Here is a 115343-nt window from a genome sequence, read left to right as displayed (position 1 = left end):
GACTTCAATAAAGAGGTTCAGCGGCTGGTTAACCGCGAGCAGGATGAGGCGTTTATCTTTGCCCTGCTCAACCACGCGCGTGAGATTGGTTTTACCTCGACGAATATCGATCTGATTTACGGCCTGCCGAAACAAACGCCGGAGAGTTTTGCCTTTACGCTGCAAAAAGTGGCCGAGCTCAACCCCGATCGTCTGAGCGTATTCAACTATGCGCATCTGCCGACGCTCTTTGCCGCTCAGCGTAAAATCAAAGAGGCCGACCTGCCTTCGGCGGAACAGAAGCTCGATATCCTGCAGGAGACCATTGCCTCCCTCACCGACGCCGGCTATCAGTTTATCGGTATGGATCACTTTGCCAGTCCGGATGACGAGCTGGCCATTGCTCAGCGTGACGGCGTCCTGCACCGCAATTTCCAGGGTTATACCACCCAGGGCGATACCGACCTGCTGGGGATGGGGGTGTCGGCGATCAGCATGATTGGCGACTGCTACGCGCAGAACCAGAAAGAGCTGAAGCTTTACTATCAACAGGTGGATGAAACCGGAGATGCGCTCTGGCGCGGCATCGCGCTGACCCGCGATGACTGTATTCGTCGTGACGTTATTAAGGCGCTGATTTGCCAGTTCCATCTCGATTTCTCTGCGGTAGAAACGCGGTGGGAACTGGATTTCCAGCGTTATTTTGCCGACGATCTGGCGCTGCTGGCACCGCTGGCAAAAGATGGGCTGGTGGATGTGGATGACAAGAGCATTCAGGTGACGGCGAAAGGCCGTCTGCTGATTCGCAACATCTGCATGTGCTTTGATGCCTATCTGCGTCAGAAAGCGCGGATGCAGCAGTTCTCTCGCGTCATTTAACTCTGCAATGCCGGGCGGCACTTCGTTTGCCCGGCCGACGGATTCTGTAGGCCCGGTAAGCATAGTGCCACCGGGCATGACATTTACTCCATTCCTAACTCTTTCAGCTTGCGCGTTAGCGTATTACGTCCCCATCCTAGCAGTCGCGCGGCTTCCTGCTTATGCCCTTGCGTATGACGCAGGGCAGTAGTCAGCAGCGTCCGCTCCATCTCCGGCTGCGCTTCAGAAAGCAGGTTTTGATGACCGGAACGCAGAGCGCGGTCGGCCCACTGCCCCAGTAACGTTGCCCAGCTGTCCGGCTGCATATGCGTCGGGCTATCGGGAATTGCGGTTTCAAACAGTTCGCTGGGAAGATCCTGCGTCAGAACCTCCTGGCCTGCTGCCATCACCGTCAGCCAGCGGCAGGTGTTCTCCAGCTGGCGGACGTTACCAGGCCAGGCTAAACGGGTGAGCGCGGTTTCCGTCTCCGGATGCAGCTGCTTGGCTTCGACCCCCAGTTCGCGGGCGGCAATTTGCAGGAAGTGCCGCGCCAGGCGGGGAATATCTTCCCGGCGCTCGCGCAGCGGCGGGAGATGAACGCGAATCACGTTCAGGCGGTGGAACAGGTCCTCACGGAACTTTCCTTCCTGCACACGCTGCTCAAGGTTCTGGTGGGTTGCCGCAATAATTCGCACGTCTACCTTCACCGGCGCATAGCCGCCAACGCGATAGAACTGGCCATCGGCCAGAACGCGCAGCAGGCGCGTCTGCACATCGAGCGGCATATCGCCGATCTCATCGAGGAACAAAGTCCCGCCGTCAGCCTGCTCAAAACGTCCCTGACGCACGGTATTGGCGCCGGTAAATGCCCCTTTTTCGTGACCGAAAAGCTCAGATTCGATCAGGTCTTTTGGGATAGCAGCCATATTCAGTGCGATAAACGGCGCTTTTGCCCGCGGGCTATGACGGTGCAGGGCGTGCGCAACCAGCTCTTTACCGGTACCGGATTCACCGTTGATCAATACGCTGATTGATGAACGCGACAGGCGCCCGATGATGCGAAAGACGTCCTGCATCGCCGGCGCTTCGCCGATGATATCGGCCGTCGGGCTGGTTATCGTGATATTGCGCGGCTGCTGCTGCTCCTGATAGTGGCTGATAGCGCGATCGACCAGAGCGACCGCTTCATCAATATCAAAAGGTTTGGGCAGATAGTCAAAGGCACCTTGCTGATAGGCGCTGACCGCGGCGTCCAGATCCGAATGCGCGGTCATTATGATGACCGGAAGCATTGGGTGACGCTGTTTAATTTGTTTCAGTAACGCCAACCCATCCATTCCCGGCATCCGGATATCAGATAACAGTACATCCGGGGTTTTGGTGGTGAGTGCCTCAAGCACCTCGTTGCCGCTTTCAAACGTTGTACAACTTAAGCCTGCTCCGGTGAGCGCGCGTTCAAGCACCCAACGGATGGAGCTATCGTCATCAACGATCCAGGCTATCCCTCGTTGCATAAACACCTCTACTTCCGAATAGGCAGGTACACCGAGAATTCGGTATGTCCTGGCCAACTGGTAAATTCAATTTTGCCGGAGTGCTGATCGATAAGACTGCGGGCAATGGAGAGCCCCAGACCGGTACCGCCTTCGCGACCGCTAACCATGGGATAGAACAGCGTATCCTGTAAGTGGGACGGAATTCCCGGGCCGTTGTCCTCAACGTCAATCCGCGCGGTAAGGCGGTAACGTACGCCGTGCAGCGTCAGCTGAAAGGCGGTTCGGGTACGTAGGATGATCTCGCCACCTTCTGGCCCCAGCGCCTGCAGCGCGTTGCGTACGACATTCAGCAGAACCTGTTCGATCTGGTCCGGGTCATGAGGAAGTTCCGGCAGGCTCGGATCGTAATCGCGGACCAGTTTGACGTTATCCGGCAGTTCCATCGAGACCAGCTTCACAACCCGTTCGGCGACCTTATGGATGCTTTCGGTCACGTGCATCCCTGGATGCTGCGGCCCCAGCAGGCGGTCGACCAGATTTCTTAAGCGATCGGCCTGTTCAATAATAACGTTGGTGTATTCCATCAATGCCGGGTCAGGCAGCGCTTTACTCAGCAATTGCGCAGCGCCTCTCAGGCCGCCTAAAGGGTTCTTGATCTCATGGGCCAGCCCGCGAACCAAATCCCGCGCCGCGATTTGCTGGGCGTGCTGCAGTTGCTCCTGGCTCAGGCGTCGCTGGTTATCCATCGGAGCCATCTCCAGCAGGATATAGCCTTCAGGCAGGCGCTGTGCCGTCAGAGACAGGATATGCGAGCGGCCATCGATAACCAGCGTCACTTCGTTGTCGGTAAAGCCCTGGCCCGCCAGCAGGCTTTCCTGCATCAGGCCGATATTCAGTGAAAAGTAGCTCAACAGTTCCGGAAGCGGCGTGCCAAAGAGCTTACGTGAACTTTGCGCCAGCAGCTGCTGCGCGGCCGGGTTCGCGTAATGCACCGCCAGGTCGTCATCGACCAGTAAGATACTGTTGATTAAAGAGTTAAGGATCTGCCCAGCATCGGGCTGAGTGCCTGTTGCCATCTGACAGTCTCCTGAAAAGAGTGCACTATTTTAGTGCAGTATAGCTTTTTATAGGTAAAAAGCGCATGAGATCAGAGTGTTGGTGGAGAAAAAAGCCCATCCTGAGATGGGCTGAAAGTTTCCACGGCAACAAAATATCCACGGTACCCCACGCCACAACACGGAATACCGGGGATTTACAGCAAAATCAGACGCTGTAGTACAGTTCGAATTCAACCGGGTGCGGAGTCATACGTACGCGGTCGTTTTCTTCAATACGCAGGGCGATGTAAGCATCGATAGCGTCGTTGGTGAACACGCCGCCAGCGGTCAGGAACTCACGGTCAGCGTCCAGCGCGTTCAGTGCTTCTTCCAGAGAGCCTGCAACCTGTGGGATCTCTTTCGCTTCTTCCGGCGGCAGGTCGTACAGGTTTTTGTCCATCGCTTCGCCCGGATGGATTTTGTTCTTGATGCCGTCAAGGCCTGCCATCAGCAGTGCTGCGAAGCACAGGTACGGGTTAGCCGCCGGGTCCGGGAAGCGCACTTCGATACGGCGTGCTTTCGGCGAGGTGACTACCGGGATACGGATGGAAGCGGAACGGTTACGGGCAGAGTAAGCCAGCATGACCGGTGCTTCGTAACCCGGGACCAGACGCTTGTACGAGTTGGTGGTCGGGTTTGCCAGGGCGTTGATCGCTTTAGCGTGCTTGATAACGCCGCCGATGTAGTACAGCGCTTGTTCAGACAGGCCTGCATACTTGTCGCCAGAGAACAGGTTAACGCCGTTCTTGGACAGAGACATGTGGCAGTGCATACCGGAACCGTTGTCACCGAACATTGGCTTCGGCATGAAGGTCGCGGTTTTACCGAAACGGTGCGCAACGTTGTGCACAACGTATTTGTAGATCTGAATTTCGTCCGCTTTTTTGGTCATGGTGTTGAAACGGGTCGCGATTTCGTTCTGACCCGCGGTAGCCACTTCGTGGTGGTGAGCTTCAACAACCAGGCCCATCTCTTCCATGATCATACACATGGTAGAACGGATGTCCTGAGAGGAGTCAACCGGCGGAACCGGGAAGTAACCGCCTTTCACGCCTGGGCGGTGGCCTTTGTTACCACCTTCGTATTTGGTGGAGGAGTTCCATGCGCCTTCGATGTCGTCGATAGCAACGTGGGAGCCAGAAATAGAGGCACCGAAACGGATATCGTCGAACAGGAAGAACTCTGGTTCTGGCCCGAACAGAACGGTGTCCGCCAGACCGGTAGAGCGCAGGTATTCTTCCGCGCGTTTGGCGATGGAGCGCGGGTCACGGTCGTAGCCCTGCAGCGTGCCTGGTTCCAGGATATCACAGCGGATGATCAGCGTCGGTTCTTCATAGAACGGGTCGATCAGCGCAGTGGTCGCATCCGGCATCAGAACCATGTCAGATTCGTTAATACCTTTCCAGCCACCAATCGAGGAGCCATCAAACATTTTGCCTTCTTCGAAGAATTCGGCATTTACCTGATGAGAAGGAATTGTGACGTGCTGTTCTTTACCTTTGGTATCGGTGAAGCGCAGATCGACAAACTTCACTTCGTGCTCGTTCAGCATCGTCAAAACGTGTTCAGCGGACATACTTAAACTCTCCCGGATTGGTCATTGTCGTCGTGGTAACGAAAACTTTTTAACTGCTTAATGTGGCGTTGTTGCCTTAAAAAAGATAAAGCGAAATCTGTGCCAACTTTTAAATTGCCCCCAAAAGGCGTTATCATGCACTCCATCGTGCAAAAGGGCTGCACCATTATGAATGCATTGCACCAATATAGTGCAATTGTGTGAACATTGGGCACTAATTTGGTGCAATTGACCTTGAATAACCCTTTTAACGCTCCGTGAAAGCGATCACAAAGAAACTCTGCAATACTTGTTTGTGGAGGATGTTTGTGATCCTGTTTTGTACTGCGATTAATCCGTGTACAATAACGCGCTATTTCTAATGCCTGAGGCAAAGTTGTGATCGAAAATTTGCGTAATATCGCCATCATCGCGCACGTTGACCATGGTAAAACTACCCTGGTTGATAAGCTGCTGCAGCAATCCGGTACGTTCGACGCGCGTGCCGAAACTCAAGAGCGAGTGATGGACTCCAACGATTTGGAGAAAGAGCGCGGGATTACCATCCTCGCGAAAAACACCGCCATTAAATGGAATGACTACCGTATCAACATCGTTGATACCCCTGGGCACGCCGACTTCGGTGGTGAAGTTGAGCGTGTAATGTCCATGGTTGATTCCGTTCTGCTGGTTGTTGACGCAATGGATGGCCCAATGCCGCAGACGCGCTTCGTAACCAAGAAGGCATTTGCTCATGGCCTGAAGCCCATTGTTGTCATCAACAAAGTTGACCGTCCTGGCGCGCGTCCTGACTGGGTTGTCGATCAGGTATTCGACCTGTTCGTTAACCTCGACGCGACCGACGAACAGCTGGACTTCCCGATCGTTTACGCTTCTGCGCTGAACGGTATTGCGGGTCTGGATCACGAAGATATGGCTGAAGATATGACTCCGCTGTATCAGACCATCGTCGATCGTGTTCCGGCACCGAACGTTGACCTTGACGGTCCGCTGCAGATGCAAATCTCCCAGCTGGATTACAACAACTACGTTGGCGTCATTGGCATCGGCCGCATCAAACGCGGTAAAGTGAAGCCAAACCAGCAGGTCACTATCGTTGATAGCGAAGGCAAAACCCGTAACGGTAAAGTGGGTAAAGTTCTGACCCACCTGGGCCTGGAGCGTATCGACAGCGATATTGCTGAAGCGGGCGATATCATCGCGATCACCGGTCTGGGCGAACTGAACATCTCTGACACCATCTGCGATCCGCAGAATGTTGAAGCGCTGCCGGCGCTGTCAGTCGATGAGCCAACCGTATCCATGTTCTTCTGCGTTAACACCTCTCCGTTCTGTGGTAAAGAAGGTAAGTACGTTACCTCTCGTCAGATTCTTGACCGTCTGAACAAAGAGCTGGTGCATAACGTGGCGCTGCGCGTTGAAGAAACTCCGGATGCTGATGCATTCCGCGTTTCCGGTCGTGGTGAACTGCACCTGTCAGTTCTGATCGAAAACATGCGTCGTGAAGGTTTCGAAATGGCGGTTTCCCGTCCGAAAGTTATCTTCCGCGAAATCGACGGCCGTAAACAAGAGCCGTTCGAGAACGTAACGCTGGACGTTGAAGAGCAGCATCAGGGTTCTGTCATGCAGGCTCTGGGTGAGCGTAAAGGCGACCTGAAAAACATGAATCCAGATGGCAAAGGCCGCGTACGTCTCGACTACGTGATCCCAAGCCGTGGCCTGATTGGCTTCCGTTCTGAGTTCATGACCATGACCTCCGGTACCGGTCTGCTGTACTCCACCTTCAGCCACTACGACGACGTTCGTGCGGGCGATGTAGGTCAGCGTCAGAACGGCGTACTGATCTCCAACGGTCAGGGTAAAGCGGTTGCGTTTGCACTGTTCAGCCTGCAGGACCGCGGTAAGCTGTTCCTGGGTCACGGTGCTGAAGTTTACGAAGGCCAGATCATCGGTATTCACAGTCGTTCTAACGACCTGACTGTAAACTGCCTGACCGGTAAGAAACTGACCAACATGCGTGCTTCCGGTACCGACGAAGCAACGGTTCTGGTTCCGCCAGTTAAGATGACCCTGGAGCAGGCTCTGGAGTTCATCGATGACGACGAACTGGTAGAAGTGACTCCAACTTCCGTCCGTATCCGTAAACGTCATCTGACCGAGAACGACCGTAAACGCGCAATGCGCGGTGCGAAAGAAGATTAATTTCCGCTTCTTGTCGATATCAGAACCCCGCCTTGATGGCGGGGTTTTTTTTTGCCCTGGCGCGATAGCCGCCCGTCAGTCAGCAGATAGTTACGCGCTTTCCGAAGAGAGGCCGGTCACATTTATCCCCAAAGAATAACGGAGATATTGTTTTTTTTTTGCACGTCGGAGTAAGATTCAGGAACTGGTTTAAACCAATTGGGTTAAACAATGACAACAAATCTGTCTACCGTCGAAAATGCGAAAGAAAAATTAGATCACTGGCTGAGGGAAGGGCTCACCGCGCCCGGCGGTAAACTCCCCTCCGAACGAGAATTAGGCGAACTGCTGGGTATAAAGCGTATGACCCTGCGGCAGGCGCTCCTGAGCCTGGAGGCTGAATCGAGAATCTTCCGTAAAGATCGGAAGGGCTGGTTCGTCACCCAGCCTCGTTTTAACTATAGCCCGGAGCTCTCCGCCAGCTTTCAGCGCGCCGCGCTTGAACAAGGTCGGGAACCCTCCTGGGGATTTATTGAAAAAAGCCGCACGGCAAATTACCCCGAGGCCGCGCGACCGCTTCTTGCGACAGCGGCATCTGATGAGCTGTACCTCATCACCGGTTGGGGGGCGCTGGAAGGGCATAAAGTGTTTTATCACGAAACCTTTATTAACCCGAATGTCGCTCCGGGATTTATTGAACAGCTTGAAAACCAATCCTTCTCCTCGGTCTGGAAAAATGAGTATCAAAAGGACGTCGTAACTAAAAAACTGGTGTTTAAACCGGTCAGAATGTCTGGCGATATCAGTAAATTCATTGGCGGATCTTCAGGTATGCCGGCCATTCTTATTGAAAAACACCGGGCTGACAGTGATGGCAATATCATTCAGATAGATATTGAATATTGGCGGTTTGAGGCGGTTGACCTCTTTATTAACTTGTAGGTACGTTATGCTAACTCAATATGATGCAGAAAAAATCCTCGCCCGTGTCGATAATCTTCCTCTTTATCTTCATGCCTATGCATATCATTTTAATATGCGGCTTGAGCGTATATTACCCGGCGATTTATTAGATATCGCCCATGAAAATAATCTGCGCGGGGTGAAAATTCATGTTCTCGATGGTGAAACGCGCTCCTTAGGTAAAATGAGTGATGCTGAACTGGCCGCTTTCTCAGAAAAGGCACGGAGATTACAGCTTGATGTCCATATAGAAACCAGCGCTTCAGATAAACACGCGATCGACCATGCAACGCATATCGCATTAAAAACGGGCGCCAGCTCCGTCAGATTTTACCCTCGCTATGAGGGGCATTTACAAGAGGTTCTGTCAAAAATCGCTCTTGATATCCAGTATCTGAAGGCGCGTTATCAGGATAGCGGGCTGACTTTTACTCTTGAGCAGCATGAAGATCTGAAAAGCCACGAGCTGACCGCATTAATAGAGCAAAGCGGTATGTCTTCGCTCTCTCTGCTTTTTGATTTTGCGAACATGATTAATGCCAACGAGCACCCGCTGCATGCATTAGAGGCGATGTCTCCGTTTATTACTCAGGTTCATATAAAAGATGCGTTAATTATGCCGCAGGATAACGGTCTCGGACATCAGGCCTGCGTCTCCGGCCAAGGAGATATGCCGTTTAAGGCGTTGCTCACCAGACTGATTTGCCTGGGCGACGAGCACCCCCAGGTGGTCGCCTACGGCCTGGAAGAAGAGGTGGACTACTATGCCCCGGCATTTCGCTTTGCCGATGAAGGCGACAACCCGTGGATCCCGTGGCGGGAAATGAGCGAAACACCGTTACCCGATGCCTCACAGCTGGAAACCCGGTTATTGAAAGAAAAAGCGGATGCTCTTCAACAGTTGGCATTTGTCAGAACAACGCTGCAGGAAATAAAAAGTGAGGCCAGCCGCATTATTAACTCTTAATTTTAATCTCTGATTTTTATTTTTTGATATGCCACCCGTCAGGCGTGGTCAGGGTTCTTTTTCCTTTAAAAACTAAATGATTGTAAAATCATTAAGGAATTATATGCTCACAAAAAAGAAATGGGCACTCTTTAGCTTATTGACACTGTGTGGCGGTACGATTTATAAACTGCCCTCGCTAAAGGATGCTTTCTATATACCGATGCAGGAGTATTTTCATTTGACCAATGGTCAAATTGGCAATGCGATGTCTGTGAACTCGTTTGTTACGACAATTGGTTTCTTTCTTTCAATCTATTTTGCCGATAAACTACCGCGCAAATATACCATGTCCCTTTCGCTTATTGCCACCGGGCTGTTAGGTATCTATCTGACAACCATGCCGGGATACTGGGGGATTCTCTTTGTCTGGGCACTATTTGGTGTCACCTGCGATATGATGAACTGGCCGGTATTATTAAAGTCGGTTAGTCGTCTGGGGAATAGCGAGCAGCAGGGGCGGTTGTTTGGTTTCTTTGAAACCGGACGGGGTATTGTCGATACCATTGTCGCTTTTTCTGCGCTGGCGGTCTTTGCCTGGTTTGGCAGCGGCCTGTTAGGGTTTAAAGCAGGGATCTGGTTTTATTCTATTATCGTTATTAGCGTTGGGGTCATTATCTTCTTCGTTCTGAACCAGGATGATGATGAGGTGAAAACGGCAGCCGTTGATAGCCCACAGGAAGAAAAGAAAAACACCAGTATGTCCTCCGTACTGAAAGATAAGACAATATGGCTGATTGCGTTCAACGTCTTTTTTGTCTATGCCGTCTATTGCGGGTTAACATTCTTTATTCCGTTCCTGAAAAATATTTATATGCTGCCTGTCGCGCTGGTGGGGGCTTACGGCATTATTAACCAGTATTGCCTGAAGATGATCGGGGGCCCCGTTGGCGGGATTATTTCGGATAAGATACTGAAATCCCCGAGTAAATATTTGTTCTACACCTTTTGTATCAGTACGGCTGCGCTGGTGGTCTTAATTCTGCTGCCGCATGAAAGTATGCCGGTTTATCTGGGAATGGCCTGCACATTGGGCTTTGGGGCAATCGTCTTTACTCAGCGTGCGGTCTTCTTTGCCCCCATCGGCGAGGCAAAGATTGCGGAAAGCCAGACCGGTGCCGCCATGGCGCTCGGTAGCTTTATCGGCTATGCCCCTGCCATGTTCTGTTTCAGCCTCTACGGCTATATTCTGGATCTTAACCCGGGCATTCTGGGGTATAAAATTGTCTTTGGTATCATGGCCTGCTTTGCGTTCTGCGGCGCCGTCGCCTCAGTATTGCTGGTGAAGCGTATTAACCAAAGAAAACGAGTCTTAGAGAGCGCGGAGGCCTAGAGCCGGTTATCTGCCCTCACCTCGTTCGCGCAAAGCCGCAGATTTCTGCGGCTTTGCTTTATCCGGCGGGCATAAATCGTTCTGAACCTCGGTTTAAAAACCATACATAGTCAAATACCGCCTTTCCCGCTACAGTTAATCTTTCATGGCGCGCAAGGAGACAAAAATGCTCTATATCTTTGATTTAGGTAATGTGATTGTCGACATCGACTTCAACCGGGTGCTCGGGACATGGAGCGATTTGAGCCGCATCCCACTCGCGACGCTCAAGCAGCATTTCACCATGGGCGAGGCGTTCCATCAGCACGAACGCGGCGAAATTAGCGATGAGGCCTTTGCCGAAGCAATGTGCCATGAAATGAATATGCCGCTGAGCTATGAGCAGTTTTCCCACGGCTGGCAGGCCGTTTTTGTCTCTCTGCGCCCGGAAGTGACCGCGATTATGCAAAAACTGCGTGAGCAGGGACACCGCGTGGTTGTCCTGTCGAATACCAACCGCCTGCATACCACCTTCTGGCCGGATGAATATCCGCAGGTGCGGGCCGCCGCCGACCATATCTATCTTTCCCAGGAGATGGGAATGCGTAAGCCCGAGGCGCGGATCTATCAAAGTGTTCTGCAGTCTGAAGGTTTTTCTGCTGAAGATACGGTCTTTTTTGACGATAACGCCGATAATATAGCGGGGGCTAACCAGTTGGGGATCACCAGTATTCTGGTGACCGGAAAGGAGACCATTCCCGCCTACTTTGCGAAATAACTATGCTCAAAACCGTTCATCAAAAAGCAAAGCATCGCGTCCGGCCCCTGATGGCCTGGATAAAACTGCTGTGGCGGCGCATTGATGAAGACCATATGACGACGCTGGCGGGGAATCTCGCCTACGTGTCGTTACTCTCTCTGGTGCCGCTGATCGCCGTTGTCTTTGCGCTGTTCTCGGCATTTCCGATGTTCTCTGAGGTCAGCGGGCAGATTCGCCATTTTATCTTCGCTAACTTCATCCCGGCGACCGGGGATGTCATCCAGGGATACATCGAACAGTTTGTTGCGAACTCCAGCCGGATGACGGCCGTCGGCGCCTTCGGGCTGATCGTGACGTCACTGCTGCTGATGTATTCTATTGATAGCGCGCTGAACACCATCTGGCGCAGCACCCGCACCCGGTCCAAAATTTACTCGTTTGCCGTTTACTGGATGATTCTGACGCTGGGGCCGCTGCTGGCGGGGGCGAGCCTGGCCATCAGCTCTTATCTGCTGTCGTTGCGCTGGGCAAGCGAACTGAACAGCGTGATTGATGATGTGCTGCGTCTCTTCCCGCTGATTTTATCGTGGACGGCGTTTTGGCTGCTTTATAGCATTGTACCGACGACCCAGGTACGCAATCGCGATGCGATTATTGGAGCGCTGGTGGCGGCGCTGTTATTTGAGGCGGGTAAAAAAGCATTTGCCTTATATATCACGGCGTTTCCGTCGTATCAGCTGATTTACGGCGTCATAGCCGTGGTGCCTATTTTGTTTGTCTGGGTGTACTGGACGTGGTGTATCGTCTTGCTTGGGGCAGAAATTACTGTCACTCTCGAGGAATACCGCAAACTTAAAAAAGAAGAAACAGAATAACTATGATTGCATTAATTCAGCGCGTATCCCGTGCAAGCGTAACCGTGGAGGGCGAAGTGACGGGTGAAATCGGCCCGGGGCTTCTGGTGTTGTTGGGCGTCGAGAAAGACGATGATGAGCAAAAAGCGAATCGCCTGTGCGAACGCGTGCTTGGCTATCGTATCTTCAGCGACGCCGAAGGAAAAATGAACCTGAATGTGCAGCAGTCCGGCGGCAGCGTGCTGGTCGTCTCACAGTTCACGCTGGCAGCGGATACCGAACGGGGCATGCGCCCGGGTTTTTCCAAAGGGGCCGCTCCTGACAGAGCAGAAGCGCTGTATGACTATTTTGTCGCGCGCTGTCGCCAGCAGGAGATGAACACACAAACCGGGAGATTCGCTGCGGATATGCAGGTATCACTGGTAAATGATGGTCCTGTGACCTTTTGGTTACAGGTATGAGCCAGCTTCCGGGCCGGCTGCGGGTAACAAAAGAGAGTACAGCTATGTATCACCTTCGTGTACCGCAAACAGAAGACGAACTCGAGAGCTACTATCAGTTCCGTTGGGAGATGTTGCGCAAGCCGCTTCATCAGCCCAAAGGATCGGAGCGTGACGCCTGGGATGCGATGGCGCATCACCAGATGGTAGTGGATGAAGAAGGCAACCTGGTTGCCGTCGGGCGGCTATATATAAACGCGGAGAACGAAGCCTCTATTCGTTTTATGGCCGTACACCCGTCGGTGCAGGATAAAGGGTTGGGGACGCTGATGGCGATGACGCTGGAGTCCGTCGCTCGTCAGGAAGGCGTTAAGCGCGTGACCTGTAGCGCTCGCGAAGACGCGATGGATTTCTTTGCCAAGCTCGGTTTTGTTAACCAGGGCGAGATTACCACGCCAACCACCACACCTATCCGCCACTTCCTGATGATTAAACCGATCGCCTCGCTGGACGATATTCTGCATCGCGGCGACTGGTGCGGGCAGCTGCAGCAGGCCTGGTATCAGCACATTCCGCTCAGCGAAAAAATGGGCGTGCGCATTCAGCAGTACACCGGCAAAAATTTCATCACCACCATGCCCGAAGCCGGTAACCAGAATCCGCACCATACGCTGTTTGCCGGAAGTCTGTTTTCCCTGGCGACGTTGACCGGCTGGGGGCTGATCTGGCTGATGCTGCGCGAGCGGCATTTGGGCGGCACGATTATTCTCGCCGATGCCCATATCCGTTACAGCCAGCCGATCAGCGGCCGCCCGAGCGCAGTGGCCGATCTGGGGTCGCTCAGCGGCGATCTCGACCGCCTGGCGCGCGGACGTAAAGCCCGCGTGCAGCTGCAGGTTGAGTTATTTGGCGGTGAGAGTCTGGGCGCCATTTTTGAAGGTATTTACATCGTTCTGCCCGCGAAGCCGTTTGGTTCGTATGAAGAGGGCGGGAACGAAGAAGAGTAATTCCCGTCGCAGTGATTATCGCGACCGACCTGGTGAACGGATTCGCCAGGCGACATCTCCCATGGCATGGCGCGCCGCCAGACTGATGCCACCCAGCTGAAAGAAACCGTGAATCACCCCAGCATAGCGCTGACAGGTACAGGCCACGTTTTGCTCAACCATTCGCTGATACAGCGCTTCGCCTTCATCACGCAGCGGATCATATTCTGCGGTGAGGATATGCACGGGGGGCAGGCCGTTGAAGTCATCACGCCAGAGCGGGCTGGCCTCCGGGTGTGCAGACTCCGTCGAGGGCAGGTACATTTCATAACCGCTCAGGAGCGTATCCCGGGTGATAATGTAATCCTCTCCGTTGCTGACGTAGCTTGCCGACGCCGCGGTAGCATCCAGCATGGGATAAATCAGAATCAGCTGCGCGGGCAGCCAGGCACCCGCGGCTTTCAGCCGTAGCGCGGTGACGAGAGCCAGATTTCCCCCCGCGCTATCGCCCGCAAGGGTAATTTGCGAGGTATCCACCCCAAGCGCTTCTGCGTGGCGGCGGATAATCTGCGCTCCCCGTTCCGCGTCATCGTGCGCGGCAGGAAACGTCTGCTCGGGTGCCAGCCGGTATTGCACGGCAATCACCCGGCAGCCGCTGTCATACGCCAGCTGACGCCATTGTTTATCGTGGGTGGCGAAGCCGCCGCTGACAAAACAGCCGCCGTGATAGTAGATAACGGTTGGCAGCGGACCGGCAGCATTCTGCGGCGATACCACGCGAAAATTGATCCCTTCCAGCGTGATGTCGTCCACCTGCACACGCGTTTCACTTTCTCCGGCCAGCACCGCACTGGCTACATAGCCCGCCCTCCGGTCATCAATATTCTGCTGTCGTGAAGAGGGGCGCCCTGCGGCGATAAACTCCTCAACCAGCCGGGCGATACCGTGTTCCAGTGCCATCATTATATTCCTTTAGTCTGTATGGATATACAGTGTTATAGCCTGGATTGTAGTCGATAGAAAAGGGGTTTTTTGTCAAAAATGCGTGTCGGGAACGGGAGAAGGGCGTACTAAAGCGAAGGCCTTCCTGTGCTGAGGTGCTTACGCATCGGGGGGAGAGTGCCGGGTAATCTGGATTACCCGGCACTACGAGGGGTTTTACTCCCCTTCACCCGGGAACATAAACGGGTTAATCGAACTTCTGGCAAAGCCTTCCTGCTCCATGCGAGCGTCCAGCACCAGCGAGGCGAGATCGTCGGCCACGGCCTCCACTTTCGGATCTTTTTCCTGATACAGAATCTTCAGGTAAGTCCCGCAGTCACCGCAGCTTTCGGCTTTCACCGCCGCGTCTTCATTTTCCAGCGACCAGTAGTTGAGATCGCGGGTCTGTTCGCAGTTGCTACATTTGATGCGCACCACGTGCCATTCGGTTTCACACAGGTTGCAGTGCAGGTAGCGCAGCCCCTGGGTGGTTCCAATTTGCACCATGCTGGAAACCGGCATTGAGCCGCATACCGGGCAGAACTGGCGTGCTTCACCGTATTCTGCGCGGGCTTTGCCTGGGATCAGGCTGGCCATTTGCGCCCAGTAGAGCGACAGGGCAGCCCAGATAAACGGCGCTTTATCACTGCTCACCAGCGCGAAGTCGGAAGCGAACAGCGCGCTTGCCATCTCTTCCAGCTCCAGATCGGAGGATTTTTCCAGATTCTCGATAACTGCCAGCGCGGTACCGCTCATCTCCGGCTTCAGCTCGGCAATTAGCGAATGCAGCAGCTTGTGCCAGTGCTTGTCGCGCGGCAGGACGTGAATATCCAGCGGCGGTTTGCCCTGCGCATTGGCTTCTTTGATGCGCGCGGTCAGATCCATTTGCAGCGGGTGGTCATAGAGCACCACTTCCTGCGCGTGGGCGACCAGCGCGGCAAAACGCAGAAAATCGCCCAGCGGGTTGTTCTCTGCCAGCTCGCGCAGACGCTCTGCGCGGCGATTGTAGAGGTTCTTGAGTCTGGGGAATAACAACGGCGGAATATAATCCGCCGTGCGTTTCTCGCTCGACCCCAGCTCATCTTGCGGGATTATGCGAATACTCATTCAGTCTTATTTTCCTGTTTCTGGCGAACTTCTCGGTACCAGCGGGGGTGATGTTTCTTCGCCCATGTTTTGGTAACCCAGCCTTCCACCATCGCGGTAATGGTGCCTTTCACCCACAGGGCGGCGTAAATATGCACCATGATAACCACAATTAGGGCTACTGCGGCAAATGAATGCAGCATGAGCGCTAACCGGATTACCGGGATTGAGAACGCAGGCGCAAAATACGGACGCCAGATGATCACACCGCTTACCAGCAGCAGAACCAGGAAAATAATCGCCGCCCAGAATACGCATTTCTGGCCGAAGTTATAGCGCCCGGTGTCACCCACTTCCTCGTTGACGACGATCTTACGAATATTCTTCGCCCAAAAGATATCATCCCGATTGATTAGGTTATGGTGCCAGTAGCGGAAAAACATGATGATGAATGAGGCAAACATAATGACCCCGACAAACGGGTGCAGAATGCGCGCCAGCTGCGGAGTGCCCATGATTTGCATCAGCCAGTTGAAGGACGGGAAAAAGAATCCCAGTCCGCTGATCGCCGCCAGCATGAAGCAGAAGGCGGTGACCCAATGGTTGATGCGTTCCGGCGCCGTGTAGCGCACGATGGTGTCACGTCTTTTCATTTGCGCACCTCGTCATTCTCTTCATGCAGGTTGTCCTCTTCCTCTTCCGCACGGTTCGGACCGACCCCGACATAGTGGAAGACGCTGGCTGCAAAGGTCGCGGCAAACCCTACCGCCGCGAGCGGTTTCCAGATCCCTTTCCAGAACTTCACGGTGGCGCTGATTTCCGGGTTTTCCGGCAGGCCGTGATACAGATTTGGCTTGTCGGCGTGGTGCAGCACGTACATCACGTGCGTTCCGCCAACGCCAGCCGGATCGTACAGGCCCGCATTGTCATACCCACGGGTTTTCAGCTCGGCGACACGTTCGCCGGCCAGCACCTTCATGTCCTCTTTGGAGCCAAAGTGAATCGCTCCGGTCGGACAGGTTTTCACGCATGCCGGTTCCTGGCCCACGGTGACGCGGTCTACGCACAGCGTACATTTGTAGACGCGGTTGTCTTCCGGGTTGAGCCGGGGGACGTCAAACGGACAGCCGGCGATGCAGTAGCCGCAGCCGATGCACTGTTCGGACTGGAAGTCGACGATGCCGTTGGCATACTGAATGATGGCCCCTTCCGACGGACAGGCCTTCAGGCAGCCCGGATCGGCGCAGTGCATACAGCCATCCTTACGGATCAGCCACTCCAGTTTGTCGTTCTGCTCCACTTCCGAGAAGCGCATTACCGTCCAGGATTTGGCGGTCAGATCCGCGGGGTTATCGTACACCCCGACGTTGCTGCCGACTTCATCACGGATGTCATTCCATTCTGAACAGGCGACCTGACAGGCTTTACAGCCAATACAGGTGGTGACGTCGATAAGCTTCGCGACTTCCTGCTGGTGGTCCCGCGCCTGAGGCGCGGGAGTGAAACCGTTAGTCGCGGAACGACGAATGATGTCTTGCGATTGATAAGCCATAAGTCGTCTCCGTTACACCTTTTCCACGTTCACGAGGAAGGCTTTAAACTCCGGCGTTTGCGTGTTCGCATCGCCGACGAACGGCGTCAGCGTGTTGGCGATAAAGCCTTTCTTCGCCACCCCTTCATAGCCCCAGTGGATAGGAATACCGATCGTATCGATATCCTTACCGTCCACTTTCAGCGTGCGAATACGCTTGGTCACCACCGCCTTGGCTTTGATATAACCGCGATTGGAGGAGACGCGAACGGTATCGCCATGCGCGATGCCGAGCTTGTTCGCCAGCTTCTCGCCGATTTCCACGAACTGTTCCGGCTGGGCGATGGCGTTAAGCAGCGCATGCTTGGTCCAGTAGTGGAAATGCTCGGTGAGACGATAGGTGGTACCGACGTACGGGAACTTATCCGCTTTACCCATCTGTTGCAGGTCACCGCTAAAGACGCGGGCGGCCGGGTTAGAGACCACATTCGGGTGCAGCGGGTTGGTGCCCAGCGGCGTTTCAAACGGCTCGTAGTGTTCCGGGAACGGACCTTCCGCCATCTTATCGAGGGCAAACAGACGACCCATGCCTTCGGGCTGCATGATGAACGGCCCGACGTCGGTGCCCGGTGCGGCGGCACTGTAGTCCGGAATGTCCACGCCGCCCCATTTTGCGCCGTCCCATTTCAACAACTGGCGTTTCGGATCCCATGGTTTTCCCTGTGGGTCCGCAGAGGCGCGGTTATACAGAATGCGACGGTTGAGCGGCCATGCCCAGGCCCAGCCCAGCGTATTACCCAACCCGGACGGGTCGGCGTTATCGCGACGTGCCATCTGGTTACCTTCCGGCGTCCAGCTACCGGCGAAGATCCAGCAACCGCTGGCGGTGGTGCCATCATCGCGCAGTTGCGCGAAGGAGCTGAGCTGCTGGCCTTTCTTCACAAGCACTGCGCCGGTGGCCGGATCGGTAATATCCGCCAGCGCCTTGCCGTTGCTCTCCATCGCCACCTCTTCCGAAGCGGGCTCGTGCGGCGTGGAGTAGTTCCAGGTCATATTCAGCACCGGCTCAGGCGCCGGACCACCGTTTTCAGCGTACATTTTCCGCAGACGTAAGAAGATGCCGGCGAGGATTTCGCCATCGGTGGTCGCAATCCCCGGAGCATCCGCGCCTTTCCAGTGCCACTGCAGCCAGCGTCCGGAGTTGACGATAGAGCCGTTCTCCTCGGCGAAGCAGGTGGAGGGCAGACGGAACACTTCGGTCTGGATTTTCGATGGATCGACATCGTTCGACTCACCGTGGTTTTGCCAGAAGGTGGACGTTTCGGTGTTGAGCGGGTCGATGGTCACCAGGAACTTCAGTTTCGACAGCGAGGCGACCACTTTGTTTTTGTTCGGGAACGAGGCCACCGGGTTAAAGCCCTGGCAAATATAGCCATTGACCTTGCCCTGGTGCATCATCTCGAAGTACTGCAGGACGTCGTAGCCCTTATCCCACTTCGGCAGCCAGTCAAAGCCCCAGCTGTTTTCCGCCGTGGCTTTATCGCCAAAGAAGGCCTTCATCATTGAGACGAAGAATTTCGGGTAGTTACCCCAGTAGTTCACCTGATCTTTCAACAGCGGCTTCGGCGTGTTGGCGGCCAGGTAGGTTTGCAGGTCGGTCTGTTTCTCACTCGGTAGCGTCATATAACCCGGCAGGCTCTGCGACAGCAGCCCCAGGTCGGTCAGCCCCTGAATGTTGGAGTGACCGCGCAAGGCGTTCACGCCGCCGCCGGCCATACCCATGTTGCCAAGCAGCAGCTGGATCATTGCCATGGTACGGATGTTCTGCGCACCGATAGAGTGCTGCGTCCAGCCGAGCGCGTAGAGGAATGACGCGGTTTTATCATGGGCGCTGGTTTCAGCGATGTACTCACAGACTTTCAGGAAGTCCGCTTTCGGCGTACCGCAGATATTTTCCACAACCTCCGGGGTGTAACGGGAAACGTGCTGTTTCAGCAGATTCCATACGCAGCGCGGATGTTGCAGCGTCGTGTCGCGTTTGGCGAAGCCGTTTTCGTCCAGCTCATAGTTCCAGCTGGTCTTATCGTATTTGCGGTTTGCCGCGTCATAGCCGCTGAACAACCCGTCGTCGAAGCTGTAATCCTCACGCACGATCAGGCTGGCGTTGGTATAGGCTTCGGTGTACTCGCGGTTGAATTTTTCGTTATTCAGCAGGTACAGGATGACGCCTGACAAGAAGGTAATGTCAGTACCGGAACGAATCGGGGTATAGAAGTCGGCTACCGACGCAGTACGCGTAAAGCGTGGGTCGATAACAATCAGCTTCGCGCCGTTATGGATTTTGGCTTCCATCGCCCAGCGGAACCCTACCGGGTGCGCTTCAGCGGCATTACCGCCCATCACCACGATCAGGTTGGCGTTTTTGATGTCAACCCAGTGGTTGGTCATCGCACCGCGACCAAATGTTGGAGCAAGACTTGCTACCGTTGGTCCGTGTCAGACGCGTGCCTGGTTGTCTACCGCGAGCATACCGAGTGCGCGGGTGAATTTCTGCGTTAAATAGCCGGTTTCGTTACTGGAGGCTGAAGCGCACAGCATGCCGGTGGTCAACCAACGGTTGACGGTGGTGCCGGCGTCGTTTTTGGCGATAAAGTTGGCATCGCGGTCTTCTTTCATCAGCTTCGCGATGCGATCGAACGCGTCGTCCCAGCTGATTTGCTGCCATTTGTCGGAGCCTGGCGCACGATATTCCGGGAACTTCAGACGACTTTCGGAATGGATAAAGTCGACGAGACCCGCCCCTTTCGGGCAGAGCGCACCACGGTTGACCGGATGGTCAGGGTCACCTTCGATATGAAAGATGGATGCTTTGGCGTTTTTCGCACCGTCGCCGAGGCTATACATTAACAGCCCACAACCGACAGAACAGTACGTACAGGTGTTACGGGTTTCACGGGTACGCAGCAGTTTATATTGCCGGGTTTCCGCGAGCGCGGCGCCTGGGGCAAAACCCAGCGCTGCAGCCGTTGTGCCTGCCATACCGCCAGCGCAGATCTTAAAGAACTGCCTTCTGCTGACCTGCATGGTTCACTCCTTGTATCGACATTGTCACATGTAGTTATTTACTTTGCGGTAAGCGCCGCAAAGGTTCAGAATTGGGGGTGATCACCCTTTCACTTGAAGGGGTATGCAAAGAATACCACATTGTGTGTATGCCTGTTCCAATACGGTTAAGACAAAGTGAACAAGAACCCTCCCGAACAAATTGAAAATGTGACAAACATCACAGGATGTCGTCAGGTCGCGCTCTGGAAGCGCGATGATTTGCAACATCCGCAGTCTGACGAATTAGCCGAAGAAGTTCCTGTGGCGCTGGTCTATAACGGTATCTCACACGTTGTCATGATGGCCTCTCCCACTGACCTGCAACGATTTGCCGTCGGTTTTTCATTATCCGAAGGGATTATTGAAAACCGGCGCGAGATCTACGGGATGGAAGTGGTGCCGGCCTGCAACGGTCTGGAAGTGCAGATTGAACTCTCCAGCCGTCGTTTTATGGGACTGAAAGAGCGCCGTCGCGCGCTGGCCGGGCGCACCGGCTGCGGCGTTTGCGGCGTTGAGCAGCTCAACGATATCGGCAAGCCGGTGCAACCTTTACCTTTCACCCAAACCTTTAGCCTGGGGAATCTCGATCGCGCGCTGGAGCAGCTTCGTGATGTTCAGCCGATTGGCCATATCACCGGCTGCACCCATGCGGCGGCGTGGCTGCGTCCGTCCGGTGAGCTGGCGGGCGGACATGAGGATGTCGGGCGTCACGTCGCGCTGGATAAACTGCTGGGGCGACGGGTAGAAGAGGGCGATGACTGGCAATGCGGGGCGGCGCTAGTCTCCAGCCGCGCCAGCTACGAGATGGTGCAGAAGGCGGCAATGTGCGGTGTGGAAATTCTGTTTGCGGTTTCCGCCGCTACCGCGCTGGCGGTGGAGGTCGCGGAACGTTGCAACCTGACGCTGGTGGGCTTTTGCCGCCCGGGCAGGGCAACGGTTTACACCCATCCGCAGCGGCTGATCGCCGGTTAAAAATAAGTCAATTTTTTTGAACGATGAGAGCAAATCCTTCCGCTTTTAGTCGTGGGTTGTGAGGTCTATTATTTATCACATCAAGGCACAACGCCTTACCCAAACAACTTAATGAAGGATTTACATCATGAAAAGCATCAAAACTTTTGCTGCAGTTATCGCTCTTACCGCTTCCTTTGGTTCTTTCGCCGCGCAGTCAGTGAGCGCAACCGCCTCTACAATGGACGGTGCGGAAGCGAAAATCGCCGCTCAGGCTCAGGCCGCCGGTGCTTCTTCTTACACCATCACCGAAGCCTTCACCGGTAATCGCGTGCATATGACGGCAGAACTGAACAAATAAAACCGGCATCACCGTCGAAAGAGCGCCTGCGGGCGCTTTTTTGTTTTTGTGCTTTTACCATCCGGAAAACTCTCCGCCCGACACCTCCACTTCTCCTCAAAAAAATGTGGTGTTTATCACGTTTCTCTTCTTTGCTTTTGGCGACGAAATTAACCCGCTGGCAAGCAAAATGACACGCTATCCTCTCAATATTTAACCTAATGAATAATAAAGTTATTTGAAAATAACTGTTAAGGCGATCTCATCTTTTAAGTGAGACGCACATCACAAAAAACACCCCATATTTACGTCTGTCAATCGTTACCACGGATCAATTAATCATAATTATGTGATCTTCGTTGCAAATTCAGGTCTTGAACTTAGGGATAAATGTGGGCAGGGAAATATGACGGTGGTGACCATGAAAATCGGTATTGTTATTAGCGGTGGCGATGTATCGGGAATTAATAATTTCATTTTTCAGGTTGCGAAGCTCGCAAGCGCGGAGATCACCATTTTTAATGGTGGAATACCTGGGCTGCTCGATAAAAATCATCAGGAAATCGCCTGGCGGGATCTTGTCGATTTCTCTATTTGTTCACTGCCTGTTATTACGTCCGGCCGAACCACGCGTAAATTGCTGCGGAGTGAGTATGAAACTATAGCCAGGAAAATTAAGTCGCTGCGCCTTGATGTACTCATTATGGCCGGCGGTGATGGCAGCCTACAGTTCCTTAATACGCTTAGCGAATTTGATATTAACTGTTTCGGTGTCGGGATGACTATCGATAATGATGTATACGGTAGTGATTATACTATCGGTTTTTCTACAGCCTGCGAACAAATTATCAAGGAGGTTTCTCGTTTAAGAAATACCGGCAGAGCATTACCTGGGCGGGTGTTTATGGTTGAAATATTAGGAGGGTATTGTGGAGAGCTAACGTTGCAGTCAGCAATTAAAAGTAATGCCGATATTGCGCTGATCCCGGAAGCACAGATGCCATTAGAGGATCTGGCCGAGCGCGTCAGACGCAAGCTTCGCGAGCAAAACAGCGTGGTGATACTTTGCTCTGAAGGTTACACCAGAGAGTATTCCCCTGGGTTTCAAGGGGCTATCGATACGATGATCAAACAGCTTGAGCCACGCATCGGTGTCCGCATCCGTAAAACCATCATCGGCTATGGACTGCGCAGCGGCGACCCGACCTGCGAAGAAATTTACCAGGGCACGATCATGGCGAACGAAGTCGTTCGCTGTATTCAGTCAGGAATGAAAAATAAAGCCATTATTATAAATTCAAGCAATAAACCTATTCCAATTGACTTAGTCAGTATGAAAAAACGTCTGGTAGATATCGAAGGACATCATTATAAACTTGCCAAACAACTCAATATTATTTGAGGAGACCCTACATGCTGAAAATTCTTTGCGTATGTGGCTGCGGCCTCGGTTCAAGCTTTGCCATCGAAATGACGGCGAAAGCAGTATTAAAGAAGCTGGAAATTCCTGCACATATTGAACATACCACCGTATCTGAAGCTGGAGCATTTAAATCCGACATTATTTTGACGCAAAAAACATTCGCCGACATATTAACCGCCGACGCTAATGAAGAGGAAATAAAACGTGTAGTGGTCCTCAATCGCCTGACGGATAAAGATGAAATTGAGCGGAAAATTGTCTCATTCCTGAAAGAGCGCAATCTGAAGGTGACCGATCATGAATAGCTTTATCGAGTTTATTGTAAAAGATTTGCTCGGCCAGGCTTCGATATTAATCGCGTTTATTGCCATGCTGGGTCTGATTTTACAGAAGAAGTCAGTGGGTAAAACGGTTGAGGGGACGTTTAAAACGCTGCTCGGGTTCTTAATTATGATGGCCGGCATTAATATTATTGTCGCCACCCTGAGCTTCCTTAACGATATCTTCACCCACGGTTTCGGGATGAAAGGATACATCACCGATGTCGCTGCTATCGCCGGTCTGGCGAATCGAGAACTGGGTTCTGAAGTGGCGCTGACGCTGATGGTGATCTTTGCCGTTAATATTATTATCGCCCGCCTGACACCGCTGAAATATATCTTCCTCACCGGACAGGCGCTGCTGTGGATGGCAACGATTGGCACGGTGATTGGCTACAAAGCCGGGCTGACCGGGCTGCCGCTGATCCTGACCGGCGGTATCTTTGGCGGCGTCATGGCGGTACTGATGCCGGCGTTAGCGCAGCCGGTGGTCAGACGTATTACCGATTCTGACGATGTGGCTCTCGGGCATTTTTGCACCATCGGATATTTAGTCCAGGCGGCGGTGGCCAAAGTGGTGGGTAAAGGTTCCCGCTCCACAGAAGATCTTGAACTGCCTGATAACTTCAAGTTTCTGCAGGATACCTATCTCGCCATGGCGGTGGTGATGGTCCCCATGTACCTGATCCCGGCGCTGGCTGCCGGACCCGAGTATATCGCCCAGTTTTCCGGCGGTGTGAACTACCTGATGTATGCCTTTATGCAGTCTGTTCAGTTTGTGGCAGGGGTCTTTGTCCTCTACAGCGGCGTGCGCTTGTTACTGAATGAACTGGTCCCGGCTTTTCGCGGTATTGCCATGCGTATTGTGCCGGATGCGAAACCGGCGCTGGACTGCCCCGTCCTGTTCCCTTATGCCCCTAACGCGGTCATCGTGGGATTCCTCGCAACGACGGTGGGTTCGATCATTGGCATGTTGGTCTTCCCGATGTTTGGCCTGGCGATGATCCTCCCTGGACTGTTAACCAACTTCTTTGCCGGCGGTACGGCGGGCGTCTTTGGTAATGCGCTGGGTGGGCGTCGCGGGGCAATGATTGGCGGTGTGGTTCACGGTCTGTTTATTACTTTCCTGCCTGCCATTCTGGTACCGATGCTTGAAAGCTACGGTTTTACCGGCGTCACATTCAGTGATTCAGATGTTATTAGTTCAGGCCTGGTATTAGGCCATGCCTTACAGAACAACTGGTTATTTGTCGCCTTGTTTATTGTTTTTGTTGCCGCACTGGCATGGTTCGTAAACGGTACATCATCTAAGCCTAAAGGGGAAAAGATTCATGAGTCTGTATAATTTTAACGATATTCTGAAAATCGCTCAGCAAAGAAATTACAAAGCTATTGGCTCATTTAATTTGCACTGTATTGAAATGCTGCCGGCTTTTTTTAAAGCCGCGCAAAAGAGCAATAGCCCTTTAATGATTCAAATCTCGACCGGTACGGCGGAATATCTTGGCTATCGTTTACTGGTGGATGCCGTCCGTTCACTGGCGGAAAGTGAAAATGTGCCAACCTGTCTGCATCTGGATCACTGTTCTGATATCAGTGCGATTGAAACGGCCATGAATGCCGGATTTTCATCGGTCATGTACGACGGTTCACACCTGGGGCTCGAGGAAAATATCGGCAATACGCGGATTGTGGTGGAAATGGCGCGGCCGCGGAATATCACCGTTGAAGGGGAGCTGGGCGCCATCGGGGGTTCAGAAGATGGTAAAGCCGTTGCCGCAGAGGATATCAGCTTTACCACCGTCGAAGACGCCACGCGCTTCGTAACTGAGACCCGGGTTGACATGCTGGCTGTCTCCGTCGGCACCGTGCACGGCCTTTATACCGGCAAGGCGCAGATCCAGCATCAGCGCCTTCAGGAGATTAGCCGGGCTACGGGCGTTCCGCTGGTGCTGCACGGTGGTACCGGCGTCAGTGATGAGGATATGCGTAAAGCGGTGACTGAAGGGATTAATAAGGTCAATGTGGGCACAGAAATGAACGTGCAGTGGGTTGACCAATGTAAAACCACTTTTGAAAAAGGTAAGGTTAATGACAGCGTGCGTAAGTTTTTAATTCCCGCCAATAATGCGGTCACCCAGGTGCTGATGGAAAAAATGGAATTATTTAAATAGTTAAATCCGCAATAATAAATTGTCATTACCAGGTTAGCCCTGCACCCGTCAGGGCGGGAGAAGATTATGTTTCAATCACTGAAAGCGTTGTGGAAAAAAGAGAATCATCCGTCGCAGGATTATGATCGGCTGTCCCGCGAACTGGCTGAGGAAATAAAGACGCTGGAAAATGAACTACAGGGTGAGCCTGGCAATGGTGAGATCCAGAAGGCATTGATGCTGAAGTATAACAGGGCGCTATCGGTGTATGCTAAAAGCAAAATACATCGTCAGGATATCGACGCACTATTTATTCGTATTGATGAGTTACGCAATATTATTCGCCGTAATATCTAGGGAGGCGTAATGACCATAAAAGATTTGCTGATTGAGGCCGATGCCATTCAGGTCGGCGTGCTGGAGTCTGACTGGCGCAAAGTGATTGAGCTTGCCGCCAGTCCCCTGGTGGCGAACGGGTATATCTCTGAGAGTTATAGTAAAGCGGTGATTGATAATACTCTCAATCACGGTGCTTATTACGTATTTGAAGAGGGGATTGCCATTCCACACGCCAGACCGGAGTGCGGGGTGAAGCGAAACTGCTTCAGTCTGGTGGTATTAGATAAACCGATTCAATTTGCCGGAAGCGACAGGGCGGATATCGTCATTATGTTCGGCGCCCAGGATAGCAATGCGCATATTGAAGAGGGAATTCGGGCGATTGTTGCACTGCTGGACAATAACGAAACCATGGCCAGGCTTCGCGCCGCCAGTACCAGAGAAGAGGTGATAGCGTTGTTATGAACAGACATCTCACTGCCGGCTGTAAAACCGTGATCTTAATTAACGGCGTCCCCGCTTCGGGAAAGAGCACGATAACCCAGGCGCTATCGCAAACCTTTGGCCTGCCGCTCCTGACCATCGATGAGATTAAAGAGCCGTTTATGGCGTGCTTTACCGACATCGATCGGCCTTTTAATCGTCAGCTGGGATGCGCGGCCTACGAGGTTATCTGGTCGATCATCGGCCATTCACCAGCCAACGTTATCTGGTTAGTCGACGCCTGGTTCGGTTTCCAGCCCCGGGAAACGCTACAACGATGGCTGCATCAGGCGGGAGTTGAGAAAGTGGTTGAGATCTGGAATCAAATCTCTCCTGAGCTTGCCGTGTCACGCTATGCCACGCGTCTGCAGGATCGCCGGGCGGGCCACCCCGGAGAAGAATATCTGCCGGAGCTTGCCCTGTTGGCTGAACGGGCTGAGCCGATGCGATTTGGCCCGGTCTTCACGGTGGATCAACAGCAACCGTTGGATATTATCAGGCTATCGGAGTGGATTAAGCAGACCCTGGGTTGACGGAGCGTCTGCTTGCCGGATAGCGCTTGCGCCTGTCCGGCCTACGAAAGCCCGGCCAGACGCAGCAGCGCCGTGATCACCGCCGCCGAAATAATCACCACGATCAGCGGCATTTTGCGCCAGGCAAGAAAAACGGCGAAACCGACGCCCAGCACTCGCGCCATGCCGGCAAAATGTTCACCTTCATAAAAGGTGGTCGCCAGGGCAACAGAAAACAGCAATACCGTTGCCGCATCGGAAAGCAGTGCCTGAGAACGTTCAGAAAGCGCTAAACGACTGCCGAGCTTCGCCCCGCCCAGACGCATCAAATAGGTTCCTGCCGATAAAATCGCCATGCCGACGATGAACAGCGTGATATCAGCCATTATTTTTTCCTCGTCATCAAGCCAAACAATGAGAGCAGCACCGGCAGACCCACCGGAGCAAAGGGAACGGTGGCCAGGGATAGCGCCGCGCCGCTGCAGGCGCGGATTAAGGTGGTGCGGTTTTTAAACGCCGGAATCACCAGCGCCAGCAAAATAGCCGGGAATACCGCATCCAGACCAATGGTTTCCGGGTCGGGCAATAGCTTGCCGACCATGGCGCCGAGTAGCGCCCCTGCGGGCCAGATAATCGCCACGCCGAGCCCGCACAGCCAGTAGGCGGCTTTACGCTGTTCCGGCGTTTTTTGCGAGAGCCCGAACACCACGCTCTCATCATTCATAATATGGCAACCCAGCAAGCTGACGCCGCGTTTGCCGACGAGGTCGCGCACCGTGACGCCGAACGGAATATGGCGGGCGTTGACCAGCAAGCCTGCCGCCGCAGCGGCTAGCGGGTTCCCGCCGCTGGCGATAATGCCGATAAACATAAATTCGGAGGCGCCTGCCAGTACCGAAAGGGAGAGCGCAAACGGAACCCATACCGGGAAGCCATAGGCCATCGCCAGCGAACCGTAGGACATGCCGACGATGCCGACCGCCAGGCACACTAACGCGATTGCTTTGATGGTGTCTGCTTTGAGACAGGAGAAGTGCTGCTTCATACTATTTAGCCATATCGAACGAATTTCCATTATAATGAACGCATCAATATCGATTTTCAAGACGAACGAATCGTTCGATATAAAAAACGCGGAGCCGTGTATGACACAGCCAATTAGCCTGATTGCCAAAAGCCTGGTACGTGAACGTGCACGTACCGGACTGTCGTTGGCGGAAGTGGCGCGCCGGGCAGGCATTGCCAAATCAACGTTATCGCAGCTGGAATCGGGCAACGGTAATCCGAGCCTGGAGACCTTGTGGGCCCTCTGCGTCGCGCTCGATATTCCTTTTGCGCAACTGCTGGAGCCGCAGGCGCAAAAGACACAGGTTTTGCGTCGCGGAGAAGGAACCAAAGTGGTGGCCGAACAGGCTCATTACCAGGCCATTTTACTGGCGACCTGTCCGCCGGGCGCCCGTCGCGATATCTATTTATTACTGACGCAGCCAGGTGCCGATCGGATTTCTCACCCCCATCCGCCGGGTTCGGTTGAGCATATTATTATCACCCAGGGGCGCGCGCGGGTCGGGTTGACCGAAGCGCCGGAAGAGCTCGGTGAGGGGGATTACATCTGCTATCCGGCGGATCAGGAACATGTTTTCCAGGCGCTGGAACCGGATACCCAGGCGATACTGGTTGCTGAACAAAACTAACGGGATGGCGAGAACACCGGCGCTGCGGCTGTTGCTGGACGCCATCTCCGTATTGCGGGAAACTAGCCGCATTCTCCGCGAAGACAGGGATACATATGTCGCTGAAAGCTATTGCTAAAGAACTTGGGATCTCGGTCACCACCGTCAGCCGGGCATTAAACGGCTATGACGACGTGTCGCAGGAGACGCGAGCCCGCGTCGAGGCGGAAGCAAAACGCCGCGGCTATCGGCCCAATACTTTTGCCAGGCGCCTTAAAATGGGCAAAATCGATGCCGTGGGTCTGGTGTTCCCCGTCCGTCCGGCTCCGCTGAATAACACGGTGTTTCTCGAGATGGTCGGGGAGATTAGCCATGAGCTGGCGCGTTATGAAATTGATTTGCTGCTGATCGCGGATGATGAACAGGCGGATAAACATGGCTATATGCGCATGGTGCAAAGCCGGCGAGTCGATGCGCTGATCGTGGCGCATACGCTGGATGACGATCCGCGTCTGACGCAGTTGCTCTCCTCGGGATTCCCCTTTCTCGCGCTTGGCCGCAGCCGCCTGCCGCAGCCCTACGCCTGGTTTGATTTCGATAATTATGCCGGGACATATCGCGCGACTCGCCACTTAATCAGCCAGGGGCATCTGCGCATCGCCCTGCTGGGGGAAAACAACAGCCAGGCGTTTATCACTCAGCGGCGTAACGGCTACCTGGACGCCTTGCGCGAAGCCGGTCTGTCCGATAGCTGGCTGCGTAGCGTGTCGCCCACCCGCCGCGGCGGATACCAGGCTACGCTGGAGCTTTTGCGCCTGCCGGAGCCGCCGACGGCGATCGTCACTGACTGCAATACCCACGGCGACGGCGCGGCGATGGCGCTTTCGCAGCTGGGTCGCCTGACCGGCGATAGCCGCGTGTCATTAGTGGTTTATGACGGATTGCCGCAGGACAGCATTATCGATACTCAGGTCGCGGCGGTGATTCAGTCCACCCGTCAGGGCGTCGGCCGGCAGATTGCAGAGATGGTCCGGCGGCTGATCGCCGGTGACGACCTCTCCTCTTTACAGGTGCTCTGGCAACCTGAATTCATCCCTGGCGAAACCGCCTGATCATCTCTCCACAACGTTAATTTCTGCACTCGATCACGGATCCGAAACGTTTTGGTTGTTACCCGAAACGTTTCGGATCAACAGTAAGGCATTCCTTGTTGTGGAGATGTCTGATGTCTGATTCGATTTTACGTCTGCAAAGCGCCACGGTTGATGTGGTGATCAAAACCCAGCCGTTCGCCGAAATAATCTACTGGGGGCCGCATTTAGCTCACTTTTCGCCGCAGGATGCTGACACGCTTGCTCGCCCGATCGCCAACGGGCGCCTTGATGTTGACTCGCCGGTCACCTTGATGGCCGAACTGGGCCACGGGTTGTTCGGCGCGCCGGGGATTGAGGGGCATCGTCAGGGCCTGGATGGTTCGCCGGTCTTTGTCACTACCGGGGCTTTGCAGGAGGGGCAGCGCTTAACGCTGACCAGCGAAGACAAGCAGGCCGGTCTGCGTCTGGAAAGCGACATTGAGCTCGATAGCAGCGGCGTTCTGCGCGTCCGACACGGCGTAACCAATCTTCGCCCGCAGCCCTGGCAGGTCGATCGCCTGGCCGTAACGCTACCGGTTGCCGAGCGTGCCCGCGAAGTTATGGCGTTCCACGGCCGCTGGATTCGCGAATTTCAGCCGCATCGTCTGACTCTCGAACACGATAGTTTTGTGCTGGAAAATCGCCGTGGACGCACCTCCCATGAACATTTCCCGGCGCTGATTACCGGTAGCCCGGCGTTTTGCGAAATGGAGGGAGAGGTCTGGGGCGTGCACCTGGGCTGGAGCGGCAACCACCGTCTGCGCGCGGAGGTGAAAACCGACGGCCGCCGCTACCTACAGGCGGAAGCCTTGTATCTGCCGGGCGAAATGGCGCTCGCGGAAGGGGAAACGTTGTGGACACCCAGCCTCTATGCTAGCTATTCCGCTCAGGGGCTGAACGGCATGAGTCAGCAGTTCCACCGCTATCTGCGTGAGCAGATCATTCGCTTTCCGGGCAATAAACCGCGACCGGTGCATCTCAATACCTGGGAAGGGATTTACTTCGACCATGACCCGCAATACATCATGCGCATGGCGGATGAGGCGGCAGCGCTGGGCGTCGAGCGATTTATCATAGACGACGGCTGGTTTAAAGGGCGCAACGACGACTGGGCGGCGCTCGGCGACTGGTATCTCGATGAGCAGAAATACCCCAATGGCCTGACGCCGGTGATTGACCATGTGAAGTCGCTGGGCATGGAGTTTGGCATCTGGGTTGAACCGGAAATGATTAACCCGAACTCCGATTTATACCGCGCGCATCCTGACTGGGTGCTGGCGCTGCCGGGCTATAAGTCGCCGACCGGACGTCATCAGTATGTTCTGAACCTGAATATCCCTCAGGCGTTCGACTATCTGCTGGAGCGGATGAGCTGGCTGCTGGGCGAGCATGCGGTTGATTATGTGAAGTGGGATATGAACCGCGAGCTGGTGCAGCCGGCGCATAACGGCAAAGCGGCGGCCGACGCGCAAACCCGTCAGTTTTATCGCCTGCTGGATACCTTAGTGGCCCGCTTCCCGCAGATCGAGTTTGAATCCTGTTCTTCCGGCGGCGGACGCATTGATTACGAGGTGCTTAAACGCAGCCACCGCTTCTGGGCTTCAGACAATAACGATGCGCTGGAGCGTAATACCATCCAGCGCGGCATGAGTTATTTCTTCCCGCCGGAAGTGATGGGGGCGCATATCGGCAACCGTCACTGTCACGCTACCTTCCGTCAGCACAGTATCGCTTTTCGCGGCCTGACCGCGCTGTTTGGTCATATGGGGCTGGAGCTGGATCCGGTGAGCGCCGATGAACAGGAGCGTGCCGGCTATCGCAAGTATGCGGCGCTGCATAAGCAGTGGCGCGACGTGATTCATCATGGCGTGCAGTGGCGGCTGGATATGCCGGATACCACCACCCTCGCACACGGCGTGGTCAGTGAAGATAAGGGGCAGGCGCTGTTTCTGGTGAGCCAGCTGGCAATGCCCGATTACAGCCTGATGGCGCCGCTGCGCATTGCGGGTCTGGAGGCGGGGGCGCGGTATCACATTACGCTCCTTGATCACCCCAATATTCAGGTAACGGGGGAGGGCGGCCACACCATGCGCAAGCTGCCGGCGTGGATGACCTCACCGCAGACGGTAAGCGGCGAGTGGTTGCAACAGGCGGGACTGGCGCTGCCGATTCTCGACCCGGAAAGCGCCATTTTGATTGGTCTGCAACGCGTGTGATGGCAATGGGCCGCCCGGCGGCCCTTATTGAGGAATATAAAATGAACCCGACCGCCTGTACCCATAAAAACAACCCTAACTTCTGGATTTTCGGGCTGTTCTTTTTTCTCTACTTTTTCATCATGGCCACCTGTTTTCCGTTTCTGCCGATCTGGCTATCGGACGTTATCGGGCTGAACAAAACCGAGACCGGTATTGTGTTTTCCAGCCTGTCTCTGTTTGCGATTTGTTTTCAGCCGGTGCTGGGCGTTATTTCGGATAAGCTGGGGCTAAAGAAACATCTGATGTGGGTCGTCTCCGTCCTGCTGGTGCTGATTGCGCCATTCTTCCTCTACGTGTTTGCTCCGTTATTAAAAACCAATATCTGGATCGGCGCGTTAAGCGGCGGTGCCTACATCGGCTTTGTGTTTTCCGCGGGCGCCGGGGCGATGGAGGCGTACATCGAGCGCGTCAGCCGGAATAGCGGATTTGAGTACGGCAAAGCGCGTACCTTTGGTTGCCTGGGATGGGCGCTGTGCGCGACCACCGCAGGCATGTTGTTTAGCGTCAATCCGGAATGGGTTTTCTGGATGGGATCGGTCGCGGCCTTGCTGTTGCTGGTACTGGTTGCGATAGCTAAGCCGCAGGCCAGCCAGGCGACTCAGGTGCTGGGCTCCCTGGGGGCCAATCGTTCCGCCGTAGATTTGAAAACCGCGGTGCGCATGTTCCGCCAGCGCAAAATGTGGATGTTTATTTTGTATGTGGTTGGCGTGGCCTGCGTCTATGACGTGTTCGATCAGCAGTTTGCCACCTTCTTTAAATCCTTCTTTACCACCCCGGAAGCGGGGACCCGGGCGTTTGGTTTTGCCACCACTGCCGGGGAGATCTGCAATGCTATTATCATGTTCTGCTCGCCGTGGATTATTAACCGCATCGGCGCCAAAAATACCTTGTTGATTGCCGGGATGGTGATGGCGGCAAGGATGATCGGTTCATCGTTCGCCACGACGGCCGCTGAAGTCGTGGCGCTAAAAATGCTCCATGCGCTCGAGGTTCCGTTCCTGTTGGTGGGGGCATTTAAATACATCACCGGCGTCTTCGATACTCGCCTGTCGGCGACGATCTACCTGGTCGGTTTTCAGTTTGCCAAACAGGTGGCGGCGATTTTCCTCTCCGCGTTTGCCGGCAATATGTATGACCGGATTGGCTTCCAGGACACCTATATGATCCTCGGCGGTATCGCGCTGGTGGTGACGGTTATCTCGGCGTTCACTCTGTCAGGGAAAGCCGCCCTGGGCAGCGTTGAGGGCAAGGCGATGACGACCTGATCGTGCACCTGGCACCGTTCGGCGTGGCCGCGCGCCAGGCACGACGCCGCAGTGAACTGCGGCGTCGTTTTTTATACCCGCTTCCCGGGCGATTCAGGCGAGATAAAACACCTCTTTGAGCTCCGCACTCACCGGGCTGTTGTCCGGATTGGCAGGCATCACATCGCACATATGTTGCCACCAGCGCTGGCAGACATCGGTACTGGCGACCGCATTCCACCGCTCCTCAGATTCAATTTCCACCGTGGCGAACAGCAGATGGCGATCCTTATCGAGATAAATCGCGTAGCGATGCGCGCCGTGCGCTTTGAGTACCGCTTCCAGCTCCGGCCAGATGGGATTATGGCGGCGCTGGTACTCCTCATGCGCGTCGGGATTGACCTGCATGACAAAGGCTTTGCGGATCATAAGGCCTCCAGATAAAGCTCACGGACCTCATCGCGGCTGGCGCTGCGCGGGTTGCATGGTGCGCAGGGGTCAGCCAGCGCCTTATCCAGCCAGCCTTCGATATCGGCTTTGGTGACGCCAAGCTGGCTGAAACCTTGCGGGATACCGACCCGTTTGCTCAGCGCGCGAATCGCGTTGATGGCTTCTGTACTGGCGGCTTCCTCGCTCAGACCGTGGGTGTCCACGCCCATGGCCTGCGCCACGCGGGCAAAGCGAGCGATAGCGTTCGGACGGTTAAAGTTTTCGATGATCGGCAGCAGGATAGCGTTGCATACGCCATGCGGCAGATTGTGGGTGGCGCCAGGCTGATGCGCCAGCGCATGGACCAATCCCAGTCCGGCGCTGTTAAATGCCATGCCCGCCAGATACTGGCCAAATGCCATTTGCTCGCGCGCCTCGAGGTTATGCCCGTCCTCAACGGCTTTCGGTAGCCACCGGGATATCAGGCGAATGGCCTCCAGCGCGTTGGCATCGGTAAGCGGATGGGCGCCGACGGAAACAAACGCTTCGATGGCGTGGGTCAGGGCATCCATCCCGGTTGCGGCGGTGATGGACGGCGGAATATCCAGCATTACGCTGGCATCATCCACCGCAATATCCGGGATGATATTCGGATCGATAATCACCTCTTTGACCTGACGCCCGGCGTCGATAATCACCGCGTTGCTGGTCATCTCTGCCGCCGTACCGGCCGTCGTGTTGATCGCCACCAGCGGTACGCCGGCATTCTTCACCTTGCCGACGCCGGAGTAAGCGGTGGAGGGCGCCGGGTTAGCGGTGAGGATTTTTACCGCTTTGGCGGTATCGATTGGGCTGCCGCCGCCAAAGGCGATGAGGTAATCGCACCCGGCCTCCCGATACGCCGCATAGCCTTGTTGCACCAGCGCCTCGGTGGGATTGGGAAAGACTTCGTCAAACAGATGATAAGGCAGCTGCTGCTCATCCAGGGCGGCGAACAGGCTGTCCAGCAGCCCGAGCTTTACCAGCTGGCCGTCGGTGACGATCAGCGCTTTGCCCCACTGTTTATCTGCTACCAGCTTGACCATATCACCGATAGCGCCCGCGCCGTGGAGGCTGATTTTGGGAAGTGCCAACATAAAACTCATCATAATTCTCCTTAATTACCGTGATTTTTATGCCCGGCGGCGCTGCGCTCGTAGCCACAGCGCCGTCCGACATTAGATCCGTCTTCGCTGCATCACTCGCCGCGTAATAATGGGCAGCGAGATCACCACAATCAGCATCGCGCCGATGATGATTGACATAACAATGCCCGGCACGTTGAGCAGGCTCAGGCCAAACGTCACCAGCCCCATCAGAAAGGCGGCGATAATCACCCCCACCATGCTGCCGGAACCCCCGAGAATATTGATGCCGCCGAGTACCGCCATCGTCACGACTGCCAGCTCCCAGCCCATCGCCAGGGTCGGGCGGGTGCTGCCAAGCCGGGAGGTCAACAGCACGGCGGCCAGCCCGGACATCAGCCCGACCAGCGCAAACAGCACCAGGTTGTGGCGCTTAACGTTGATACCGGAAAACCAGGCGCCGGTCGGGTTATTGCCAATAGCGTAGGTGCGGCGGCCAAAGTTGGTTTTGTGCAGCAGGAAAGCGAAGGCGATTGCGAGAAGAATAAACAGCGCGAACTCGAAGGAGAGCGCACCCCACACATAGCCCTGGCCGAACCAGGCGAAGCTGTCCGGATAGTGGTTCAGCGCTTTGTCACCCAGCAGAATGTAGGTCATACCGCGATACAGACTCATGGTGCCGATGGTAATGACGATCGACGACAGATTCAGACGCGTGACCAGCAGGCCGTTAAACAGACCACACAGCAGACCCACTCCCAGCCCGACGGCCACCAGCAGCGGCGTATCCATCCCCGCCGCCGCGCAGAAGCCCATCACCGTTGAGCTCAGCGCCATGGTGGAGGCGACCGAGAGGTCGATTTCCCGGGCGATAATCAACATCGCCATCGGCAGGACCACAATCGCCTTCTCGGTAAAGTTGAAGGTGGCGTCCGACAAATTCCAGATATTGAGGAAGTAGGGCGAGGCCAGCGCGCAGACCACGAAGACCACCAGCGTGACCGCCAGTAAAAATCCTTCCCAGCATAGCAGGCGGTGCAGCGGTGACGGCGCAGGTGCGATGTTGATCGTCTCTTCCGGGGTCATTATTTTACTCATGATTTCACCGTCTGTTTTTGCGCGGCAGCCACCGCACTGCGCAGAATTAACCGCCCGTGTCGTTTGTTGCCGCGCTCATTGAGTACCACCGCGATAACGATGACCGCGCCGGAGATCGCCATTTGCCAGAACGGTGAGATACCCATCACCGGCAGCGCATTATTGATGATGCCGAGAAACAGCGCGCCGCAAAGACAGCCGATGACGCGCCCGGTTCCCCCCATCGTACTGATGCCGCCAATCACGCAGGCGGCCACGACCTGTAATTCAAAACCGTTGGCAACATCAACGTAGGCGACGGCAAAGCGCGAGATCCACAGGTAGCCGCAAAAGCCCGCCAGCGCGCCGGAGAGGCAGAAGCTGATGAACTGCATTTTCCCCGCATTAATCCCGGTGTAATACGCCGCGGTAGCGTTGCCGCCCGCGGTGTACAGCGCCCGGCCGGTACGGCTGTAACGCAGAAAGTAGCCCACCAGCAACAGCGCGGCGATGGCGCACCAGCTCAGCAGCGGTAGCCCAAGCAGCGAGGCGCGCGGCAGGCCGAGAAAATCGGCGCTCATCTGGTGCGAGTTGACCCAGCCGCCGTCGGAAAGCAGGAAAATAATGCCGCGGTAGATGCTCATGGTACCGAGGGTGACCACAATGGCCGGGATGCCGAGCCGCCACACCAGCAGGCCGTTGATCATCCCCATCAGCAGGCCCAGCAGGGTCGCCAGAACCAACAGCGTCCAAACCGGTACTTCGGGATAGTGGGCGTTGAGCAGCGCGACAATCATCCCGGTTAGCGCCAGATTGGCGGCCATCGACAGATCGATACCTTTGGTCAGCAGCACCATCATCTGACCGAGGGCAAGGATGATCAGAATAGCGGTGTCGTTAAACATCTCCACCAGATTACCGGGCGTGATAAATGACGGTGCCCGGCTGCCGATCGCGCCGATCATCATAATGATGATGACAGCCAGCAGCGTTTCACGGTGTTTAAGCAGTTGTCGCCCCATTATGCTGCCTCCCGACCGAGGCCGCTGGCGGCGCTGACGATGGTTTCTGCCGTTGCCTCCCCCGCGCGATATTCGGCCACCATCAGCCCTTCATGCATCACGATGATGCGGTCTGCCATCCCCATGACTTCCGGCAGCTCGGATGACACCATGATCACCGCCAGCCCCTGTCCCACCAGTTCGGACATAAACTGATGCACCGCCGCTTTTGAACCGATGTCGATCCCCTTGGTTGGCTCATCGAGGATGATCACCTCCGGGTGTGTGGCCAGCCATTTGCCGATCACCACTTTCTGCTGATTGCCGCCGGAGAGGGTTTCTACCGTCTGCTGCCAGTTAAACGCTTTGACCTGCAGACGTGAGGCATATTCATTCGCCAGCTGCCATTCGCGGGTGGCGTTCAATACGCCATTGGGATTGAGTTGACTGAGCTGCGGCAGGCTAATGTTCTGGGCGATTGGCAGGGCAATAATCGCCCCCTGCTTCTGCCGCTCTTCCGGCACGCAGACAATTCCCGCCCGGATGGCGTCCGCCGGCTGGCGGAAGTGCATGGTTTTACCGTTCAGCACGATCTCCCCGCTCGCGGGACGAGATACCCCGGAGAGCGCCTGCATCAGCTCGGTTCGCCCGGCGCCGACCAGGCCGTAGAAGCCCAGAATTTCACCTTTACGCAGCGAAAAATGGATATTGGCAAACTCAGTGGGATGGCAGAGGTTTTTCACCTCCAGGACCGTTGCGCCCGGCGTGCACTCGACTTTCGGGTAGGTCTGGGTGATGGCGCGACCGACCATCATCGCCACCATCCGTTCTTCGGTGATGTCATTAATGGCGCCGGCGCTGACGAAGACGCCGTCGCGCAGAATGGTGTAGTAATCGGCCAGTTCGAAAATTTCGTCAAACTTATGCGAGATAAACAAAATCGCTTTCCCGTCTTGCTTCAGGCGTTCAACGATTTGATAGAACTCCAGAATCTCATGCTGCGAGAGGGCGGCGGTGGGCTCATCGAGAATCACCACCTGGGCGTCGAAGGAGAGCGCTCTGGCAATCGCCACCATATGCCGCTGGGCGATGCTGAGGGTTTTCAGCGTCGCGCGTGGGTCAATCTGCACCTCAAGGCGGGTGAGGATTTCGCTGGCTTTGCGGTGCATGGCGGGCCAGTCGAGTTTCTTCAGCAGGCCGGTATACAGATACTGGCCGACGAAAATATTTTCGGTGACCGACAGCTCGTCGAACAGCACGGTTTCCTGATGAATGGCGGTGATCCCCACCTTATGCGCCGACTCGGGGTTCGGCAGCTGGATAGGGATTGCTTTATAGAGGATCTCGCCCTCTTCGGGCTGATAAATACCGGTCATTACTTTGACCAGCGTGGATTTGCCGGCGCCGTTTTCGCCGATTAAGGCGGTCACTTTGCCGGGCCAGAGATCGAGCTGTACGTTCTCAAGGGCATGCACACCGGGGAAAACCTTGGTGATACCCTTAAGCGACAGCAGAGGAGTGGATGCCGTCATGATAATTCTCCAGTTTTTCCCCTCCCGGTATCGGTGAGGGGAACGGGGTCAAAAGATTTTTGAGAATTTATCGATGTTGCTGGCATCGTAAACGAACGGCTGCGCCATCGCGCCGTTGCCGTTGGCATCCAGCTGGACTTTACCCAGCTTGCCCATACTGGCTTCGGTTTTACTCGCCGTCCCTTTTACCAGATCGTCGGCCAGATAAGTGGCGGCGTAGCCCAGATCAATAGGGTTCCAGATAGCGAAGCTTTTGCTGGCGCCGGATTTAATCGCCCCGGCCATTTCAGACGGCAGCCCGAGCCCGGTCACGTAGACCTTGCCAATCTTGCCCTGATCCTTGACCGCCTGCGCGGCGGCGACGATCCCGACCGAAGAAGGCGAGACGATCACTTTCAGCTCGGGATATGACTTCAGCAGGCCCACCGCTTCGCGGTAGCTCTTATCCGACAGATCGTCGCCGTAGGCCACGGTGACCAGATTGACGGAAGGGTACTTCGGCAGCACCTTTTTCATCTCCTCGATCCAGATATTCTGGTTGGTCGAGGTCGGGGTGGCGCTTAACACGGCCACATCGCCTTTATCGACATTCAGCGCTTTTAATGCCTCGGCGGCGAGCCGGACGTTGGTTTCGCCAATCAGGGCATTATTGGAGGGGTTGAGATGGATTTGCCGACCCGCTGGCGCCACGCCGGAATCCCAGGAGACCACTTTGATACCGCGCTGCATGGCTTTTTTCAGCACCGGGACGACGGCATCAGGATCGTTGGCGGAGATGGCGATCGCATCCACGCCCTGGGCGATCAATCCGTTAAGGACTTCGATCTGCGCTTCTGCCGTGGTGGTGGTCGGGCCGGTATAAATGACTTTAACATCGCCTAACTCTTTGGCCGCTTGCTGGGCGCCGACGTTCGCAGCTTCGAAGAACCCATTTCCCAACGATTTTGCCACGAGGGCGATTTTCACTTCCGCTGAAGCAGAACCGGACAACGCCATAATGGCAACGGTGAGGATCAAGCTTGTCTTTGTTTTCATTGCTTTTACTCCACATGATTGAGTTAGATTCCCGTTGTCATTCACATTACAGATGCGTTGGCTTGTATGACCCGTCCATCCGTGGACTCCGCCCCCTTCCTGCAGTGCGACATACTCGGGGAATGATTTGCAGGTGACAGAGTTCGCCCCGTCTCGGTGAGCGGGGCGCGATGTTGTTATTGATACAGGTCTAACGCGGACTGCATGGGCTGCACCGCAAAGCGTTTGCCCAGGGCGATGAGCTCTTCGCGGGTGATGGTCTGTTTCATGCCCCCCATCGAATAGACTTTCACCAGCACTTCGGCCGACTTCTCGGCGGTATCGATGAGACCGAAGGTTTCGTCCAGCGTCGGGCCGCTGCCGAAGACGCCGTGGAACGGCCACAGCACCAGCGAATGTTTGCGCATTTCCAGCGCGGTGGCCTGGCCAATTTCATCGGTGCCCGGCACCATCCACGGCAGAATGCCGACCCCGTCCGGGAAGACCACCAGACATTCGGTGCTGCCTTCCCACAGTTTGCGGGTGAACAGATCGCTGTTGTTCTCCAGTACATAGGTCAGGGCAATCAGGTTGGTGGCGTGGCAGTGCATGATCACGCGGTCTTTGCCGTTGGTTAGCCTGATGCGCTCGCTGTGGGAGAGAAAATGCGCCGGTAATTCAGAGGTCGGCACCGCATCGTCCGTCAGTCCCCATAGCACGTGGTATCCCGCCCCATCGCTGTCTACCTTCACCACGCCGAGATTGGCCGCAGGATCGAGCTGGACGTTGCGGAAAAATTTGCCGGAACCGGTGACGATAAATGGCTGGTTCGCCAGCGTGGGCATCGGCTGACTGAGGGCGATGTAGCGCGGCTTAGCGTAAAAATCGGCCGCGAACGGTTCGATATCCGCGTCGTCGAGGCGCAGCGTCAGGTTACCGCCGTTACGCTCGTCCCAGCCCTTCAGCCAGGCATCGGAAGTGGCTTTAATCATGCCCTGAACGAACCAGGCGTTGATGATGTTCTGCATAGTCTTGTATTCCTGTTGCTGCGATGCGGGGGGAGCCCCGCACCATAAAGAAGATTGACCCTACGGGCTGCGGTTGTGGCATCAGCCGCCGTCCGGCAATGATGATTAGCCGCGTTGGCTTAGTACCGCTTTTTCATAAGCGCGTACGCTATCCAGCCACTGGCTGCCCGCCGGGGTATCGTGGCGCTGGCAATACATCTCCCAGGCGGCCTGCCATGGCAGGCATTTCTGCTCTTCCAGCAGGGCCAGACGGGCGGTGTAGTCACCGTCAGCTTCCAGCTGGCGCAGCTGTTCCGTCGGTTCCAGCAGGGCGCGCAGCAGCGCTTTCTTCATGTTGCGGGTACCAATCACCCACGCCGCGATGCGGTTAATCGAGGCGTCGAAGAAATCGAGACCGATGTGCATGCGGTCGAACAGGTTGTGGCGGATGATTTCGCTGGCGATAGCCTGGGTTTCGTCATCCAGCAGCACGACGTGGTCGCTGTCCCAGCGCACCGGGCGGCTGACGTGCAGCAGCAGTCGCGGGATGTACAGCATGGCGGCGGAAATTTTGTCGGAGATGACTTCCGTCGGGTGGAAGTGGCCGGCATCGAGGCACAGCGCGGTCTGGCGGCTGGTGGCGTATCCCATATAGAACTCGTTGGAGCCGACGGTATAGCTTTCTGCGCCGATACCGAACAGTTTGCTCTCTACGGCATCGATGTGATGCGCCGGGTCGAGTTTTTCGCTGATGACCTCATCCAGCGCATTGAGCAGACGCTGGCGCGGGGCAAAACGGTCAACGGTAATATCTTTCATGCCGTCCGGGATCCAGATATTCATCACCGACGGGGTGCCCAGCTGCTCGCCGAACCAGGCAGAGATACGGCGGCTGGCTTTGCAGTGATCGATCCAGAACTGGCGGATTTCGTCGTTGGCGTGCGACAGGGTAAAGCCATCGGCGCTCAGCGGGTGGGAGAAACAGGAGGGGTTAAAATCCAGCCCCAGCTTATTGGTTTTGGCCCACTCAACCCAGTTGCGGAAGTGTTGTGGCTTGATTTCATTGCGCGCCACCGGCGTATCTGATTCCAGATAGAGCGCGTGCAGATTCAGGCGTTTCGGCCCCGGAATCAGGCTCAGCGCCTGCTCAAGGTCGGCGCGCAGCTCGCCGGCGTTACGAGCTTTGCCCGGATAGTTCCCCGTGGCCTGAATCCCGCCCGTTAAGTTCCCTTCCGGGTTTTCGAAGCCGGCGACGTCATCGCCCTGCCAGCAGTGCATCGAAACGGGTAGTCGGTCCAGTTGACGCAGGGCCTCCTCGACATCCACGCCAACGGCAGCGTAGCGCTGTTTAGCAATATCCCAGGCTTGTTCAAGTTGAGTGGTCATGCGCAAAGCTCCTTAGTCTGTTGTGGCTGAAACTGCGCCACGAAACGGGCAATTTCATGTTCAGGATTGGGGGTAAACGTGGTAAGCGCGGCGTTGCGACATACCACCTGACGGAAATCGTCGACGTTATTCAGTTCGTCCAGGGTCATCAGCTGGATGCCGATATTGCCCAGCGTGGAGGCCTCTACGGGCCCAGCGACCACCGTGATACCGCAGGCGTCGGCACACAGCTGATTGAGCAGCTCGTTCTGGCAGCCGCCGCCGACAATATGCAGCTGGCTGAACGGCTGGCCGCGGAGTTGGGCCAGTTCACGAAGTACGCGGGCATAGAGCAGGGCCAGACTGTCGAAAATACAGCGCGCCAGTTCGGCGTCATCGCCGGGAACCGGCTGCCCGGACTCGCGACAGGCGGACTGAATTTCGGCGCTCATATTGGCCGGATTGATAAAACGATCGTCGTTGCAGTCAATGACGAAACGGCAGGCCGGAAGACGAGCGGTACGGGCGATGAGCGCCGACAGGTCACTGATGTTTTGTTCTTTCAGCACCCGCTGCAGCAGCCACAGTCCCATGATATTTTTCAGCACCCGGTAGCGCCCTTCGGCGCCACCTTCATTGGTGATATTCGCCTGCAGCGCGTCGCTATCGGTGTAGGGGGTTTTGCTTTCAAAGCCCATCAGCGACCAGGTGCCGGAAGAGAGATACGCGGCGTTTTTGCTGGCCAGCGGCGAGGCGATGACCGCGCTGGCGGTATCGTGACTGGCGACGGCCACCACCGGAATGGCGTTGCCCTGCGGGCATAACCAGTGACCGATTACGTTACCGGGATGCGTTGGCGTGCCGAACCATTCGCGCGGCGCTCCGCTCCAGTTCAACAGCTCTTCATCCCAGCTATCGCTGTTTATATTGATCAACTGGGTGGTGGTGGCGTTGGTGTATTCCCAGTTCAGATGGCCGGTGAGGCGAAAGCTGAAGTAGTCAGGGATCAGCAGCGCATGTGAAACCTGGCTGACCAGTTCCGGCTGCTGCTCAACCAGCGCGCGGAGCTGATATAGGGTATTGAAGGGCATAAACTGAATGCCGCTACGGCGGTAGATCTCGGCGCGGCCTATTTGCTCTTCGGCATGGTGCATCAGGCCCTGGGTTCGTGGGTCACGATAGGAGACCGGCAGACCCACGCGTTCGCCGTGCTTATCCAGCAGGACATAATCCACGCCCCAGGTATCAATACCGATACTGTCGATGAGGATACCCTGCTCGCAGACCTTCACCAGCCCGCGGCGAATTTCGCCTTCCAGACGGTCGACATCCCAGCAGTCGTAGCCATCCACCTTTTGCAGGCTATTGGTAAAGCGGTGTATTTCGCGCAGCGTTAGCGTACGCGGCCCGCATTCATAGCTGGCAAGCATCACCCGCCCGCTGGAGGCGCCTAAATCAACGGCTACACAATGACGAAAGCTCATGGGGAGATCCTTGTAAAAATCATTGTCAGCAGTCTAAAAAAGTCGTGAATCGCGCACCTTCTTGCCACTGACAGGGAAAACAGGCGGCTGGCAAGAAAGCAAAGATGACCGTGAGGGAGGTCACAGATTCTCTTCATGAGCATCAGGGAAGAGGATGTGATGTTGTCCGCAGTTCCCGATCTTTCCGGCTGTTTCTTGAAAAAGCGGCAGGTTTTACGAATTTTGCGGTCAAAAATTGAAGGCTGGATTGCGGACCCTTAATTACTATTTGTGACACTGATTGATAACATTTCTCATTTCGAGGGTGCCGTTATGACCATTTTGCACAGCGTGGATTTCTTTAAGTCCGGGACTTCTGCTGTGGCCATTGAGCCACGCCTCCCTCAGGCGGCGTTCCCGGAACATCATCACGATTTCCATGAAATCGTCATCGTTGAGCACGGCACGGGGATTCATGTGTTCAACGGTCAGCCCTATACCATCAGCGGCGGTTCGGTGTGCTTTATTCGCGATCACGATCGTCATCTCTATGAACATACGGACAATTTATGCCTGACTAACGTGCTCTATCGCGCGCCGGATGCCTTTCGCTTTCTGAATGGCGTCAATCAGCTGTTACCGCAGGAGCAAGAGGGGAATTACCTCTCTCACTGGCGGGTGAACCAGGCCGTGCTACAGCAGGTACGACAGATCGTCGGACAGATGGAAGACGTCGGCCTCGAACCGGATATGCATACGCTCGCCGGACGGGAGATTCTCTTTATGCAGCTGCTTGTCCTGCTGCGTAAAAGCAGCCTCGCGGAAGGGGCGGCCGACAACGAAGCGCGGCTGAATCATCTGATGGCCTGGCTGGAAGATCACTTTGCCGAGGATGTCTGTTGGGAAGAGGTGGCGGATAAGTTTTCCCTGTCGCTGAGGACATTGCATCGCCAGCTGAAGCAACAGACCGGCCTGACGCCGCAGCGCTACCTCAATCGGGTGCGACTGATGAAGGCGCGTCACCTGCTACGCCATAGCGATGAGAGCATCACGGATATCGCCTATCGTTGCGGTTTCGGCGACAGTAACCACTTTTCGACGCTTTTTCGCCGCGAGTTTTCCTGGTCGCCGCGCGATATCCGTCAGGGACGGGACGCCATTCTTCAGTAACGCGAGAGCAGTCAACGTTTTAGCGAGCAAAAACGCGAATAATAAACCGTTATTGGCGGTGGAGTTCTGGTAGTGGCTGGTCAGCTGATTCTGCGCAAAGATGAGTTTTTTGCCTCTCCTTCTCAGGCGGTAGCGGTTGCCGACCGTTATCCGCAAAATGTCTTCGCCGAGCATACCCACGAGTTCTGCGAACTGGTACTGGTATGGCGGGGAAATGGCCTGCATGTCCTTAACGATCGCCCATGGCGCATTACCCGTGGCGACCTGTTTTATATTCGCGCCGAAGACAAACACTCCTACGCCTCGGTGAATGATTTAGTCCTGCAAAACGTCATCTATTGCCCGGATCGTCTGCGGCTTAACTTTGACTGGGCGGCCCATATTCCCGGTCTGTTTGGGACGTCGTGGATGCCGCACTGGCGGATCGGCAGTTCTGGTATGGCTCAGGTTCGCCAGGTGATTACTCAGCTGGAGCAGGAGAGCGCCCGCGGCGATGCGCAGTCTAATAACATGGCCGAGCTGCTGTTTGCGCAGCTGGCGTTGATTCTTCATCGCCACCGCTATGCGACCGATAACCGGGCGGCGACCCAAAGCGAAACGCTCCTCGATAAGCTGCTGACCGAACTGGCCGGCAGCCTGAACCGACCTTTTATTCTTGAGCTGTTTTGTGAGCGGGAGGGGTGCGGCGAGCGTGCGCTGCGTCAGCAGTTTCGCCAGCAGACCGGGATGACGATCAACCATTACCTGCGTCAGCTGCGTATCTGCCACGCGCAGTATTTATTGCAGCACACCGAGCGGTTGATTGGTGACATTGCGATGCAGTGCGGATTTGAAGACAGTAACTACTTTTCCGTTGTCTTTAATCGCGAAATTGGCATGACCCCAGGGCAGTGGCGGCAACGCAGTCGCGTTGCCGCATAGGGCATTAGCTGGCCATGCCGAGGCCAACGATATTGGCGGCGATGATAATCACCACGCAGCCCAGACTTAACACGCTGACCGGACGACGCCCGGCATTGTTCCACTCTTTCAGCACCAGCCCGACCAGCCCGCCGCACAGCACATAGAAGCTCATATGCAGCATCCAGCTCATGTAGTCATACTGCGCGGGAATGCTGGCGTGGCCCCAGGCATAGAAGAAAAACTGGAGATACCACATCAGACCGCCCAGCGCCGACAGCAGCACGTTGGCGATAATCAGCGGTTTTGCCAGCGAGAAGTCGGCTTTGATCGACAGGTTTTTGACTTTAGCCAGACGAATAAAGCAGAAGCCAAGGTTGACCAGCGCGCCGCCGCCCATAATCACCACATAGCTGGGCAGCGCGGTATACAGCGGGTCAACTCCCAGCGCTGCCGCGGCATCATGCATTGGCCTGGCGGCGTTCATCGCAAAGGACATCCCGGCAGAGAAAATGCCGCACATCACTGCCAGCATGAGCCCTTTTTTCAGATTGAAGTCTTCGGCTTTAATGCCCATCTTGCGCTCTTTCAACTGGCCGGCCCGGGTGACTATCGCCACGCCGATCACCGCAACCAGCACGCCGAGCAGCGTCATCTGGCCACCCTGGGTATGAAGGAGCACATCGATCTGCCCGTTGATAATTGGAGTCATCAGCGTGCCGACAATCAGGGTAATCCCGATGGCGATACCGATCCCCATCGACATACCGAGGTAGCGCATGGTCAGGCCGTAGTTAATATTGCCGATCCCCCACATGGCGCCAAACAGAAACACCGGCAGGAGCGTGGAGGCGTTGAAGGAACGGTAATAGGCCCAGAAATCAGGCAGCAGCATCGCGCTGATAGCCCAGGGAAGAATCAGCCAGGAGACAATCCCGCCGATTGACCACATGGTTTCCCATGACCACTGTTTAACTTGTTTGAACGGGGCATAGAAACAGGCTGCACTGGCCGCACCTATCAAATGCCAAAAAATACCCATCGTAATCGCGTGATTCATTGATTTTATCCTCATCTATTTTTTTATCGGATAAATCTTCTTCCGACACGATGAGTGTAAAAATCGGTCAGTTTTCTCGCCTTCAGGCTGTTGCCATGTGACGCTGAACTCTGGCAACCAACAACTTAATTACTTGTTCCAGCTCACAAAATTGCAGGTATACCCTGTGGTTATAACCTTATTAAAAATACGGCATTGATAAGCGTTTTCAATATCATTTAATTAACTATAATGAACCAACTGCTTACTCGGCATTAACACTTCCTGCCGCTTGACAATAATGGAGATGATTATGAGTTATACACTGCCAGCCCTGCCGTACGCTTATGACGCCCTGGAACCGCACTTTGATAAGCAGACGATGGAAATCCATCACACTAAACATCACCAGGCCTACGTTAACAACGCCAACGCTGCGCTGGAGAGCCTGCCGGAATTTGCTGACCTGTCTGCTGAAGAACTGATCGCCAAACTGGATCAGCTGCCGGCTGACAAAAAAACCGTACTGCGTAACAACGCGGGCGGCCACGCTAACCACAGCCTGTTCTGGAAAGGCCTGAAAACCGGTACCACCCTGCAGGGCGACCTGAAAGCCGCTATCGAACGTGATTTCGGTTCCGTTGATAACTTCAAAGCGGAGTTTGAAAAAGCGGCTGCGACCCGTTTCGGTTCTGGCTGGGCATGGCTGGTGCTGAAGGGCGACAAACTGGCCGTGGTTTCTACCGCTAACCAGGACTCCCCGCTGATGGGCGAAGCTATCTCCGGCGCTTCCGGCTTCCCGATTCTGGGCCTGGACGTTTGGGAACACGCTTACTACCTGAAATTCCAGAACCGTCGTCCGGACTACATCAAAGAGTTCTGGAACGTGGTTAACTGGGACGAAGCAGCAGCGCGTTTTGCCGCCAAAAAATAAGGTTGCATTGTGCTGAACGAGAAGCGAGTCTGATGACTCGCTTTTTTTATATCCGCAGCAAAGGAGCAGCGATGCACTATCCGGTGAATGTCTTTGTGGGCAAGGTAAGGGATTACGACGGCAGCCGTCCAAGCGCCATCGGGAAAATTCAGGTCGACGGTGAACTGACCCTCGGCGAACTGGGGCTGGAGGGCGATGAACAGGCGGAGACGAAAATACATGGCGGGCCGGACCGCGCGCTGTGCCACTATCCCCGTGAACACTACGCCCATTGGGCTCTTGAACTTCCGCAGCAGGCGGATCTTTTCTGCGCCCCGGCGTTTGGCGAGAATCTCTCGACCGAAGGGCTGACCGAAAAAGAGGTCTGTATCGGCGACATCTTTCGCTGGGGAGAGGCGCTGATTCAGGTGACGCAGCCGCGTTCACCGTGCTTCAAGCTTAACTATCATTTTGCTGTCAGCGATATGGCGCAGCTTATGCAGAACAGCGGTAAAACCGGCTGGCTGTATCGGGTCGTGGCGGGCGGGCGGGTATCCGGCGATGCGCCGCTGGAGCTGGTTTCCCGACTAAGCGATGTGAGCGTCCATGAGGCGGGGGCCATTGCCTGGCATATGCCGTTCGATGACGAACAATACCATCGCCTGCTCTCGGCGGCGGGGCTGTCGGTGAGCTGGAGCCGTACCATGCAGAAACGGCGCCTGAGCGGGCAGATAGAAGACAATTCGCGGAGATTGTGGGGAAAATAATTCGCCGATAAAGCCGCAGGCGCTGGCTGCGAACGATCCCTGAGGCGGCGCGCTGCGCCTGTCCGGGCTACCCGTCTGCGGACGGTTGTGGTAGCCCGGCTAAGCGCAGCGTAAGCCGGAGAAGAGCGATCAGGTGCGCTTATACAGCGGCAGCCAGATGGTCAGCCGCAAACCGCCTAACGGGCTGTCATCGGCTTTGACCCAGCCGCGATGCTGCTGAATCGCCGCCTCGACAATCGCCAGCCCCAGACCGGTGCCGCCGGACTCGCGATCGCGTGCCTCGTCGGTACGGTAGAACGGACGGAAAATCTGCTCGCGATCCTCCGGACTGACGCCCGGACCATCATCATCGACGTTGACCGTGATGCCGTCTTTATCCACCGAAAAACTGACCGAAATTTTGGTGTGCGAGTAGCGCAGCGCGTTACGGACGATATTTTCCAGCGCGCTTTCCAGCGCATTAGGATTGCCGTACAGCGGCCAGGGACCCGGCGGATACTCGACGGTGAAGGATTTTCCAACCTGCTCGGCTTCAAACGCCGCGTTATCCAGCACTTCGCCCCACAGCTGATTGGCCTTCACCGTTTCACTGACCAGCGCGTTATTCGCCTGATTGCGCGACATCACCAGCAGGTCGTTAATCATGCTGTCCAGCCGGTGGGCTTCGGTCTCAATACGTTCAAGCTCTTTGCTCTCGCCGCTGCGACGGCGCAGTAAGGCCGTACCCAGCTGCAGGCGCGTGAGCGGCGTACGCAGCTCGTGGGAAATATCGGACAGCAGGCGCTGCTGACCGGTCATCATGCGTTCCAGCGCCGTGACCATCTGGTTAAAACTGGCCCCGGCGGCTAAAAACTCCTGCGGGCCGGCTTCCAGTTCCGGATGTTGACGCAGGTTGCCCTGGGCGACCTCATCGGCGGCGTTTTTCAACTTGCGGGCCGGTTTGGCCAGACTCCAGGCCAGCCACAGCAGCAGCGGCGAACTGACGAGCATCGTGACGATAAGCAGGAGCAGCGGGCGGTCGAACAGCAGGTTGATAAAGTCTGACTGGGATGTGCTGGCAGGGCGGATCAGATAGAGCTGGTAATTATCTTCCCCATCCCTGACGGAAAACGGCCCGACCATTTCCAGACGGCCGTAGCGTTTTTTCTGCGGATGATCGGCATTATCGGCCTGGCCGATAAAGTTACGAATGATCTGCATTTCGTTGCGTTCTGCACCGATCACGCGGCCTTCGCTGGTGACCAGCAGTAAACGCTGTCCCGGCGGAGCCCACTTATCGATAGCGCGAAACAGCCGACGCCACCACATCAGGTCATTGGGGGGATCGGTCGCCAGTTCGGCCTCGACGTGCTGTTCAATCATGGTGCCCTGACGCTGTTCGCTCTCCAGCAGTTCGGTCATCTGGCGCGAGTCCAGCTTGGGCAACATCAGAACCAGCATCAACACCAGCGCCAGCGTGAGCCAGAAAATAGCGAAGATGCGTGCGGTTAAACTTCCTATCATGAAGCCGAAACCATCAGGTAGCCGCGTCCGCGCAGGGTTTTAAACCACGGATGGCCGTCTTTGCGTTCCGGCAGCTTACGACGCAGATTGGAAATATGCATGTCGATGGCGCGATCGAACGGCGTCAGGCGTTTTCCCAATACTTCCTGGCTCAGATGTTCACGAGAAACAACCTGGCCAAGATGCTGTGCCAGCAGGTAGAGCAGGGTGAACTCCGTGCCGGTCAGTTCCAGGGTCTGACCATCGAAATTGGCTTCCTGGCGGCCGGGGTTGAGGCTCAAGGCGTCAACTTCCAGCGTCGGGGAACCGACTTCGGTAGTTTGCTGCTGCTCACTCCAGTGAGAACGGCGCAGAATCGCGCGTATACGCGCCACCAGCTCACGATCGTTGAAGGGCTTAGGCAAGTAATCATCCGCGCCCAGCTCGAGGCCGAGAACGCGATCCAGCTCGCTGCCGCGGGCAGTTAGCATGATAACCGGGGTCTGGTGTGTCTGACGTAACTCTTTAAGCGTATCGATACCGTTTTTCTTCGGCATCATCACATCAAGCAAAAGTAAATCGATGCTGTCGTCCAGAAGGGCCAGCGCCTGTTCCCCGTCATGGGCCACGAGCACGTTAAATCCTTCCATATCGAGCAGCTCTTTTAACAGGGAGGTGAGCTCCCGGTCATCATCAACTAACAGGATTTTATTCATTGTTTAAATACCTCCGAGGCAGAAATTACGTCATCAAGGCTCGCTAATCCATGACTTTACGTTGTTTTACACCCCCTGACGCATGTTTGCAGCCCGAATCGTAGACTGTATCTCGTTGAATCGCTACACAGACACAAACGTATTGGGAGTATGTGATGCGCAATGTTATTGCTGCCGTCATGGCCTCAACGCTGGCGCTAAGTGCATATAGCCAAGCCGCTGAAGTCGTTACCAGCGTTAACTGGCTCCCCGGAGATGACGGGGCGCAGCGCACCAGCCAGAGTCATATGTTTGACGGCATAAGTTTAACCGAACAGCAACGCCAGCAGTTACGAGATCTTATGCAACGGGCACGCCATGACAGGCAACCCATTAATGTTAGCGAAATGGAGACAATGCATCGTCTTGTCACCGCAGAAAATTTTGATGAAAACGCTGTGCGCGCTCAGGCTAATAAAATGGCGCAGGAACAGGTTACTCGCCAGATTGAAATGGCGAAGGTTCGCAACCAGATGTACCACCTGTTAACGCCGGAGCAGCAAGCGGTTCTTAATGCGAAACACCAGCAACGAATGGATCAGTTGCGCGAGGTTGCAAGGATGCAAAAAGGTTCAGCAACCATGCTGTCGAGTAGTAGCAATACCGTGCAACCCCAGTAGTAGACCCTGTTTTCCTTGCCATAGACACCATCCCTGTCTTCCCCCACATGATGTGGGGGTTTTTTTTGCCTGTCATTCGGCGAAACGACTCCCGCCTTGCTCCTCGTTGCGACAACAGTTCAGGTTATACTAAGCGCATCGCCGAAGAGGAGCATGTATGAATCAATCTTATGGGCGGCTGGTGAGCCGTGCGGCTATTGCGGCGACGGTGATGGCGTCCGCGTTACTTTTGATCAAGATTTTTGCGTGGTGGTACACCGGGTCTGTGAGTATTCTGGCTGCGCTTGTGGACTCGCTGGTGGATATTGCCGCCTCGTTAACGAATCTGCTGGTCGTGCGCTATTCGCTCCAGCCGGCAGATGAGGAACATACTTTTGGTCACGGTAAGGCAGAATCGCTGGCCGCGCTGGCACAAAGTATGTTTATCTCCGGGTCGGCTCTGTTTCTGTTTTTGACCGGTATTCAGCACCTGGCGCGTCCGGAACCGATGCAGGCGGCGGGTGTCGGTATTGCCGTGACGCTGATCGCGCTGGTCAGCACGCTGGTGCTGGTAACGTTCCAGCGTTGGGTGGTCAGAAAAACGCAAAGTCAGGCGGTGCGAGCAGATATGCTTCATTATCAGTCTGATGTTATGATGAACGGCGCAATTCTGGTGGCGCTGGGCCTCTCCTGGTATGGTTGGCATCGTGCCGACGCGCTGTTTGCTCTCGGGATTGGCATCTATATTTTATATAGCGCTCTGCGTATGGGTTATGACGCCATTCAGTCGTTGTTAGACCGCGCGCTTCCTGACGAGGAACGTCAGGAAATTATCAATATCGTGACCGAATGGCCAGGCGTCAGTGGGGCACACGATCTACGGACGCGGCAGTCAGGGCCGACTCGCTTTATTCAAATACATTTGGAAATGGAAGATAACCTCCCGCTGGTTCAGGCACACGTGATTGCCGATCAGGTGGAGCAGGCAATTCTGCACCGTTTCCCGGGTTCTGATGTCATTATCCATCAGGATCCCTGTTCTGTGGTGCCGCTGGCGCGGCAGGGCGTTTTTTGAGCTTTGGGTTATAGTCTGTAAACTCGATGTAAAAGTGTGGGGCAGATCGGCATTTTTTGTATAAATTACCGCCATTTGGTCTGACCTGAATCAATTCAGCCAGAAGCGTTTGATATACTATTGCAATTATCGTCGTGCACTCCTGGTGAAGGAGCGCTTCAGGCAACAGGATTATTTTTTGCTTCCTAAGTTCAGAGGTAGTCATGATTAAGAAAATCGGTGTATTGACAAGTGGCGGTGATGCTCCGGGCATGAACGCAGCAATTCGCGGCGTTGTGCGCGCAGCATTAACGGAAGGTCTGGAAGTTTTTGGAATCTATGACGGTTACCTCGGCCTGTATGAAGATCGCATGGTTCAGCTCGACCGCTACAGTGTTTCCGACATGATCAACCGTGGTGGTACTTTCCTCGGGTCAGCACGCTTCCCCGAGTTCCGCGAAGAACATATTCGTGCCGTTGCGCTCGAGAACATGAAAAAGCGTGGCCTGGATGCGCTGGTCGTTATCGGCGGTGATGGTTCTTACATGGGGGCGATGCGTCTGACTGAAATGGGCTTCCCGTGCATCGGCCTGCCAGGCACCATCGATAACGATATCAAAGGCACTGACTACACTATCGGTTTCTTTACCGCGCTGAGCACCGTAGTGGAAGCCATTGACCGCCTGCGCGATACCTCTTCTTCCCACCAGCGTATTTCGGTTGTTGAAGTGATGGGGCGTTACTGCGGCGATCTGACTCTGGCTGCGGCGATTGCCGGCGGGTGTGAGTTCATCATGGTGCCGGAAGTGGAATACACGCGTGACGATCTGGTCGCTGAAATCAAAGCCGGCATCGCCAAAGGTAAGAAACACGCCATCGTGGCCATTACCGAACATATGTGCGATGTGGACGAGCTGGCGCACTACATTGAGAAAGAAACCGGCCGTGAAACCCGGGCGACCGTTCTGGGCCACATTCAGCGCGGCGGTTCCCCGGTTCCTTATGACCGTATTCTGGCATCCCGCATGGGCGCCTACGCGATTGAACTGCTGCAGCAGGGATTCGGTGGCCGCTGCGTCGGTATTCAGAACGAGAAGCTGGTGCACCACGACATCATCGACGCTATCGAGAACATGAAGCGTCCGTTCAAAAATGACTGGCTGGATTGCGCGAAGAAACTGTACTAATTCTGGCGTGAAACAAACGAAAAGGCCTTCTCAGAGAGAAGGCCTTTTTAATTAGTGGGCAGGCTATTCGATATCCAGTGCATCCTCGGACAGGATGATCCCGGTATTATCGGCATACAGATGGTCACCGGAGAAGAAGGTCACGCCGCCGAAATTGACGCGTACGTCGCTTTCGCCGATACCTTCGCCAGCAGCCCCCACGGGAATGGCGGCCAGCGCCTGGATGCCAATATCCAGATCTTCAAGCTCGTCAACCTGACGCACCGCGCCATAGACGACAATCCCTTCCCACTCATTTTGTACGGCAAGACGCGCCAGGTCAGCGTCAATCAACGCACGTCGGACGGAACCCCCGCCATCGATCAGCAAGATGTGACCACGGCCGTTCTGTTCGAGCATATCGTATAGCAACCCGTTATCCTCGAAACATTTCACCGTGATGATTTGTCCACCAAACGACGACCGCCCCCCAAAGTTGGAGAACAGAGGTTCCACTACGTTGACATCCTCCTGGTAGATGTCACAAAGCTCGGAAGTATCGTATTTCATAGGCTTAACGTTCAGTTGCTGCGAGAGATTTTAGTATATCTCGCGAATCGTATTGTTGGCAAAATCATCAATTGTTAATTGATATTTGTCAGTTAACCCACCAGCTTGCTGCAAATAATCCCAATGACAAACAGCAGGTTGGTCAGCAGCGCTGCTTTCACCGTGCGTTCCAGCATCGGGCGCATCGCCACCGGCTCGCGCTCGCGCATCACAAATCGCGCCTGCTTCACCAGCAGCGGCGTGGCGAGCAGGAACAGCCAACCCCATGGGCTATGCAGAGAAATCAGGGTAAACAGCGCCAGGCACAGCGGCGCACCGATGAGCAGGCAAGCGTGATAGCGGCGAGCGTTGAGCGGCCCCAGACGTACTGCCAGCGTGTTTTTGCCGTTCTCTCTGTCGCTGTCGATATCGCGCAGATTATTGATATTCAGCACCGCGGCGGCTAACAGACCACAGGCGGTAGCGGGGAGGAAAATGGTTGCTTCAATCGTGTGGGCCTGGAGATACCAGCTTCCTGCGACGCTAAGCCAGCCAAAGAAGACCAGTACCGAGATATCGCCAAGGCCGATGTAGCCATAGGGCCGGGTGCCGACGGTGTAGGTGATCGCGGCGATAATCGCTAAACTCCCCAGCACCATGAAACCAATAAAATCGGCCATCGTCTGCCAGGCGCAGAACAACAGCGCCAGCCCGGAGAGGCAAATCAGCACCACGGTAACGATCAGCGCGCGTTTCATCTGCGGCTGGGTAATGGCCCCTTTTTGCATGCCGCGTAGCGGCCCGATACGGTCGGGTTTATCGCTGCCCTTAACGGCATCGCCATAATCGTTCGCCAGGTTGGATAAGATTTGCAGCAGGCCGGCGGTGATCAGCGCCAGCAGCGCCACCCAGGGATCGAAGTACCCCTGATGCCACGCGAGCGTCGTACCGACAACAATGGCGGAAAAGGCCAGCGGTAGCGTTTTTGGCCGCAGGCTTTCCAGCCAGGCCTGGGTTCGGTTTATCGGTTGTTCAGTCATAATTCCTGGCCAAAAAAATGGGGCTATATATAGCCCCATCGATTGTGATGAAAATACATTGAACCGGATTATAGGATAAAACGGCTCAGATCTTCATCCGCCACCAGCACATCCAGATGCTTACCAACATACTCGGCATCAATAATGATGCTCTGACCACCCATTTCGCTGGCGTCAAAGGAGATGTCTTCAATCAAACGCTCAAGCACGGTGTGCAGACGACGAGCGCCGATGTTTTCGGTGGTTTCGTTAACCTGCCATGCCGCCTGCGCAATGCGCTTGATGCCGTCTTCCGTAAACTCGATGTTGACGCCTTCGGTCGCCATCAACGCTTTATACTGAACGGTGATGGAGGCGTTCGGCTCGGTCAGGATGCGCTCGAAATCTTCCGTCGTCAGCGCTTTCAGCTCGACGCGAATCGGCAGACGACCCTGTAGTTCAGGGATCAGGTCAGACGGACTGGCCACCTGGAATGCGCCAGAGGCGATAAACAGAATGTGGTCAGTTTTCACCATGCCGTGTTTGGTCGACACCGTGCAGCCTTCGACCAACGGCAGCAGGTCGCGCTGCACGCCTTCGCGAGAGACATCCGGGCCGGAGCTGTTGCCGCCGCGCTTACAGATTTTGTCGATCTCATCGATAAATACGATACCGTGTTGTTCTACGGCGTCGATGGCATCCTGTTTGAGCTCTTCCGGGTTGACCAGCTTCGCCGCTTCTTCTTCAATCAGCAGCTTCATTGCGTCTTTGATTTTCAGCTTGCGCGGTTTTTGCTTCTGGCCGCCCAGGTTCTGGAACATCGACTGCAGCTGGCTGGTCATCTCTTCCATGCCCGGAGGGGACATGATTTCCACACCCATCGGTGCAGCGGCAAGATCGATCTCGATTTCTTTATCGTCGAGCTGACCTTCGCGCAGTTTTTTGCGGAATGCCTGACGGGCGGCAGACGGTTCCTGAGGCTGTTCCGCCTGGCCCCAGTTGTTTTTTGCCGGCGGGATCAGCACATCAAGAATGCGCTCTTCCGCCAGCTCTTCCGCGCGATAGCGGTTTTTATCGATCGACTGCATGCGGACCATTTTGATCGCCGCATCGGTCAGGTCGCGGATAATCGAATCCACTTCTTTCCCGACATAGCCCACTTCGGTGAATTTTGTGGCTTCAACTTTGATGAACGGCGCGTTGGCCAGCTTCGCCAGACGACGGGCAATTTCCGTTTTACCCACACCGGTCGGACCGATCATCAGAATGTTTTTCGGCGTGACTTCGTGACGCAGCTCTTCGTTCAGCTGCATACGGCGCCAGCGGTTACGCAGCGCGATAGCGACAGAACGCTTCGCCGCGTCCTGACCGATAATATGTTTGTCGAGTTCGCTGACAATTTCGCGTGGGGTCATTTCAGACATGGGAGATCCTTACGCTTTAGAGGCTAATTCTTCGATGGTGTGGAAATGGTTGGTATAAATGCAGATATCACCTGCAATATTCAACGCCTTCTCTGCGATATCGCGTGCGCTCATATCGGTATTTTCCAGCAGAGCGCGGGCAGCGGCCTGAGCGTAGGGACCACCGGAGCCGATAGCAATCAGGTCGTTTTCTGGCTGCACCACGTCACCGTTACCGGTGATGATCAGCGAAGCGTTTTCATCCGCCACGGCCAGCAGAGCTTCCAGTTTGCGCAGCATACGATCGGTACGCCAGTCTTTCGCCAGTTCCACGGCGGCTTTGACCAGGTGCCCCTGATGCATTTCCAGTTTACGTTCAAACAGTTCAAATAGCGTGAAGGCGTCGGCGGTGCCGCCGGCGAAGCCCGCGATCACTTTGTCGTTGTAGAGACGACGCACTTTTTTCACGTTACCTTTCATGACGGTATTGCCAAGCGTGGCCTGGCCATCACCGGCAATAACCACATGGCCGTTACGGCGAACACTAACTATTGTTGTCACGAGCAGACCCCTTGGTTACAAAAGCGGAATAGGGGCCCCGCGCTTCACGCGGGGCAGAATGCAATTATAGATGGGGGGGATTTTTAGGGTTTCAACCCCTGGCGGCGAGACGAATGCAGTTTGCGTGTCCGGCCATCTTCAGGCGAGTGATCATATCGTTGGCGCTCTCCTTGCCCTTCAGTGGCCCAATGACCACGCGATTCCAGCCATTGTTGGTGGTAATGCGCGAGGAGAACCCTTCAAACGCCAGCTGCGCCCGAACGGTTTCCGCCTGTTCTGCGCCTTTAAAGGAGCCGCACTGAATCATCCAGCTACGATCGTCTTTCTTCTCCGCCGCTGCTTTCGGCGCCTCTTCAACGCGAGCAACCGGCGCAGCTGCCTGGGCTTTAGGCTGTGCGGCGGTATGCGCAGGCGTCTGCAGCAGATCCTGATACGGCTGTTGCGTCGAGGCGGTTTGTTTCGGCTGTTGTACCGGCTTTGGCTGCTGGTACGGCTGCTCTGCAACGCGCTGCTGCGCGCGCGGCTGTTGTTGCACCGGAGCCTGCTGCTGGGTTTGCGCCCATTGTTGCTGAGCCTGCTGCTGCTGTTGTTGTACCTGCTGCTGCGCCAGACGCTGACGCTGCAGCGTTTGCTGGCGCTGAGCCGGGGTTTGTTCGTTCCACGGCACCTCGGTCAGCTGGGTCGGCTGCTGGCGCATATCCGCCTGCATTTGTGCCAGCAGCTGGCGCTGTTCATTGGTCAACTGCTCGGGTTTCATGACTTCCCCGCCGGCCGTCGGTTCAGTAGGCGCACGTACGCCAGGCTGGCGACTTTCCAGCTCTTTGATATAGCGCCAGCGCTCTTCCGGTTTCGGCGGGAGACCATTACCTGCCACCTGACGGTTTTGCAGCGCTTCCGCTTCTTCTTTTTTATGGTGCGTGATGAAGTACAGCCCACCGATAAAGGCCACCAGCACTGCCGCCGCGATCGCAACCATAGTCGGTGAAACCGCCGGAAGGCTGCTCTGTTTATTCCTTGAGCTTCGGGTATTACCCTTTTTGCGCCGCGAAGGAGCCGGTTGGCTGCGGCGTACATAATCTCGTTGTGCCACTATCGTTTCGCTGTTTTATTCGTTCGTCAGTCCGCCATGTTACTTAAGCGGCGGGCCTTTGACCAGAAGAGCAGGCCCGAAAACCTGATGGTTATGCTCTGATTTTGCGTGTACTGCCGCGAACGATCAGTTCGCAGTCCAGCAATCGTGAACCGCTGTTCACATTGTGACCATGTAGCTGATCCAGTAACAGGAGCATTGCTTCGCGGCCAATATCAAAGCGCGGTTGCGCAACGGTCGTCAATGGCGGATCGCAAAATTCGGATAAAGAGATATTATCGAAACCGACAATAGACAGATCGTCAGGTACCTTCAGTCCCCGGCGTTTTGCCAGCGACAGCGCCCCCAGCGCCATGATATCGCTATGGCAGAAGACCGCGGTTGGCGGCACCGGCAGCGCCAGAAGCTGTTCCAGCGCGCTGGCCCCGGCTTCATAGGTAAAGTTTCCGCGAGCGATATAGTGCGGATCGATGGTGATCCCGCTACGACGCAACGCCTGCACATAGCCCTGGAGGCGATAGTGGCAGAGCGGCATCTCTTCCGGGCCGGCGATACAGCCAATACGCTGGTGACCCAGTTCGTGCAGATAATTCACGGCATTAAATGCGGCGGTGAGGTTATCGATGTGCACCGTGGGCAGCTCCAGCTCCGGCGCAAATTCATTCGCCATCACCATCGGCGGTAGATTGCGCTGTTCTTCAACGCCTGCGTCAAACGGCAGACGGGAGCCTAGCAACAACATACCGTCGATCTGCTTGGTAATGATCAGGTCGATAAAAGTCTTTTCCTGCCGGTTCTGGTGGGCGCAGTCGCCGATCAGCACCAGATAGCCCTGTTCTGCCGCGGTAATCTCAATGCCGCGGATAATCTCGCTGAAAAAGGGATCGCAAATATCCGGTACGATGACCAGAATCGTACGCGACTCGTTACGTTTCATATTGCGTCCGAGCGACTGCGGCAAATAGCCGACTTCCAGCGCCGCCTGCTCCACCCGGTTACGGGTAGTCTGAGAAACCTTATCCGGATTCATTAACGCTCGGGACACGGTTGCCGTTGAAACGTTTGCCTTCAGGGCGACGTCTTTCATTGTGGCGGCAACCACCTGTTTTTTGGGCTTCACCTGTTTTCTCCTCGCTGACTGGCGCAGACACTTTCCTTGTGTTCTGACATCAGCAACATTTTTAGCAGATAGTCGACGCAGAGAGTTACAGAATTTTCATGAAAAACGTGATGGTTGTTGAATTTTTTCGATCCGTCTCGCAAGAGAAGGCTTAACCTTCAATAGGATCGACGTCCAGGACCCATTTTACCTTGCGCGCTTCCGGCAGCGTATTGATCAAGGCCAGCGTACCGCTGACGATATGCTGCAAGCGAACGCGTGAAGGGTGCTGGAGCAGAATTTGCCAGCGCCAGCGGCCCCCGCGTTTGGGCGCCAGCGCCGGAACCGGACCCAGCACCCACAGTTTGTCATCGGCCAGCGGACTGGCCTGCAGTAAATTACGCAACTGCTGCAGGAACAACGGCGCCTGCTGATTGTTATGGTCTTCGGCACGAATCAGGACATGGCTGGTCCACGGCGGCAGCTGCATGGTCTGCCTTTCGGCCAGCGCCTGTTCGGCAAAGGCGTCGTAGCCTTTATATAACAGCGTTTGCAGCAGCGGATGTTCCGGATGGTGGGTTTGCAAAATCACCTCTCCCTGTTTACCCGCGCGTCCTGCGCGGCCAGAGACCTGGGTATAGAGCTGAGCGAAGCGTTCTGCCGAGCGGAAATCGGCGGAAAACAGCGCACCATCGACATCCAGCAGCGACACCAGGGTAACATCCGGGAAATGATGACCTTTGGCCAGCATTTGAGTGCCGATCAGGATGCGTGCGCCGCCGCGATGAATATCGGAGAGGTGCTGTTCGAGCGCGCCTTTACGGCTGGTGGTATCCCGGTCGACGCGAGAGACCGGCACGCCGGGAAACAGCGGCGCCAGCGCCTGCTCCAGCTGTTCGGTGCCCAGTCCGACCGGCACCAGATGCGTAGAGCCGCAGGAGGGGCACTGGCGCGGGATCGGACGCTGGCTGTCGCAGTGGTGGCAGCGTAAATGATGCTGTGCCTGATGCAAGGTGTAGTAGCTGTCGCAGCGCGGACACTCTGCGATCCAGCCGCAGTCATGGCACAGCAGCGCCGGGGCGAAACCGCGGCGGTTCAAAAACAGAATCACCTGATTATCGGCCTGCAAATGCTGACGCATGCGGGCAATCAGCGCCGGGGAGAGTCCCGCCTGCAATTGCTGTCCTTTCAGATCCAGCACGTGCTGCTGCGCCGGACGAGCGTTACCCGCACGCTTTGTCAGCTTCAGCTGGCGATATTTCCGCTGGCGGACATTGTATAGCGTCTCCAGCGCCGGGGTTGCCGAGCCAAGAATAATCGGGATTTGCTCGCTATGAGCGCGCCACACCGCCAGATCGCGCGCGTGATAGCGCCAGCCTTCCTGCTGCTTATAGGAGCTGTCGTGCTCTTCATCGATAACGATCACGCCCAGGTTTTTAAATGGCGTGAACAGCGAGGAACGCGTGCCGATGACGATAGCTGCTTCGCCATTTTTGGCCTTCAGCCACGCGGAAAGACGTTCGCTGTCGTTAAGGCCGGAGTGCAGGACTTCAACCGGGGCGTTAAATCGCTGACGGAAACGGGCGATGGTTTGCGGCGTCAGGCCAATTTCCGGCACCATCACCAGCGCCTGTCGGCCTTGCGCCAGCACGTTTTCCAGCACGCTGAGGTAAACTTCCGTTTTCCCGGAGCCGGTAATCCCCGCCAGCAGCCAGGTTGAAAACCGAGCCGATGCGCTGTGAATCGCCCCGACGGCCGTGGCCTGCTCGGTGTTGAGGCGCAGCCGCTCGCCGGGTACAGCAAAGTGGGTTCGCCAGTCGGTGAGGGCGGGCGCTTCGCTTGCCAGCTCGCAAAGCCCTTTCCCGCGCAGGGCCTGCAACGCCGCATCGTTGAACTCCAGCTCCGCAACCTGGTGACGCCAGATCCTTCCCTGACGCAGTGCGGCCAGAGCCTGCTGCTGTTTCGGCGAGCGTTTGAGGCTGTTGATATCGACAGCCTGGCCCTGCTCGGTCGCGAACCAGTACCACTGCGGCGCTGCGCTGGCCGGTTTCCCCTGGCGAAGCATGATCGGCAGGGCGTGGAACAGCACATCGCCGATGGGATGATGATAGTAGTCGGCCGCCCACAGCAGCAGTCGCCAGACGGCAGAAGAAAATACCGGTTCGGCATCCAGCGTGGCGATGACCGGTTTGAGCTCATCCAGCGGCAGCTCGCTGCGTTCGCTGACGGCGGTCACAATCCCAATACGCTCTTGCTTACCGAACGGCACGCGCACGCGGCAGCCTGCTTTGACCGGCATTCCCTCAGGTAGCAGGTAGTCAAAGGTACGGGGCAGCGGGACGGGCAGGGCAACGTGGGCGACGGGCATGTCATCTTCCTGACTTGAAATCTGGCCGGTTAGTATACACATTGTGATAAGGGCTCGCGGATCAGTTTGCATATGCTGGTCAAATTCTGTATGATTCGCCGCCTTTGGTGCGCTTCGTGCAGCATCAGAATCTATTACCCGGGGATTACGCTTAGCGGAATTGCGCCGGGAAATTATTAACATCGCGTGGTGTCTGGCGTTAGGGCTGGAAGAGCGACGCGGCCTTAACTGAGGTTCTCCCATGAAAAAAGATATTCATCCGAAATACGAAGAAATTACTGCTTCTTGCTCTTGCGGTAATGTCATGAAAATCCGTTCTACCGTAGGTCACGACCTGAACCTCGACGTGTGCGGTAAATGCCACCCGTTCTACACTGGCAAGCAGCGTGATGTTGCGACCGGTGGCCGCGTTGACCGCTTCAACAAGCGCTTCAGCGTTCCAGGCACCAGCAAGTAAGTTGCCGGAAGAAAAAGCCGCCCACGGGCGGCTTTTTTTGTTTCTGTCGTTATGCCCGGCATGCAGATTCAGGGTGGGCAGAGACGTAAAAAAGGGCGGAAGGTCACTTCCGCCCTTTTTTATTGACTCAGTATTCCCACGTATCCGGGTCGATACCCATCTCGCGCATAATCTGTTTCGCCGCTTCCGGGATCTCATCGCTGCGCTCTTTACGCAGGTCTTCATCGTTGGGTAACGGTTGACCGGTAAATGCATGCAGGAACGCTTCACACAGCAGTTCGCTATTGGTGGCGTGGCGCAGGTTGTTGACCTGACGACGCGTGCGTTCATCGGTGAGGATCTTCAACACCTTCAGAGGAATGGATACCGTAATTTTTTTTACTTGCTCACTCTTCTTACCGTGCTCAGCGTATGGGCTGATATATTCGCCGCTCCATTCAGCCATGAGATACCTTTAATCCTCTAGTCATTAGTTAAGGGCCAGAACCACGGTCCGGGCCATAATTGCGCGTAGTTTACCGTAGAGGGGGCGTTCTGACACCCGATAAGCCCCTGCAGAGATGCGCTAATGCATATAATTTTAACGGCTATTCTCTATTTGCTCAATCTATACGCAAAGAAGTTTAGATGTCCAGATGTATTGACGTCTATTGTGACAATGATTACTCTGGTGCCTGACTTTTCACCGATTCAGCCCAGGAACTGCCCAACATGACGCGTAAACAGGCCACCATCGCAGTGCGTAGCGGTTTAAATGACGACGAACAATACGGTTGCGTTGTCCCGCCGATTCACCTTTCCAGTACCTACAACTTTACCGGCTTTAATGAACCCCGTGCCCACGACTACTCCCGCCGCGGTAACCCTACCCGCGATGTGGTGCAGCGCGCGCTGGCGGAGCTGGAAGGGGGAGCGGGCGCCGTTCTGACCAATACCGGTATGTCGGCGATTCTGCTGGTGACGACCGTGTTCCTGAAGCCCGGCGATCTGCTGGTGGCCCCTCACGACTGCTACGGCGGCAGCTATCGTCTGTTTGATAGCCTGGCGAAGCGCGGCTGCTATCGGGTTCTGTTTGTCGATCAGAACGATGAACAGGCGCTGAGTGCGGCATTGTCTGAAAAACCGAAGCTGGTGTTGGTCGAAAGCCCAAGTAATCCATTGCTGCGCGTGGTGGATATTGCGAAAATCTGCACGCTGGCTCGTGAAGCGGGTGCGGTGAGCGTGGTGGATAACACCTTCCTGAGCCCGGCGCTGCAAAATCCGCTGGCGCTGGGAGCCGATCTGGTGCTGCATTCGTGCACAAAATACCTGAACGGGCATTCTGACGTGGTCGCCGGGGTGGTGATTGCGAAAGATCCGGCTGTTGTCACCGAACTGGCATGGTGGGCGAATAATATCGGCGTAACCGGCGGCGCATTTGACAGCTACCTGCTGCTGCGTGGTTTACGTACGCTCTCTCCGCGTATGGAAGTCGCACAGCGCAATGCGCTGGCGATTGTCGACTATCTGAAAACCCAGCCGCTGGTGAAAAAACTGTATCATCCGTCTCTGCCGGAAAATCAGGGGCATGAGATTGCTGCCCGTCAGCAAAAAGGTTTTGGCGCGATGTTAAGCTTTGAGCTGAAGGGCGATGAGCAGACGCTGCGTCGTTTTCTGAGCGGATTATCGCTGTTTACGCTGGCCGAATCGCTGGGGGGCGTAGAAAGTCTGATTTCGCACGCTGCGACGATGACCCATGCAGGTATGGCGCCTGAGGCGCGCGCGGCGGCGGGGATTTCAGAAACGCTTCTGCGTATTTCGACCGGTATTGAAGATGGTGAAGATTTAATTGCCGACCTGGAAAATGGCTTCCGGGCAGCAAACGAGGAATAAACATGAGTGTGAATGCGCAGGCAGGGGCGAAGGGTCGTCAGCTGCACAAATTTGGTGGGAGTAGTTTAGCGGATGCGAAATGTTACCTGCGCGTCGCGGGGATCATGACGGAATACTCGCAGGCCGGTGACATGATGGTTGTCTCCGCCGCTGGCAGCACCACCAACCAGCTGATTAGCTGGCTGAAGCTCAGCCAGACCGATCGCCTTTCTGCGCATCAGGTACAGCAGTCGCTGCGCCGTTACCATATGGAGCTGATCGCCAGCCTGCTGTCGGCAGAAGCGGCAGATACGCTGATCGCGTCGTTTATTCACGACCTCGAGCGTCTCGCCGGCTTGCTGGATAGCGGCGTGACCGATGCGGTCTATGCTGAAGTGGTCGGCCATGGCGAAGTGTGGTCTGCACGTCTGATGGCCGCGGTGCTCAACCAGCTGGGACTGGAAGCGGCATGGCTTGACGCACGTAGCTTCCTGCGCGCCGAACGCGCTGCGCAGCCGCAGGTGGATGAAGGTCTGTCTTATCCGCTGCTGCAACAGCTGATGGCGCAACATCCCAACAAACGTCTGGTGGTGACCGGCTTCATCTCGCGCAACAGCGCCGGGGAAACCGTCCTGCTGGGGCGTAATGGTTCTGACTATTCCGCGACCCAAATTGGTGCCCTGGCCGGGGCGTCTCGCGTCACTATCTGGAGCGATGTGGCCGGGGTCTACAGCGCGGATCCGCGTAAAGTGAAGGATGCGTGCCTGCTGCCGCTGCTGCGCCTGGATGAAGCCAGCGAGCTGGCGCGCCTGGCGGCTCCGGTCCTGCACGCCCGTACCCTTCAACCGGTCTCCGGTAGCGATATCGATCTGCAGCTGCGCTGTAGCTACACGCCTGAGCAAGGCTCCACGCGCATTGAGCGCGTGCTGGCGTCCGGCACCGGCGCGCGAATTGTCACCAGCCATGATGATGTCTGCCTGATTGAGTTCCAGGTGCCCGCCGGTCAGGATTTCAAGCTGGCGCACAAGGAGCTGGATCTTATCTTTAAACGCGCCCAGCTGCGCCCGCTGGCGGTGGGGGTGCATGCCGATCGTAAGCTGCTGCAGTTCTGCTATACCTCGGAAGTGGCCGACAGCGCGCTGCGTCTGCTCGATGAAGCGGGTCTGCCGGGCGAGCTGCGTCTGCGTCAGAAGCTGGCTCTGGTGGCGATGGTCGGGGCGGGCGTCAGCCGTAACCCGCTGCATTGCCACCGTTTCTGGCAGCAGTTGAAAGGACAGCCGGTCGAGTTTACCTGGCAGTCTGAAGAGGGGATTAGCCTGGTGGCGGTGCTGCGCGCAGGCCCGACGGAAAGCCTGATTCAGGGCCTGCATCAGTCCCTGTTCCGGGCAGAAAAACGTATTGGCCTGGTCCTGTTTGGTAAAGGCAACATCGGTTCGCGCTGGCTGGAGCTGTTTGCCCGTGAACAGAGTACGCTCTCAGCCCGCACCGGCTTCGAGTTTGTCCTCGCCGGCGTGGTGGACAGCCGCCGCAGCCTGCTTAACTACGACGGTCTGGATGCCAGCCGCGCGTTAGCGTTCTTTAACGATGAAGCCGTTGAGCAGGATGAAGAGTCGCTGTTCCTGTGGATGCGCGCTCATCCCTATGATGATTTAGTGGTGCTGGACGTGACCGCCAGCGAGCAGCTGGCCGATCAGTACCTTGATTTTGCCAGCCACGGCTTCCACGTCATCAGCGCCAATAAGCTGGCCGGGGCCAGCAGCAGCGACAAATATCGTCAGATTCACGATGCGTTCGAGAAAACGGGCCGCCACTGGCTGTACAACGCTACGGTCGGCGCGGGTCTGCCGGTGAACCATACCGTGCGCGACCTGATTGACAGCGGCGATACTATTCTGGCGCTGAGCGGTATTTTCTCCGGCACGCTCTCCTGGCTGTTCCTGCAGTTTGACGGCACCGTGCCGTTTACCGATCTGGTCGATCAGGCCTGGCAGCAGGGGCTGACGGAGCCGGACCCGCGCGTTGACCTGGCGGGGAAAGACGTGATGCGTAAGCTGGTTATCCTTGCGCGCGAAGCCGGTTATGACATCGAGCCCGATCAGGTGCGCGTCGAATCGCTGGTGCCTGCGCACTGTGAAGAGGGCTCTGTGGATCACTTCTTTGAGAATGGCGAAGAGCTGAACGAACAGATGCTGCAACGTCTGGAGGCCGCCCGTGAACTGGGGCTGGTTCTACGCTACGTGGCGCGTTTTGATGCCAACGGAAAAGCGCGGGTTGGCGTTGAAGCCGTCCGCGAGGAGCATCCGCTGGCGGCGCTGCTGCCGTGCGATAACGTCTTTGCCATCGAGAGCCGCTGGTACCGCGATAACCCGCTGGTTATCCGCGGCCCGGGTGCCGGCCGCGACGTGACCGCTGGCGCTATTCAGTCGGATATTAACCGTCTGGCACAGCTGCTCTAATCCTGCCTCTGCCCGAGACCAGACCGGCGTCTGGTCTCGGAGTATCAATGCGCCGCAAAGACCTCTTTGGCGGCGAACAGGCCATTTAAGGCCGCCGGGAATCCGGCATACACCGCCATCTGCATGATGACTTCGATAATCTCCTCCTGCGACAAACCGACGTGCAACCCGGCGGCAATATGCACTTTTAGCTGCGGTGCGGCATTGCCCAGCGCGGTTAAGGCGGCAATGGTGGCGATTTCACGGCTGCGTAAATCGAGCCCCGGGCGGGCGTAAATATCGCCAAACGGGAATTCAATCAGGTAGCGGGCAAAGTCCGGGGCGATGGCCTGCAGGCTTTTGACGACGGCATCGCCGCCTTTACCGTCAACGCGCTGCAACATGTCCAGGCCGGTGGTATAACGCTCGGATGTCATGATCTTTCCTCATAATGATGATGGGTTGGGAAGAAGGTTAGAGGCGTTGATCGGACTTGAGTAATACCCTTTTCGTGATACCTTTCAGGTATGACAAGTTTACGCTTACAGACTCTTGATATTCGCCTGCTGCGCTATTTTGCCGTGGTGGCGGAAGAGAATAATATCAGCCGGGCGGCGCAGCGGTTGTTCATCTCGCAGCCGCCGCTGAGCCGTCATATCCGTCATCTGGAAACGTTGCTGGGCGTGACGCTTTTTGTCCGCCATACCAAAGGGCTGATTCTTACCGCAGAGGGTGAGCGGGTGCTGGAGCTTATTCGTCCGCTTCTGGCGCTGCAGGAGGCGACGCTGAGTGCGCTGGGGCAGCTGTCCGATGACCGGCAGCAGCCCTTACGTCTGGGGCTGACGACTGCCTTCGAACAGGGTATTTTTGCGTCTCTGGAATCGGCGTTGGGTCGCCAGGTCAGGGCGCTCTCCCTCCTTCGCCACTCCTCGCCTGCCCTGGCTCAGCAGGTGCGCAAAGGCAAGCTGGACGCCGCGCTGATTGCGCTGCCGCTGGATGCCGCTGGGTTAACGCTTTCTCCTTTGCCCTATCATGAACCGCTGATTGCGGCGCTACCCGCGTCATGGCCGGAATCCGCAATCTCCCGGCTGGTCTTAGAACAGCTGAATCATCGGCCGCTGTTTTGGTTCAGGCGCGAACGTAATCCGGCCTTTTTTGACGCAACCCGGCGCATTTTTGAGCGTATTGGCTACGTGCCGGCGTATGTGGAGGAGCCCGCTGAGCATGACGTACTGCTGGCACGTATCGCACGCGGAGAAGGGATGATTTTGCTGCCGGCATCATTTGCCGCGATACAGCGTCAGGGGGTGGTATTTCATCCGCTGGAGGGGACTCGCTTGCGTTTGTCGCTGGGATTAGTGACGCGACCGGAAGATGAAGCTTTGCGCGCGTGGTTGCTGCCGTTTATTGAGGAATCATTATCTTAGCGTTGAGTTGCATGAATTAATCTCATCTTCACTGAATATTCCTCACTCTTTACACTGATTTTTCTATTGACGCCTGCTCTCTTTTCCGTCATTTTTACATCTGGACGTCTAAACGTATAGAAGTTCGCAACACAACAAACAATAAAATGCGATTGATGAGGTAAGGTATGAGCTTTTTTCACGCCAATCAGCGGGAAGCCCTGAATCAGAGCCTGGCAGAAGTGCAGGGCCAGATTAATGTGTCCTTTGAATTCTTTCCGCCGCGCACCAGTGAAATGGAGCAAACCTTGTGGAAATCCATCGATCGCTTAAGCAGCCTGAAGCCAAAGTTTGTCTCGGTGACCTATGGCGCCAACTCCGGCGAGCGCGACCGTACTCATAGCATCATAAAGGGGATTAAGGAGCGTACCGGTCTGGAAGCGGCGCCGCATCTGACCTGTATTGACGCCAGCCGCGATGAACTGCGCACGATCGCCGAAGACTACTGGAACAACGGTATTCGCCACATCGTTGCCCTGCGCGGCGATCTGCCGCCGGGTAGCGGTAAGCCTGATATGTATGCCGCAGATCTGGTGACGCTGCTGAAAGAGGTCGGGAATTTTGATATCTCCGTTGCGGCCTATCCTGAAGTTCACCCGGAAGCCAAAAGCGCGCAGGCAGATCTGCTGAACCTGAAGCGTAAAGTCGATGCGGGTGCTAACCGCGCGATTACCCAGTTCTTCTTTGATGTTGAAAGCTATCTGCGCTTTCGCGATCGCTGCGTGTCCGCCGGTATCGATGTCGAAATTATTCCAGGCATCCTGCCGGTTTCTAACTTCAAACAGGCGAAAAAGTTTGCCGACATGACTAACGTCCGTATTCCCGTATGGATGTCTAAAATGTTTGAAGGGCTGGATAACGATGCGGAAACTCGTCAGCTGGTGGGGGCGAATATCGCCATGGACATGGTGAAGATTTTAAGCCGTGAAGGGGTGAAGGATTTCCACTTCTACACGCTGAACCGTGCTGAGATGAGCTACGCCATCTGCCATACGCTGGGCGTGCGTCCGGCGGTATAAAAAATGGCCCTCATCGAGGGCCATGTTGTTTTATTCCCACTCGTCCAGAAAACGCTGGCCGTACTGATCGGCGACCAGTAGCGCGGCGTAGACTTCATCAGCGGTCGCGCCGCCGGGCATATTGTGGATAGTTTCTCCCTCTGCGCAGGCCGCTTCCGCGACGGTACGCATTTTGCCGGGAATATCGCCCTTAATATCCAGCTGAGCCAGGGTGAGAGGCAGCCCGACGCTGTGACACAGCGCGGCGACGGTTTCAATCTCTTCCACCGGGGCATTTTCCAGAACCAGCTGCGTCAGTGTCCCGAAGGCGACCTTTTCACCGTGATAGTAGTGATGCGCGTCCGGAATGGCGGTAAGGCCGTTATGGATCGCATGCGCTGCCGCCAGCCCGCCGCTTTCGAAACCAACGCCGCTGAGATAGGTGTTGGCTTCGATAACTTTCTCCAGCGCCGGCGTGACGACATGTTGCTCCGCCGCCAGCATCGCTTTTTCACCTTCTTCAATCAGCGTGTTGTAGCACAGCTCAGCCAGCGCCAGCGCCGCCTGAGTGCATTTGCCCCCGGCCATTGTCGTGGCGCCGCTGCGTGAACAGGCCCGGGCTTCAAACCAGGTGGCCAACGCATCACCGATGCCCGCTGCCAGCAGGCGCGGCGGAGCGCCGGCGACAATTTGCGTATCGACAATCACCATGTTCGGGTTGCGCGGCAGCATCAGATAGCTGTCAAACTCGCCTTCGTCGGTATAGATAACGGAGAGGGCGCTGCAGGGGGCATCCGTTGAGGCAATTGTCGGGGCAATCACTACCGGAAGATTCATAAAGTGGGCTAATGCTTTCGCGGTATCCAGCGTTTTTCCGCCGCCGATTCCCAGCACGGCATTGCAGCGGGCAGCGCCGGCGATTTCACGCAAGCGATTGATTTCATTATGCGAGCATTCACCGCCAAACGGCACGATTTCAGCAGCCAGACCCGCATCGGTCAGGCTTTTACGCAGCTTTTCTTCGGCAAAACCCAGCACAAACTTGTCGCCGACAATGAGCCAGCGTTCGGCCAGCGGTTTGAGATAGTTGCCAAGGCGGGTGATAGCATTCGCACCCTGAATATATTTGCCTGGGGATTGAATAATGCGATCCATTTCGATTCCTCCTGGTTGATCGTGGCGCCGCCCTCTGGCGACGCGACAATCGGGTTACAGGTTCAGATTGCCAAAAGCGTTATTCCAGTCTTGCTCAAACTTCTCTATGGCTGACTCTACCGCAGGGGTGCCGAGCATTTGTTGCGCTACGTCTAAGGGAAGGGTGATAGCTTCACAGCCGGTCAGCAGGCAATCCAGCGCCTGACGCGGAGTTTTAAAGCTGGCGGCCAGCACTTTGCTCCCCGGCGCGTGCTGTTCCAGCAGGGATTGCAGCTCCTGCACCATGCGAATCCCGTCCCCCCCCTGGGCATCGACGCGGTTGACATAAGGGGCAACATATTTTGCCCCCGCCAGCGCTGCCAGCAGCCCCTGCGCGGCGCTATAGACCGCGGTACCCAGCGTCGGGATGCCTTCTTTCTTCAGTAATTTGATAGCGGCGAGGCCTTCAGCGGTGACCGGGATTTTAACCACGATGCCCGGAACGGCATTACTCAACCGTTTGGCTTCCGCCACCATGCCCTCAGCATCGCGACTCATCGTCTGGGCAAACAGCGTTCCATCGGCTCCAATGGCCTTTTGCAGACGCGGGAGAACATCCCAGATCGGCGTTTTGCCTGCGGCGATAATGCTCGGGTTGGTGGTCACTCCGGCCAGCGGATAGATTCTTGCCAGACGTTCAACTTCTGCTACGTTCGCGGTGTCCAGATAGAGTTCCATAGCCTTTCCTCAATTCAGTGATGTTGAGGTAAGGATACGGCTTCTCCTCGGCGGGTCGCCAGATGACAAATTTGCCAAAAACTGGATAAATGTACGCATTGCGGGTAAGGATGATTTAGATCACATTTTCCAGCTATATCTGGCGAACCTGGGCAGGGCGAGCGTAAAAACGCGATGGCTTACTTACAAAAATCTAGTTTCTGCTTAGCGCGGCTTCTCCGTCAGCTGGCTGTGATACTGGCGGCGATACTCGGAGGGAGAACGCTCGGTATTCTTGCGAAACAGACGGCAGAAATAGTTGCTGTCGACAAAACCACAGGCGTGAGCGACATCTTTGATTTTCATGTCGTGGCCTTTTAACAGCATTCGGGCCTGCTCAAGTCGGATGTGATTCAGATACTCGTTAAACCCCATGGGCCCGCATTTCTGGAACAGATGGGAGAGATAGTTTGGCGAGAGATAAAATTCCTGTGCCACCGATTCGCGGGTTAACGGTTCGGCAAAGCGAGCGTCGATGTATTTGCGGATCGCTTCAAAGAGCGCCTGACTTCGGGAGGCGGTTTGCACCTGGCTACCAAGCAGGTCGGCGCAGTGGCTCAGCAGGCTGATAACGATGTATCTCGCGGTGTGTTGTTCCTGCGGTTGCATCTGCATCTCATTGAGTGCCTGGAGCAGGAAGGAGCCGGTCCGGGGGCCGCGGCGCGGTACCTGAAGCCTCTCCTCAACATTCAACATACTGCCGTTCCAGCGCGTCAGGGTGAGCTCTAACTGCTGCTTGCCAAACACAATGCTCAGAACGGTACAGGGCGACTGCCAACGGGGAGAATGCCATCCGCCGGCGTGAATAAACAGCACGTCATGCCGGGACAGCACGGGCGGATCGGCTTTGATACCGGCATCGTGAAGCTGCCCATCAAGCATGATGTCGAGGCGTGGAAAATCCGCCTTCTGCACGTTACCGGAAGCCGGACGGCTGTCGGTGGCAAATCGGATCTGCCGGATCGTCGCCGGGCTTTTGATTAACGCGTCGATGTGCTGATTGAGGTCGGTATCCATTCTTGCTCCGTAGAAGGCGCCACATTTTTATCATACCGGACAGCGTGGAAAGGGTAAAAGCAGAGGGTAATGAAGGGGAATCGTATTGCAGATTATACATGATATGTTATATCGTAACATAACATTGCAAATGTTAACTCAGGAGAGAGTGATGACCAAAAAGATTTCTGCCCTTGCGCTGGGGGTTGGCATGCTGTTAGCCAGTGCTCAGACCTTTGCTCACGGCCACCATAGCCATGGCCCCGCGTTAACGGAGGCGGAGGTGAAGGCCAGCGAGGGTATTTTTGCCGATGCCGACGTTAAAGATCGGGCGCTGAGCGACTGGGATGGGATCTGGCAGTCGGTGAATCCGTATCTGCTGAAGGGGGATTTGGATCCGGTGCTGGAGCAAAAAGCCAAAAAAGCGGGCGGCAAGAGCGTGGCGGAATATCGGGAATATTATAAGAAAGGGTATGCCACCGATGTGGACCAGATTGGGATCGAAGATAACGTGATGGAGTTCCACGTTGGCAAAACCGTTAATGCCTGTAAATACACCTATTCCGGCTATAAGATCCTGACCTATGCTTCCGGCAAGAAAGGCGTGCGTTACCTGTTCGAATGTCAGCAGGCGGAATCAAAAGCGCCGAAATTTGTTCAGTTCAGCGATCATATTATCGCACCGCGTAAATCACAGCATTTCCATATCTTCATGGGCAATGACTCGCAGGAGGCCCTACTGAAAGAGATGGATAACTGGCCGACGTATTATCCTTATGCTCTGCATAAAGAGCAGATTGTCGACGAAATGCTGCACCATTAATAAAAATCCCCGGCCGCGTGATGCGGACCGGGGAAAGCGTAACCGGATCGGGCGCGATCCGGTTACGCTTTCCCCGGTAAATATCGTCTTACCGGGAACGGCTGATAAATTAGCCCGTGTTGCGCATACCTGCGGCAACGCCCGCGATGGTGACCATCAGCGCTTGTTCGACGCGCGGATCCGGCTCTTTACCTTCTTCTTCCGCCAGACGCGAACGGTGCAGCAGTTCTGCCTGCAGGACGTTCAGCGGGTCGGTATAGATGTTACGCAGCTGGATAGATTCGGCGATCCACGGCAGGTCGGCCATCAGGTGGGAGTCGTTTGCAATATCGAGCACCACTTTGATCCCGTTGGACAGCAGCTCACGCAGCTCCGCGCCCAGTTTCCATAGCTCCGGTTTCACCAGACGCTGATCGTAGTATTCCGCCAGCCACAGGTCAGCCTTCGAGAACACCATTTCCAGCATGCCCAGACGGGTAGAGAAGAACGGCCAGTCGCGACACATGGTTTCCAGCTCGCTCTGCTTGCCATCTTCTACCACTTTTTGCAGCGCGGTACCTGCGCCCAGCCAGGCCGGCAACATCAGGCGGTTCTGGGTCCAGGCGAAAATCCATGGAATAGCGCGCAGGGACTCGACGCCACCGGTGGCGCGACGTTTTGCCGGACGCGAGCCGAGCGGCAGTTTGCCCAGTTCCTGCTCCGGCGTTGCGGAGCGGAAATAAGGGACAAAGTCTTTATTTTCACGCACGTAGCCACGATACATGTCACAAGAGATGTCCGACAGCTCGGCCATGATGTGACGCCATTCCGGTTTGGGTTCCGGCGGCGGCAGCAGGTTGGCCTCCAGGACTGCGCTGGTGTACAGCGACAGACTGCTGATGGTGACTTCCGGCAGACCGTATTTAAAGCGGATCATCTCGCCCTGTTCCGTCACGCGCAGGCCGCCTTTCAGGCTTCCCGGAGGCTGAGAAAGCAGCGCCGCGTGCGCCGGGGCGCCGCCGCGACCGATAGAGCCGCCGCGTCCGTGGAACAGCGTCAGTTCAATACCGGCTTTTTCGCAGGTTTTGATCAACGCATCCTGCGCCTGGTATTGCGCCCAGGACGCGGCCATCACGCCGGCATCTTTCGCCGAATCGGAGTAGCCGATCATGACCATCTGTTTGCCCTGAATAAAGCCGCGATACCAGTCGATGTTCAGCAGCTGGGTCATGACGTCATTGGCGTTGTTCAGATCGTCCAGGGTTTCAAACAGCGGTGCAACCGGCAGAGCAAAGCCGATACCGGACTCTTTCAGCAGCAGGTGAACCGCCAGCACATCGGATGGCGTCTTCGCCATGGAGATCACGTAAGCGGCGATGGATCCGTGCGGCGCTTCGGCGATCACCCGGCAGGTATCGAGCACTTCGCGGGTTTCATTGCTTGGCTCCCACTGACGTGGCAGCAGCGGGCGTTTGGAGTTCAGTTCGCGGATCAGGAAGGCCTGTTTGTCGGCTTCTGACCAGCTTTCGTAATCACCGATGCCGAGATAGCGGGTCATCTCCCCCAGCGCTTCGGTATGGCGGGTGCTTTCCTGACGAATATCGATACGCACGAGCGGTACGCCGAACGATTTCACGCGGCGCAGGGTATCGAGCAGTTCGCCGTTGGCGATAATGCCCATGCCGCAGGACTGTAGCGACTTATAGCAGGCATAAAGCGGTTCCCACAGCTGTTCGTTCTGGGTAATCAGGCCGACAGGTTTCGGCAGCTTCTGTCCTTTCAGGCGAGCTTCCAGCCAGGCCTGGGTTTCCATCAGCTGGGTACGCAGTTTTTTCATCAGATAACGATACGGTTCCTGCGCGCCTTCCGCACCGGCCAGCTCCCGCAGTTCGTCGGTACATTCGACCATCGACAGTTCGGAAATCAGCAGCTGAATATCTTTCAGGAACAGGTCGGTGGCTTTCCAGCGGCTCAGCAGCAGCACCTGACGGGTGATATCGGCGGTCACATTAGGGTTACCGTCGCGGTCACCACCCATCCAGGAGGTGAAGCGCACCGGTACAAAGTCAACCGGCAGCTGATAGTTGAGGTTCTCTTCCAGCTGTTCATTCAGCTCGCGCAGGTAGTTTGGTACCCCTTCCCACAGGCTGTTTTCAACAACGGCAAAACCCCATTTCGCTTCATCAACCGGGGTCGGGCGGTACTTACGGATTTCATCCGTATGCCATGACTGGGCGATCAGCTGGCGCAGACGGCGCATCAGCTGATGGTGTTCGTAATCCGCGATATCTTTATTATCAAGCTGCTTCAGGCAGTTGTTCACTTCCACCATTTTGTGGATCAGCGTACGGCGGGTGATCTCGGTGGGGTGAGCGGTTAACACCAGCTCCAGAGACAGGGACTCCACCGCTTTTTTAATGGTGTCTTCGTTGAGATGAGGTTGGTCTTTGAGTTTTCTCAGGGTGCGGGCAATCACTTCCGGATTGCTGGCCGCTTCGCCGTTTGGCGAAATACTGTGGTACTGCTCCGCCGTATTCGCCAGGTTCAGGAACTGGCTGAAGGCGCGAGCGACCGGCAGCAGCTCGTCGTTGGACAAGTTTTGCAGCGTGGTGAGCAATTCCTGGCGATTGGCTTCATTGCCGGCGCGAGAAGACTTGGACAATTTACGGATAGTTTCGACACGATCAAGAATGTTCTCTCCCAGTGCATCCTTGATGGTATCGCCTAGCACCTTACCGAGCATACTGACATTACTACGCAAAGCGGAATATTGTTCGTTCATGTTACCCCAGACACCCCATCTCATTTTATTTTGTTATACCCGGCACTCTGCAACGTTGAGCGGCGGATAAGCAGCCGTCTTTTATAAAGCCACGTAAAAACCCCCACGTCAATTGTTGCGAAATCGCTTCAGCAAACGAATAAATGGCGGCAATTTGCGAAATTTAACTCAGACGTCGCTTGATAAGCGTTGCTTATGGAAATGTGACCAGAATCACCGTCCCGCCCCAGGAAAAGGGGCGGGATCCGCTGGCTTTTAGTGCCAGCAGAAATGGTGGACAACCTGCGTAATCAGCTCACGGGTCGGCTTGATAAAGCGGGTTTCCAGATATTCATCCGGCTGGTGGGCCTGATTAATAGAGCCTGGACCTAAAACCAGCGTCGGGCAGAGCGTCTGAATAAACGGCGCTTCGGTGCAGTAGTTCACGACTTCAGTTTGTGCGCCGAGTAGCTTTTCAACGACCTGGACCAGCCGGTGGTCCGGTGGGCATTCGTAACCCGGAATCGGCGGATGCAGCTCGGAGACGGTCAGGCGACCCGGCCAGCGTTCGCTAACCGGTGCCAGCGCTTCATCCAGCAGTCCGTTGAGATCGTTGAGCGTCATGCCCGGAAGCGGGCGAATATCCATATGCAGCTCGCAGCAGGCGCAGATTCGGTTTGACGCGTCGCCGCCATGGATAGCCCCGAGGTTGAGCGTCGGATAGGGTACGGTGAAGGCATCGTAGTGATAGCGCTCTTTCAGCGAGTCGCGCAGCTGCATGATGCGACCAATGGCATCGTGCATCAGCTCAATGGCGTTGACGCCGCGCGCCGGATCGCTGGAGTGGCCGGACTGCCCCTGGATACGGATGGCGTTGGACATATGGCCTTTGTGCGCGCGTACCGGCTGCAGAGAGGTTGGTTCGCCGATGATGGCGCAATCCGGGCGTAGCAGGGTCGTTTCGGCAAAGTAACGGGCGCCGGCCATGCTGGTCTCTTCATCGGCGGTAGCCAGGATGTAGAGCGGTTTTTTCAGCTTACTGACATCGACATCGCGCAGGGCATCAAGAATAAAGGCAAAAAAGCCTTTCATGTCGGCGGTGCCGAGGCCGTACAGCTTGTTTTCGTGCTCGGTGAGGGTGAAAGGATCGCGGGTCCAGCGGCCGTCATCAAAGGGAACGGTATCCGTATGGCCGGCGAGAAGCAGGCCGCCAGCGCCGTGGCCGGTACTGGCCAGCATATTGAATTTGTTGCGCGTATCTGGCACCGGCTGCACTTCGACATTGAAGCCGATTTCGCGGAACCAGCCGGCGAGTAAATTGATTAAAGTCTCATTACTTTGATCCAGCGCCTCTTCGGTTGCGCTGATGGAAGGTGTGGCGATCAATGCGCGGTAAATCTCGATAAAGGGTGGTAAATTGTTTTTCATTGTTGACACACCTCGGGTCATGATAGTATCAATATTCATGCAGTATTAGTGAATAAAAATACATTATCGTTGAGCGTAAGAAAACCCATAAAATGTAGGGAAAGTGCTTACGGCTTAACAGGGTGAGGAAGAGAAATGCTTCCTGGACAAATATGACGTAAGAAGGTGAAGAGCCCCGATGTTGAAGACGCTGATTGTGGGTGCCAGCGGTTATGCCGGCGCAGAGCTAGTGACCTATGTAAATCGCCATCCTCATATGACCATAACCGCTTTGACGGTCTCCGCGCAAAGCAATGATGCAGGGAAATCAATTTCCGATTTGCATCCGCAGCTGAAAGGCATTGTGGATTTACCGCTGCAGCCGATGTCAGATATCAGCGAATTTAGCGCCGGGGTGGATGTCGTCTTCCTCGCTACCGCCCATGAAGTGAGCCACGACCTGGCGCCGCAGTTCCTTGCCGCAGGCTGCGTGGTGTTCGACTTATCCGGCGCCTTCCGCGTAAATGACGGTGCGTTCTACGAAAAATATTACGGCTTTACTCATCAGCATCCGGCCCTGCTTGAGCAGGCGGTATATGGCCTGGCAGAGTGGAGCGTCGACAAACTGAAAGAGGCGAATCTGGTCGCCGTACCGGGCTGCTATCCAACGGCGGCTCAGCTGTCGCTGAAGCCGTTGATCGATGCGGACCTGCTGGATCTTACCCAGTGGCCGGTGATCAACGCCACCAGCGGCGTCAGCGGTGCGGGACGTAAAGCGGCCATCGGCAATAGCTTCTGTGAAGTCAGTCTGCAGCCGTATGGCGTGTTCAACCATCGTCACCACCCGGAAATCTCGACCCATCTTGGCGCAGAGGTGATTTTTACGCCTCATCTCGGCAACTTTAAACGTGGGATTCTGGAAACCATTACCTGCCGCCTGAAGCCGGGCGTCAGCAAAGAGCAGGTTGCCGGTGTGTTCCAGCAGGCGTATGCCGATAAGCCATTGGTACGTTTATACGATAAAGGCGTGCCCGCATTGAAAAACGTCGTAGGTCTGCCATTCTGTGATATCGGTTTTGCGGTTCAGGACCAGCATATCATCGTGGTGGCGGCGGAAGATAACCTGCTGAAAGGCGCGGCAGCACAGGCAGTACAGTGCGCGAATATTCGTTTCGGCTTCGCTGAAACGCAGTCTCTTATTTAAGGTGTGATGATGAACCCATTAATTATCAAACTCGGCGGCGTTTTACTCGACAGCGAAGAAGCGCTGGAGCGTCTGTTTACCGCGCTGGTCAATTATCGTGAAACGCATCATCGCCCGCTGGTTATTGTTCACGGCGGCGGCTGTGTGGTGGATGAGCTGATGAAGCAGCTCAACCTGCCGGTGAACAAGAAAAACGGTCTGCGGGTGACGCCTGCGGATCAGATCGACATTATTACCGGTGCGCTGGCGGGAACCGCGAATAAGACGCTGCTGGCATGGGCGAAGAAACACCATATTATGTCCGTTGGCCTGTTCCTTGGCGATGGTGATAGCGTGAAGGTCACTCAGCTTGATGAAGATCTGGGCCACGTTGGCCTGGCGCAGCCGGGATCGCCGGCGCTGATTAACACCCTGCTGGCCGGCGGCTACCTGCCGGTAGTCAGTTCGATCGGCGTGACCGATGAAGGAGAGCTGATGAACGTGAATGCTGACCAGGCGGCCACTGCGCTGGCGGCGACCCTCGGCGCGGATCTGATTCTGCTTTCCGATGTCAGCGGTATTCTCGATGGTAAAGGCCAGCGCATCGCGGAGATGACCGCGGCGAAGGCGGAGCAGCTGATCGAACAAGGCATTATCACTGACGGCATGATCGTCAAGGTGAATGCCGCGCTGGATGCGGCGCGCGCGCTGGGACGCCCGGTGGATATCGCCTCCTGGCGTCACGCGGAACAGCTGCCGGCATTATTTAATGGCACGCCTATCGGCACGCGTATTCTGGCTTAATATTTCATGCCCGGCGGCGTATTGCTGGCCGGGCCTACAAGACTGTAGGTCGGGTTAGCGAAGCGTCACCCGGCAGAACTAAACGAATTTAAGGAAAATGGTTATGGCACTTTGGGGCGGGCGTTTTACTCAGGCAGCAGATCAGCGGTTCAAGCAGTTCAACGACTCTTTGCGCTTCGACTATCGCCTGGCGGAGCAGGATATCGTTGGCTCTGTTGCCTGGTCTAAAGCGCTGGTGACGGTGGGCGTTCTGAGTGCCGCTGAGCAGCAGCAGCTGGAAGAGGCGCTCAGCGTGCTGCTGGAAGAGGTGCGGGCGAATCCGCAGCAAATTCTTGCAAGCGATGCGGAAGATATCCACAGCTGGGTGGAAGGTAAACTGATCGACAAAGTGGGCCAGCTGGGTAAAAAATTGCATACCGGGCGGAGCCGTAACGATCAGGTCGCAACCGACCTGAAGCTGTGGTGTAAAGATACCGTTGCGGAGCTACTCTCTGCGAACCGCCAGCTGCAAAGCGCGCTGGTGGATACGGCGCAGAACAACCAGGATGCCGTTATGCCGGGTTATACCCACCTGCAGCGTGCGCAGCCGGTGACGTTCGCCCACTGGTGCCTGGCCTACGTTGAGATGCTGGCGCGGGATGAAAGCCGCCTGCAGGATACCCTTAAGCGTCTGGACGTCAGCCCTCTGGGCTGCGGTGCGCTGGCGGGTACCGCCTATGATATCGATCGCGAGCAGCTGGCTGACTGGCTGGGTTTTGCTTCGGCGACCCGCAATAGCCTGGACAGCGTTTCTGACCGTGACCACGTACTGGAGCTGCTCTCCGATGCGTCGATTGGCATGGTTCACCTGTCACGTTTCGCCGAAGATCTGATTTTCTTTAATACGGGCGAAGCCGGTTTTATTGAATTATCCGATCGCGTTACCTCCGGTTCCTCGCTGATGCCACAGAAAAAGAATCCGGATGCGCTCGAACTTATCCGCGGAAAATGTGGCCGTGTTCAGGGTGCCCTGACCGGAATGATGATGACTCTGAAAGGTCTGCCGCTGGCCTACAATAAAGATATGCAGGAAGACAAAGAAGGGCTGTTCGACGCGCTCGATACCTGGCTTGACTGCCTGCATATGGCGACGCTGGTGCTGGATGGTATTCAGGTCAAGCGTCCGCGTTGTGAAGAGGCGGCGCAGCAGGGCTACGCAAATGCGACCGAACTGGCGGATTATCTGGTTGCGAAAGGCGTACCGTTCCGTGAAGCGCACCATATCGTCGGGGAAGCGGTTGTTGAAGCGATCGCCCAGGGCAAACCGCTGGAAGATCTGGCGCTGGCCGACCTGCAGAAGTTTAGCAGCGTGATTGCCGACGATGTCTATCCGATTCTGTCGCTGCAGTCTTGTCTGGATAAGCGCTCGGCAAAAGGCGGCGTCTCGCCGAAGCAGGTTGCCCAGGCGATTGCTGACGCGAAACAGCGTCTGGTGTAAATCCTCGCCGCTCCTGAATGATTCTAGTGGGATGAGTGAGAAAAGAGGCTCGGGCTATGTCCGGGCTTTTTTATGCAAAAAAAAAGCGGACACAAGGTCCGCAAAAGTTCACGTTGGCTTTAGTTATCTGGTCAGGGAATATGCTGAGGCAATGTCGTGATTTTCTGACTTTTGCCTCGTTTCTGGGTTTATTATTGAACAGAAAACTTGATAGGGATAATCGTTCGTTGCTATGCTATCTATCGCCATGAACTATCATGGCGACGGAGGATGAATAATGAATATTCGCGATCTTGAATACCTGGTTGCGCTAGCCGAGCACCGCCACTTCCGGCGCGCGGCGGACTCCTGCCACGTCAGCCAACCCACGCTTAGCGGACAAATTCGCAAGCTGGAGGATGAACTTGGGGTCATGTTGCTGGAGCGCACCAGCCGTAAGGTTCTGTTTACCCAGGCCGGACTGTTGCTGGTGGATCAGGCGCGTACCGTGTTACGCGAAGTCAAAGTGCTCAAGGAAATGGCAAGTCAACAGGGTGAAACCATGTCCGGGCCGCTGCATATTGGCCTGATTCCGACCATTGGCCCTTACCTGTTGCCACAAATCATACCGATGCTGCACCAGACGTTTCCCAAGCTGGAAATGTACCTGCATGAAGCCCAAACGCATCAGCTGCTGGCCCAGCTGGACAGCGGCAAGCTGGACTGCGCGATCCTCGCGCTGGTGAAAGAGAGCGAGGCCTTTATCGAGGTGCCGCTGTTTGACGAGCCGATGATGCTGGCAATCTACGAAGATCACCCGTGGGCAAATCGCGATCGCGTGCCGATGTCCGATTTGGCCGGGGAGAAGCTGCTGATGCTGGAAGATGGCCACTGCCTGCGCGATCAGGCGATGGGGTTCTGTTTTGAGGCCGGTGCGGATGAAGATACGCATTTCCGCGCGACCAGTCTCGAAACGCTGCGTAACATGGTGGCCGCAGGCAGCGGGATCACGCTGCTGCCGGCGTTAGCGGTGCCGCAGGAGAGAAAACGCGATGGCGTGGTCTATATTCCGTGCATTAAGCCGGAACCGAGACGAACGATCGGGTTGGTTTACCGCCCCGGTTCCCCGCTGCGCAGCCGCTACGAACATCTGGCGGAGGCCATCCGCAGCACCATGGATGGCCATTTCGACAAAGCGTTAAAACAGGCGGTTTAAGCCGTTTAGCGCGGCAACCCGATAGGCTTCCGCCATGGTCGGGTAGTTAAAGGTGGTGTTGACGAAGTACTCAATGGTGTTGCCACCACCTTTTTGCTCCATAATCGCCTGGCCGATATGAATAATCTCGGCCGCGCGCTCGCCAAAGCAATGAATCCCAAGGATCTCTTTCGTTTCCCGATGGAACAGGATCTTCAGCGTGCCCACGCTCATGCCGACGATTTGCGCCCGTGCCAGATGTTTAAACTGCGCGCGGCCCACTTCGTACGGTACCTTCATGGCGGTCAGCTGCTGCTCGGTTTTACCGACGGAGCTGATTTCCGGGATGGTATAGATACCGGTGGGGATATCCTCGATCAGATGGGCAGAAGCCTCACCTTTAATCAGCGCCTGCGCGGCGATGCGACCCTGATCGTAAGCGGCTGATGCCAGACTTGGATAACCGATGACGTCGCCTACGGCATAGATATGCGGCAGCGCGGTCTGATACATGCTGTTGACCTTGAGCTGACCGCGGCTATCGGTTTTCAGACCAATATTTTCCAGTGCCAGGGAATCGGTGTTACCGGTACGCCCGTTGGCGTACAGCAGGCAATCTGCTTTTAGTTTTTTACCCGATTTCAAATGCATGATCACGCCGTCATCAACGCCTTCAATCTTCTCGTACTCTTCGTTGTGGCGAATAACCACACCGCTGTTCCAGAAGTGGTAGGAGAGGGAGTCGGACATCTCCTGATCGAGGAATGCCAGCAGACGATCGCGGGTATTTATCAGGTCCACTTTGACTTCCATACCGCGGAAAATGGACGCGTACTCACAGCCAATCACCCCGGCACCATAGATAATGACGTGGCGGGGCTCGTGCTGCAGGCTGAGAATAGAATCGCTGTCGTAAAGGCGCGGGTGGGAAAAGTCGACATCAGCCGGATGATACGGACGGGAGCCGCAGGCGATGACGAATTTCTCCGCGGTGATCGTTTCGACGGTGCCGTCGTGACATTCCAGGGCGAGCGTGTGTTCATCAACAAAGTGCGCGTTGCCCTGCAATATTTCGCAGTGGTTGCGCTCATAGAAACCCTGACGCATATGGGTCTGCTGGTTAATGACGCTGTCGGCATGGTTAAGAATGTCGGCGAAGGAAGAACGAAGAAGACGGGAATGGTCGCTGTAGAGAGGGTTTTGGTTAAACTCGATAATACGACTGACGGCATGGCGGAGGGCTTTCGACGGGATGGTACCCCAGTGGGTACAGCCGCCGCCGACGTTATGATAGCGCTCAATAACGGCGACACGCGCTCCCTGTTTAACCAGTCCCATCGCAGCACCTTCACCGCCAGGGCCGGAACCAATCACTATTGCATCATAATCCCAAGAGTGTGACATGGCATTACTCACCTGTTTTATACATAAAATAAACACGATGATAACATTCGCCGGGCTTTAACCCAATTATCGTTGTGCTTTTTTGCGGCATAAAAGCAGATTCGGCTCGTAAACAATCATTCACAAACCTGGCTAAACCGATTAGTTTTAATCTCTGGTATAGTGCCAACAGGTCTATTGGAAGGATTCAGACATCGTGATGGGCGTAAGAGCGCTACAAAAAGAGAAAACCCGACGTTCGCTGGTCGAGGCCGCATTCAGCCAGCTGAGCGCTGAGCGGAGTTTCGCCAGCTTGAGTTTGCGCGAAGTTGCGCGCGAGGCGGGGATTGCACCAACGTCCTTTTATCGCCATTTTCGCGATGTTGACGAACTCGGTCTGACGATGGTCGACGAGAGCGGGCTCATGCTACGTCAGCTGATGCGTCAGGCGCGGCAGCGTATCGCCAAAGGCGGCAGCGTGATTCGCACCTCTGTCTCCACATTCATGGAATTTATAGGTAATAACCCAAACGCTTTCCGTCTGTTGTTGCGGGAACGTTCTGGCACATCCGCGGCGTTTCGTGCCGCCGTGGCGCGTGAAATTCAACATTTCATCGCGGAACTTGCCGATTATTTAGAAATCGAAAACCATATGCCGCGCGCCTTTACCGAAGCGCAGGCTGAAGCTATGGTCACTATCGTTTTCAGCGCGGGCGCTGAGGCGCTGGACGTCAGTCCTGAACAGCGTCGGCAGCTGGAAGAGCGACTGGTACTGCAGCTCAGAATGATCTCGAAAGGCGCGTATTACTGGTATCGCCGCGAACAAGAAAAAATGTCAAATCATTCCGAATAACGTGAAGGACGAGCAATGAAACACTCAGTTCAAGATAAAGGTACGCTGCTGCTGGCGCTGATCGCTGGTTTATCCATTAATGGAACCTTCGCCGCGCTGTTCAGCTCGATTGTTCCCTTTTCCATCTTCCCGGTTCTGTCTTTGCTGCTGACAGTTTACTGTCTGCATCAGCGCTACCAGAACCGCAGTATGCCCGTGGGGCTGCCAGGCCTGGCGGCGGCCTGCTTTATTCTCGGCGTTCTGCTGTATAGCACCGTGGTACGCGCGGAATATCCGGACATCGGCTCCAATTTCTTCCCGGCCGTGCTGTCGGTGATTACCGTGTTCTGGATCGGCTACCGGATTCGTAACCGGAAGGATGCGGCGGCAGAGTAACCGCTTAACGCCAGAACCCGGCAAGTATCGTGGGGCCGGGTTCTGTAAAAATCGCCTACTTGCGGGTTAATAAGACGCCGCACTCCATATGATGGGTGTACGGGAACTGATCGAACAGCGCCAGACGCGTGACGTCATGGGTCTGGCTTAAGGTTTCCAGATTCTGGCACAGGGTCTCCGGATTACAGGAGATGTACAGAATACGCGGGTACGCCTGCACCATCTTCTCGGTTTCACTATCCAGCCCGCTGCGCGGCGGATCGACAAAAATCGTCTCACACTGATAGCTTTTCAGGTCAATACCTTGCAGACGATTAAACTCCCGGACACCGTTCATGGCCTGCGTAAACTCTTCCGCCGACATACGGATAATCTGCACGTTATCAATATGGTTAGCCGCAATGTTGTACTGCGCTGCCGCGACCGACGGTTTGGCGATTTCCGTTGCCAGTACGCGATCGAAGTTGCGCGCCAGGGCCAGCGAGAAGTTACCATTGCCGCAGTACAGTTCCAGTAAATCTCCCGTCGCCTCTTTGGTGGCGTCCAGCGCCCACTCCAGCATCTGGATATTCATGGCGGCATTCGGCTGAGTGAAGCTGTTTTCTACCTGGCGATAGATCATTTCGCGACCGGCAACCGGCAGACGCTCATCGATGTAATCTTGATCGAGCTCGATTTTGGTTTTGGTGGCCCGGCCAATCAGATGCACGTTGAGGTTTTTCGCGCGCAGCGCATCGCGCAGGATCTCGGCCTGCTGGCGCCACTCATCGTCGAGTTTTTTGTGGTACAGCAGCGATACCACGGCCTGGTTGCTCAGGGTCGTCAGATAATCGACCTGGAACAGTTTATGGCGCAGAACCGGGTTATCGCGCACGCCGTCAAGAATCTCGACCATCAGTTGATTGATGAGCTCACTTGCCGCCGGGAAGCTATCGACGCGAATCCGGGATTTCGTCTGCTGATCGAACATGATGTGGTACAGGTCGTCACCGTCATGCCACAGGCGGAATTCAGCACGCATACGATAATGACTTACCGGCGAACGAAACACCTCCGGAACCGGCGCGGCAAAAGGCACCATCATTTTTTGCAGACGGACGACTTTTTCTGCCAGCTGCGCTTCATATTGTTCGGTCGGAAGGTGTTCTGGGGTCATGATGCATCCTGAATAAAATAAGTACGCGGGGATTGTAGGGAAAGCGTAGGGGATGTCCAGCCCGGAGAAGGGATCAAATATAATTATAGAAGTCTGGACATCTATATGTTTCTAATTATAGCATTGTGTAACCGGTCCTGTGAGTTAAAAGGGAACCCAGTGCAAATCTGGGGCTGACGCGCAGCGGTAAGGAAGGTGGGATGAACGCATTATGCAGACACTGCCGATGTCAGGTGGGAAGTCCTCATCCATAACACGCCCCAAGCCCGAAGACCTGCCGGAATACGTCGCATTTGGTTTCTATCATCGCGTGCTACTGATGAAACCAGCGGCATCCTTTATATGTTACGGATGCTTTTACAATGATTAAAAAAGCTTCGCTGATGACGGCTCTCTCCGTCACGGCATTTTCCGGCTGGGCGCAAGACAGCAATTCAGATACGTTAGTGGTGACAGCAAATCGTTTTCAACAGCCGGTCAACACGGTTCTTGCACCGACCGACGTAGTTACCCGGGAAGATATCGATCGCTGGCAGGCGAAGGATTTGAATGACGTTATGCGTCGACTGCCTGGGGTGGATATTGCCCAGAATGGGGGGATGGGACAGAGCTCTTCTTTATTTGTCCGCGGGACCGAGGCCAAACAGGTTCTGGTGCTGATCGATGGCGTTCCCATGCCGCGCCCCGGTATTACAAACAACCCTGACCTCAATCAAATACCGCTTTCTCTGGTACAACGCGTGGAATACATCCGCGGCCCGCGTTCGGCTATTTATGGTTCCGGTGCGATGGGTGGCGTAATTAACGTCATCACCCATTCTGATAAAGAAGAATCTAAGGTCACCGCAGGCGTCGGTTCTGAAGGCTATCAGCAATACGACGGCACGCTTCGCCATCGTTTCGGTGATACGGTGGCGACGGTCGCCGGTTCCTATGAGGGCAACAAGGGCTTTAACGTTCAGCCTGACTCGAGCTGGTCTCACGATCAGGATCGCGATGGTTTCCGCAGCAAAGCGTTCTGGGGCGGTCTTGAACATAAATTTAACGATAATCTGAATGGCTTCTTCCGCGGGCGTAGCTATACCAATAATAGCGATTACGATCTGGGGAGCCCGCCATACAGCCCTGCCTACAGTGCAGATGAAGAGCAGCTCTATAACCAGAGCTGGGACGCGGGCCTGGCATTCAGCTCCGGGATCTACTCTTCACAACTGATTGCCAGCTATCAGAAGGTCAAAGACTACAACTACAGCAGCATATACGGCCGGTACAATGATGGTACGACGCTCGATCGGATGACTCAGCGTAACCTGCAGTGGGGCAATAACGTTATTGTTGGCCACGGTTCGGTGAGCGCCGGCGTCGACTGGCAACAGCAGCGGCTGACCTCGTCGGATACGGTCATATCGGATACCTACAAGCGTGATAACACCGGCCTGTATCTGACCGGTCAGCAGCAGTTTGGCGATGTGACGCTTGAAGCGTCCGGTCGCGAAGATCATGACGAGCAGTTTGGCTGGCACGGGACCTGGCAGACCACCGCCGGTTGGGAGTTTGTGGAAAACTATCGCGTGACCCTCGGCTATGGTACCGGCTTCCTCGCGCCTTCACTGGGACAGCAGTTTGGTTCGACCCGTTTTGGTATCAGTTCAAATCCGAACCTGAAACCTGAAGAGTCCCAACAATGGGAAGCCGGACTTGACGGTCTCACCGGCCCGCTGGACTGGCGCCTGTCTGCGTATCACTACAAGATCACCAATCTGATTACCTATTACTCGGATCCTGTCACCTATGAAGGCGAGTATGACAATATCAATGCCGCAACCATTAAAGGTGTTGAGTGGACCGGTAATATCGACACCGGCATTTTCAGCCACCGCGTCACGTTGCAGTACGTCGACCCGCGTAATGATGACAATGGTGAAGTCCTGGCCAGACGCTCTAAGCGACAGGCGAAGTACCAGGTGGACTGGACGATGTTCAACGTCGATATGGATGTATCGTGGCAGTATTACGGTAAACGCTACGATAACAACACGTCTCAGTACAATAATACGCAGCGCATTTTGCCAAGCTACAGCACGCTTGATGTATCTGCCGCGTATCCGATCACCGATCGCCTGACAGTTCGTGGTAAAATAGCTAACCTGTTCGATAAAGATTACGAGACAGCTTATGGCTACCAAACTGCAGGACGAGAATACTACTTGTCTGGCAGCTACACCTTCTGATCCACGTCCCACCGTGCTGGTGTTTGACTCCGGCGTCGGTGGGTTGTCGGTTTATCATGAGATTCGGCAACTGCTGCCGAATCTGCATTACATCTACGCTTTCGATAACGTGGCTTTTCCTTACGGGGAGAAGAGTGAAGAATTCATCGTTGAACGCGTGCTCGAAATCGTCACTGCCGTTCAACAACGTTATCCGCTGGCGCTGGCCGTCATTGCCTGTAACACCGCCAGCACAGTCTCTCTTCCCGCCCTTCGTGAAAAATTCGCCTTTCCTGTTGTGGGCGTCGTCCCGGCGATTAAGCCTGCGGCCCGCTTGACGGCGAATGGCGTCGTCGGCCTGCTGGCGACGCGCGGTACGGTCAAACGCCCCTATACGCGTGAGCTGATCAGCCGCTTTGCGAATGAATGCAAAATAGAGATGCTGGGCTCCGCGGAGCTGGTCGAGCTGGCGGAAGCGAAGCTGCACGGCGAACCGGTCCCGCTGGAGGAGTTGCGGCGTATTCTGCGCCCATGGCTGCGAATGGCGGAGCCGCCTGATACGGTGGTGCTGGGCTGCACGCATTTTCCTCTTTTACAGGAAGAGCTGCAGCAGGTGCTGCCGGAAGGTACCCGGATGATTGATTCCGGTGCTGCGATTGCTCGTCGTACCGTCTGGCTGCTGGAACATGAGGCGCCAGATGCGAAATCCAGTGACCCGAATATGGCTTATTGCATGGCGCTGACGGCAGAAACTGAACAACTTTTACCCGTTTTACAGCGTTACGGCTTTGAGAAGCTCGAAAAACTGCCACTTTAATGGCGTTTTGCACAAAAAAGAGACGGTTGAAAAGTTTTTTTAAAACAGGGCTTGTCAACGTCTCAGAACTCCCTATAATGCGCCTCCACTGACACGGAACAACGGCTTACAGGCCGCCGGGTTAGCGGGGTTCAGCGATGAACGCCGGCAGAGAAAAGCAAAAATAAATGCTTGACTCTGAATGAGGAAAACGTATTATACGGGACCTCGCGACAGAGCGCTCAGCGCCGTCGCACTGCTCTTTAACAATTTATCAGACAATCTGTGTGGGCACTCAAAGTGACATGGATTCTTAACGTCCTCGGACGAAAAATGAATACCAAGTCTCTGAGTGAACACGTAATTCATTACGAAGTTTAATTCACGAGCATCAAACTTAAATTGAAGAGTTTGATCATGGCTCAGATTGAACGCTGGCGGCAGGCCTAACACATGCAAGTCGAGCGGTAGCACAGAGAGCTTGCTCTCGGGTGACGAGCGGCGGACGGGTGAGTAATGTCTGGGAAACTGCCTGATGGAGGGGGATAACTACTGGAAACGGTAGCTAATACCGCATAACGTCGCAAGACCAAAGTGGGGGACCTTCGGGCCTCATGCCATCAGATGTGCCCAGATGGGATTAGCTAGTAGGTGGGGTAATGGCTCACCTAGGCGACGATCCCTAGCTGGTCTGAGAGGATGACCAGCCACACTGGAACTGAGACACGGTCCAGACTCCTACGGGAGGCAGCAGTGGGGAATATTGCACAATGGGCGCAAGCCTGATGCAGCCATGCCGCGTGTATGAAGAAGGCCTTCGGGTTGTAAAGTACTTTCAGCGAGGAGGAAGGCATTAAGGTTAATAACCTTAGTGATTGACGTTACTCGCAGAAGAAGCACCGGCTAACTCCGTGCCAGCAGCCGCGGTAATACGGAGGGTGCAAGCGTTAATCGGAATTACTGGGCGTAAAGCGCACGCAGGCGGTCTGTTAAGTCAGATGTGAAATCCCCGGGCTCAACCTGGGAACTGCATTTGAAACTGGCAGGCTTGAGTCTTGTAGAGGGGGTAGAATTCCAGGTGTAGCGGTGAAATGCGTAGAGATCTGGAGGAATACCGGTGGCGAAGGCGGCCCCCTGGACAAAGACTGACGCTCAGGTGCGAAAGCGTGGGGAGCAAACAGGATTAGATACCCTGGTAGTCCACGCTGTAAACGATGTCGACTTGGAGGTTGTTCCCTTGAGGAGTGGCTTCCGGAGCTAACGCGTTAAGTCGACCGCCTGGGGAGTACGGCCGCAAGGTTAAAACTCAAATGAATTGACGGGGGCCCGCACAAGCGGTGGAGCATGTGGTTTAATTCGATGCAACGCGAAGAACCTTACCTACTCTTGACATCCAGAGAACTTAGCAGAGATGCTTTGGTGCCTTCGGGAACTCTGAGACAGGTGCTGCATGGCTGTCGTCAGCTCGTGTTGTGAAATGTTGGGTTAAGTCCCGCAACGAGCGCAACCCTTATCCTTTGTTGCCAGCGGTTCGGCCGGGAACTCAAAGGAGACTGCCAGTGATAAACTGGAGGAAGGTGGGGATGACGTCAAGTCATCATGGCCCTTACGAGTAGGGCTACACACGTGCTACAATGGCATATACAAAGAGAAGCGACCTCGCGAGAGCAAGCGGACCTCATAAAGTATGTCGTAGTCCGGATTGGAGTCTGCAACTCGACTCCATGAAGTCGGAATCGCTAGTAATCGTAGATCAGAATGCTACGGTGAATACGTTCCCGGGCCTTGTACACACCGCCCGTCACACCATGGGAGTGGGTTGCAAAAGAAGTAGGTAGCTTAACCTTCGGGAGGGCGCTTACCACTTTGTGATTCATGACTGGGGTGAAGTCGTAACAAGGTAACCGTAGGGGAACCTGCGGTTGGATCACCTCCTTACCTGAAAGAACCTGCCTTTGTAGTGCTCACACAGATTGTCTGATGAAAAGTAAATAGCAAGGCGTCTTGCGATTGAGACTTCAGTGTCCCCTTCGTCTAGAGGCCCAGGACACCGCCCTTTCACGGCGGTAACAGGGGTTCGAATCCCCTAGGGGACGCCACTTGCTGGTTTGTGAGTGAAAGTCGCCGACCTCTATATCTCAAAACTGATTCTCAGGAATCACGTTTGAGATATTTGCTCTTTAAAAATCTGGATCAAGCTGAAAATTGAAACGACACACTGTTTCCTTTCTCCGTAATAAGAAAGGAAAAGCGGTGTGTTCGAGTCTCTCAAATTTTCGCAACGCGGACTGTTTTACGAAACAGTTTCGGGTTGTGAGGTTAAGCGACTAAGCGTACACGGTGGATGCCCTGGCAGTCAGAGGCGATGAAGGACGTGCTAATCTGCGATAAGCGTCGGTAAGGTGATATGAACCGTTATAACCGGCGATTTCCGAATGGGGAAACCCAGTGTGATTCGTCACACTATCGTTAAGTGAATACATAGCTTAACGAAGCGAACCGGGGGAACTGAAACATCTAAGTACCCCGAGGAAAAGAAATCAACCGAGATTCCCCCAGTAGCGGCGAGCGAACGGGGAGGAGCCCAGAGTCTGAATCAGCGCGTGTGTTAGTGGAACGGTCTGGAAAGTCCGGCGGTACAGGGTGATAGCCCCGTACACTAAAATGCACACGTTGTGAACTCGAAGAGTAGGGCGGGACACGTGGTATCCTGTCTGAATATGGGGGGACCATCCTCCAAGGCTAAATACTCCTGACTGACCGATAGTGAACCAGTACCGTGAGGGAAAGGCGAAAAGAACCCCGGCGAGGGGAGTGAAAAAGAACCTGAAACCGTGTACGTACAAGCAGTGGGAGCCTACTTGTTAGGTGACTGCGTACCTTTTGTATAATGGGTCAGCGACTTATATTCTGTAGCAAGGTTAACCGTATAGGGGAGCCGCAGGGAAACCGAGTCTTAACTGGGCGTTAAGTTGCAGGGTATAGACCCGAAACCCGGTGATCTAGCCATGGGCAGGTTGAAGGTTGGGTAACACTAACTGGAGGACCGAACCGACTAATGTTGAAAAATTAGCGGATGACTTGTGGCTGGGGGTGAAAGGCCAATCAAACCGGGAGATAGCTGGTTCTCCCCGAAAGCTATTTAGGTAGCGCCTCGTGAACTCATCTTCGGGGGTAGAGCACTGTTTCGGCTAGGGGGTCATCCCGACTTACCAACCCGATGCAAACTACGAATACCGAAGAATGTTATCACGGGAGACACACGGCGGGTGCTAACGTCCGTCGTGAAGAGGGAAACAACCCAGACCGCCAGCTAAGGTCCCAAAGTCATGGTTAAGTGGGAAACGATGTGGGAAGGCACAGACAGCCAGGATGTTGGCTTAGAAGCAGCCATCATTTAAAGAAAGCGTAATAGCTCACTGGTCGAGTCGGCCTGCGCGGAAGATGTAACGGGGCTAAACCATGCACCGAAGCTGCGGCAGCGACACTATGTGTTGTTGGGTAGGGGAGCGTTCTGTAAGCCGTTGAAGGTGGCCTGTGAGGGTTGCTGGAGGTATCAGAAGTGCGAATGCTGACATAAGTAACGATAAAGCGGGTGAAAAGCCCGCTCGCCGGAAGACCAAGGGTTCCTGTCCAACGTTAATCGGGGCAGGGTGAGTCGACCCCTAAGGCGAGGCCGAAAGGCGTAGTCGATGGGAAACAGGTTAATATTCCTGTACTCGGTGTTACTGCGAAGGGGGACGGAGAAGGCTATGTTAGCCGGGCGACGGTTGTCCCGGTTTAAGCATGTAGGCGGGAAGTTTAGGTAAATCCGGACTTCTTTTAACGCTGAGGTGTGATGACGAGGCACTACGGTGCTGAAGTAACAAATGCCCTGCTTCCAGGAAAAGCCTCTAAGCATCAGGTAACAACGAATCGTACCCCAAACCGACACAGGTGGTCAGGTAGAGAATACCAAGGCGCTTGAGAGAACTCGGGTGAAGGAACTAGGCAAAATGGTGCCGTAACTTCGGGAGAAGGCACGCTGATGGTAGGTGAAGCGACTTGCTCGTGGAGCTGAAATCAGTCGAAGATACCAGCTGGCTGCAACTGTTTATTAAAAACACAGCACTGTGCAAACACGAAAGTGGACGTATACGGTGTGACGCCTGCCCGGTGCCGGAAGGTTAATTGATGGGGTTATCCGTAAGGAGAAGCTCTTGATCGAAGCCCCGGTAAACGGCGGCCGTAACTATAACGGTCCTAAGGTAGCGAAATTCCTTGTCGGGTAAGTTCCGACCTGCACGAATGGCGTAATGATGGCCAGGCTGTCTCCACCCGAGACTCAGTGAAATTGAACTCGCTGTGAAGATGCAGTGTACCCGCGGCAAGACGGAAAGACCCCGTGAACCTTTACTATAGCTTGACACTGAACATTGAGCCTTGATGTGTAGGATAGGTGGGAGGCTTTGAAGCGTGGACGCCAGTCTGCGTGGAGCCAACCTTGAAATACCACCCTTTAATGTTTGATGTTCTAACGTAGACCCGTGATCCGGGTTGCGGACAGTGTCTGGTGGGTAGTTTGACTGGGGCGGTCTCCTCCCAAAGAGTAACGGAGGAGCACGAAGGTTAGCTAATCCTGGTCGGACATCAGGAGGTTAGTGCAATGGCATAAGCTAGCTTGACTGCGAGCGTGACGGCGCGAGCAGGTGCGAAAGCAGGTCATAGTGATCCGGTGGTTCTGAATGGAAGGGCCATCGCTCAACGGATAAAAGGTACTCCGGGGATAACAGGCTGATACCGCCCAAGAGTTCATATCGACGGCGGTGTTTGGCACCTCGATGTCGGCTCATCACATCCTGGGGCTGAAGTAGGTCCCAAGGGTATGGCTGTTCGCCATTTAAAGTGGTACGCGAGCTGGGTTTAGAACGTCGTGAGACAGTTCGGTCCCTATCTGCCGTGGGCGCTGGAGAATTGAGGGGGCTGCTCCTAGTACGAGAGGACCGGAGTGGACGCATCACTGGTGTTCGGGTTGTCATGCCAATGGCATTGCCCGGTAGCTAAATGCGGAAAAGATAAGTGCTGAAAGCATCTAAGCACGAAACTTGCCCCGAGATGAGTTCTCCCTGACCCTTTAAGGGTCCTGAAGGAACGTTGAAGACGACGACGTTGATAGGTCGGGTGTGTAAGCGTAGCGATACGTTGAGCTAACCGATACTAATGAACCGTGAGGCTTAACCTTACAACGCCGAAGCTGTTTTGGCGAAGAGACGAAATGTTCAGCTTGATGACAGATTAAATCATCGCGCAGGAATGCGGGGTGAAACAGAATTTGCCTGGCGGCGATAGCGCGGTGGTCCCACCTGACCCCATGCCGAACTCAGAAGTGAAACGCCGTAGCGCCGATGGTAGTGTGGGGTCTCCCCATGTGAGAGTAGGGAACTGCCAGGCATCAAATTACGCAGTAAACTGATGTAAAAATCAGTAGTTGTAGAAAAATTCGGTGGAGCGGTAGTTCAGTCGGTTAGAATACCTGCCTGTCACGCAGGGGGTCGCGGGTTCGAGTCCCGTCCGTTCCGCCACTTATTAAAAGTTAAGCCTGCTAAGTTAATTAGCGGGCTTAATAGTAAGAGATTTAGGGGCGTAGCTCAGTTGGTAGAGCACCGGTCTCCAAAACCGGGTGTCGCGAGTTCGAGTCTCTCCGCCCCTGCCATATATAATCCTTTGCTCAGGCAAAGGATTTTTTTTGTCTGTTATTTTCCATCCCCAGAATCTGCCAACATCCTCCGTCCCTGGAGGCGTGCATTATTCCAGTATGTTTGTCTTCAGTATTTCGCGGATCTGTACCTGTTTATCGCTGTTTTGTAGCCAGATAGCGTACAGGGGGCGAGATAGCGTTGTACTGTCCGTCACCGTATGCAGGCCGCTTTTATCCTTCGCCCAGCGTGTCGGCAGCCATGTACAACCATTTAGCGCGGCGAGTTGCTGATAGGCCAGTTCAGCAGAGCTGGTTGTCAGCAGAGGAACATCATCGCTGCCAATCAGTCCGACCTCATTTTGTTGGAAGTCCGGGCCCCATTCAAGGCGCAGATAATTCAATTCATTCTTAGTTTTAAATGGCGAGGTACAGTAGAGTGCCAGCGTAAAATTACCAAGCAACTGGCTGCTTAATTCGTCCATTTTCGGCGATTCTGTCGTGATCAGTAGATCAAGCTGTCGCTCATGTAACTGTTTAACAAGCGATTGTCGCTGCGCAATCCGCGCTTCAAACTGCAGGTTACAGGGCTCTTTGTAGAGCTTCCCCAGCCATCCGTTAAGCATGCATTCCCACAAAGATGCGCTGCCGCCAATTGAGAATTCATTATGTCGGGAAGCATTCGCAACCTCTTTTCGTGCCGCCTGCCAGGTGTTCATCAGGGTTTCGGCATAAGGAAGGAGCTTATCGCCGGCTGACGTCAGGCGGATATTATTGCGATGGCGGGTAAAAAGGTTCACGCCAAGCTGGTTTTCCAGCTGACGAATACGAAAGCTGACGGCCGACTGCGTCAGATAAAGCGCCTCTGCTGCTCGTCCAAAGTGGCGAGTTCTGCTCACCTCAAGGAAAGTTTTGAGCAATTCCGTATCCACACTCTTCTCCGCAAAATTATTTGTCGTAATGATTTAAATCTTTTGTTTTACACTCTGTCAAGCGTAACTAATACTCCGCGCCATAAATAGCTCGGCCAAAGAATCAGGAGCGTGTAGGATGGCGGAAAGCTTTATGACGACTAATCGTTTTTTCGATAATAAACATTATCCGCGCGGGTTCTCCCGTCATGGTGATTTCACCATCAAAGAGGCACAACTGCTGGAACAGCATGGTTATGCTCTTAACGAACTGGAACTGGGTAAACGCGAACCTGTCACCGAAGATGAAAAACAGTTTGTTTCGGTATGTCGTGGTGAACGTGAGCCAGCCACGGAAATGGAACGCGTCTGGATTAAGTATATGGCGCGTATTAAGCGGCCTAAGCGTTTTCATACGCTGTCCGGCGGTAAACCGCAGGTTGAAGGCGCTGAAGATTACACCGAAAGCGATGATTAACAAAAAAGGGCGTAAGCCCTTTTTTTATGCCATGAGTTTTTGCAAATGGTTCAGCATCCTGTCTATCGCTCGATAGCCAAGAGCCTCCTGCAGGTGGTGGCGCTCAATACAGGGCTCCCCTCCTATATCGGCGATGGTCCGGGCGACTTTCAGCAGACGCTGCCAGGCGCGGATAGAAAGCCCCAGCTGCGATAATACCTGTTCCAGCCAGATAGCATCCTCTTTACTGAGCGAACACCAGATTTTCATTTCGTTACTCTCCAGCTGGGCATTGAGTTTCTCCTGCCGGGCCAGCTGTTTGTCTCGGGCGACGAGAACCCGCTTCCTCACGCTGGCGCTATTTTCCACGCCAGAGGCTGCCTGGCTAAGCGCTCCCGGGGGCGGTAGAGGAATTTCCAGCGAGAGATCGAACCGGTCGAGGAACGGTCCGGACAGGCGGCTCAGATAGCGTAGGGTTTGTTCCGGTGATGCGCGATTATGATGACCCCGGTAATGCCCGGTGGGGCTGGGATTCATGGCCGCAATAAGCTGAAAATGTGCCGGATAGTCAATTTTCGCACGGGTTCGTGAAATATGTATTTTTCCTGACTCTATCGGCTCCCGCAAAGCATCCAATACCCGACGTTCAAACTCCGGTAGTTCATCCAGAAACAGCACCCCATTGTGTGCCAGCGAGATCTCTCCGGGTATCGGGATTGAACCGCCCCCCACCATTGCCGCGAGAGAAGCACTGTGATGTGGACTGCGAAACGGTCGCCGACGCCACTGTTTTGTTGCGCGATAGCGGCTCAACAGACTAAGGATAGCGGCGCTTTCGAGCGCCTCCTGATTGCTTAACGGTGGCAGAAGACCTGGCAGCCGGCTGGCAAGCATGGTTTTTCCTGTTCCGGGAGGGCCAATCAACAGCAGGTTGTGGCCCCCTGCGGCAACGATTTCCAATGCACGTTTTCCTTGCTGCTGGCCAATCACATCACTCAGATCAGGTAGAGAGTCATCAGGATGCTCTTCCTCCGGTATGGAAGGATTGAGCGCATGGCGTCCCTCGAGAAACGCACACACCTCCTGCAGATGCCCGGCGACAAGACACTCGTGGCCCTCAATGAGCCCCACTTCCGCCGCGTTATCCTCAGCGACGATAATTTGTCGCCCGGCTTTTATCGCTTCCATTGCACTGGAGATAGCGCCAGGAACGCCACGTAGCGCCCCTGTGAGCGCGAGCTCGCCGATAAACTCATATTGCTTCAACCTGGACGCATCTAACTGCTCCGACGCGACCAGAAGCGCGAGAGCGATGGGGAGATCGTATCGCCCGCCTTCTTTTGGCAAATCGGCAGGGGCCAGATTGATGGTGATCTTTTTGGCCGGAAACGTATAGCCGCTGTTAATTATCGCGCTGCGTACCCGGTCGCGAGCCTCTCTGACCGTGGTTTCAGGAAGCCCTACCATGGTTAATCCCGGAAGCCCGTTGCTGATATGAATTTCGATCGTAATAAGCGGGGCGCTGATACCAAAAGCAGCCCGTGTGTAGATAATCGCGAGTGACATAATGCCTCCTGAGTACGAGCATTATGTCGGCAGAAAAAGGGGCAGTAATGAGTAAGAAATGCATTTTATGCGGCATGTTCCAGCGAATATCGCCGGATATTGTGACATTTCACACATGATGGAAGCGGCATCGCAGACGCTCATCATGGTGAAAGAGCGTATTGGCGGAAACCGCCGCGGCATCATAGAAAAGGGTGATAAATTGAATTTTTTTCATTTTATATTTTTTCTATTAAAAACAATTGTTTTACAAAAAACTGTTAGCGCGATCAGTAAGTGATGTATAAAAAAATCTTGTGTTTATTGTGATGTCTGTGGTAACTCTTTAGGTATTCCTTCGAACAAGAAGCCAGAAAGTACAGAAAATGACAGCCCTTCTACGAGTGATTAGCCTGGTCGTGATTAGCGTGGTGGTGATTATTATCCCACCGTGCGGGGCTGCACTTGGACGAGGAAAGGCTTAGAAATCAAGCCTTAACGAACTAAGACCCCCGCACCGAAAGGTCCGGGGGTTTTTTTATAACTTAAAAACGATAAGCGAGGAGCAGACAATGACGAATAGCATAAAATTCTGTTTCTCCCGATCTATGACGGGGAACTAACTATGAATGGGGCGCAGTGGGTAGTACATGCTTTGCGGGCACAGGGGGTCGACACGGTTTTTGGCTATCCTGGTGGCGCGATTATGCCGGTTTACGATGCATTGTATGACGGCGGCGTGGAACACCTGTTGTGCCGCCACGAGCAAGGAGCGGCCATGGCAGCTATCGGCTATGCTCGCGCCACCGGCAAAACCGGCGTATGCATCGCCACATCAGGTCCAGGTGCGACGAACCTGATCACCGGCCTGGCTGATGCGTTACTGGACTCTATCCCTGTTGTCGCCATCACCGGTCAGGTCGCGGCGCCGTTTATCGGCACCGATGCTTTCCAGGAAGTGGACGTCCTTGGTTTGTCGCTGGCCTGTACGAAACACAGTTTTCTCGTGCAGTCGCTGGAAGAGCTGCCGCGAGTGATCGCTGAAGCTTTCCAGGTCGCAAACTCTGGCCGCCCAGGTCCGGTTCTGGTTGATATCCCGAAAGATATCCAGCTGGCGAAGGGCGAGCTTGAACCGTATTTCTCGACGGTTGATAACGACATTGCCTTCCCCCATGCAGAAGTTGAGCAGGCGCTGCAGATGTTAGCCGCCGCGCAAAAACCGATGCTGTACGTCGGCGGTGGCGTGGGTATGGCGCAGGCGGTTCCTGCGTTACGCGAGTTTATCGCCATTACGCAAATGCCGGTCACCTGCACGCTGAAAGGTCTGGGCGCCGTTGATGCGGCCTATCCGTACTATCTGGGAATGCTGGGGATGCACGGCACCAAAGCGGCCAATCTGGCGGTACAGGAATGTGACCTGTTGATCGCCGTTGGCGCCCGCTTCGATGACCGTGTTACCGGGAAGCTGAACACCTTTGCTCCGCACGCCAAAGTTATCCATCTGGATATCGATCCGGCGGAGCTGAACAAGCTGCGTCAGGCACATGTTGCCCTGACGGGCGATCTGAATACATTGCTGCCAGCGTTGCAGAAGCCGCTGACCATCGACGCCTGGCGCCAGCATAATCAGGCGCTGCGTGATGAGCACGCATGGCGCTACGACCACCCGGGTGAGGGTATTTACGCACCGCTGCTGCTCAAACAGCTCTCCGACCGTAAGCCGGCCGATAGCGTTGTCACAACCGACGTGGGTCAACATCAAATGTGGTCAGCGCAGCATATGACCTATACACGTCCTGAGAATTTTATTACCTCCAGCGGTTTGGGCACGATGGGTTTTGGCCTGCCGGCGGCGGTTGGCGCTCAAGTTGCACGTCCGAACGATACCGTTATCTGCGTCTCCGGCGATGGCTCGTTCATGATGAACGTGCAGGAGCTGGGTACCGTGAAGCGTAAACAGCTGCCGTTGAAGATCCTGTTACTGGATAACCAGCGTTTAGGCATGGTGCGTCAGTGGCAGCAGCTGTTTTTTGAGGAGCGCTATAGCGAAACCACCCTCACCGATAATCCCGATTTTGTCACGCTGGCCAGCGCCTTCGGCATTCCTGGACAGCACATCACCCGTAAAGACCAGGTTGAAGCGGCTCTCGACACCATGCTTTCGAGCCAGGGGCCATACCTGCTTCATGTCTCAATCGATGAGCTTGAGAACGTCTGGCCGTTGGTACCGCCCGGTGCCAGTAATGCAGAAATGCTGGAGAAATTATCATGATGCAACATCAGGTCGCTTTACAGGCTCGCTTCAACCCGGAAACCTTAGAACGCGTGCTGCGCGTGGTTCGTCACCGCGGCTTTCAGGTTTGTTCCATGAATATGGAAACCGCGGCAGATGCCGGCAACATAAATATCGAATTGACCGTTGCCAGCCAGCGGCCCGTCGAATTACTGTTTAGTCAATTAAGTAAGCTGGTCGACGTCGCCTGCGTCGAGATCCAGCAACCAACATCACAACAAATCCGCGCATAAGCGCAAGGGAAGAAAAATGACGACGAAAAAAGCTGATTACATTTGGTTCAACGGCGAGATGGTTCCGTGGGGAGAGGCGAAGGTTCACGTGATGTCTCACGCGCTTCACTACGGTACTTCCGTGTTTGAAGGCATCCGTTGCTACGACTCGCATAAAGGACCGGTGGTGTTCCGTCATCGCGAACATATGCAGCGTCTGCATGACTCAGCCAAAATCTATCGTTTTCCGGTCTCTCAAAGCATTGATGAGCTGATGGAAGCCTGCCGCGAAGTTATCCGCAAAAATAACCTGACCAGCGCGTACATTCGTCCACTGGTCTTTGTTGGCGACGTCGGCATGGGTGTTAACCCGCCTGCGGGATACAGCACTGACGTGATCATCGCGGCGTTCCCGTGGGGAGCTTATCTTGGCGCTGAAGCGCTGGATCAGGGGATCGATGCGATGGTTTCTTCCTGGAACCGTGTCGCGCCCAACACCATCCCGACCGCTGCAAAAGCCGGTGGTAACTACCTCTCTTCCCTGCTGGTTGGCAGCGAAGCGCGCCGCCATGGTTATCAGGAAGGGATCGCGCTGGACGTTAACGGCTATATCTCCGAGGGCGCGGGTGAGAACCTGTTTGAAGTGAAAGATGGCGTGTTGTTCACGCCGCCATTTACCTCTTCTGCGCTGCCGGGCATTACCCGCGACGCGATCATTAAACTGGCAAAAGATCTGGATATTGAAGTCCGCGAGCAGGTGCTGTCCCGTGAATCTCTGTATCTGGCTGATGAAGTCTTTATGTCTGGTACTGCTGCGGAAATCACCCCGGTGCGCAGCGTGGACGGTATTCAGGTTGGCGAAGGTCGCTGTGGCCCGGTCACCAAGCGTATTCAGCAGGCCTTCTTTGGTCTCTTCACCGGTGAAACCGAGGACAAATGGGGCTGGTTGGATCAGGTTAACCAATAAATATACCCGTCATATTTCAAGCATAAGCATAAAAAAATGGGGTGGCACGCAGCGCCCCATGTCACAGAGACTGGGAGTAACTAAAGCATGCCTAAGTACCGTTCCGCCACCACCACTCACGGCCGTAATATGGCGGGTGCCCGCGCGCTGTGGCGCGCAACCGGGATGACCGATGCTGATTTCGGTAAGCCGATTATCGCCGTTGTTAACTCCTTCACCCAATTCGTACCGGGTCACGTACATCTGCGCGATCTGGGTAAGCTGGTTGCTGAGCAGATTGAAGCCTCAGGCGGCGTTGCCAAAGAATTTAACACCATCGCGGTGGATGATGGGATCGCCATGGGGCATGGGGGTATGCTTTATTCACTGCCATCCCGTGAACTGATCGCCGACTCGGTTGAGTACATGGTTAACGCGCACTGCGCCGATGCCATGGTCTGCATTTCCAACTGCGACAAAATCACCCCGGGGATGCTGATGGCCTCCTTGCGCCTGAATATTCCGGTGATTTTTGTTTCCGGTGGCCCAATGGAAGCCGGGAAAACCAAGCTTTCTGACAAAATCATCAAACTCGACCTTGTCGATGCGATGATTCAGGGGGCGGATCCAAAAGTCTCCGACGAACAGAGTGAGCAGGTCGAGCGTTCCGCCTGTCCGACCTGTGGTTCCTGTTCGGGGATGTTTACCGCCAACTCGATGAACTGCCTGACCGAAGCGCTGGGTCTGTCCCAGCCGGGTAATGGTTCTCTGCTGGCGACTCACGCCGACCGTAAAGAGCTGTTCCTCAACGCAGGTAAACGTATCGTTGAACTGACGAAGCGCTATTACGAGCAGGATGACGAATCTGCGCTGCCACGTTATATCGCCAGCAAAGCGGCGTTCGAAAACGCCATGACGCTGGATATCGCCATGGGGGGGTCGACGAACACCGTTCTGCACCTGCTGGCCGCCGCGCAGGAAGCGGAAATCGACTTCACGATGAGCGATATCGATAAGCTGTCCCGCAAGGTTCCGCAGCTGTGTAAAGTGGCGCCGAGTACGCAGAAGTACCATATGGAAGATGTGCACCGCGCGGGCGGCGTACTGGGTATTCTCGGCGAGCTCGATCGTGCCGGGCTGCTGAACCGCGATGTGAAAAACGTTCTTGGTCTGACTCTGCCACAAACGCTCGATCAATATGATGTCATGCTGACCAAAGATGACGCGGTGAAAAAAATGTTCCGCGCCGGCCCGGCGGGTATTCGGACGACTCAGGCGTTCTCGCAGGACTGCCGCTGGGATACGCTGGATGACGATCGTGCCGAAGGGTGTATCCGTTCGCTGGAGCATGCTTACAGCAAAGACGGCGGTCTGGCGGTGCTGTATGGCAACTTTGCGGAAAACGGCTGTATCGTTAAAACCGCAGGGGTGGATGACAGTATTCTGAAATTCACCGGCCCGGCGAAAGTCTACGAAAGCCAGGACGAAGCCGTTGACGCGATCCTTGGCGGTAAAGTGGTGGCGGGCGACGTCGTGGTTATTCGCTATGAAGGGCCGAAGGGTGGTCCGGGAATGCAGGAAATGCTCTATCCGACGACCTTCCTGAAGTCCATGGGCCTGGGTAAAGCCTGTGCGCTGATCACCGACGGACGTTTCTCTGGCGGTACCTCGGGCCTGTCGATTGGCCATGTCTCGCCGGAAGCAGCCAGCGGCGGCAATATTGCGATCATTGAAGATGGCGATATGATTGCCATTGATATTCCAAACCGGGGTATTCAGCTGCAGCTGAGCGATGCCGAAATTGCCGCGCGTCGTGAAGCACAAGAGGCCCGCGGCGATCGTGCCTGGACGCCGAAAGCGCGTGAACGTCAGGTCTCCTTCGCACTCCGCGCGTATGCCAGCCTGGCGACCAGCGCCGATAAGGGCGCGGTTCGCGATAAATCAAAACTGGGGGGTTAATGATGGCTGAATCACAACCCCTGTCTGCCGCCCCCGAGGGGGCGGAATATCTCAGGGCGGTGCTGCGCGCACCGGTCTATGAAGCGGCGCAAATTACGCCGTTGCAAAAAATGGAAAAAATCTCGTCGCGTCTTGATAACGTGATTCTGGTGAAGCGCGAAGATCGCCAGCCGGTTCATAGCTTCAAGCTGCGTGGGGCCTACGCAATGATGGCAGGCCTGACGGAAGAGCAAAAAGCGCAGGGCGTGATCACCGCTTCTGCGGGCAACCACGCCCAGGGGGTTGCGTTCTCGGCATCGCGTCTTGGCGTGAAGGCGCTGATCGTCATGCCGGTTGCCACGGCGGATATCAAAGTGGATGCCGTGCGTAACTTTGGCGGTGAGGTCCTGCTGCACGGCGCTAATTTCGATGAAGCAAAAGCGAAAGCTATCGAACTGGCGCAACAGCAGAACTTCACCTGGGTCCCGCCGTTTGACCACCCGATGGTGATTGCCGGGCAGGGAACGCTGGCGCTGGAGCTGCTACAGCAGGACGCACATCTGGACCGCGTGTTTGTCCCGGTAGGCGGCGGTGGCCTGGCCGCAGGCGTAGCGGTGCTGATCAAGCAGCTGATGCCGCAGATCAAAGTGATCGCGGTGGAAGCAGAGGACTCCGCCTGTCTGAAAGCCGCGCTGGACGCCGGGCATCCGGTCGATCTGCCGCGCGTCGGGCTGTTTGCCGAAGGCGTGGCGGTGAAACGTATCGGTGACGAGACCTTCCGCCTCTGCCAGGAGTATCTTGACGATATCGTCACCGTCGACAGCGATGCGATTTGCGCGGCGATGAAAGACCTGTTCGAAGATGTCCGCGCCGTGGCTGAACCGTCTGGTGCGCTGGCGCTGGCAGGAATGAAAAAGTATATCGCGCAGCATGACATCCGCGGCGAGCGGTTGGCACATGTGCTTTCCGGGGCCAACGTTAACTTCCACGGCCTGCGCTACGTTTCCGAACGCTGCGAGCTGGGAGAGCAACGTGAAGCGCTGCTGGCGGTGACCATTCCGGAAGAGAAGGGCAGCTTCCTGAAGTTCTGTCAGCTGCTGGGCGGTCGTTCAGTGACCGAGTTCAACTACCGTTTTGCTGATGCCAAAGATGCCTGCATTTTTGTCGGGGTTCGTCTGAGCCGCGGTCTGGAGGAACGCAAAGAGATTTTGAGTCTGCTGCACGAAGGCGGCTATAGCGTTGTCGATCTTTCTGATGACGAAATGGCGAAACTTCATGTGCGCTATATGGTCGGTGGGCGGCCGTCAAAACCGCTGCAGGAGCGACTGTTCAGCTTCGAATTCCCCGAATCACCGGGGGCGCTGCTCAAGTTCCTGCATACGTTAGGGACCCACTGGAACATCTCGTTGTTCCATTACCGCAGCCACGGAACCGATTATGGCCGCGTGCTGGCGGCGTTCGAGCTTGGCGATCATGAGCCGGATTTCGAAACCCGACTCCATGAGCTGGGCTACGACTGCCACGACGAAACCAATAACCCGGCGTTCAGGTTCTTTCTCGCGGGCTAATGCCTGATGGCGCTGCGCTTAGCGGGCTGACAATCAGATCCCCGTCCGGGTAAGGCGTTTCGCCGCCATCCGGCAAAAACGTCAGTGGTTAGGCAGAATCGACCAGAAAGCATCAATAAGCGGCTCATACAGCCGCTTTTTTTGTGCGCATACGCCCAGTTCAAACGGCGTTTTCTCATCGCTGCGCTCTAAAATCATCACGCGATTGCGTACCGGTTCCGGACTGTTCTCCAGTACTACTTCCGGAATTAAAGCCACGCCGCAGCCGAGCGCGACCATCGACACCATCGCTTCATGGCCGCCCACGGTGGCGTAAATCGAGGGATTGCTGATTTTATGGCGGCGAAACCACAGTTCGATGCGGCGACGCACCGGCCCTTGATCGGCCATGATAAACGGTACGGTTGACCAGTCGGGCTTCTCCTGGCTCACCTGGGTGCGCACCGGACAGGCTAATGCCGGGGCGATCAGCACGACCGCCAGGTTTTCCAGCATCGAAAACGCCACGGAGCCCGGTAGCGTTTCCGGCTTGCCGGCAATCGCGAGATCGGCCTCGCCGGTGACGACCTTCTCCATCGCATCGGCGGCATCGCCGGTGGAAAGCTTGATCTCCACCGAAGGGTGGGCAGCGCGGAAGCGATCGAGAATCGGCGGCAGATGGCTGTAGGCTGCCGTTACCGAGCAGAAGATATGCAGCTCGCCGGAAAGCGAAGGACCTTGCTGATCGATGGCATGACGAAGCTGCTGGTACTGTAGCAGCGTCTGCTGTGCGAACAGGCGCAGCTCTTCGCCCGCTTCGGTCAAGGTGACGGTACGGTTATCGCGAACAAATAGCGGCTGCCCGAGATCTTCTTCCAGGCGCTGGATCTGGCGTGAAAGGGTGGAAGGACTGACGTGCATCGCCCGCGCGCTGCGGCCAAAATGGCGGCTTTCGGCCAGATGCAGGAAGGTTTTCAGATCGCGTAAATCCACACTCCGTACTCCACGGTTTTGCATTGCAGAAATTGCAACGTGACGTTGTGAATATATCAATTTCCGCAATAAATTTCCTGTCATATAGTAAGTTCATTCTCTCTTGCACAGACACGGCAAGCGAACCGAACAATAAGACAGTACAACATCACGAGGTATCACCATGGCTAACTACTTTAATACACTGAATCTGCGCCAGCAGCTGGCGCAGCTGGGTAAATGTCGCTTTATGGGCCGCGACGAATTCGCCGATGGCGCGAGCTACCTTCAGGGTAAAAAAGTGGTCATTGTCGGCTGTGGCGCGCAGGGTCTGAACCAGGGCCTGAACATGCGTGATTCCGGCCTGGATATCTCCTATGCGCTGCGTAAAGAAGCGATTGCTGAAAAGCGCGCATCCTGGCGTAAAGCGACCGAAAACGGCTTCAAAGTGGGTACCTACGAAGAGCTGATCCCGCAGGCTGACCTGGTGGTTAACCTGACGCCGGACAAACAGCACTCCGACGTTGTGCGTTCCGTTCAGCCGCTGATGAAAGATGGCGCGGCGCTGGGCTACTCCCACGGCTTCAACATCGTCGAAGTGGGTGAGCAGATTCGTAAAGACATCACCGTCGTGATGGTGGCGCCGAAGTGCCCGGGTACCGAAGTGCGTGAAGAGTACAAACGTGGTTTCGGCGTACCGACTCTGATCGCGGTTCACCCGGAAAACGACCCGAAAGGCGAAGGCATGGCGATTGCTAAAGCCTGGGCCGCGGCAACCGGCGGTCACCGTGCGGGCGTTCTGGAATCATCCTTTGTTGCGGAAGTGAAATCTGACCTGATGGGCGAGCAGACTATCCTGTGCGGTATGCTGCAGGCCGGTTCTCTGCTGTGCTTCGACAAGCTGGTGCAAGAAGGTACCGATCCGGCATACGCCGAAAAACTGATTCAGTTCGGCTGGGAAACCATCACCGAAGCGCTGAAGCAGGGCGGTATCACCCTGATGATGGATCGCCTGTCTAACCCGGCGAAACTGCGTGCTTATGCGCTGTCCGAACAGCTGAAAGAGATCATGGCGCCGCTGTTCCAGAAACATATGGATGACATCATCTCCGGCGAATTCTCCTCCGGCATGATGGCTGACTGGGCCAACGACGATAAGAAACTGCTGACCTGGCGTGAAGAGACCGGTAAAACCGCGTTCGAAACCGCACCGCAGTTTGAAGGCAAAATCGGCGAGCAGGAGTACTTCGATAAAGGCGTTCTGATGATCGCGATGGTGAAAGCGGGCGTTGAGCTGGCGTTCGAAACCATGGTGGATTCCGGTATCATCGAAGAGTCTGCTTACTACGAATCACTGCATGAGCTGCCGCTGATCGCGAACACCATCGCGCGTAAGCGTCTGTATGAAATGAACGTGGTTATCTCCGATACCGCAGAATACGGTAACTACCTGTTCTCTTATGCCTGCGTACCGCTGCTGAAAGAGTTCATGACTACCCTGCAGACCGGCGACCTGGGCAAAGCGATTGCCGAAGGCGCGGTAGACAACGCTCAGCTGCGCGACGTGAATGAAGCCATCCGCAGCCACGCTATTGAGCAGGTGGGTAAGAAACTGCGCGGCTATATGACTGATATGAAGCGTATTGCAGTAGCGGGTTAACCCGATTGTCGGGTGGCGCTCCGCTTACCCGACCCACACAACCGCAAGATGTAGGCCGGGTAAGGCGTAGCCGCCACCCGGCTTTTTATTTGCGGTACAGGACTTTGATAATGTGGTAGCCAAACTGAGTGTGCAGCGGGCCGGTCGGCTCCAGCTCAGGGCAGGAGAAGACGACTTTATCAAATGCCGGAACCATCTGGCCCTGTTTGAACTCGCCTAAATGACCGCCCTTTTTGCCTGACGGGCAAGTGGAGTGCTTTTTCGCCAGCTTCTCGAAATCGGCGCCGTTTTTAATCTGCTCCAGCAGGTCGAGTGCCAGTTTCTCTTCTTTCACCAGGATGTGCATTGCTGCCGCTGTTTTTGCCATGATCGTACCTTGATAATTGACGATGAATCAGAGGGCAATATTAGCATGCGCTAGCGGCGGTAGAGCACCTTAATGATGTGGTAGCCGAACTTCGTTTTTACCGGTCCGTAGGGCTTTAGCAGCGGGCAGGTGAAGACGGCTTTATCAAACGGCCCGACCATCGCCCCCTGCGTAAACTCACCGAGATCGCCGCCGTTGCGTCCGGACGGGCATTTCGAATAGCGTTTTGCCAGGTGATCGAAGCTGACGCCTCGCGCCAGTTTAGCGAGGATCTCCAGGGCCAGTTTCTCTTCTTTTACCAGGATATGCAGGGCTGCTGCGGACTTTGCCATTGTTTTGTTCTCTGGATTATCGGTGTTGCCAACACTTTACCATTAGCCGGTAAATCTCCACCCGGCTTTCTGCTACAATCCCCACCCCGTTCGAAGATTGAGCAAGACTCCCATGCGTTTAAACCCTGGCCAACAACAAGCCGTCGAATTTGTTACCGGACCGTGCCTGGTGCTGGCGGGCGCCGGTTCCGGTAAGACCCGCGTTATCACCAATAAAATCGCTCACCTGATCCGCGGATGCGGCTATCAGGCGCGCCATATTGCGGCGGTAACCTTTACCAACAAAGCGGCACGTGAAATGAAAGAACGTGTCGGGCAAACGCTGGGGCGCAAAGAAGCGCGGGGCCTGATGATTTCCACCTTCCATACCCTGGGGCTGGATATTATTAAGCGCGAATATGCTGCGCTGGGGATGAAATCTAACTTTTCTCTGTTCGATGATACCGACCAGGTTGCGCTGCTTAAAGAGCTGACCGAAGGGCTCATCGACGACGATAAAGTCGTGTTACAGCAGCTGATCTCGACGATCTCCAACTGGAAAAACGATCTGCAAACCCCGGCACAGGCCGCGGCAGGCGCAAAGGGTGAACGGGATCGGATCTTTGCCCACTGCTACGGGCTCTATGATGCCCATATGAAGGCCTGCAACGTGCTGGATTTTGACGATCTGATCCTGTTGCCGACCCTGCTGTTACAGCGCAATGAAGAGGTGCGTGAACGCTGGCAGAACAAGATTCGCTATCTGCTGGTGGATGAATATCAGGATACCAACACCAGTCAGTATGAGATGGTGAAGCTGCTGGTGGGGCAGCGTGCGCGGTTTACCGTCGTCGGCGATGATGACCAGTCGATCTACTCCTGGCGCGGAGCACGGCCGCAGAACCTGGTCCTGCTGAGCCAGGATTTCCCGGCGCTGCAGGTGATTAAGCTGGAACAGAACTACCGTTCTTCCGGGCGCATACTAAAAGCCGCTAACATCCTGATTGCCAACAACCCGCACGTCTTCGAAAAACGCCTGTTTTCCGAGCTGGGATATGGCGCAGAGCTTAAAGTGCTTTCAGCGAACCATGAAGAACATGAAGCGGAGCGGGTGACCGGGGAACTGATCGCCCACCACTTTATCAATAAGACGCAATATAAAGATTACGCCATTCTCTACCGCGGCAACCATCAGTCGCGGGTCTTTGAAAAGATGCTGATGCAAAACCGCATCCCGTACAAAATTTCGGGCGGTACGTCGTTCTTTTCACGGCCCGAGATTAAAGACCTGTTGGCCTATCTGCGCGTGCTGACCAACCCGGATGATGACAGCGCTTTCCTGCGTATCGTTAATACGCCAAAGCGCGAAATCGGCCCGGCCACCTTGCAAAAGCTGGGCGAGTGGGCGATGACCCGTAACAAAAGCTTGTTTACCGCCAGTTTTGATATGGGCCTCAACCAGACGCTAACCGGTCGCGGCTATGATGCGCTCACCGGGTTTACGCAGTGGCTGGCTGATATCCAGCGCCTGGCGGAGCGCGAACCGGTCGCCGCGGTGCGCGATCTGATTCGCGGGGTGGATTATGAATCCTGGCTGTATGAGACCTCTCCGAGCCCGAAGGCCGCAGAAATGCGGATGAAAAACGTCAATCAGCTGTTCAGCTGGATGACGGAGATGCTCGAGGGCAGCGACATAGACGAGCCAATGACCCTGACCCAGGTGGTCACCCGTTTTACTCTGCGCGATATGATGGAGCGCGGCGAGTCCGATGAAGAGTCGGATCAGGTGCAGTTGATGACCCTGCACGCCTCAAAGGGGCTGGAGTTTCCCTACGTCTATCTGGTGGGTATGGAAGAGGGGCTGCTGCCGCATCAGAGTAGCATCGATGAAGACAACGTGGATGAAGAGCGCCGCCTGGCGTATGTCGGGATTACCCGCGCGCAAAAAGAACTGACCTTCACGCTGTGTAAAGAGCGTCGTCAGTACGGAGAGCTGATGCGCCCTGAGCCCAGCCGTTTTCTGCTGGAGCTACCGCAGGATGACCTGATCTGGGAGCAGGAGCGCAAGGTTATCTCGCCGGAGGAGCGGATGCATAAAGGGCAGGCCAACGTCGCCAATATTCGCGCGATGCTGGCAAAAGCGAAAGGGAAGTAGTACGACCGCGTATCTCCCGGTGGTACGCAGCGGGAGATTTTACTGAGCCCGCTGCTTATCAGGCGAAATTAAGCCACTTCGAGAGCCCAGTGGACATAGCTTTGCCACTGGCACTCCTGCTCCACCATCTCCCGACCCAGCGGATGACTTTCCAGCCACCCCTCCGGCAGCGTCAGCACCAGTTTCTCGCCGTCGACGGCGAGTGAAATGGCCGGCAGCAGATCGTCGCGACGGCGGCTGGCAAACAGGATCGCCAGACGCAGCAGCCGACACAGGTGCTCAGCAACCCGCGGTTTCACCGCATTTTGCTGATGGAGCGAGGAGAGGTCGATGGTATTGGTCTGGTTGAGCAGCAGCGTGGCGAGCAGTTTTTTCTGCGCCGGCGTGAAACCGGGGAGATCGAGGTTGCTTACCAGATAGGCGGCGTGCTGCGGGGCGCGTTTAAAATCGACGCTCAGGCCAATTTCATGCAGCTCGCAGGCGCTGGCGAGCAGCTCGCGGCTGAGCGATTCCAGCTCCCAGGCATCGTCCAGCTGATTCACCAGATGTGCGGCGAGTTGGGTTACACGCTGGGCCTGCTCGGTGTCGATCATGAAGCGGCGTTGAATATTGCGCAGCGTACGGCTACGGATATCCTGATCGACGGACAGATGCAGCATGCCGTAAACCAGGCCTTCACGGAGCGCACCGCCCGCGAGGGTCATACACTGAATATTCAGTTCGCTGAAGATGGCGATAAGTATGGCCAGCCCGCTGGGGAAAACCAGCGCTCGTTCTAAGGTTAAACCTTCGATTTCCAGCTCTTCCAGGCGCCCGCACTGGATCGCACGCTGCTTGAGCTGCTGCAATTTAGCCAGGGTGATACGCTCGTCCATTCCCTGCGCCATCATGATTTCCTGCAGAGCCTGAACGGTACCGGATGCGCCGACGCAAACTTTCCAGCCGTGGTAATTCAGGATGTCAGTAATCGGACGCAGAACTTCCCGAGCCGCATTTTCTGCGAGATCGAAGTTTTCTTTTGTCAGGTTGCGATCGGCGAAGTAGCGTTCCAGCCAGGTGACGCACCCCATCGACAGGCTAAAAAGAGAGGTGGTCTGTGCCCCCGTACCAGTCACCAGTTCGGTACTGGCGCCGCCAATATCGACAACCAGGCGCCGGTCTTCGCCGCCGGTCGTATGGGCAACGCCTTGATAAATCAGACGGGCTTCTTCTTCACCGCTGATTACCTGCACCGGACAGCCGAGAATTTCCCGGGCCTTGGCTAAAAACTCGTCGGCATTGACGGCCAGGCGCAGCGTGGCGGTGGCCACAACGCGAATCTGAATGGGGGGGATATCCTGCAGGCGTTCGGCAAACAGACGCAAACACTGCCATCCACGCTCCATCGCTTCCGCGGAGAGCGTGTTATCGCTGTTCAGGCCAGCGGCCAGACGCACTTTGCGCTTGATGCGGCTGAGCGTCTGGATGCTCCCGGCCACCTCGCGTACAACCAACATATGAAAGCTATTAGAACCAAGATCGATAGCTGCATAAAGCGAGGTGGAACTGAGCATAAATGTATTTAACCTGAACGACGACGGTTACGAGGCGGACCGCTGCGACGCGGGCCATTGCCAGTGCGCGGGCGCGTCAGGCGCAGCGGCTTAGGCAAATCTGTCATAAGTGCATCTGGGTTGTATTTGCTGACCGGAATAGAGTGACCGGTGTAGGTCTCAATCGCCGGAAGATTCAGCGCGTACTCTTCGCAGGCCAGGCTGATGGAGTGACCGCTGGCGCCCGCGCGACCGGTACGGCCGATACGGTGGACGTAATCTTCACAGTCGTCCGGCAGGTCATAGTTAAAGACATGCGTTACGGCCGGGATATGCAGACCACGTGCAGCAACGTCGGTCGCCACCAGAATGTCGATATCGCCACGGGTGAACTCTTCAAGAATCCGCAGACGTTTTTTCTGTGCGACGTCGCCGGTTAACAAGCCGACGCGATGACCGTCTGCTGCCAGGTGGCCCCAGATATCTTCGCAACGATGTTTAGTGTTCGCGAAAATAATGGCGCGATCCGGCCACTCTTCTTCCAGAAGCGTCTGCAGCAGGCGCATTTTTTCTTCGTTGGAAGGATAGAACAGCTCTTCTTTAATCCGGTGACCCGTTTTCTGTTCCGGCTCGACTTCAACATATTCGGCGTTGTTCATTTGTTCAAACGCCAGTTCGCGGACACGGTAAGAAAGGGTTGCGGAGAACAGCATGTTCAGACGCTGATTGGTCGGCGGCATGCGACGGAACAGCCAGCGGATATCTTTAATAAAGCCGAGATCGTACATGCGATCGGCTTCATCCAGTACGACGACCTGAATCGCACCAAGGTTAATGTGATTCTGTTTAGCGTAATCAATAAGACGACCGGTGGTACCGATCAGAATATCGACGCCGCTTTCCAGCACTTTCAGCTGCTTATCGTAGCCATCGCCGCCGTACGCCAGACCCAGCTTCAGGCCAGTGGCCGCAGCCAGCGGTTCTGCGTCAGCGTGAATTTGTACCGCCAGCTCACGCGTAGGAGCCATGATCAGCGCACGCGGTTGGTTTACCTGGCGGTCAGCGCTGGCCGGGTGAGAGAGAAGGTAATGAAACGTTGACGTCAGGAACGCCATCGTTTTTCCGGTACCGGTTTGCGCCTGCCCGGCGACATCACGACCTTCCAGCGTTAGCGGAAGAGCGAGTGCCTGAATGGGCGTACAATTATGAAACCCTTTCTTTTCAAGGGCTTCAATCACTGCCGGGTGCAGGGCGAAGTCGGAAAACTTCTGTTCTGTTAAATGTGTTTTGCTCATAGTGTGGTAGAATATCAGCTAACTATTGCATTAAGAAAGCGTATCCGTTGAAATAACGTCAACCTTTCGTTGGCTATACGCGAAATGACTTAAGGTGCATCTACGGCAACCTGATGAATCCTCGAAAGCTTAGACTACTCAGCGAGTCGAGGAGAATTAATCTACCGGGAACGGTTTGAAGGCGGTTTGCTTTGGCTCCTGCAAGACGACATCCATGAGGGATCGGATCGCGCAGTGGCCAGTAATAGAGGCATCCTGAAAAATAACGTGTATAACGTAGCATCGGCACGTCGTTGATGTCTGCGACACCAACACACCAGGCTTATTCCTGTGGAGTTAAATATGAGCGATAAAATTATTCACCTGACTGACGACAGTTTTGACACGGACGTACTCAAGGCTGACGGGCTAACCCTCGTCGATTTCTGGGCAGAGTGGTGCGGTCCGTGCAAAATGATCGCCCCGATTCTGGATGAGATCGCTGAAGAGTATCAGGGCAAACTGACCGTAGCTAAACTGAACATCGATCAGAACCCGGGTACTGCGCCGAAATACGGCATTCGCGGCATCCCGACTCTGCTGCTGTTTAAGAACGGCGAAGTGGCGGCAACTAAGGTTGGCGCACTGTCTAAAGGCCAGCTGAAAGATTTCCTCGACGCCAACCTGGCGTAAGCAGTTTGCCATTCCGGCGTCCGGGTTCCTATTTTTAGCGGAACTCTGGACGCCCGGCCAGAGTCGTGCTAAGTTAACTTCAGACTTCGTTTTAAACATACCTTATTGTTTGAATCTTGTTTTACCCGAAGCGTCCCGCAGAAAATGCGCGAGAGGCTACAAATTCCGGGCTTTTCACTCATTCCGTTTTGTCGTTCCAGCTCTGCGTTCTTTCCTGTGACCAGGCAACGTACAGGCACGAGATGAAGGCCGTTAACAGGCATGGATGTTCCTGCCATACCATTCACAACATTAAGTTCGAGTTCTACCCCGAGTTTAAGAACCCACACCATTATGAATCTTACCGAATTAAAGAATACGCCGGTTTCTGAGCTGATTACTCTCGGCGAAAATATGGGGCTGGAAAACCTGGCCCGTATGCGTAAGCAGGATATTATTTTTGCCATCCTCAAGCAGCATTCGAAGAGTGGCGAGGATATCTTTGGCGATGGCGTACTGGAGATACTGCAGGATGGATTTGGTTTCCTCCGCTCCGCAGACAGCTCCTACCTCGCCGGTCCCGATGACATCTACGTATCCCCAAGCCAAATCCGCCGTTTCAACCTCCGCACTGGTGACACCATTTCCGGTAAGATTCGTCCTCCTAAAGAGGGTGAGCGTTACTTTGCGCTGTTGAAAGTTAACGAAGTTAACTACGACAAGCCGGAAAACGCGCGTAATAAGATCCTGTTCGAGAACTTGACGCCGCTGCATGCGAACTCACGTCTGCGCATGGAACGTGGTAACGGTTCAACCGAAGACTTAACCGCACGTGTGCTGGATCTGGCTTCGCCAATTGGTCGCGGTCAGCGTGGTCTGATTGTTGCACCGCCGAAAGCCGGTAAAACCATGCTGCTGCAGAATATCGCGCAGAGCATCGCGTACAACCATCCTGACTGCGTGCTGATGGTGCTGCTGATCGACGAACGTCCGGAAGAAGTGACCGAGATGCAGCGTCTGGTTAAAGGTGAAGTGGTTGCTTCTACCTTTGACGAACCGGCTTCTCGCCACGTTCAGGTTGCCGAGATGGTTATCGAGAAGGCGAAACGTCTGGTTGAGCACAAGAAAGACGTTATCATTCTGCTCGACTCCATTACTCGTCTGGCACGTGCCTACAACACCGTTGTTCCGGCTTCCGGTAAAGTATTGACCGGTGGTGTGGATGCCAACGCCCTGCATCGTCCGAAGCGTTTCTTCGGTGCAGCACGTAACGTGGAAGAGGGCGGTAGCCTGACAATCATCGCCACCGCGCTGATTGATACCGGCTCCAAAATGGATGAGGTTATCTACGAAGAGTTTAAAGGCACCGGTAACATGGAGCTGCATCTCTCGCGTAAAATCGCTGAAAAACGCGTCTTCCCGGCTATCGACTACAACCGTTCCGGTACCCGTAAAGAAGAGCTGCTCACCACCCAGGAAGAGCTGCAGAAGATGTGGATCCTGCGTAAAATTATCCATCCGATGGGTGAGATTGACGCGATGGAGTTCCTCATCAACAAACTGGCGATGACCAAAACGAACGATGACTTCTTCGATATGATGAAGCGCTCGTAAGTTAAAAAAAAGCCCAAAAACGCCACGCAATCGCGTGGCGTTTTGTTTTTTGGGTTTGTATGATCCAGGAAGGGAAAAGGAAGCAGGGATTATCGTATGATTAGCGCACCACTCCAGGCAGAGATGATTTTAACAGACTAAAATCTATACAATAAATTTGTAATGTTCTGCTTTACCCCTTCAGGAGTTGAGACATCGTCGTTATACTTCCCGGATTAACCATGCTGAGAGCACATGTGTTGTGAATTTACTCACTGCTATTACTGAATTAATCAGTATTTTCTTATTCACTACCCTTTTTATATTTGTTGCCCGAAAAGCAGCAAAAAAAGTCGGGTTAGTGGATAAACCTAACTATCGAAAACGGCACCAGGGTTTGGTTCCGTTAGTGGGTGGCATCTCAGTTTATGCTGGCATTTGTTTTACTTTTGCCATCGCTGATTATTACATTCCCCATTCATCCTTATATCTGGCCTGTGCCGGCATCCTTGTGCTGGTTGGTGCGCTGGATGACCGGTTTGATATCAGTGTAAAAATTCGCGCGGTGATTCAGGCCGCCATTGCCGTTGTCATGATGACGGCAGGAAATCTGCACCTGAGTAGTCTGGGCTATATTTTTGGTTCGTGGGAGCTGGTCCTCGGCCCCTTTGGTTTCTTTCTCACCCTTTTTGCCGTCTGGGCCGCGATTAACGCCTTTAATATGGTCGATGGTATCGACGGCCTGCTCGGCGGTCTGTCATCGGTCTCCTTTGCGGCAACCGGCATTATTCTGTGGTTTGACGGCCAATACAGCCTGGCAATGTGGTGTTTTGCGATGATAGCCGCCATTCTGCCCTATATTTTACTTAACCTCGGCGCGCTTGGCCGTCGTTATAAAGTTTTTATGGGGGATGCCGGCAGTACCATGATTGGCTTCACCATCATCTGGATTCTGCTGGAAACGACCCAGGGCAAAACGCATCCCATTAGCCCGGTGACCGCCCTGTGGATTATTGCGATTCCGTTGATGGATATGGTGGCGATTATGTATCGTCGCCTGCGTAAAGGCATGAGTCCGTTCTCTCCGGATCGCCAGCATATTCATCATTTGATCATGCGTGCCGGGTTTACTTCCCGACAGGCGTTTGTCCTGATCACGCTGGCGGCCGCGCTGCTGGCGCTGGTGGGCGTGGTGGCGGAATATACCCGTATCGTTCCTGAATGGGTGATGTTAATTCTCTTTTTGTTGGCCTTTTTCCTTTATGGCTACTGCATTAAACGCGCATGGAAAGTGGCGCGACTGGTTAAGCGCATCAGACGCAGAATACGGCGACACAGCGGCAATAATCCAAAATTAACCAAGTAGAACTGGGGACGTGATGACTCAACCATTACCGGGAGCACAAGCAGTGAACGTTGAGAATGAGCTGGATATTCGCGGGCTGTTTCGCGCCTTATGGGCAGGAAAAATCTGGATAGCCGGTATGGCCGTGCTATTTGCGCTGATCGTTCTGGTTTACGCCTTCTTTGCTCGCCAGGAGTGGAGCGCAACGGCGATAACCGATCGGCCAACCGTGAATATGCTGGGCGGTTACTATTCTCAACAGCAGTTCTTACGCAATCTGGATATTAAAGCCAATCTGGTTCCGGTCGACCAGCCGTCGGCGATGGATCAAGCCTACAAAGAGTTCATCATGCAGCAGGGATCCTGGGATACCCGCCGCGATTTTTGGTTGCAAACCGACTATTACAAACAGCGCCAGTCGGGCAATGCCCGCGCGGACGCTGCGCTGCTGGACGATC

At 55.2% G+C, this 115343-nt stretch carries 103 protein-coding genes, 3 tRNA genes, 3 rRNA genes and 1 riboswitch (2 of these 110 running past the window's edge); of the genes, 64 read left to right on the top strand and 45 right to left on the bottom strand.

The window, feature by feature from the left end; all coding sequences use genetic code 11:
• Positions 1-858: the 3' portion of an oxygen-independent coproporphyrinogen III oxidase gene (gene hemN / locus OQV00_RS26020; RefSeq protein ID WP_044350449.1), read on the top strand. Its footprint begins 516 nt before the window's first position; 858 of the gene's 1374 nt are visible here — the last part of the coding sequence; its start codon lies off the left edge, out of view; the stop codon is at positions 856-858.
• A gap of 83 nt (positions 859-941) precedes the next feature.
• On the opposite strand, the gene glnG is transcribed toward hemN, so the two are convergent.
• From glnG to glnA, 3 genes are all read right to left on the bottom strand, one after another.
• Positions 942-2351 carry a nitrogen regulation protein NR(I) gene (gene glnG / locus OQV00_RS26015; protein WP_004869277.1) on the bottom strand — a complete coding sequence of 470 codons (1410 nt, stop codon included), beginning with the start codon at positions 2349-2351 and terminating at the stop codon, positions 942-944.
• 8 nt (positions 2352-2359) lie between these two features.
• Positions 2360-3409, bottom strand: a complete 1050-nt coding sequence (gene glnL / locus OQV00_RS26010; RefSeq protein ID WP_004869278.1) for a nitrogen regulation protein NR(II) — start codon at positions 3407-3409, stop codon at positions 2360-2362.
• A gap of 187 nt (positions 3410-3596) precedes the next feature.
• The gene (gene glnA / locus OQV00_RS26005) at positions 3597-5006 is read right to left on the bottom strand and encodes a glutamate--ammonia ligase (protein ID WP_004127100.1); all 1410 of its coding nucleotides are present in this window, start codon (positions 5004-5006) and stop codon (positions 3597-3599) included.
• Between the two features lie 378 nt (positions 5007-5384).
• On the opposite strand from glnA, the gene typA reads away from it, so the two are divergent.
• The 8 genes from typA (at position 5385) to fabY (ending at position 13529) form a co-directional block, all read left to right on the top strand.
• Positions 5385-7208 carry a ribosome-dependent GTPase TypA gene (gene typA / locus OQV00_RS26000; RefSeq protein ID WP_004869279.1) on the top strand — a complete coding sequence of 608 codons (1824 nt, stop codon included), beginning with the start codon at positions 5385-5387 and terminating at the stop codon, positions 7206-7208.
• 210 nt (positions 7209-7418) lie between these two features.
• Complete coding sequence (locus OQV00_RS25995) at positions 7419-8129, top strand: GntR family transcriptional regulator (protein ID WP_004869280.1); 711 nt, start codon at positions 7419-7421, stop codon at positions 8127-8129.
• A 7-nt stretch (positions 8130-8136) separates the two neighbouring features.
• Positions 8137-9117, top strand: a complete 981-nt coding sequence (locus tag OQV00_RS25990; RefSeq protein WP_015585450.1) for a sugar phosphate isomerase/epimerase family protein — start codon at positions 8137-8139, stop codon at positions 9115-9117.
• Positions 9118-9220: 103 nt separating this feature from the next.
• Positions 9221-10489, top strand: coding sequence for an MFS transporter (locus OQV00_RS25985; protein WP_151334406.1), 1269 nt, complete (start codon positions 9221-9223; stop codon positions 10487-10489).
• Positions 10490-10655: 166 nt separating this feature from the next.
• Positions 10656-11246, top strand: coding sequence for a glucose-1-phosphatase (gene yihX, locus OQV00_RS25980; protein ID WP_004869287.1), 591 nt, complete (start codon positions 10656-10658; stop codon positions 11244-11246).
• 2 nt (positions 11247-11248) lie between these two features.
• Complete coding sequence (locus tag OQV00_RS25975) at positions 11249-12103, top strand: virulence factor BrkB family protein (protein WP_004869289.1); 855 nt, start codon at positions 11249-11251, stop codon at positions 12101-12103.
• A gap of 2 nt (positions 12104-12105) precedes the next feature.
• A complete protein-coding gene (dtd, locus tag OQV00_RS25970; protein WP_004869291.1) occupies positions 12106-12543 on the top strand; it encodes a D-aminoacyl-tRNA deacylase in 438 nt (145 codons plus the stop codon).
• A gap of 44 nt (positions 12544-12587) precedes the next feature.
• Entirely contained in the window at positions 12588-13529 is a 942-nt protein-coding gene (gene fabY, locus OQV00_RS25965) for a fatty acid biosynthesis protein FabY (protein ID WP_004869293.1), read from the top strand.
• A gap of 15 nt (positions 13530-13544) precedes the next feature.
• Here the strand turns inward: fabY and OQV00_RS25960 are convergent, their stop codons facing one another.
• The 5 genes from OQV00_RS25960 to fdnG all read right to left on the bottom strand — a co-directional run bounded on the left by OQV00_RS25960 (position 13545) and on the right by fdnG (position 20190).
• On the bottom strand, positions 13545-14468 hold the full coding sequence (locus OQV00_RS25960; RefSeq protein ID WP_048023476.1) for an alpha/beta hydrolase: 924 nt from the start codon (positions 14466-14468) through the stop codon (positions 13545-13547).
• Positions 14469-14666: 198 nt separating this feature from the next.
• Positions 14667-15596: a formate dehydrogenase accessory protein FdhE gene (gene fdhE / locus OQV00_RS25955; RefSeq protein ID WP_004869299.1), complete on the bottom strand. Its 930-nt coding sequence runs from the start codon at positions 15594-15596 to the stop codon at positions 14667-14669.
• The gene (fdoI, locus tag OQV00_RS25950; protein WP_004869301.1) at positions 15593-16228 is read right to left on the bottom strand and encodes a formate dehydrogenase cytochrome b556 subunit; all 636 of its coding nucleotides are present in this window, start codon (positions 16226-16228) and stop codon (positions 15593-15595) included. The genes fdhE and fdoI overlap by 4 nt, the downstream gene beginning before the upstream one ends.
• Entirely contained in the window at positions 16225-17127 is a 903-nt protein-coding gene (gene fdxH, locus OQV00_RS25945; RefSeq protein ID WP_004869304.1) for a formate dehydrogenase subunit beta, read from the bottom strand. The genes fdoI and fdxH overlap by 4 nt, the downstream gene beginning before the upstream one ends.
• A 12-nt stretch (positions 17128-17139) precedes the next feature.
• On the bottom strand, positions 17140-20190 hold the full coding sequence (fdnG, locus tag OQV00_RS25940; RefSeq protein WP_088402721.1) for a formate dehydrogenase-N subunit alpha: 3051 nt from the start codon (positions 20188-20190) through the stop codon (positions 17140-17142).
• 156 nt (positions 20191-20346) lie between these two features.
• Between fdnG and fdhD the strand changes: the two genes are divergently transcribed.
• The 9 genes from fdhD (at position 20347) to OQV00_RS25895 (ending at position 26753) form a co-directional block, all read left to right on the top strand.
• The gene (gene fdhD, locus OQV00_RS25935) at positions 20347-21183 is read left to right on the top strand and encodes a formate dehydrogenase accessory sulfurtransferase FdhD (protein ID WP_004869309.1); all 837 of its coding nucleotides are present in this window, start codon (positions 20347-20349) and stop codon (positions 21181-21183) included.
• 127 nt (positions 21184-21310) lie between these two features.
• Positions 21311-21523 (top strand): YdgH/BhsA/McbA-like domain containing protein, encoded by a 213-nt coding sequence (locus OQV00_RS25930; protein WP_004869311.1) that lies wholly within the window; start codon positions 21311-21313, stop codon positions 21521-21523.
• A gap of 400 nt (positions 21524-21923) precedes the next feature.
• Positions 21924-22904, top strand: coding sequence for a 6-phosphofructokinase (locus tag OQV00_RS25925; RefSeq protein WP_015585445.1), 981 nt, complete (start codon positions 21924-21926; stop codon positions 22902-22904).
• Positions 22905-22915: 11 nt separating this feature from the next.
• Positions 22916-23230: a PTS sugar transporter subunit IIB gene (locus OQV00_RS25920; protein ID WP_004869315.1), complete on the top strand. Its 315-nt coding sequence runs from the start codon at positions 22916-22918 to the stop codon at positions 23228-23230.
• Positions 23223-24590 (top strand): PTS sugar transporter subunit IIC, encoded by a 1368-nt coding sequence (locus OQV00_RS25915; protein ID WP_004869317.1) that lies wholly within the window; start codon positions 23223-23225, stop codon positions 24588-24590. Before OQV00_RS25920 ends, OQV00_RS25915 begins: the two co-directional genes overlap by 8 nt.
• Positions 24577-25419: a class II fructose-bisphosphate aldolase gene (locus OQV00_RS25910; protein WP_015585444.1), complete on the top strand. Its 843-nt coding sequence runs from the start codon at positions 24577-24579 to the stop codon at positions 25417-25419. Before OQV00_RS25915 ends, OQV00_RS25910 begins: the two co-directional genes overlap by 14 nt.
• Positions 25420-25485: 66 nt before the next feature.
• On the top strand, positions 25486-25755 hold the full coding sequence (locus tag OQV00_RS25905) for a hypothetical protein (protein ID WP_015585443.1): 270 nt from the start codon (positions 25486-25488) through the stop codon (positions 25753-25755).
• A gap of 9 nt (positions 25756-25764) precedes the next feature.
• Entirely contained in the window at positions 25765-26202 is a 438-nt protein-coding gene (locus OQV00_RS25900) for a PTS sugar transporter subunit IIA (RefSeq protein WP_004869324.1), read from the top strand.
• Complete coding sequence (locus OQV00_RS25895; RefSeq protein ID WP_048023481.1) at positions 26199-26753, top strand: P-loop nucleotide/nucleoside kinase family protein; 555 nt, start codon at positions 26199-26201, stop codon at positions 26751-26753. The genes OQV00_RS25900 and OQV00_RS25895 overlap by 4 nt, the downstream gene beginning before the upstream one ends.
• A 41-nt stretch (positions 26754-26794) precedes the next feature.
• Here OQV00_RS25895 and OQV00_RS25890 read toward each other — a convergent pair whose 3' ends face one another.
• Together OQV00_RS25890 and OQV00_RS25885 are read right to left on the bottom strand one after the other, a co-directional pair.
• Positions 26795-27118 carry an AzlD domain-containing protein gene (locus OQV00_RS25890; RefSeq protein WP_015585441.1) on the bottom strand — a complete coding sequence of 108 codons (324 nt, stop codon included), beginning with the start codon at positions 27116-27118 and terminating at the stop codon, positions 26795-26797.
• Positions 27118-27777, bottom strand: a complete 660-nt coding sequence (locus tag OQV00_RS25885) for an AzlC family ABC transporter permease (protein WP_032724308.1) — start codon at positions 27775-27777, stop codon at positions 27118-27120. Before OQV00_RS25885 ends, OQV00_RS25890 begins: the two co-directional genes overlap by 1 nt.
• A 100-nt stretch (positions 27778-27877) precedes the next feature.
• On the opposite strand from OQV00_RS25885, the gene OQV00_RS25880 reads away from it, so the two are divergent.
• From OQV00_RS25880 to OQV00_RS25865, 4 genes are all read left to right on the top strand, one after another.
• Positions 27878-28426, top strand: a complete 549-nt coding sequence (locus tag OQV00_RS25880) for a helix-turn-helix domain-containing protein (RefSeq protein WP_004869333.1) — start codon at positions 27878-27880, stop codon at positions 28424-28426.
• A 95-nt stretch (positions 28427-28521) separates the two neighbouring features.
• Positions 28522-29517, top strand: coding sequence for a substrate-binding domain-containing protein (locus OQV00_RS25875; RefSeq protein ID WP_004869336.1), 996 nt, complete (start codon positions 28522-28524; stop codon positions 29515-29517).
• A gap of 113 nt (positions 29518-29630) precedes the next feature.
• Positions 29631-31754: an alpha-galactosidase gene (locus OQV00_RS25870; RefSeq protein WP_004869338.1), complete on the top strand. Its 2124-nt coding sequence runs from the start codon at positions 29631-29633 to the stop codon at positions 31752-31754.
• 41 nt (positions 31755-31795) lie between these two features.
• Entirely contained in the window at positions 31796-33061 is a 1266-nt protein-coding gene (locus OQV00_RS25865; protein WP_032718515.1) for an MFS transporter, read from the top strand.
• Positions 33062-33154: 93 nt separating this feature from the next.
• Here OQV00_RS25865 and rhaM read toward each other — a convergent pair whose 3' ends face one another.
• The 9 genes from rhaM to rhaB all read right to left on the bottom strand — a co-directional run bounded on the left by rhaM (position 33155) and on the right by rhaB (position 43073).
• Positions 33155-33469 carry an L-rhamnose mutarotase gene (gene rhaM, locus OQV00_RS25860; RefSeq protein ID WP_004869340.1) on the bottom strand — a complete coding sequence of 105 codons (315 nt, stop codon included), beginning with the start codon at positions 33467-33469 and terminating at the stop codon, positions 33155-33157.
• The gene (gene fucO, locus OQV00_RS25855) at positions 33466-34614 is read right to left on the bottom strand and encodes a lactaldehyde reductase (RefSeq protein WP_004869342.1); all 1149 of its coding nucleotides are present in this window, start codon (positions 34612-34614) and stop codon (positions 33466-33468) included. Before fucO ends, rhaM begins: the two co-directional genes overlap by 4 nt.
• A gap of 72 nt (positions 34615-34686) precedes the next feature.
• Positions 34687-35691 (bottom strand): ABC transporter permease, encoded by a 1005-nt coding sequence (locus OQV00_RS25850; RefSeq protein ID WP_032718499.1) that lies wholly within the window; start codon positions 35689-35691, stop codon positions 34687-34689.
• Positions 35688-36695 carry an ABC transporter permease gene (locus OQV00_RS25845; protein ID WP_178392330.1) on the bottom strand — a complete coding sequence of 336 codons (1008 nt, stop codon included), beginning with the start codon at positions 36693-36695 and terminating at the stop codon, positions 35688-35690. Before OQV00_RS25845 ends, OQV00_RS25850 begins: the two co-directional genes overlap by 4 nt.
• A complete protein-coding gene (locus OQV00_RS25840; protein WP_004869347.1) occupies positions 36692-38203 on the bottom strand; it encodes a sugar ABC transporter ATP-binding protein in 1512 nt (503 codons plus the stop codon). Before OQV00_RS25840 ends, OQV00_RS25845 begins: the two co-directional genes overlap by 4 nt.
• 48 nt (positions 38204-38251) lie before the next feature.
• The gene (gene rhaS / locus OQV00_RS25835) at positions 38252-39238 is read right to left on the bottom strand and encodes a rhamnose ABC transporter substrate-binding protein (RefSeq protein ID WP_004869349.1); all 987 of its coding nucleotides are present in this window, start codon (positions 39236-39238) and stop codon (positions 38252-38254) included.
• Between the two features lie 176 nt (positions 39239-39414).
• Positions 39415-40245, bottom strand: a complete 831-nt coding sequence (gene rhaD / locus OQV00_RS25830; protein WP_015585433.1) for a rhamnulose-1-phosphate aldolase — start codon at positions 40243-40245, stop codon at positions 39415-39417.
• A 105-nt stretch (positions 40246-40350) separates the two neighbouring features.
• The gene (gene rhaA / locus OQV00_RS25825; protein ID WP_266279626.1) at positions 40351-41610 is read right to left on the bottom strand and encodes an L-rhamnose isomerase; all 1260 of its coding nucleotides are present in this window, start codon (positions 41608-41610) and stop codon (positions 40351-40353) included.
• The gene (rhaB, locus tag OQV00_RS25820) at positions 41607-43073 is read right to left on the bottom strand and encodes a rhamnulokinase (RefSeq protein WP_104897303.1); all 1467 of its coding nucleotides are present in this window, start codon (positions 43071-43073) and stop codon (positions 41607-41609) included. Before rhaB ends, rhaA begins: the two co-directional genes overlap by 4 nt.
• Before the next feature lie 312 nt (positions 43074-43385).
• Here rhaB and rhaS (OQV00_RS25815) point away from each other — a divergent pair, with 312 nt between their 5' ends.
• Together rhaS (OQV00_RS25815) and rhaR are read left to right on the top strand one after the other, a co-directional pair.
• Positions 43386-44222, top strand: coding sequence for an HTH-type transcriptional activator RhaS (gene rhaS / locus OQV00_RS25815; RefSeq protein WP_004869353.1), 837 nt, complete (start codon positions 43386-43388; stop codon positions 44220-44222).
• A gap of 72 nt (positions 44223-44294) precedes the next feature.
• Entirely contained in the window at positions 44295-45143 is an 849-nt protein-coding gene (gene rhaR, locus OQV00_RS25810) for an HTH-type transcriptional activator RhaR (RefSeq protein ID WP_004869355.1), read from the top strand.
• A 4-nt stretch (positions 45144-45147) separates the two neighbouring features.
• On the opposite strand, the gene rhaT is transcribed toward rhaR, so the two are convergent.
• Positions 45148-46182: an L-rhamnose/proton symporter RhaT gene (gene rhaT / locus OQV00_RS25805; RefSeq protein WP_004869358.1), complete on the bottom strand. Its 1035-nt coding sequence runs from the start codon at positions 46180-46182 to the stop codon at positions 45148-45150.
• A gap of 292 nt (positions 46183-46474) precedes the next feature.
• Between rhaT and sodA the strand changes: the two genes are divergently transcribed.
• Both sodA and yiiM read left to right on the top strand, forming a co-directional pair.
• On the top strand, positions 46475-47095 hold the full coding sequence (gene sodA, locus OQV00_RS25800; RefSeq protein ID WP_004869361.1) for a superoxide dismutase [Mn]: 621 nt from the start codon (positions 46475-46477) through the stop codon (positions 47093-47095).
• A gap of 71 nt (positions 47096-47166) precedes the next feature.
• The gene (gene yiiM, locus OQV00_RS25795) at positions 47167-47841 is read left to right on the top strand and encodes a 6-hydroxyaminopurine reductase (protein ID WP_004869365.1); all 675 of its coding nucleotides are present in this window, start codon (positions 47167-47169) and stop codon (positions 47839-47841) included.
• A gap of 129 nt (positions 47842-47970) precedes the next feature.
• Here yiiM and cpxA read toward each other — a convergent pair whose 3' ends face one another.
• Together cpxA and cpxR are read right to left on the bottom strand one after the other, a co-directional pair.
• Complete coding sequence (gene cpxA / locus OQV00_RS25790; protein WP_004869367.1) at positions 47971-49344, bottom strand: envelope stress sensor histidine kinase CpxA; 1374 nt, start codon at positions 49342-49344, stop codon at positions 47971-47973.
• Positions 49341-50039, bottom strand: a complete 699-nt coding sequence (gene cpxR / locus OQV00_RS25785; RefSeq protein WP_004869370.1) for an envelope stress response regulator transcription factor CpxR — start codon at positions 50037-50039, stop codon at positions 49341-49343. Before cpxR ends, cpxA begins: the two co-directional genes overlap by 4 nt.
• 155 nt (positions 50040-50194) lie before the next feature.
• Between cpxR and cpxP the strand changes: the two genes are divergently transcribed.
• The 3 genes from cpxP to pfkA all read left to right on the top strand — a co-directional run bounded on the left by cpxP (position 50195) and on the right by pfkA (position 52918).
• The gene (gene cpxP, locus OQV00_RS25780) at positions 50195-50698 is read left to right on the top strand and encodes a cell-envelope stress modulator CpxP (protein ID WP_004869373.1); all 504 of its coding nucleotides are present in this window, start codon (positions 50195-50197) and stop codon (positions 50696-50698) included.
• A gap of 157 nt (positions 50699-50855) precedes the next feature.
• Positions 50856-51752, top strand: a complete 897-nt coding sequence (gene fieF / locus OQV00_RS25775) for a CDF family cation-efflux transporter FieF (protein WP_004869375.1) — start codon at positions 50856-50858, stop codon at positions 51750-51752.
• Between the two features lie 203 nt (positions 51753-51955).
• The gene (pfkA, locus tag OQV00_RS25770; protein WP_004869378.1) at positions 51956-52918 is read left to right on the top strand and encodes a 6-phosphofructokinase; all 963 of its coding nucleotides are present in this window, start codon (positions 51956-51958) and stop codon (positions 52916-52918) included.
• 63 nt (positions 52919-52981) lie between these two features.
• On the opposite strand, the gene rraA is transcribed toward pfkA, so the two are convergent.
• The 7 genes from rraA to priA form a co-directional block, all read right to left on the bottom strand.
• Positions 52982-53467: a ribonuclease E activity regulator RraA gene (gene rraA, locus OQV00_RS25765; protein ID WP_266279623.1), complete on the bottom strand. Its 486-nt coding sequence runs from the start codon at positions 53465-53467 to the stop codon at positions 52982-52984.
• Between the two features lie 92 nt (positions 53468-53559).
• Positions 53560-54486, bottom strand: coding sequence for a 1,4-dihydroxy-2-naphthoate polyprenyltransferase (gene menA, locus OQV00_RS25760; protein ID WP_004869386.1), 927 nt, complete (start codon positions 54484-54486; stop codon positions 53560-53562).
• Between the two features lie 68 nt (positions 54487-54554).
• Positions 54555-55889 carry an HslU--HslV peptidase ATPase subunit gene (hslU, locus tag OQV00_RS25755; protein ID WP_004869389.1) on the bottom strand — a complete coding sequence of 445 codons (1335 nt, stop codon included), beginning with the start codon at positions 55887-55889 and terminating at the stop codon, positions 54555-54557.
• A gap of 9 nt (positions 55890-55898) precedes the next feature.
• Complete coding sequence (hslV, locus tag OQV00_RS25750) at positions 55899-56429, bottom strand: ATP-dependent protease subunit HslV (RefSeq protein WP_004869393.1); 531 nt, start codon at positions 56427-56429, stop codon at positions 55899-55901.
• Between the two features lie 91 nt (positions 56430-56520).
• Entirely contained in the window at positions 56521-57519 is a 999-nt protein-coding gene (gene ftsN / locus OQV00_RS25745; protein ID WP_015585428.1) for a cell division protein FtsN, read from the bottom strand.
• Between the two features lie 91 nt (positions 57520-57610).
• Positions 57611-58639, bottom strand: a complete 1029-nt coding sequence (cytR, locus tag OQV00_RS25740) for a DNA-binding transcriptional regulator CytR (protein WP_004869399.1) — start codon at positions 58637-58639, stop codon at positions 57611-57613.
• A gap of 151 nt (positions 58640-58790) precedes the next feature.
• Positions 58791-60986, bottom strand: a complete 2196-nt coding sequence (gene priA / locus OQV00_RS25735; protein ID WP_266279620.1) for a primosomal protein N' — start codon at positions 60984-60986, stop codon at positions 58791-58793.
• A 241-nt stretch (positions 60987-61227) separates the two neighbouring features.
• Here priA and rpmE point away from each other — a divergent pair, with 241 nt between their 5' ends.
• On the top strand, positions 61228-61443 hold the full coding sequence (gene rpmE / locus OQV00_RS25730) for a 50S ribosomal protein L31 (RefSeq protein ID WP_004869403.1): 216 nt from the start codon (positions 61228-61230) through the stop codon (positions 61441-61443).
• 127 nt (positions 61444-61570) lie between these two features.
• Here rpmE and metJ read toward each other — a convergent pair whose 3' ends face one another.
• On the bottom strand, positions 61571-61888 hold the full coding sequence (gene metJ / locus OQV00_RS25725) for a met regulon transcriptional regulator MetJ (RefSeq protein ID WP_004869405.1): 318 nt from the start codon (positions 61886-61888) through the stop codon (positions 61571-61573).
• A 266-nt stretch (positions 61889-62154) separates the two neighbouring features.
• Here metJ and metB point away from each other — a divergent pair, with 266 nt between their 5' ends.
• The gene (gene metB / locus OQV00_RS25720) at positions 62155-63315 is read left to right on the top strand and encodes a cystathionine gamma-synthase (RefSeq protein WP_004869407.1); all 1161 of its coding nucleotides are present in this window, start codon (positions 62155-62157) and stop codon (positions 63313-63315) included.
• Between the two features lie 2 nt (positions 63316-63317).
• Complete coding sequence (locus OQV00_RS25715; protein ID WP_004869409.1) at positions 63318-65750, top strand: bifunctional aspartate kinase/homoserine dehydrogenase II; 2433 nt, start codon at positions 63318-63320, stop codon at positions 65748-65750.
• Positions 65751-65794: 44 nt separating this feature from the next.
• On the opposite strand, the gene OQV00_RS25710 is transcribed toward OQV00_RS25715, so the two are convergent.
• Complete coding sequence (locus OQV00_RS25710; protein ID WP_004869411.1) at positions 65795-66166, bottom strand: carboxymuconolactone decarboxylase family protein; 372 nt, start codon at positions 66164-66166, stop codon at positions 65795-65797.
• A 90-nt stretch (positions 66167-66256) separates the two neighbouring features.
• Between OQV00_RS25710 and OQV00_RS25705 the strand changes: the two genes are divergently transcribed.
• On the top strand, positions 66257-67156 hold the full coding sequence (locus tag OQV00_RS25705) for a LysR family transcriptional regulator (protein ID WP_004869414.1): 900 nt from the start codon (positions 66257-66259) through the stop codon (positions 67154-67156).
• A 167-nt stretch (positions 67157-67323) separates the two neighbouring features.
• Positions 67324-68214 (top strand): methylenetetrahydrofolate reductase, encoded by an 891-nt coding sequence (gene metF, locus OQV00_RS25700; protein WP_266279618.1) that lies wholly within the window; start codon positions 67324-67326, stop codon positions 68212-68214.
• A gap of 30 nt (positions 68215-68244) precedes the next feature.
• Here metF and gldA read toward each other — a convergent pair whose 3' ends face one another.
• The 3 genes from gldA to OQV00_RS25685 form a co-directional block, all read right to left on the bottom strand.
• Positions 68245-69348, bottom strand: coding sequence for a bifunctional L-1,2-propanediol dehydrogenase/glycerol dehydrogenase (gene gldA, locus OQV00_RS25695; RefSeq protein WP_032724973.1), 1104 nt, complete (start codon positions 69346-69348; stop codon positions 68245-68247).
• A 54-nt stretch (positions 69349-69402) separates the two neighbouring features.
• On the bottom strand, positions 69403-70065 hold the full coding sequence (gene fsa, locus OQV00_RS25690; protein WP_004869426.1) for a fructose-6-phosphate aldolase: 663 nt from the start codon (positions 70063-70065) through the stop codon (positions 69403-69405).
• Between the two features lie 204 nt (positions 70066-70269).
• Entirely contained in the window at positions 70270-71121 is an 852-nt protein-coding gene (locus tag OQV00_RS25685; protein ID WP_004869432.1) for a helix-turn-helix transcriptional regulator, read from the bottom strand.
• 151 nt (positions 71122-71272) lie between these two features.
• Between OQV00_RS25685 and zinT the strand changes: the two genes are divergently transcribed.
• Positions 71273-71923 carry a metal-binding protein ZinT gene (gene zinT / locus OQV00_RS25680; RefSeq protein ID WP_015585425.1) on the top strand — a complete coding sequence of 217 codons (651 nt, stop codon included), beginning with the start codon at positions 71273-71275 and terminating at the stop codon, positions 71921-71923.
• A 109-nt stretch (positions 71924-72032) separates the two neighbouring features.
• Here the strand turns inward: zinT and ppc are convergent, their stop codons facing one another.
• Complete coding sequence (ppc, locus tag OQV00_RS25675; protein ID WP_004869440.1) at positions 72033-74684, bottom strand: phosphoenolpyruvate carboxylase; 2652 nt, start codon at positions 74682-74684, stop codon at positions 72033-72035.
• Positions 74685-74939: 255 nt separating this feature from the next.
• Positions 74940-76091 carry an acetylornithine deacetylase gene (gene argE, locus OQV00_RS25670; RefSeq protein WP_004869442.1) on the bottom strand — a complete coding sequence of 384 codons (1152 nt, stop codon included), beginning with the start codon at positions 76089-76091 and terminating at the stop codon, positions 74940-74942.
• A gap of 178 nt (positions 76092-76269) precedes the next feature.
• Between argE and argC the strand changes: the two genes are divergently transcribed.
• The 4 genes from argC (at position 76270) to oxyR (ending at position 80729) form a co-directional block, all read left to right on the top strand.
• Positions 76270-77274, top strand: coding sequence for an N-acetyl-gamma-glutamyl-phosphate reductase (gene argC, locus OQV00_RS25665; RefSeq protein WP_004869444.1), 1005 nt, complete (start codon positions 76270-76272; stop codon positions 77272-77274).
• Positions 77275-77280: 6 nt separating this feature from the next.
• Positions 77281-78057 carry an acetylglutamate kinase gene (argB, locus tag OQV00_RS25660; RefSeq protein ID WP_088402725.1) on the top strand — a complete coding sequence of 259 codons (777 nt, stop codon included), beginning with the start codon at positions 77281-77283 and terminating at the stop codon, positions 78055-78057.
• Between the two features lie 103 nt (positions 78058-78160).
• Complete coding sequence (gene argH, locus OQV00_RS25655) at positions 78161-79534, top strand: argininosuccinate lyase (RefSeq protein ID WP_015585423.1); 1374 nt, start codon at positions 78161-78163, stop codon at positions 79532-79534.
• Between the two features lie 277 nt (positions 79535-79811).
• Positions 79812-80729: a DNA-binding transcriptional regulator OxyR gene (gene oxyR, locus OQV00_RS25650; RefSeq protein WP_004869452.1), complete on the top strand. Its 918-nt coding sequence runs from the start codon at positions 79812-79814 to the stop codon at positions 80727-80729.
• Here oxyR and sthA read toward each other — a convergent pair.
• A complete protein-coding gene (sthA, locus tag OQV00_RS25645; protein ID WP_004869456.1) occupies positions 80712-82112 on the bottom strand; it encodes a Si-specific NAD(P)(+) transhydrogenase in 1401 nt (466 codons plus the stop codon). The genes oxyR and sthA overlap by 18 nt on opposite strands.
• A 196-nt stretch (positions 82113-82308) precedes the next feature.
• On the opposite strand from sthA, the gene fabR reads away from it, so the two are divergent.
• Both fabR and OQV00_RS25635 read left to right on the top strand, forming a co-directional pair.
• Positions 82309-82944 (top strand): HTH-type transcriptional repressor FabR, encoded by a 636-nt coding sequence (fabR, locus tag OQV00_RS25640; RefSeq protein ID WP_004869459.1) that lies wholly within the window; start codon positions 82309-82311, stop codon positions 82942-82944.
• A 15-nt stretch (positions 82945-82959) separates the two neighbouring features.
• Positions 82960-83319 carry a YijD family membrane protein gene (locus OQV00_RS25635; RefSeq protein WP_004869462.1) on the top strand — a complete coding sequence of 120 codons (360 nt, stop codon included), beginning with the start codon at positions 82960-82962 and terminating at the stop codon, positions 83317-83319.
• 55 nt (positions 83320-83374) lie between these two features.
• Here OQV00_RS25635 and trmA read toward each other — a convergent pair whose 3' ends face one another.
• Positions 83375-84475, bottom strand: a complete 1101-nt coding sequence (trmA, locus tag OQV00_RS25630) for a tRNA (uridine(54)-C5)-methyltransferase TrmA (protein WP_015585422.1) — start codon at positions 84473-84475, stop codon at positions 83375-83377.
• Between the two features lie 115 nt (positions 84476-84590).
• Positions 84591-84770, top strand: a riboswitch (cobalamin riboswitch).
• A 67-nt stretch (positions 84771-84837) separates the two neighbouring features.
• Here trmA and btuB point away from each other — a divergent pair.
• The 8 genes from btuB to OQV00_RS25590 all read left to right on the top strand — a co-directional run bounded on the left by btuB (position 84838) and on the right by OQV00_RS25590 (position 93173).
• Entirely contained in the window at positions 84838-86706 is a 1869-nt protein-coding gene (gene btuB / locus OQV00_RS25625) for a TonB-dependent vitamin B12 receptor BtuB (RefSeq protein WP_004869468.1), read from the top strand.
• The gene (murI, locus tag OQV00_RS25620) at positions 86651-87502 is read left to right on the top strand and encodes a glutamate racemase (RefSeq protein ID WP_004869471.1); all 852 of its coding nucleotides are present in this window, start codon (positions 86651-86653) and stop codon (positions 87500-87502) included. Before btuB ends, murI begins: the two co-directional genes overlap by 56 nt.
• 378 nt (positions 87503-87880) lie before the next feature.
• Positions 87881-89419: ribosomal RNA gene (locus tag OQV00_RS25615) — 16S ribosomal RNA — on the top strand.
• Between the two features lie 85 nt (positions 89420-89504).
• A tRNA-Glu gene (locus tag OQV00_RS25610) sits at positions 89505-89580 on the top strand.
• Between the two features lie 218 nt (positions 89581-89798).
• A 23S ribosomal RNA gene (locus tag OQV00_RS25605) occupies positions 89799-92702 on the top strand.
• A 93-nt stretch (positions 92703-92795) separates the two neighbouring features.
• Positions 92796-92911, top strand: a 5S ribosomal RNA gene (rrf, locus tag OQV00_RS25600).
• Together the 16S, 23S and 5S rRNA genes with 3 tRNA genes alongside form the textbook arrangement of a ribosomal RNA operon.
• A gap of 54 nt (positions 92912-92965) precedes the next feature.
• Positions 92966-93042: transfer RNA gene (locus OQV00_RS25595), tRNA-Asp, on the top strand.
• Positions 93043-93097: 55 nt separating this feature from the next.
• Positions 93098-93173, top strand: a tRNA-Trp gene (locus OQV00_RS25590).
• Positions 93174-93265: 92 nt separating this feature from the next.
• Here OQV00_RS25590 and hdfR read toward each other — a convergent pair.
• On the bottom strand, positions 93266-94087 hold the full coding sequence (gene hdfR / locus OQV00_RS25585; protein WP_044351294.1) for an HTH-type transcriptional regulator HdfR: 822 nt from the start codon (positions 94085-94087) through the stop codon (positions 93266-93268).
• Between the two features lie 118 nt (positions 94088-94205).
• Between hdfR and OQV00_RS25580 the strand changes: the two genes are divergently transcribed.
• The gene (locus OQV00_RS25580) at positions 94206-94544 is read left to right on the top strand and encodes a MaoP family protein (RefSeq protein WP_004869479.1); all 339 of its coding nucleotides are present in this window, start codon (positions 94206-94208) and stop codon (positions 94542-94544) included.
• Between the two features lie 24 nt (positions 94545-94568).
• Here the strand turns inward: OQV00_RS25580 and OQV00_RS25575 are convergent, their stop codons facing one another.
• Positions 94569-96089, bottom strand: a complete 1521-nt coding sequence (locus OQV00_RS25575; RefSeq protein ID WP_004869481.1) for a YifB family Mg chelatase-like AAA ATPase — start codon at positions 96087-96089, stop codon at positions 94569-94571.
• Positions 96090-96156: 67 nt separating this feature from the next.
• On the opposite strand from OQV00_RS25575, the gene OQV00_RS25570 reads away from it, so the two are divergent.
• From OQV00_RS25570 to ilvA, 8 genes are all read left to right on the top strand, one after another.
• Positions 96157-96369 (top strand): hypothetical protein, encoded by a 213-nt coding sequence (locus tag OQV00_RS25570; protein ID WP_123629059.1) that lies wholly within the window; start codon positions 96157-96159, stop codon positions 96367-96369.
• Between the two features lie 85 nt (positions 96370-96454).
• Entirely contained in the window at positions 96455-96553 is a 99-nt protein-coding gene (gene ilvL / locus OQV00_RS25565) for an ilv operon leader peptide (protein ID WP_001311244.1), read from the top strand.
• 87 nt (positions 96554-96640) lie between these two features.
• Entirely contained in the window at positions 96641-96691 is a 51-nt protein-coding gene (gene ilvX, locus OQV00_RS27205) for a peptide IlvX (protein WP_202403780.1), read from the top strand.
• Between the two features lie 2 nt (positions 96692-96693).
• Positions 96694-98340, top strand: a complete 1647-nt coding sequence (ilvG, locus tag OQV00_RS25560) for an acetolactate synthase 2 catalytic subunit (RefSeq protein WP_004869487.1) — start codon at positions 96694-96696, stop codon at positions 98338-98340.
• On the top strand, positions 98337-98594 hold the full coding sequence (ilvM, locus tag OQV00_RS25555) for an acetolactate synthase 2 small subunit (RefSeq protein WP_004869489.1): 258 nt from the start codon (positions 98337-98339) through the stop codon (positions 98592-98594). Before ilvG ends, ilvM begins: the two co-directional genes overlap by 4 nt.
• A gap of 16 nt (positions 98595-98610) precedes the next feature.
• Positions 98611-99540 carry a branched-chain-amino-acid transaminase gene (gene ilvE / locus OQV00_RS25550; RefSeq protein WP_004869492.1) on the top strand — a complete coding sequence of 310 codons (930 nt, stop codon included), beginning with the start codon at positions 98611-98613 and terminating at the stop codon, positions 99538-99540.
• Positions 99541-99627: 87 nt separating this feature from the next.
• Positions 99628-101478 carry a dihydroxy-acid dehydratase gene (gene ilvD, locus OQV00_RS25545; RefSeq protein ID WP_004869495.1) on the top strand — a complete coding sequence of 617 codons (1851 nt, stop codon included), beginning with the start codon at positions 99628-99630 and terminating at the stop codon, positions 101476-101478.
• A 2-nt stretch (positions 101479-101480) separates the two neighbouring features.
• A complete protein-coding gene (ilvA, locus tag OQV00_RS25540) occupies positions 101481-103025 on the top strand; it encodes a threonine ammonia-lyase, biosynthetic (RefSeq protein WP_015585418.1) in 1545 nt (514 codons plus the stop codon).
• 81 nt (positions 103026-103106) lie between these two features.
• Here ilvA and ilvY read toward each other — a convergent pair whose 3' ends face one another.
• Positions 103107-103997: an HTH-type transcriptional activator IlvY gene (gene ilvY, locus OQV00_RS25535; RefSeq protein ID WP_004869503.1), complete on the bottom strand. Its 891-nt coding sequence runs from the start codon at positions 103995-103997 to the stop codon at positions 103107-103109.
• Between the two features lie 163 nt (positions 103998-104160).
• Between ilvY and ilvC the strand changes: the two genes are divergently transcribed.
• Positions 104161-105636: a ketol-acid reductoisomerase gene (gene ilvC / locus OQV00_RS25530; RefSeq protein WP_015585417.1), complete on the top strand. Its 1476-nt coding sequence runs from the start codon at positions 104161-104163 to the stop codon at positions 105634-105636.
• A gap of 85 nt (positions 105637-105721) precedes the next feature.
• Here the strand turns inward: ilvC and ppiC (OQV00_RS25525) are convergent, their stop codons facing one another.
• Together ppiC (OQV00_RS25525) and ppiC (OQV00_RS25520) are read right to left on the bottom strand one after the other, a co-directional pair.
• Positions 105722-106003, bottom strand: coding sequence for a peptidylprolyl isomerase PpiC (gene ppiC / locus OQV00_RS25525; protein WP_004869510.1), 282 nt, complete (start codon positions 106001-106003; stop codon positions 105722-105724).
• A 50-nt stretch (positions 106004-106053) separates the two neighbouring features.
• Positions 106054-106335 (bottom strand): peptidylprolyl isomerase PpiC, encoded by a 282-nt coding sequence (gene ppiC, locus OQV00_RS25520; RefSeq protein ID WP_004869513.1) that lies wholly within the window; start codon positions 106333-106335, stop codon positions 106054-106056.
• A gap of 112 nt (positions 106336-106447) precedes the next feature.
• On the opposite strand from ppiC (OQV00_RS25520), the gene rep reads away from it, so the two are divergent.
• Positions 106448-108469, top strand: coding sequence for a DNA helicase Rep (gene rep / locus OQV00_RS25515; RefSeq protein WP_069476334.1), 2022 nt, complete (start codon positions 106448-106450; stop codon positions 108467-108469).
• Between the two features lie 68 nt (positions 108470-108537).
• On the opposite strand, the gene gppA is transcribed toward rep, so the two are convergent.
• Together gppA and rhlB are read right to left on the bottom strand one after the other, a co-directional pair.
• A complete protein-coding gene (gene gppA / locus OQV00_RS25510; protein ID WP_015585415.1) occupies positions 108538-110022 on the bottom strand; it encodes a guanosine-5'-triphosphate,3'-diphosphate diphosphatase in 1485 nt (494 codons plus the stop codon).
• Between the two features lie 8 nt (positions 110023-110030).
• On the bottom strand, positions 110031-111296 hold the full coding sequence (gene rhlB / locus OQV00_RS25505; RefSeq protein ID WP_004869522.1) for an ATP-dependent RNA helicase RhlB: 1266 nt from the start codon (positions 111294-111296) through the stop codon (positions 110031-110033).
• Between the two features lie 342 nt (positions 111297-111638).
• On the opposite strand from rhlB, the gene trxA reads away from it, so the two are divergent.
• From trxA to wzzE, 4 genes are all read left to right on the top strand, one after another.
• Entirely contained in the window at positions 111639-111968 is a 330-nt protein-coding gene (gene trxA, locus OQV00_RS25500; RefSeq protein WP_004869525.1) for a thioredoxin TrxA, read from the top strand.
• 333 nt (positions 111969-112301) lie between these two features.
• Positions 112302-113561 (top strand): transcription termination factor Rho, encoded by a 1260-nt coding sequence (rho, locus tag OQV00_RS25495; RefSeq protein WP_002883293.1) that lies wholly within the window; start codon positions 112302-112304, stop codon positions 113559-113561.
• A gap of 241 nt (positions 113562-113802) precedes the next feature.
• Positions 113803-114906 carry a UDP-N-acetylglucosamine--undecaprenyl-phosphate N-acetylglucosaminephosphotransferase gene (gene wecA, locus OQV00_RS25490; RefSeq protein WP_004869531.1) on the top strand — a complete coding sequence of 368 codons (1104 nt, stop codon included), beginning with the start codon at positions 113803-113805 and terminating at the stop codon, positions 114904-114906.
• A 13-nt stretch (positions 114907-114919) separates the two neighbouring features.
• Positions 114920-115343, top strand: partial view of an ECA polysaccharide chain length modulation protein gene (gene wzzE / locus OQV00_RS25485; protein WP_015585414.1) — the beginning only. Its footprint extends 623 nt past the window's final position; the window shows 424 of its 1047 coding nt (coding positions 1-424); its start codon is at positions 114920-114922; its stop codon lies off the right edge, out of view.

The sequence above is a fragment of the Klebsiella sp. DY2415 genome (assembly GCF_026314315.1).
GTDB classification, from domain to species: domain Bacteria; phylum Pseudomonadota; class Gammaproteobacteria; order Enterobacterales; family Enterobacteriaceae; genus Klebsiella; species Klebsiella ornithinolytica.
Note: the sequence above shows the minus strand (reverse complement) of the source record. Positions and strands in the feature narration are given on the sequence as shown.

Coding starts and splice junctions, on each gene's coding strand:
- glnG (WP_004869277.1), bottom strand. CDS start 2,351: ATGCAACGAGGGATAGCCTGGATCGTTGATGACGATAGCTCCATCCGT.
- glnL (WP_004869278.1), bottom strand. CDS start 3,409: ATGGCAACAGGCACTCAGCCCGATGCTGGGCAGATCCTTAACTCTTTA.
- glnA (WP_004127100.1), bottom strand. CDS start 5,006: ATGTCCGCTGAACACGTTTTGACGATGCTGAACGAGCACGAAGTGAAG.
- OQV00_RS25995 (WP_004869280.1), top strand. CDS start 7,419: ATGACAACAAATCTGTCTACCGTCGAAAATGCGAAAGAAAAATTAGAT.
- OQV00_RS25990 (WP_015585450.1), top strand. CDS start 8,137: ATGCTAACTCAATATGATGCAGAAAAAATCCTCGCCCGTGTCGATAAT.
- OQV00_RS25985 (WP_151334406.1), top strand. CDS start 9,221: ATGCTCACAAAAAAGAAATGGGCACTCTTTAGCTTATTGACACTGTGT.
- yihX (WP_004869287.1), top strand. CDS start 10,656: ATGCTCTATATCTTTGATTTAGGTAATGTGATTGTCGACATCGACTTC.
- OQV00_RS25975 (WP_004869289.1), top strand. CDS start 11,249: ATGCTCAAAACCGTTCATCAAAAAGCAAAGCATCGCGTCCGGCCCCTG.
- dtd (WP_004869291.1), top strand. CDS start 12,106: ATGATTGCATTAATTCAGCGCGTATCCCGTGCAAGCGTAACCGTGGAG.
- fabY (WP_004869293.1), top strand. CDS start 12,588: ATGTATCACCTTCGTGTACCGCAAACAGAAGACGAACTCGAGAGCTAC.
- OQV00_RS25960 (WP_048023476.1), bottom strand. CDS start 14,468: ATGGCACTGGAACACGGTATCGCCCGGCTGGTTGAGGAGTTTATCGCC.
- fdhE (WP_004869299.1), bottom strand. CDS start 15,596: ATGAGTATTCGCATAATCCCGCAAGATGAGCTGGGGTCGAGCGAGAAA.
- fdoI (WP_004869301.1), bottom strand. CDS start 16,228: ATGAAAAGACGTGACACCATCGTGCGCTACACGGCGCCGGAACGCATC.
- fdxH (WP_004869304.1), bottom strand. CDS start 17,127: ATGGCTTATCAATCGCAAGACATCATTCGTCGTTCCGCGACTAACGGT.
- OQV00_RS25930 (WP_004869311.1), top strand. CDS start 21,311: ATGAAAAGCATCAAAACTTTTGCTGCAGTTATCGCTCTTACCGCTTCC.
- OQV00_RS25925 (WP_015585445.1), top strand. CDS start 21,924: ATGAAAATCGGTATTGTTATTAGCGGTGGCGATGTATCGGGAATTAAT.
- OQV00_RS25920 (WP_004869315.1), top strand. CDS start 22,916: ATGCTGAAAATTCTTTGCGTATGTGGCTGCGGCCTCGGTTCAAGCTTT.
- OQV00_RS25915 (WP_004869317.1), top strand. CDS start 23,223: ATGAATAGCTTTATCGAGTTTATTGTAAAAGATTTGCTCGGCCAGGCT.
- OQV00_RS25910 (WP_015585444.1), top strand. CDS start 24,577: ATGAGTCTGTATAATTTTAACGATATTCTGAAAATCGCTCAGCAAAGA.
- OQV00_RS25905 (WP_015585443.1), top strand. CDS start 25,486: ATGTTTCAATCACTGAAAGCGTTGTGGAAAAAAGAGAATCATCCGTCG.
- OQV00_RS25900 (WP_004869324.1), top strand. CDS start 25,765: ATGACCATAAAAGATTTGCTGATTGAGGCCGATGCCATTCAGGTCGGC.
- OQV00_RS25895 (WP_048023481.1), top strand. CDS start 26,199: ATGAACAGACATCTCACTGCCGGCTGTAAAACCGTGATCTTAATTAAC.
- OQV00_RS25890 (WP_015585441.1), bottom strand. CDS start 27,118: ATGGCTGATATCACGCTGTTCATCGTCGGCATGGCGATTTTATCGGCA.
- OQV00_RS25885 (WP_032724308.1), bottom strand. CDS start 27,777: ATGAAGCAGCACTTCTCCTGTCTCAAAGCAGACACCATCAAAGCAATC.
- OQV00_RS25880 (WP_004869333.1), top strand. CDS start 27,878: ATGACACAGCCAATTAGCCTGATTGCCAAAAGCCTGGTACGTGAACGT.
- OQV00_RS25875 (WP_004869336.1), top strand. CDS start 28,522: ATGTCGCTGAAAGCTATTGCTAAAGAACTTGGGATCTCGGTCACCACC.
- OQV00_RS25870 (WP_004869338.1), top strand. CDS start 29,631: ATGTCTGATTCGATTTTACGTCTGCAAAGCGCCACGGTTGATGTGGTG.
- OQV00_RS25865 (WP_032718515.1), top strand. CDS start 31,796: ATGAACCCGACCGCCTGTACCCATAAAAACAACCCTAACTTCTGGATT.
- rhaM (WP_004869340.1), bottom strand. CDS start 33,469: ATGATCCGCAAAGCCTTTGTCATGCAGGTCAATCCCGACGCGCATGAG.
- fucO (WP_004869342.1), bottom strand. CDS start 34,614: ATGAGTTTTATGTTGGCACTTCCCAAAATCAGCCTCCACGGCGCGGGC.
- OQV00_RS25850 (WP_032718499.1), bottom strand. CDS start 35,691: ATGAGTAAAATAATGACCCCGGAAGAGACGATCAACATCGCACCTGCG.
- OQV00_RS25840 (WP_004869347.1), bottom strand. CDS start 38,203: ATGACGGCATCCACTCCTCTGCTGTCGCTTAAGGGTATCACCAAGGTT.
- rhaS (WP_004869349.1), bottom strand. CDS start 39,238: ATGAAAACAAAGACAAGCTTGATCCTCACCGTTGCCATTATGGCGTTG.
- rhaD (WP_015585433.1), bottom strand. CDS start 40,245: ATGCAGAACATCATCAACGCCTGGTTCGTTCAGGGCATGATTAAAGCC.
- rhaA (WP_266279626.1), bottom strand. CDS start 41,610: ATGACCACTCAACTTGAACAAGCCTGGGATATTGCTAAACAGCGCTAC.
- rhaB (WP_104897303.1), bottom strand. CDS start 43,073: ATGAGCTTTCGTCATTGTGTAGCCGTTGATTTAGGCGCCTCCAGCGGG.
- rhaS (WP_004869353.1), top strand. CDS start 43,386: ATGACCATTTTGCACAGCGTGGATTTCTTTAAGTCCGGGACTTCTGCT.
- rhaT (WP_004869358.1), bottom strand. CDS start 46,182: ATGAATCACGCGATTACGATGGGTATTTTTTGGCATTTGATAGGTGCG.
- sodA (WP_004869361.1), top strand. CDS start 46,475: ATGAGTTATACACTGCCAGCCCTGCCGTACGCTTATGACGCCCTGGAA.
- yiiM (WP_004869365.1), top strand. CDS start 47,167: ATGCACTATCCGGTGAATGTCTTTGTGGGCAAGGTAAGGGATTACGAC.
- cpxA (WP_004869367.1), bottom strand. CDS start 49,344: ATGATAGGAAGTTTAACCGCACGCATCTTCGCTATTTTCTGGCTCACG.
- cpxR (WP_004869370.1), bottom strand. CDS start 50,039: ATGAATAAAATCCTGTTAGTTGATGATGACCGGGAGCTCACCTCCCTG.
- cpxP (WP_004869373.1), top strand. CDS start 50,195: ATGCGCAATGTTATTGCTGCCGTCATGGCCTCAACGCTGGCGCTAAGT.
- fieF (WP_004869375.1), top strand. CDS start 50,856: ATGAATCAATCTTATGGGCGGCTGGTGAGCCGTGCGGCTATTGCGGCG.
- pfkA (WP_004869378.1), top strand. CDS start 51,956: ATGATTAAGAAAATCGGTGTATTGACAAGTGGCGGTGATGCTCCGGGC.
- rraA (WP_266279623.1), bottom strand. CDS start 53,467: ATGAAATACGATACTTCCGAGCTTTGTGACATCTACCAGGAGGATGTC.
- menA (WP_004869386.1), bottom strand. CDS start 54,486: ATGACTGAACAACCGATAAACCGAACCCAGGCCTGGCTGGAAAGCCTG.
- hslU (WP_004869389.1), bottom strand. CDS start 55,889: ATGTCTGAAATGACCCCACGCGAAATTGTCAGCGAACTCGACAAACAT.
- priA (WP_266279620.1), bottom strand. CDS start 60,986: ATGCCCGTCGCCCACGTTGCCCTGCCCGTCCCGCTGCCCCGTACCTTT.
- rpmE (WP_004869403.1), top strand. CDS start 61,228: ATGAAAAAAGATATTCATCCGAAATACGAAGAAATTACTGCTTCTTGC.
- metJ (WP_004869405.1), bottom strand. CDS start 61,888: ATGGCTGAATGGAGCGGCGAATATATCAGCCCATACGCTGAGCACGGT.
- metB (WP_004869407.1), top strand. CDS start 62,155: ATGACGCGTAAACAGGCCACCATCGCAGTGCGTAGCGGTTTAAATGAC.
- OQV00_RS25715 (WP_004869409.1), top strand. CDS start 63,318: ATGAGTGTGAATGCGCAGGCAGGGGCGAAGGGTCGTCAGCTGCACAAA.
- OQV00_RS25710 (WP_004869411.1), bottom strand. CDS start 66,166: ATGACATCCGAGCGTTATACCACCGGCCTGGACATGTTGCAGCGCGTT.
- OQV00_RS25705 (WP_004869414.1), top strand. CDS start 66,257: ATGACAAGTTTACGCTTACAGACTCTTGATATTCGCCTGCTGCGCTAT.
- metF (WP_266279618.1), top strand. CDS start 67,324: ATGAGCTTTTTTCACGCCAATCAGCGGGAAGCCCTGAATCAGAGCCTG.
- gldA (WP_032724973.1), bottom strand. CDS start 69,348: ATGGATCGCATTATTCAATCCCCAGGCAAATATATTCAGGGTGCGAAT.
- fsa (WP_004869426.1), bottom strand. CDS start 70,065: ATGGAACTCTATCTGGACACCGCGAACGTAGCAGAAGTTGAACGTCTG.
- OQV00_RS25685 (WP_004869432.1), bottom strand. CDS start 71,121: ATGGATACCGACCTCAATCAGCACATCGACGCGTTAATCAAAAGCCCG.
- zinT (WP_015585425.1), top strand. CDS start 71,273: ATGACCAAAAAGATTTCTGCCCTTGCGCTGGGGGTTGGCATGCTGTTA.
- ppc (WP_004869440.1), bottom strand. CDS start 74,684: ATGAACGAACAATATTCCGCTTTGCGTAGTAATGTCAGTATGCTCGGT.
- argE (WP_004869442.1), bottom strand. CDS start 76,091: ATGAAAAACAATTTACCACCCTTTATCGAGATTTACCGCGCATTGATC.
- argC (WP_004869444.1), top strand. CDS start 76,270: ATGTTGAAGACGCTGATTGTGGGTGCCAGCGGTTATGCCGGCGCAGAG.
- argB (WP_088402725.1), top strand. CDS start 77,281: ATGATGAACCCATTAATTATCAAACTCGGCGGCGTTTTACTCGACAGC.
- argH (WP_015585423.1), top strand. CDS start 78,161: ATGGCACTTTGGGGCGGGCGTTTTACTCAGGCAGCAGATCAGCGGTTC.
- oxyR (WP_004869452.1), top strand. CDS start 79,812: ATGAATATTCGCGATCTTGAATACCTGGTTGCGCTAGCCGAGCACCGC.
- sthA (WP_004869456.1), bottom strand. CDS start 82,112: ATGTCACACTCTTGGGATTATGATGCAATAGTGATTGGTTCCGGCCCT.
- OQV00_RS25635 (WP_004869462.1), top strand. CDS start 82,960: ATGAAACACTCAGTTCAAGATAAAGGTACGCTGCTGCTGGCGCTGATC.
- trmA (WP_015585422.1), bottom strand. CDS start 84,475: ATGACCCCAGAACACCTTCCGACCGAACAATATGAAGCGCAGCTGGCA.
- btuB (WP_004869468.1), top strand. CDS start 84,838: ATGATTAAAAAAGCTTCGCTGATGACGGCTCTCTCCGTCACGGCATTT.
- murI (WP_004869471.1), top strand. CDS start 86,651: ATGGCTACCAAACTGCAGGACGAGAATACTACTTGTCTGGCAGCTACA.
- OQV00_RS25580 (WP_004869479.1), top strand. CDS start 94,206: ATGGCGGAAAGCTTTATGACGACTAATCGTTTTTTCGATAATAAACAT.
- OQV00_RS25575 (WP_004869481.1), bottom strand. CDS start 96,089: ATGTCACTCGCGATTATCTACACACGGGCTGCTTTTGGTATCAGCGCC.
- OQV00_RS25570 (WP_123629059.1), top strand. CDS start 96,157: ATGCGGCATGTTCCAGCGAATATCGCCGGATATTGTGACATTTCACAC.
- ilvL (WP_001311244.1), top strand. CDS start 96,455: ATGACAGCCCTTCTACGAGTGATTAGCCTGGTCGTGATTAGCGTGGTG.
- ilvG (WP_004869487.1), top strand. CDS start 96,694: ATGAATGGGGCGCAGTGGGTAGTACATGCTTTGCGGGCACAGGGGGTC.
- ilvM (WP_004869489.1), top strand. CDS start 98,337: ATGATGCAACATCAGGTCGCTTTACAGGCTCGCTTCAACCCGGAAACC.
- ilvE (WP_004869492.1), top strand. CDS start 98,611: ATGACGACGAAAAAAGCTGATTACATTTGGTTCAACGGCGAGATGGTT.
- ilvD (WP_004869495.1), top strand. CDS start 99,628: ATGCCTAAGTACCGTTCCGCCACCACCACTCACGGCCGTAATATGGCG.
- ilvA (WP_015585418.1), top strand. CDS start 101,481: ATGGCTGAATCACAACCCCTGTCTGCCGCCCCCGAGGGGGCGGAATAT.
- ilvC (WP_015585417.1), top strand. CDS start 104,161: ATGGCTAACTACTTTAATACACTGAATCTGCGCCAGCAGCTGGCGCAG.
- ppiC (WP_004869510.1), bottom strand. CDS start 106,003: ATGGCAAAAACAGCGGCAGCAATGCACATCCTGGTGAAAGAAGAGAAA.
- ppiC (WP_004869513.1), bottom strand. CDS start 106,335: ATGGCAAAGTCCGCAGCAGCCCTGCATATCCTGGTAAAAGAAGAGAAA.
- rep (WP_069476334.1), top strand. CDS start 106,448: ATGCGTTTAAACCCTGGCCAACAACAAGCCGTCGAATTTGTTACCGGA.
- gppA (WP_015585415.1), bottom strand. CDS start 110,022: ATGCTCAGTTCCACCTCGCTTTATGCAGCTATCGATCTTGGTTCTAAT.
- rhlB (WP_004869522.1), bottom strand. CDS start 111,296: ATGAGCAAAACACATTTAACAGAACAGAAGTTTTCCGACTTCGCCCTG.
- trxA (WP_004869525.1), top strand. CDS start 111,639: ATGAGCGATAAAATTATTCACCTGACTGACGACAGTTTTGACACGGAC.
- rho (WP_002883293.1), top strand. CDS start 112,302: ATGAATCTTACCGAATTAAAGAATACGCCGGTTTCTGAGCTGATTACT.